Origin of the sequence: Paeniglutamicibacter gangotriensis Lz1y, from assembly GCF_000348945.1 — a bacterium.
Taxonomy (GTDB): Bacteria; Actinomycetota; Actinomycetes; order Actinomycetales; family Micrococcaceae; genus Paeniglutamicibacter; species Paeniglutamicibacter gangotriensis.
Window position 1 is genome coordinate 113,004 of the sequence record NZ_AOCK01000006.1, and the last position, 109,868, is coordinate 222,871.

The following is a 109,868-nucleotide window of genomic DNA, read 5'->3' on the forward strand; positions in this document are numbered from 1 at the left end:
CGTGTTGGAGGCGTTGCGCTTGATGGGATTACAAAAAGGGTGTTTGGTTGGTACCAGACGCTATACAGCAGCAGGAGGAGTGACGTGAGCGACGCCGCACCGGCAAAGCACGAAGCCGCACAGAAAATGGGCTTCAAAGACGGGGACCTGATACAGGAACTCGGGTACGACGACGATGTGGACTTTGATCTGCGCGATTCCCTTGAGGACGCAGTGGGTTCAGAACTACTGACAGAGGAAGACCACGAGGTAGTCGACGGAATCATCTACTGGTGGCGTGACGACGACGGGGATCTGATCGATGCCCTCGTTGACTCGCTGGTAAGCCTCGATGATGATGCGGTCGTATGGCTCCTGACCCCGAAATCGGGTCGAGATGGTTACGTGTCTCCGGCAGCCATCCAGGCAGACGCACCCACAGCGGGCCTTCATGTAACAAACACCGAGGGTGTTTCCGAAGATTGGTCAGCCACACGGCTTGTTGCGCGCCGCAAGAACTAGCGCAATGGATTTCCCAACACCGGCGACGGGGGACACGTTCCCTGCGCCGAGGGCCGGTCAAATAGCTCCGGGCTTCGCCCTTTCCAACCAGTACGGTGAACTCATCGAGTCCCGATTGCTGGGCGAGCAGGCCTACTTCCTGGTTTTCTACCCGTTCGCGTTTTCCGCGGTCTGCGGGTCGGAGCTGGAGGAATTGGAAAAAGTACGTCAGGAATTTGCCGGACGCCGCATCCGAATCATGGCTGTCTCGGTGGATCATAAATTTACCTTGCGAACCTATGCGGATCAGGCCCATTTCGGGTTTGATCTGCTGGCCGACTTCTGGCCACATGGCGCCGTGGCAAACAGCTACGGAGCCTTCAACAACGAGTCCGGCGCGGCAACGCGGCACACTTTCCTCATAGCGGAGGGACGTGTAGTGGATTCCTTTAGTTCACCTATCCATCTGGCGCGCAACATCGCGCGCTACCGAGAGGCGATGGACCTACTCACCTAATTGTTGTCGAAGAATCTTTGCGTCTATTTCGACAGCGCGGGCGGGTACATTGCCAAAGTCATAGTCTTGTCACGAACTCTTCGGGCGGTATATCAACCAAACGAATTCAGTAGTGCCAAGGGCCTTTAGCTCAGCTGGTAGAGCGTCACGTTTACACCGTGAATGTCATCGGTTCGATCCCGGTAGGGCCCACAAACATCAGGTATCAGTAGCGATACCAACTATTAGTCAAGTACCTGGGTCAGAGATTTTTCAGTTGGATTCCGCATGGCGGTTTCTTGCTTCTTGATGCCGCATCCGGCCGAGGGCATTGCATAGCTAACGTCGAGTGGAGTCCTCTCCAGCGGGCTCTATCGAGATTCCGCTGGGTGGCGTGTTCCTGGGTGAAGGAGTCGGTCGTTTCGGCCCGGAATCGCCTGATCTTGCAATGATAGATTCAAGTCATGACGATATTTGCTGAGCAAATCGGTGCCGTCTTGGATCCGGTGACTGGCATCGGAGACACCATTGAGGGGCCTGCGGGTCCTCCCCAGGCTGCCGGAATGGCCGGCGCGCAGGCTGCATGGCTCATCGCCAATGCTGCGCATAAATTGCCGTCCGGCTTCCCCACCTTCGCCCGCACGCATCCGCAGGTGCTGCTGGAAACCGATGCCGCCGAGCGCACCGGATTCGTCGATGATTCCACTCATCTGGGTGTGACCAGCGCACTATTACCGCATGGGCCTGTCGTAGACCCGAGCTCCGCGGTTTTGCCGGGGTTGCCGAGTTGATGGGTTCACATTCGGCAGCGCGTCAGCACCGCAATCAGTTGGGTGAGGTAGTCGCGATTCACCATGACCGACCAAACCGCGGAACAACACTCGGATTTGTTGCCGCGTGGGTCGGCATGAGCGCAATAACGCTCATCAACCCGGCAGAGACATTCTTGCTCGCGATAGTTCCGACGTTCGCCTTCCTCATCATCTGGGTACTCATATACCTGATGCTTGCGGGGGAGCGGCTCGTCGTGTGTGAACGAGGAATTCTGTTCGGCAGTGTTGCACCGTTCCTCCGTCCCCGCGCGATCGGCTACGAGCAGATCGTGCCGGGCAGCATCGTTCCTATCAGCGGAAAGATTACTCGCGTTTATCAACAGACCGGCCTTTGGGCCATCACCAACTTGCGTGTTATGTGGTGGTCACGGCAAGGGATATCCCTTGCTGGCCCACTAGTGGCGGAAACTTCTAGACGCCGAGACGCCACCCACCAGGTACCCCTGGCAGGGAGAAGGCCAAGGCTTCCCGAAACGCCCTGGATCATCGGCACTCGGGCACCCGCGGAGCAGGTCACAGCCGATATTGGCCGTGCTGCCAGGGCGGCCGGGTTCGCAGAGCTTGCTTCTGCGACGAATGCTGCGCGGCCCCGGAGCCTCAGCGGAAACCCAACTGATATCGCTGCCCAGCTGCCCGGGATCAGGGTGCCAGGGTCCCTCCGAGCGCATTGAAGAACACCGGACCTTCGGCGACACAGTGGCATACGCCGAGGCATAAATGTGTTGGTTCCAGACTCAACAATAAGTGCGCGTGGGGTCGCGCTTGAGGCACGTAGTGGCAGTGCGGCGAGAGATGTATGTAGTGCGAAGGCCACTTATTTCGCTCGGACGTTGAGGGACAATCGGCACAAGAACCAGGCGTCTTCAGGGTGTCCGAGGGATGTCTGATTTCCGAGCAATCTCGTGGTCCGGGTCGCACCGATCGGTAGGATGGGTTCCATTCTAAGGAGTCGAAGGTGGCGTGGAGTACTCGTGAGCTCGCCAATCTGGCGGGGACGACGGTGAACACTATCCGGCACAACCACCGGTTGGGATTGCTCGACGTGCCTGAGCGCAAATACAACGGCTACAAGGAATACGAGGTGCGGCATCTGGTGCGTGTTCTGCGCATCCGACGTCTGGTGGACCTAGGTGTGCCGCTATCACAAATTGGTGAGGTTGGCGCGGGTGGGGACAGCACGCCGGATGCGTTGCGGGAACTTGACGCGGAGTTGGCTGCGAATATCGAACGCCTGCAGCAGGCGCGATCGGACATCGCCTCCATCCTGCGTGACAGCGCGCCGGCCGACGCGCCCGCGGGCTTCGAATCAGTGGCCTCACGGCTATCAGAAGCTGATAATTCGATCATCCACATCACCAAGCAATTCTACGACGAGGATGCACTTGCGGACCTGCTCAAGATGGTGGAGACGGACACGCAGGCCGTCAGCGCCGAAATCGATGCGCTCCCCGCGGATGCAGACGATGCGACCAGACAACGGCTTGCCGAACAGCTTGCGCCAGATCTTGCGCGGAACATGATTGCCTATCCCTGGATAAACGATCCGGGGGAGCACCTGTCGCAGAGTGAACACCTCACCCAGCAGACTTTCTTCGAAGCGCTGGTGGAGCTGTACAACCCCGCTCAGCTCGATGTGTTCGGTCGTGCGACTGTCCTGGCCCAGGAACAGCTGGACGGCGCTGATGATGAGAGCGGGGAAAGCGGCTGAGGTCTAGCTCTGTCTGGACTTGACCATGTGCTGAGAACACGGTTTCTAATGGAATCAGTCGAGAAATATCTTGGCTTACATCCACCATTTCAAGGAGCTGGTCCTCATGAATCCCCTCGAGGAACTCGTCAACAACTTCCAGGATCTCGTGGGCCAGGTCCCCGAGCTCATCCAACCGTTCATCGTTATGCTCGCCGGTGCCATACCCTTCATCGACGGTGAAGGAGCAGCCATTATCGGCATCGTCGGCGGCATCAACCCGATCATCGCTGCGATCTTTGCAGCGGCGGGAAATCTCCTCAGCGTGGCACTTGTTGTCTTACTCAGTTCCCGGGCACGCACCGCCGTCATGAACCGCCAGGCAGGCCATGCAGATGCCACCGCTGGCAGTGCAGGAACCGTGACCACGATGGAAGCCCCGCCCGCGAAGCTCGAGTCGAAGGGCCGCCTGCGCCTCAAGAAGTGGCTCGACCAATACGGAGTCCCAGGCGCAAGCATCCTCGGCCCCCTGGCGATCCCCGGCCAGTTCACCGCCGCCATGCTCGTCGCAGGCGGTACTTCCCGAGCTAGGGTGCTGCTCTGGCAAGCTATCTCCATCGTCCTCTGGACCACGGTAGGAGCCATTTCCATCTGGCTCGCGCTCCAAGTCGTCGTTCAGGTTTGAGCCAGCCCCAATGGCCAGCTCGGAGGAATCGGCTGTGGCTCGTAGAAAATCTGAAGAGCCGCTCACCGGGCTTGAGGCCACCACCCTCGAGGAAGGACTTCTTGCTCCTAGCGTTCCGACCCTGCTCTGGCGCGTACGCCGCTTTCCAGGTGCTCGCCGGAGCCGTGCTTGCGACCTAGTTAGCGGCGAACATGCCGGCCGCACCGAAGCGAGCCGCGCACGCATTCCCCCGGAGGGGACGGCGAGGTAACCTAGGCGGAGGTGGTTGGATGCGGTTTGAGGTACTTGGCCCCATGAGGGTTTCCCTGGACGCGGCGGATATCACACCACAGGGAGGACTGCAGCGGCTCCTGCTGGCGCTGCTGCTGGCACGGGGACACCGGGGGGTTTCGGTGGATGTGCTCACCCAGGCCCTGTGGGGTGATCCGCCAGATGCGCATGCCCCCGCCCGGCTCCAGCTGTTGGTGCACCGACTACGGACCCGACTGGGTGCTGCCGATCGGATCAGCCTGGGGCCGCAGGGTTACGAGCTGCATCTCGAGGAAAACGAGTCTGACGCCGAACGGTTCAGGACCTCCGCCGACGTGCTTTTGCACGCTTCGGACCCGGCCGCAGCGGTGGCTCATGCGCGCGACGCCCTGGCCTGCTGGCGCGGACGGCCCTTTGCCGAGTTGGACCATCCGATCCTTGACGAAGAACGTCATCAGTTGACGGAGCAACGCCTGGGTGTCCAGGAACAACTCTTCGACGCCGAGCTCGCGCTGGGGCAACACTTGGCGATCCTTCCCGAACTTGAGGAATTGGCTCGGGCGCACCTGCTCAACGAACACGTCCAGGGCATGTTGTTGACAGCGCTGTACCGCTGCGGAAGGCAGGCCGAGGCGCTACAGGTGTATCGGCGCACACGCGAGGTGCTCGTGCAGGAACTTGGCTTGGAACCGGGGCCGGAACTGAGGCGCCTGCACCAAGGCGTCCTCGGTGGTGATCCCGCGGCGGCGCCGCGAATCCGGGTGGTGCCCGCGCAGCTCCCACGCGGATCCGGCGAGTTGTTCGGCCGCGAAACGGACCTCGGGACATTGGACGCGCTGTTCGAGGCTCGCAGCCCCCGGGCTGGCAAGCCGACCGGATGCACCGTCACGGGTACAGCGGGAGTGGGCAAAACGGCACTGGCCATCGCGTGGGCCCGGGGCCGGCGCCTGGACTTTCCCGACGGACAGCTCTACGCCGACCTGTGCGGTTACAGCGCCGATGCACCGCTTGAGCCTGGCAGTGTGCTTGCCTCGTTCATCAGGGCCATTGGCGGCGGCACTACCGATCTTGCTGCCATGGACGTCGGTGAACGCGCGGCTCTGTTTCGAAGCCTCGTTGACGGGCAGTGGATGCTGATCGTGCTCGACAACGCCCGTTCCGCGGCGCAGGTCCGCGAACTGCTGCCCGGAACCGGCGGCTGCTTCGTCCTGGTGACCAGCAGGGATTCGCTGCCCGAACTTGCAGTGCATTACGGAACCGATTCGCTGCACCTCGAACGGCTCGGACACAGCGCCAGCCTGGAATTGCTCGTCGGCGTGGCCGGCGAGCAGGTGCATGGGGATGCAGGGGCAGCCAGCGCCCTCGTGGAGGCCTGCGCCCGGCTGCCGATTGCGCTTCGACTGGCGGGCGAACAGGTGCGCTCACGTCCCGGGAGCAACCTTGGAGTGCTGGTGCGGGAAATCAGGCAGGAACGATCCAGACTCGACCACCTGGAGCTGGGCACCGGCCCCCAGACAGATATGCGCGCGGTCTTCTCCTGGTCCTACGGCACGCTGCCGCCGGACGCAGCGCGCTTCTTTGCCCATTTGGGGCTCCTGCCCGGTCCCGACGCGGATGCTGAGACCATCTCGGCCCTCGCCGGGATCGACCTTCGGGTGGCCCGCCGCCTGCTCAAGACGCTGGTGGGGGCAAACCTTGTCGAAAGGACAGCGCAAGGGCGTTTTCGGCTGCACGGGCTCCTGCGTGAATACACCCTCGAACTTGCGCTGCGCAGCTTCGCGGTGGCCGAACGCGAAACCGCGATCTCGCGGCTCATCGACTATTACGGCTCGGTTACCTCGCTGGCCATCGACATGGCCGGCCCGGCGGGAGGGAACCTGCCGGGGACTCCCGCTGCCGCGCGACAGACGGAACTGGATTCCTCGGTCGCCTGGTTGGAGGCCGAAAGGCCCTCCTTCGAGGCGCTGGCGGGTTCGGCCGACACCGGAAACGGACACCGGCTGGTCGAACTATCACAGAGCCTCGAACTTTTCCTGTGGACGCAGTCCCACGGGGTGGAGGCGCAACGCCTGCAGGAAGAGAACCGCGATCGCGCCCGCAGGGCGCGGGACCCTGCCGCGGAAGTGCACGCCGAACAACTCCTGGGATCGCTGTGCAGGGACCGCGGCGATCTGGAGGGCGCAGAAGCCCACCATCGTCGTGCCCTGGAATTGAGCGGCCAAACCCACGATCGCCTCGGTGCATCCCTGGCCCTGCACGACCTGGGCATTGCCGCCGATGCCTCGGGCCGAACCGGAGAGGGGCTTGCGCTGCTCTCCCGCGCCCTCGAACTGGTGCGCGCCGAACACGACGAGGCCCGGACCGCCATTGCGCTGGGAAACATCGGCGAGCTGCAGGGCAGGCTCGGCCGCGATACCCAGGCTGGTACCAGCTACGGCGAGGCACTAGAAATATCGCTCGTCCACGGGTTCCGCAGAACCCTTCAACTGGCACTGCGGGGGCTGACCCGCCTGGCCATCGGCCGCGGAGCGTACGACGAGGCATTGTCCCTGGCCCAGCAATCCCTGGACCAGGGGCGGCTGGAGGCCAGCCAGGTCGCCGAGGCCCGGGCCCACGGCACCCTCGGACGGATTTACGCCCTCACCGGCAATGCCCGGCAGGCCCGCCGGCACCATGACGCGGCGCTGGCCCAGGCCCGTTGCACCGGAAACCTGGACCTGCTCCTGGAACAGCTGCGGGGACGGGCCGAACTTGTTGCATCAACCGATCCGCACACGAGCCGGACCCACTACCTCGAGGCCATCGATCTCGCCCGGAGCCATCATTGTCCCGCCCGGGAAGCGGAGCTGCGGCGCGCCCTCGCCGGGCTGCGCACGGCTCCCGCAGTCCACGTCCTTCCCGGTGCCCCCGCGCGATCCCCGGCGAAGCCAGCCCGGTAGGCTCCCGGCCGAGCGCTACCAGCGACGATTGCCCCGAACCGACGGGGCCGCGGATCGGTGATTCCGCACGCCCGTGGCCGGGATGCCCGCGACGCACGCGGCAACGCCGATCCCCAGCACCAGGACCGCCGCGGACACCAGCATCCCGGGCTCGATGCCGATGCGGTTGGCCCCCCGGGGCACGATCGCCAACACCGTGACGAGGGCCAGTCCCGCGGCACCGCCGACGTTTTGAAACGTGGTGAGCAGGCTCGCGACGGTTCCACGGAACTCCTCGGGTGCGGCATCTACCGCCCCGATCGAGGCCGCGGGGAAGCATAGAGCCAGCGCCGCGCCCACGCCCGCCATCGACGGCAACACCACCATCCAGGGATCGGCGCTCAGGCCGACGATGCCCAGGAACACGAGGCTGGCGGCCAGAAGCAGCGCCCCGGCAGTGAACACCCACGGGGCACCGAAACGGGTGACCATCCGCGCGCCCGCACCGGAGAGGAGGCTGAAGAACAGCGGCTGCGGCAGGATCAGCAGGCCCACCACAAAGGCGTCGGCGCCGCCACGGGCCACCAGGCCAAGACTGAGCACATACATGGAGGCCACCACCGCACCAAACACCCCGGACGGGCCCAGGCACGAGGCCAGGATGCGCGGGGAATGGATCACCGCGGACGGAAAGAGGGCAGGACCGCTGCGGAACAGCAGCAGACCGACCAGGGCCAGCAGGGCAACGGCTTCGATTGCAAGCCACGGCATCGCAAGGGTGGTGAACGCCCCGAGCAGATGCACCGACAGGATCAACGCGCCGGTGAGCAAGAGCGTTGAGCGCACTTCGATGCGCTGGCGCACGCGAACCGCCGCCACCTTCACGGAGGAACCTGCCAGCAGCACCAGCAGCACCACCGGAAGGAAGAGCAGGAAACTCGCCCGCCAGCCAAACAACGTGACCACCGCGCCAGGCAGCACCAGTCCCAGCGAAAACCCGACGGCACCCATCGCCCCGTACAGGGCGATCGCCCGGTTGCGCCGGGCCGATTCCGCCAACCCCGCGGTGATGAGTGCTAGTGCGGCCGGGGCGCTGAGTGCCGCACCGGCACCTTGGATGAAGCGACCGGCGCCCAGCAACAGCACTGAACCGGCAAGCGCGCAGGCCAGGCAGCCGAGCCCGAAGAGTCCGACGCCGATCAGGAAGACCGCGCGGCGGTTCCACGCATCGACCAGGCGCCCGGCCAGGGGGAGCAACCCGGCATAGCTGAGCAGGAAGGCACTGGCAACGATCTGCATTTCACCGGCGTCCAGTGCCAGATCCGTGTGGATCGCGGCGATCTGCACGTTGATGCTCGAGGAACTCATGCCCTCAAGCAGCAGGGCGAGGCAGACGCAGACCATGCGTGCCCGGCCCAGAGGCGCGGGGGATGATGCGCCGGGTTGTGCTTGGCCGGGCGCCGTCGAGGCCTTCGTGGCCGTTGCTGGTTCTGGATATTCATCTGGCATGGCTTGCTTCTCCCGGGTTCGCAGTGACAAACGCACATTCTTCAACGCGGCACTTTCCTTGCGCTTTCATTACTGTTCGGCATCCCGCGCACCCCCTGTCATCCCCGGGCCATCCCGGGTAGCTTTGGACGATGGTGCATGTGGCGCTGGTTGCGGGCTCCGCCGTGCTGACACCGCGGGCCGTCGGGCGCCGTGCCGTTCACCCACGGCGCCGGGAGCCGACCATCGGATGTCCGGCTCCCGGCTCGAGGTCGTGCGCGGGCGCGAAGGTTTATGACGCGCCGCCGCGACGCGCGGCGGTCCGAGTGGGAGACTTTTCATGAACCCCTTCAGATTTGGCCATCGGCAGCCCGATGGCCAGCACGTCCCCGAGGAGCAGCAATGCCAGCACAACCGCAGACAACAACCATGGCCGAACTCACCAAACTCATCGGCTTCGACACCACCAGCCGGGACAGCAACCTCCCACTGATCGACTACGTCGTCGGGCGCCTCGACGCCCTGGGCATCACCTCGACCCTCATCCACAATGCCGAAGGCGACAAGGCCAACCTGCTGGCCACCATCCCGGCAGCAGACGGCACCCGAACCGGCGGCATCGTGCTTTCCGGGCACACCGACGTGGTCCCGGTCGACGGACAGTCGTGGAGCAGCGAGCCCTTCACCCCCGACATCCGCGACGGCAAGCTCTACGCCCGCGGCGCCTGCGACATGAAGGCCTACCTCGCGGTCATCATGGCCAAGCTCGACGATCTGGTGGCCGCCAAACTCTCCGAACCGCTGCACCTGGCCTTCTCCTATGATGAAGAAGTCGGCTGCATCGGGGCCGTCGATCTGGTCTCGGCGATCACCGAGACCGGCCTGAAGCCGCGCGCCGCCATCGTGGGGGAGCCCACCAGCATGCGCGTGGTCCGCGGACACAAGTCCGTCAACGTCATCCGCGTGGACTTCCGCGGCATCGCGGCCCACTCGTCGTTGACCCCACAGGGCGTCAACGCCATCACCGCCGCGGCCGAATTCACCCGCTTCGTCGAATCCATGGCCCAGGATTTCAAGGCAGATGGCCCGTTCGACGACGCATTCATCGTTCCGTACACCACCACCACGGTCAACAAGATTTCCGGTGGCATCGCGGTCAATACCATTCCTGCCGAATGCACCCTGCATTTCGAATTCCGTTCCATCGGGGCCGATGACCCCACGGAACTGATCGAGCGCTTCCGTGCCGAGGCCAGGCGGATCGAAGCCACGATGCGCAAGCAGCAACAGGACGTCGGCATCGAATTCACGGTCCTGGCGCAGACCCCGGGACTCGACACCCCCCAAGACGCGGACATCGTGGCACTGGCCGCCGAACTCGGTGGCCTGCCCAGTCCCGACAAGGCCACCTACGGCACCGAGGCAGGACTGTTCTTCAACGCCGGCATCCCCACGGTGGTGTGTGGCCCCGGCGACATCGCCCAGGCCCACGCACCGGATGAGTTCATCGAACTCGAACAGATCACCGCGTGCGAGGCGTTCTTCGAGAACCTGCTCACCAAGCTCGCCGTCTAACCCGTCCTGCCACCTACCTAACGCAAGGAGAAGCTCCCATGGCCGAGGCAACAACCGCCACCCCGCAGCAGCTGGCCGCCGCAAAGAAGGCGGTGATCAGCAGCTCGATCGGTGCCGCACTGGAATGGTTTGACATCATCGTCTACGCGACGTTTGCTGTGGTGATCGCCGAGAACTTCTTCCCTGAATCCGACGGCACGGTGGCGCTGCTGCTCACTTTCGCCACTTTCGCGATCTCCTACCTCATCCGTCCGCTGGGCGGCATGATCCTGGGTAGCTATGCGGACCGCAAGGGCCGGAAGAACGCCCTGACGCTGACCCTGATGCTGATGATGGTTGGCACCCTGATCATGGCGGTGGCCCCCACCTATGCGATGGTCGGCGTCTGGGGAGCTGTCATCATCCTTCTCTCACGCCTGATCCAGGGGTTCTCGGCCGGTGGCGAGTTCGGTACGGCTACGGCCTTCCTGATCGAGACCGCCCCGCACAAGAAGGCCTTCTACGCCTCGTGGCAGGTTGCCGCGCAGGGCGCCTCGATGCTGCTGGCCTCGGCCTTCGGCTACGGACTGACCCAATGGCTCTCCGAGGAGGCGCTGTACAGCTGGGGCTGGCGGGTACCGTTCTTCGTGGGCCTGCTGATCGGTCCGGTGGGCCTGTACATCCGGGCCCGGCTCGATGAGACCGAGGAATTCACCAAGGGCGAGAAGACCAAGACCCCGCTCAAGGACTTGTTCGTGCACCACTACGGCCGCCTGCTGGCAGGTTCGGCGGTCATCGGGGTGGCAACCATCTCGGTGTACATGATCCTGTACATGCCGACCTTCGCCGTGAAGAACCTGGGCATCCCCGCCACCGCCGCGTTCCTGGGCGGTGTGGTGGCCGGGCTCGTGGTGCTGGTCGGCGTCCCGTTCGTGGGGCACCTGGCCGACCGGGTGGGCCCGGCGAAGGTCATGACGTACTCGGCAATTGCCGCTCTGTTGCTGGCCTGGCCGCTGTTCCAGCTGATGGTCACCAACCCGACGGTGCCGGTCATGGTCCTGGTCATCGCCCTGCTGGGCGTGCTCATGGCCTTCTACTTCGGGCCGCTGCCGGCGCTGCTGTCCGCGATGTTTCCCTCCGCCATCCGTGGCACGGGCTTGGCGGTGACTTACAACGTGGGGGTGACGTTGCTCGGCGGCATCGCTCCGCTCGTGCTGACCTGGCTGTTGGCTGTCACTGGCTCGTTGAATGCACCCAGCTTGTACTACATGGCCATCGCGGTGATTTCGTTGGTGGGGCTCTACTTCGTGCGCACCCGCTACAACCAGCGCTGAGCAGGGCGTTGTCGGAGGGACCGGGACCAAGCCCGGTTTCTCCGGCAACTTTGCTCGCGGGAGGAATCGGCGCCGCCGTCTTCGAAGCGCATGCATTGTTGAGAAAGCGGTTCGGAGCGGCGGCCGATTTGCCAAGTGAGTCATGTGTGTATTAGATTATTCTCTTGTTGCAGCGCACCTGTTCGGAACGAAGGTATCCGGTCGGTAGTTGTTTCGGGGCCTTTAGCTCAGCTGGTAGAGCGTCACGTTTACACCGTGAATGTCATCGGTTCGATCCCGGTAGGGCCCACAGTCAAGATCCCTGGTGAAGTACGGCTTAAGTCCCACTTCACCAGGGATTTTTTGTTGCTGTGACGGTGCCGCTTCCGCCACATGCAAAGAGCCTCGCGGTCCCGGATGTATCCGGGACCGCGAGGCTCTTACTTAATATTGAAAGTCTGTGTTAGCCGCCAGTGATGTCCTTGGTCGCGTCCTTGACGTGCTCCCCGGCCTGCTTGGCCTTGGCCGCGGCCTGGTCCTTGAGTCCTTCGGCCTGAAGGTTCTCGTTGTTCGTGGCGTCACCAAACTTTTCCTTGGCCTCGCCAGCGACTTCCTGCGCCTTGTTGCTGATCTTGTCTCCGAGTCCCATGATGGGTTTTCCCTTCGTTTGATCCTGCTTGAACTCTCCCCACGCTAGGAACCTAACCTTAGCGTTTGCTGTTAACGGGGAAAAAATCTGCTGAAAAACCATGCCCACCCGAAGGAATGGTGCCGTTACACCGGCACGGTGACGCGGGAATCGTTGGCCCCCGCTTGATCAAAAGATTTTATGAATACACCCTGTTGACACTCCATGCCTCGGAGCCCTAGTCTGATTAAATCATATTTATGTCGGACGTCACGTTGTAATGTCCGCTATTTGCTTTGGTTCCACGATGGAGTGACGATGAACAGCCCTGCTTACCCGCCCATGATCGTTATGGGCGTTTCCGGCTCCGGAAAATCAACGGTGGGGCGTTTGCTGGCCGAAAAGCTCGGTTCGGTGTTCATCGATGGCGACGACCTGCACCCAACATCGAACAAGGAAAAAATGGCTGCGGGGCACCCGCTCAATGATGTTGATCGCACGCCCTGGCTCGCAATCATCGGAGATGAACTCTCCCGAAGCGCCCAGGCCGGAGCGCCAGCCATCATCGCCTGCTCGGCACTCAAACGCAGCTACCGCGACCTTTTGCGCGGCCACGAGCCCTCCACGATCTTCATCCATCTGCGCGGCACAGCCGATCTGATCCAGCATCGCCTGGATGAGCGGAGCCATGAATACATGCCCCCGACGTTGCTCACCTCGCAGTTGACCACCCTCGAAGCCCTCGGATCGGACGAGGCCGCCATCGAAGTCAATGTCAGCCTCAGCCCCGAGGACATCGTGACCCAGGTGGCCACCGAGCTCTCCACCATGTAACCAACCGGTTCCATTCCACCACCCGCTACACCTCCACCTCCGAAGGACAATGATGACCGACGAGTTAGTTATGAACTGGACGCTGGGTACACCAGCGCTCCTCTCCATTGCCGTGGGCGCGATCCTGCTGCTACTGCTGTTCATTATCAAATGGCGCATCCATGCGTTTGTGGCGCTGGTGGTCATCTCGCTGCTGACCGCCGTTGCCACGGGCATCCCCGTGGGCGCGGTGATACCGACCCTGACCGGCGGCTTCGGCGGCACGCTTGCCTCCGTGGCCCTGCTGGTGGGCTTGGGTGCCATGCTCGGGCGGATGCTCGAGACCAGTGGTGGCGCCGAGGTGCTGACCAATGCGTTGATCAGTAGATTCGGGGAAAAGCGCGCACCGCTGGCGCTGTCCATCGCCTCACTGCTCTTCGGCTTCCCGATCTTCTTCGACGCCGGCCTGGTCGTCATGCTGCCGATCATCTTCACCGTGGCACGCCGCCTGGGCGGATCGTTCCTGGGCTACGCCTTCCCGGCAGCCACCGCCTTCTCGGTCATGCACATCTTCGTGCCGCCGCACCCGGGCCCGGTGGCCGCCTCCGGCCTGCTCGAAGCCAACGTCGGCCTGGTGCTGCTGCTGGGCCTCGTTGTTGCGCTTCCGACCTGGTACTTCGCCGGGCACCTCTACGGCAAGTACGTGGGACGCAAGTTCAACATCGCCATCCCCGACATTCTGGCCGGCACTGAGTCCGAAAAGCACGGCTTTGCCTCCACGCCGAAGCTGGGCACCGTAGTGACCCTGCTGCTGCTGCCGCTGATCCTGATCTTCATGAACACCGGCCTGAACACCCTGGCTTCCGCCGGTGCGGTCGACAAGGACGCCCAGTGGGTCCAGATCCTGCGCCTGATCGGCGAAACTCCCGTCGCTCTGCTCATCACCGTGTTGCTGGGCATGTACCTGCTGGGTTACAAGCAGAACAAGGACAAGACCCTGGTGGAGACCGTGGTCGATTCCGCGCTCGGCCCGGTCTGCTCGATCATCCTGATCACCGGCGCCGGCGGCATGTTCGGTGCGGTGCTGCGCGCCAGCGGCATCGGCGATGCCGTGGCCGGCTCGCTTGACGCCCTCGGCCTGCCGGTCATTGTTGCCGGCTTCATCATCGCCGCCGTGGTGCGTGTCGCCCAGGGTTCGGCCACGGTCGCGTTGACCACCGCCGCAGCCATCATCCAGCCCGTGGTGGTGGGCAACGCCGATTTCAACCAGATCGAGGTCGTGGCCATCGTGCTCGCCCTGGCCGCGGGCTCCGTATTCGCCGGCCACGTCAACGACTCGGGCTTCTGGCTGGTCTCGCGCTTCTTCGGGATGGACGTGAAAACCACGCTGAAGGTCTGGACCGTGGGTCAAGCGCTGGTCGGTGTCATCGGCTTCGCCATCGCGTACCTGATCTACGCCATCGCCACAGCGTTCTAGGCGCATTTCCCTCACGGACACGTTTGGCACCCCTTTAGTTAAGGAAGATTCATGGGCAGCAACCTTTTTGACCTCACCGGCCGCATCGCGCTGGTCACCGGTTCCTCGCGCGGCATCGGCAAGGAACTCGCCGCCGGACTGGCGGACGCCGGCGCAACCATCGTCCTGCACGGGCGCAACACGCAGACCCTGGCGGCAACCACCGCCGAGTTTGCCAAGCGCTTCGGGCCCGAACGCATCTTTTCCTACGCGTTCGACGTCACCGACGCGCGGGCCGTGGCCAGCAACATCGCGGCCATCGAGGCCGAAGTGGGCCCGATCCGCATCCTGGTGAACAATGCCGGCATCCAGTACCGAGTCCCGCTGCTGGAGCTTGAGGTTGCGGACTGGCAGCGAGTGCTGGACACCAACCTGACCAGCGCGTTCCTGGTCGGCCGCGAGGCCGCCCGGGGCATGTTGGAGCGCGGGGAAGGAAAGATCATCAACATCTGCTCGGTGCAGACCGACCTGGCCCGCCCCACCATCGCCGCCTACACCGCGGCCAAGGGCGGGCTACGGAACCTGACCCGGGCCATGACCGCCGAATGGGCGTCCGCCGGCCTGCAGATCAACGGCATCGCCCCGGGCTACATCCACACCGAAATGACGCAGAACCTGGTCGACGATGAAACCTTCAACTCCTGGATCCTGGGCCGCACCCCGGCCGGGCGCTGGGGCACGGTGGCCGATCTGGCCGGACCGGCCGTGTGGCTGGCCTCCGACGGCTCCAACTACGTCAACGGCCAGACCATCTTCATCGACGGAGGCATGACCGTTGTCGTCTAACCCCAGCAACGCCGCCACCACGGCCACCGCGGTCATCGCCCACGCGGCCGGGGACCTGCGCGTGGAAACGATCAACGTTCCGGCACCGCAGGCGAATGAGGCACAAATCGCCATCGCCTACGGCGGGATCTGCGGATCGGACCTTCATTACTGGAGCCATGGCGCCGCGGGGGAATCCATCCTCAAGGCACCCATGATCCTGGGCCACGAGATCGTCGGCACCATCACGGTGGCCGCGGCCGATGGCAGCGGACCAGCGGTGGGCACCGCGGTGGCAGTGCACCCGGCCACCCCCGGTGACACCGGGGCGCGCTACCCGCGGCAGCGACCCAACCTGTCCCCGGGCTGCACCTACCTGGGCTCCGCAGCGCGCTACCCGCACACCGAGGGTGCGTTTGCCACGAGCGTGAACCTGCCCTCCCGGATGCTCCGGGCCCTGCCCGACGGGCTCTCGCTGCGCGATGCGGCACTGGCCGAACCCGCGGCGGTGGCCTGGCATGCGGTCTCCCGCGCCGGAGAGGTGGCAGGCAAGCGCGTCATGGTCATCGGCGCCGGGCCCATCGGGACGCTGGCCGTCGCGGTGCTCAAGCGCGCCGGAGCAAGCGAAATCATCGCGGTGGACATGTTCGATCGGCCGTTGGAGATCGCGGTGGCCGCCGGGGCCACCGCCACGCTGAAGGCCGACGATGTGGAGGCTATTTCCGCGATCGAGGCAGACGTGGTCATCGAGGCCAGCGGCAACCACCATGGCCTGGCCTCGGCGGTGCGCGGTGCTGTGCGTGGGGGACGGATCGTGATGGTCGGACTGCTGCCCTCCGGTGAGCAGCCCGCGCTGATCTCCCTGGCGATCACCCGTGAGCTCGAACTTCTCGGATCCTTCCGCTTCAACGACGAGATCGATGAGGTGCTTACCGCGCTGGCCGAGGGGTCACTGGATCTCTCCTCCGTCGTCACTCACGAGTTCGACGTCACAGACGCGCTGGAGGCCTTCTCCGTCGCGAGGAACTCCGCCGAATCCGGCAAGGTGCTGCTGCGGTTCCAGCGGTAGGCGCTACTCTGCGCCGGGCCACTTGCCGAGCACCCAACACCATGATTTGCCCTTCCTGACTCAAGATGAGTCCGGGAGGGCAAATCACGTTTCGGCACCAAATCGGTGGGTATGCCCCCGTCGCTGGAGCACTGGCAGCCGCGGTGCTTAGCAAGTAACTTCGAGAGCCGGGAGGGCTATTCCAGCGGACCAAGTGGCTCGGTGCCGGGGTCGGCGAGCACCGAAATGGCAGCTTCACTGAATTCGCCCATCCCATGACGCCAATATTCGATTCTCGAAAACCCGCAGGCCCGCAGGGCGGAACCATGATCGATTGCCAACACCGTCGATGCCCCCGCAGCGATGGCTCCCCAGACCAAGCCCACGGCCAGCCGCCCCACACGAGGGGTCCGAAGGAAACCTTGGCGAAGCCGATCGATCTGGAAGCGGATGTGGTCCCGCTCATCGAGGGCAATCCTCAAGCCGATGCCGCGAAGCACCGGATCCGGCGCACGCTCGGCAAGGGCAGTGAAATATCCCATGGCCACGGATTCGACGATCAGGAACAACCCCAGTTCGGTGCGCAGCCCGAGCATCCGGCGCAGTCGGACGAAGACCGAATCCGACCAGTGGGCCTTGAGGCTGAGCGCGTCAAGGTGGTCCAATCCGCGGCGGAAAAGTGCGGAATGCTTTTGTTCCTCTGCCACCAGCATTTCGAGCGCCGCGAGGTAGACCGGGTCACCCTCAAGCGCGGCCTTGGCCAGCAGATGTCTCCCGTCGCCACTTTCACCGAGTTCAAATCGTTGAAACGAGCGAATGAACGCCTGACGGGTGACGCTGTCCAAGAGCATCGGTGCATCCCAAGAGACTGTCGACTCGGAGCGCTGCTGCCGGGCAGGATTCTCTCGAAAGTGCGTGAGCCACCGCTCGAATGCCCCGGTCATCGGAACCGAGGTCGAACCGATGGTGCCGGCTGTGGGTTTGATCATCGTCATTGTTTCTCCATTCCGAGGGCCGCCAACCGGCATGCCCTGTCCGTGGTTCTCCTGGTGCTGTGCCCGTTGACCGAACCCTAGGCATGGATTGAGGTGCCGTGCGGGCAAGCCTGCCGTCATCCGGGTGGTTGCTTCAGATGCCCGGGCCTCAGCCGTCGGCGGGGTTTTCGGCTTCATCCGGGACCCAACGCAGGATGTTGCCCGGTTGGCAATCTAAGACGTTGCAGATGGCATCGAGGGTGCTGAAACGGATGGCTTTCGCCCGACCGTTCTTGAGCACCGCGATGTTGGCGGGGGAGATTCCGACGGCTTCGGCAAACTCTCCCACCGTCATCTTTCGGCGTGCGAGTTCAACGTCGATATCCACGATGATTGCCACTAGACAACCTCGGCCAATTCATTTTCAAGCATCGTCGCGCTGCGGAGCAGCCCTCGCATGACGACCATGAGCAGGATGATCGAGGCCCCGGCAAAGCCCGCGGCGGCCACGGCGAGCAACACCCCGGGCCCACCGACCTGGACCACAAATAAGAGGTGAACACCCGTGAAAAGAGTCAGGATCGTCAGAGCGATGGCAGCGCCGATGATGACGTTGACCCAGCGGAAGGCGTGTTCAGAGAAGATCGCGCCGCGTTCGACCATGGAGAGCAGCACCCAGGTGGCAAACAGGCCGATTTGGACGCAGGCGATCCCCACAATGGCGATCACTGTGTACGGGCCGGCGAGGAAGGCGATCTCGGGGAAGTCGTTGGCTGACACGCTGGCGAATGCGGGAATCACGTAAAGTTGGCCACCAAGCAGAACCAAGAAGACTAGGACGAGCAATACGCGCAGTGCGAGGATTACGGATTGTTTCATATATCGAGTATCGATAGGCATCTATCGATTGTCAATAGGTTGCGTGATCCGCGGTTGACGGTGTTTGGGGGATTAGGCGCGCGGCTGCGGGAAAAGGCGCGGCTTGTGCGCCCACACCCCGCAGATCTCCTCATTGGTGCGGCGCATGATCAATTCCATGGACTCGCGTGCCCGATGCGGTTCGTGCGCCGAGATCGCATCGGCCACACCCTGGTGCCAGGCCAGGGCCTCCTCGTGCGGGTGCTCGGGCATCAGGCCCAGTTCGGTGCGTCCACGCAGCGTCTCGGCGATCGGGTTGGCGAGGTTCGCGAACATCTCATTGCCCGATGCCGCCAGCACCATCGCGTGGAAGCGGATATCAAGTTCCAGGAAGGACGCCAGATCCCCGGAGCGTCCGGCATGGCGCATCTGCGCGGCTAGGTTCAGCAGTTCGCCGCAAAATTCCGCCGGTGCATGCTCCGCGGCAAGTTCCGCGGCCATGGGCTCGACGGCAACTCGCAGTTCGGTCAGCGAACGCAATTGCGCGCCCTGGCCATCCCCGGCCAGCCGCCAACGGATCACCAACGGGTCAAAGGGGTTCCAGTCCGCGGGCGGCAGCACCCGGATCCCGACGCGCTTGGTGGAGACCACCAGCCCGGCCGAGGCCAGTACGCGCACGGCCTCGCGGATCACCGAGCGCGAGACACTCAATTCGCTTTCCAGCTCCGCGGCCACGATCACCTCGCCGGCAGGAATAGAACCGTCAACGATCCGGCTTCCGAGGTGTTCAACCGCGCGTTGATGCAATGACTTGGGCATGATCCAACCTTATCGGTATTCCGAGGCGCAAAATCCCGCGTGACTAAGGACAAAAGCGCGCATTTGCGGGGCAACTTATGGCAACGGTGCGTGTTTGTCTGGCCATGGGCGCACCGGACAAACTAAAGTAGGTACAAGACACGGAGCCGTGCCCGGCCCTCTTTCGTGCCGGTACTCGCCCGGCTCAGCACAATCGCAACGATGGAGACTACATGCCTGCACAGATCGGCGTCACCGGCCTAGCCGTCATGGGCGCAAACCTCGCCCGGAACTTCGCCCGCAACGGATACACCGTCGCCCTGCACAACCGCTCGATCGCCAAGACCGACGCATTGCTGGAGGCCCACGGCGACGAGGGCGAATTCATCCGCACCGAGACCGTGGAAGAGCTGGTCGCAAGCCTCGAGACTCCCCGCCGCGTGCTGATCATGGTCAAGGCCGGCGGCCCCGTTGACTCGGTCATCGACTCTCTGGTCCCGCTGCTCGAAGAGGGCGACATCATCATCGATGGCGGTAACTCCAACTTCGTCGACACCCGCCGACGCGAGGCCGCGCTGGCCGAAAAGGGCCTGCACTTTGTGGGTATCGGCGTCTCCGGCGGCGAAGAGGGCGCCCTATTGGGCCCCTCGATCATGCCCGGCGGTTCGAAGCAGTCCTACGACGCGCTGGGCCCGATGCTCGAAAAGATTTCCGCCAAGGCCATCGACGGCGCCCCATGCTGTGCCTGGATCTCCACCGACGGTGCCGGCCACTTCGTGAAGATGGTCCACAACGGTATCGAATACGCGGACATGCAGGTCATCGGCGAGGCCTACGACCTGCTGCGCAGCGGCGCTGGCATCGAGCCTGCGGCCCAGGCCGAGATCTTCAACGAATGGAACAAGGGCGAACTCGCCTCCTTCCTGATCGAAATCACCGCCGAGGTACTGGCCCACACCGACGCTAAGACCGGTAAGCCGCTGGTCGATGTCATCGTGGACTCCGCAGGACAGAAGGGCACCGGTCGCTGGACCGTGCAGTCAGCACTGGATCTGGGCTCCCCGACCTCGGCCATCGCCGAATCGGTCTTCGCCCGCGGCCTGTCCTCACAGCGCGAGATGCGCGCCATTGGCCAGGAAGTACTCACCGGCAACGAGATCGCCGTGGAACTGGGCGAGAACTTCGTCGAGGATGTCCGCCAGGCACTCTTCGCCTCCAAGCTGGTTTCCTACGCCCAGGGCCTGGACATGCTCACCAGCGCCGGCGAGGAATACAACTGGGATTTGAAGCTCGACGAGATCGCCTCGCTGTGGCGCGAGGGCTGTATCATCCGCGCCGCACTGCTGGCCGACATCACCAAGGCCTACGCGGCCGAAGAGAAGCCGGCGAACCTGCTCTTCGCCCCGGCCTTCTCCGAGGCCATCGCCGCAGCCGTTCCGGCCTGGCGCCGCGTGGTGTCCACCGCCGTCCAGCTGGGCGTTCCGGTTCCGGTGTTCTCCTCCTCGCTGGCCTACTACGACGGCCTGCGCCGCAAGCGCCTGCCAGCCGCGCTAACTCAAGGCCTGCGCGACCTCTTTGGTGCGCACACCTACAACCGCGTCGACGCCGAGGGTTCGTTCCACACCCAGTGGAGCGGCGACAAGACCGAGATCGAAGCCGAAGACACGCACTAGTCTTTACGCTGATTCGTCCCTCCAAGGGGCGGCGCTTCCGGTTTTCCGGCAAGCGCCGCCCCTTGGTGCTTTCACGGTTTGGTGCTTTCACGGTCCGGTGACGAGCATTGCCCCGCCAACCCCCGTGGGCCCGAGCCATTGACCCCGCCCCTCGTCGGGCATAGATTCGGGGCATGAACCGGTGCCGGCAGCACGCAACACCCGCGACGACTGTGTCCGGAAACAATCCCGCGGCAGGTTCCCGATGATCGGCATCGATGAGCTGCGCACGGTCAAAACCTTCGCCCCGCTCCCGGCGGAGGTGCTGGTGTACCTGGCCGGGGCCGTGGAAGACATCCACCTGCTGGACGGGGAATACTTCCTGCACGAAGGCGACGAACGCGCACTGATCGTGGTCATCGAGGGCCTGGTGGAAATCACCAAGGTCGTCGCCTGCATCGAACGAGTCATCGGCACCCGCACACCCGGCCGATTCTTCGGCGAAGTCCCGCTGACGTTGAGCACCAACTTCCCGGCCAGCGGGCGGGCAGCCGGCGCGGCACGAATCATCAAACTTGAGGTGGCCGGCTACTACACACTGGCCGCCATGGCACCCTCGGTGCCGGAGAAGTTCGGCTCGCTGGCCCGGCGCTACCTGGACTCGCTGCAGGAGCTCGCTGCCGAAAAGCCCGATGCCGTGGCCCGCGTGATCGGTCCGCGACGCCATGCCAAGGTCCGTGAACTCTCCACCTTCCTGACCCGCAACCACGTCGCCTTCGAAAACACCACCCTTGAGACTCCCGCGGACGGGCAGGCATACCCGGTGCTCGAGCTGCGCGACGGCACCCGCTACGCCGACCCGGTCATGCGCCTGGCGGCCCAGGCGGTGGGGCTCGAGGTGGTTCCGGCGGCGGTGGACTACGACGTGGTGATCCTCGGAGGGGGACCGGCGGGGCTAACCGCCGCAGTCAACGCCGCGGCCGAGGGCCTGCGCACCGTGGTGATTGAACAGCTGGCCCCCGGCGGGCAGGCCGGCACCTCCACCCGCATCGAGAACTACACCGGCTTCCCCTACGGGATCTCCGGAGACGACCTGGCCTCCCGGGCACTGACCCAGGCCACCCGGCTGGGCGCCGAAATCGTGGTCACCCGCACCGCCTGCGGAATCGACCCCGGCACCCTGAGGGTCGAGCTCGACGGGGGAGATACGCTGCGGGCGCGTTCGCTGATCGTGGCCACCGGAGTGGCCTGGCGCAAACTCACCCTCGAAGGGGCAGAGCGTTTCCTGGGCAACGGCCTGTACTACGGCGCCGCGCACAGCGACGCACCACTGGCCCAGAGCCAAGACATTGTCATCGGTCGGGGCGGGGAACTCTGCCGGGCAAGCGGCGCTCTTCTTCTCCCGACACGCCCGCACCGTGACCATGCTGCTGCGCGGGCCCTCGTTGGCAGCCCGGATGTCCAGCTACCTGATCGAGCAAATCGAGGCCACCGCCGCCATCGAGGTGCAGCCCAATTCCCAGATCACCGCGTTGGCCGGCGACACCTCCTCGCATTCCCTCGAGATCCTGGACTCCTCCAGCGGCACCAGTCAGTTGCGCCCGTGCCCGGCGGTATTCGTGATGATCGGCGCCGATGCCGTCACCGGGTGGCTGCCGGGGCACATTGCGCGCGATGGCCACGGATTCATCCTCACCGGGCCCGACGCGGCCGAGACCCCCGCGTGGGAGCAGCCGCGGCGCCCGTTCGCCCTGGAAAGCAGTGTGCCGGGGATCTTCGCGATCGGAGATGTGCGCTCCGGGTCGGTCAAGCGAGTGGCCGCGGGGGTCGGCGAAGGGGGCATGTCCATCGCCTTCACCCACCAATACCTCGCCCTATCCCACTGACGCGCCCCAAATTCGGAGCCCTTGTGATGTGCCCGCGACCAAGCATAGGCTCGGCCCCATGGACTATCGCTTCCTCGGAGCCTCGGGGCTCAAGATCACCGAAATCACCTACGGCAACTGGCTGACCCACGGCTCCCAGATCGAGAACGAGGTCGCCACCGCGTGCGTGCAGGCGGCACTGGATGCGGGCATCACCACCTTTGACACCGCCGATGTCTACGCCAACGGGGCCGCCGAAGAGGTACTCGGCACGGCACTAAAATCCCAGCGCCGCGAATCCCTGGAGGTCTTCACCAAGGTCTACTGGCCCGTGGGACCCAAGGGCCCCAACGACACCGGGCTCTCACGCAAGCACATTATGGAGGGCATCAACGGCTCGCTGCGGCGCCTGCAGATGGACTACGTCGACCTCTACCAGGCGCACCGCTACGACCACCAAACGCCGCTGGAAGAAACCATCGGTGCCTTTGCCGATGTGGTGCGCTCAGGCAAGGCCCTGTATATCGGGGTCTCCGAATGGAATGCCGAGCAGCTGCGTGCCGGCCAGGTACTGGCCAAGGCCGCAGGATTCTCGCTGGTGTCCAACCAGCCGCAGTACTCCGCCCTGTGGCGTGTGATCGAGGCCGAAGTCATTCCGGCCGCCGCCGACCTGGGGATGTCCCAGGTGGTCTGGTCGCCGATGGCCCAGGGGGTGCTCTCCGGAAAGTACCTCCCGGGCCAGGACGCCCCGGCAGGAAGCCGCGCCACCGATAAGAAGGGCGGCGCGAACACCATCTCCCGGTTCTTGGATGACACGGTTCTCGAACGGGTGCAGAAGCTGGCGCCCATCGCCGCGGAAATGGGTTTGAAGATGTCGCAACTGGCCATCGCCTGGGTCCTGCAGAACCCCAACGTGGCCTCGGCACTGGTCGGGGCCTCACGCCCGGAACAGGTCGCAGAGAACGTGTTGGCCTCCGGCGTGGTGCTCCCGCCGGAGGTGATGTCCCAGATCGATGCGGTGCTGGGGGACTGCATCGAACGCGATCCGGCCAAGACTCTCAGCCCCGAAACTCGGCCCGCCTAGGCTTACACCGTGCCAGGGCTGTTGTTCAACGCGCGCGATTCTCCGGGTACGGCTGGCTGCATCCTGCCCTCGAAGATCAGCAGCAGGAAGAGTGTGGCGCTCAGGCCGACCAAGGTCAGCGCGGCGCCCCCCACCGCGGCGTTCAGGCCGTTGCCGGTCGCCAGCGCGCCCACCCCGATGGCTGTGCCCGCCTGGAAGGCGTAGGCGATTACCTAGAGCAGCGACAAGGTAGCACCGCGGTGCCGTGCTGCGGACGCCTGGTTGATCAAACCCAAACCCCCGGTGAAGGCAAAGGAATAAGCGATCCCACCGACGATGCACCAGCCCAAAAACAGTGCGGTGATGCCGATGGCCGCCGCCGAGCAGCCCAGCAGCACACCGGTGAGCGCGGTGTTCGCACTCTGGGTGAACTCGGTGATCATCTGCGCACCGAGGGACATGAAGATCGCACCAACGCAATAGGCCAGGGCCACCGACATCGCGGCGATGGAAAAACGCAGCCGGATGCCCCGGGGCACGGTCGGTGCCTGCGGCCGCCACCTGCCGCCCCGCTCCGGCCTGTGCCCGTCGGTGCATAACAGCGCCACGATTGAGCCGAGGGATAACACCAGCAGCACGATCTAGCTCCAGAACAACGGCATCGGGAAGTACTGCGCGAACGCGCCGCTGAGCACCAGAGCCAGGGTCAGTCCGCTCGCGGTGGACACTGTCGCCGTGGCGCTGGGGAAGCGGAGGTTGGAGGTCGGGTTGTTCTCCATCAGGGCGGCAGTCCCTGCGCCCATTGCCAATCCGGCGCCCACCCCCTGCAGTACGCGGCCGATCAGCAAGAAGCCCACATGGGGGGGCGAGGGCTAAGGTGGCGGCGGAGGCGGCAATGAGCACCACGCCGGCAATCATCACCACGCGCCGACCAAACTGGTCCGAGAGGTTACCCAAGATTGGCAGCACCACCAGCAGTGCCAGCGGGTAGGCGGCGACGACAATGGTGACGATCAGCGGAGTCAAGTCCCACTGTGCGGCATAGATCGGGTACAGCGTGCTGGTGCTCCGGAGGACCAGAGCACCAGTGCGAGCACGGAGGCCGCCGCCCAGAACACCCCACGCCTGCCCGTACGGTCGCGGGAAGACGATGCCGTCCCGGCCGCGACCGAACCAGATGGGGTCATCCGGCGGGATCCGGGTGGATCACCAGGCAGGTGCTCGAGGCGGTGGCCAGCACCCTTCCGCTACTGTCCCGGATGTCCGCCTCGGCGAAGGCGACGCTCCTGCCGCGGCGGGTCACCCAACCATGGGCAGTGACCGGACCGGTCTCTGCAGTGATGGGCCGCAGGAACGAGACCTTGATTTCCAGGCTCGTGTACCCGACTCCTGCGGGCAGGGTGCTGTGCACGGCACACCCGCACACCGAGTCAAGAACCGTGGCGAAAAATCAGCCGTGCACCGAACCGGTCGGGTTGTCATGCGAGCGATCCGGCTGGGCGGACATCACCACCTCACCCTCGGCGACGCAGACGAATTCCAGCCCGACGTGGCTGCTGATCGGTGGCGGCGGAGTCCGGCCGTCGGCCAGTGCGCGCAACTGCTCGAGTCCGGTATTTTCAAACAACTTCTTCTTGTCTGCTTCGGGGCTGTGGTAGCGGATGGTCCGCGTTCGGTTGGTCTGCGGCTCGGGCCGTGAGGTCATGGATATCGCTGCGTGTAATCGATAGTAGAAGAGGGTTCTGTGGCGAGGGGGACCACCGCTGGGCACCGGGCCGTCATGAATCAGGTGGATGGATCCAGCGACCGGCTTCCCTCGCCGGCCGAAGAAGAAAGGTGCCCTCGTGCTGCCGATGTTACCGGTGTCAGGACGTTACCTCGTGAACCCGGCAGTTTGTTCTGCGCAGCTTACTCGCCTGGTGCCAGCGACCCGGGTCCCGGCGCATGAGCCGGGCAGCACCGCCTGATTAACGCGCGCGGCGGGCGGAACAGGCCCCGGGTGAAAGGGAATGTTCCGCCCGCCGCGCGGGTGCTGAGGGAAAAGCTCGAGTGGAAACTAAATCCACATGGCCGGGTCGATGTACTCGGCCGGGTCCACCGCTGGGGCGTGCTCCTCGGCGGTGCGTGGCCGGTTCTTCGCCGGGATCCCGGTGATGATTGAATCCGCAGGTGCGTCCTTGACCACCACGGCGTTGGCGCCGATGGCCGAGTCAGCGCCGATCACAATCGGTCCCAGCACTTTGGCGCCGGCACCGATGACCACGCGGTCCCCGATGGTCGGGTGGCGCTTGACCTTGGCCAGCGAACGCCCGCCCAGGGTCACCCCGTGGTAGATCATCACATCGTCGCCGATTTCCGCTGTCTCCCCGATGACCACACCCATGCCGTGGTCGATGAAGAAGCGCCGCCCGATGGTGGCCCCGGGGTGGATCTCGATCCCGGTCAGGAACCGTCCGGCCTGGGAGATCAGGCGCGCAGGGAATCGGGTCCGCGGGTTCTGCCACAGCCGGTGGGTCAACCGGTGGATCCAGATCGCGTGCAGGCCTGAATAGGCCAAGAAGTTTTCGCTCTTGCCCCGCGCTGCGGGGTCATGCGCGCTGGCTCCGCGCAAATCTTCGGCTAGTCGGGAAAAGAATCTCACTGCTGGGCCTTTGTTTGTGCGGACCCGCGGCGGTCCGAAGTAGTGCCGCGGGAGTGAAGCGGTCCGCCACCGGGTCCGGACGCGAACCTCGCGCCCGGACCGGAACCGGCCGAATCGGTGGAAGGATCAGCCACGGATGTCATCGAAAAGCAACGTGGAGATGTAACGCTCGCCGAAGTCCGGGATCACCGCGACGATCAGCTTGCCGGCATTCTCCTCACGCTTGGCCACCTCGAGGGCGCCCCAGACGGCGGCACCGGCGGAGATGCCGCCGAGGATGCCTTCCTGGGTACCCAGCGCGCGGGCGATGGCCACCGAGTCCTCGATCGATGCGTCAAGCACCTCGTCATAGAGTTCGGTGTCCAGCACCTCGGGAATGAAGTTGGCGCCCAGACCCTGGATCTTGTGCGGGCCCGGCTTGCCACCGTTGAGGATCGCCGAATCCTTGGGCTCGACCGCGATGACCTGCACGGAGGACTTCTGCTCCTTGAGGTAGCGCCCGGCACCGGTGATGGTGCCGCCGGTACCGATGCCGGCGACGAAGATGTCCACCGTGCCCTCGGTGTCCGCCCAGATCTCCGGGCCGGTGGTGCTCGCGTGGATCGCAGGGTTGGCCTCGTTGGCAAACTGCTGGGCCCAGATGGCGTTCTCGGTGGTAGCCACGATCTCCTTGGCCTTCTCCACCGCACCGCGCATGCCCTCGGAACCCGGGGTCAGCACGATCTCGGCGCCGAAGGCGCGCAGCATGACGCGGCGCTCGGTGCTCATGGTCTCCGGCATGGTCAGCACGACCTTGTAGCCGCGGGCAGCACCGACCATGGCCAGGGCGATGCCGGTGTTACCGGAGGTGCCTTCGACGATGGTGCCGCCGGGACGCAGGTCCCCTGAAGCCTCGGCCGCATCAACGATGGCCACGCCGATGCGGTCCTTGACCGAGTTGGCTGGGTTGCAGAATTCCAGCTTGACCGCGATGTTGCCCGGCAGTCCGGCACCGATTCGGTTCAGGCGCACCAACGGGGTGCGGCCAACAATTTGCGTGACATCGTTGTAGATCTTCGACATGGTGTCCTTAGTCCTTGGTGGTGAGTATGCGGCGTGCTGTGACGAATTGATCCCGGCGGATGCCAAATCCCTCGGGACACTTTGGTACAAGCCTAGTCAGGAGCGCGGTGTGGCGGGTTCTTCGAGCCATGTTGCGTAATATTTCCTCGCCTTGGCCAACTTCGGGTCGATGATGACCCGGCAGTACCCCTCATCGGGGAAGCGGTTGTAGTAGTCCTGGTGGATTCCTTCGGCGACGAAGAAATCTGCCGGGGACTCGAAGACGGTGACAATCGGGTCGGGGTAGAGTTCTGCGAACTTCCGCACTGCGGCGGCGAATTCGACCTCCTGGGCGGCATCGAGCGGGAAGAGCGCGGAGCGGTACTGAGTGCCCACGTCGTAGCCCTGCCGATTCAGCGTGGTGGGATCGTGGGTGGTGAAGAACATGTCCAGGATCACTTCCCCCGGCACGACGGCGGGATCGAATGTTACGGCAACGGCTTCGGCGTGTCCCGTTCCGCCGCCGCAAACCGAGCGATAGGTGGGTGCAGGATCGGCCCCGCCGGTGTAACCGGAGATCACCGAGGCGACCCCGCGGGTGCGCTGGTAGACAGCATCCAGGCACCAAAAGCAGCCCCCGGCCACCACAAAAGTGGTCAGGTCCTGCCCCTGCGGGCCGGTGGTGTGGGCTTGGAAACGGATGGGCGTGCTGGAAATTGAAAACTCATTCACACCAGCTTCAAGTGCCGCGGCGCGCATTTCATTCCCGGCCCCACCTACCCGCATCCCATTGAGCGGTTTCTACCCACGATCTCGAGCTGCCAGCCGTAGCCCCCGCGGTGTGGCCGCGGGCCTGCGAACGTGAGCAGTTCATCGGTGCGCGCATGCGTCCAAAGCGCCCCACGGAGGCTACGGTGGAATCATGCAGAGCAACAAGCAGCAGCCCCACGGCATGCGTATCGTCTCCGGGCCGGGAGCGGCCGCCCACACCGGCGCCGAGAATGCCGGCAGCCACGACGAACCGCTGGACGCAGCCCCCAAAGCAACCGAAAACGACCGGACCGCAGCGGCCGGCCCGCCGCAGTCGGTGGCCCCGGAGTCGGGCAACGACGCCCAGAGCCACCCCGACACCGACAGCGTTCTGGACACGGAGCAGGAGCCAGTGGCCACCACCGATTCCGACGACGTCGAGGCCCAGGAGCCAGATTCGACGCTGAGCACCCCGACCCTCGGTCAGGTGTTGGTGGCCGTCGAAGAACTCTGGCCCGCCTCACTGGCCGAGTCCTGGGATACCGTCGGCCCGGTGGTCGGCCGACCCGAACGCCCCATCAAACGCATCATGTTCGCCGTGGACCCCACCCTCGAGGTGGTGGCCGATGCCGTGGCGCGCGGCACCGACCTGCTGATCACCCACCACCCGCTGCTGCTGCGCCCGGTCAACTCCGTGGCTGCCACCAGCTTCAAGGGCGAAGCGATCCACCTGCTGATCGAATCCGGCTGCGCGCTGGTCACGGCGCACACCAATGCCGACTCGGCCATCGGCGGGGTCTCGGATGTACTTGCGGACATCTTCGGGCTCACCGACACGCAACCGCTGGCCCCGTCCAAGGACGGACTGCCCGAGGAGGGTATCGGCCGGGTGGGCATGCTGCCCGAACCACTGCAGCTGCACGAATTCGCTTCCCGCGTGTTCTCCGCCATGCCGGCGGTCGCCGGGGGAGTGCGCGTGGCAGGGGAGCGTACGGGCATCGTGCGCAAGGTCGCGGTGTGCGGCGGGGCCGGCGATTCGCTGTTCGACGCGGTCCGCGCCTCCGAGGCCGACGTCTACGTCACCGCCGACCTGCGCCACCACCCGGCCTCCGAGGCCCGCGAGGCAGCGCTGAACGGCACGCCGTATCTCATCGACGTCTCCCACTTCGCCTCCGAATGGCTCTGGCTACCCACCGGGGCCGAGGCACTGAAGAACGTCCTGCACGATCTGGGCCACGACGTGGAAATCGGCGTCTCGGCAATAAACACCGACCCGTGGGACTTCATCCTGACCCCGTAGCCGATGGCCCCGGGCGGTTATCCACAGGTCCTCGTGGGGTACTGGTGGCCAGCCACCACGGGGGAGCACCATGGATCCCATGGACACACCCGCAAGCATCATCGACAAGGCCCTGGCCGCCATTGGCCAGGTCCTGGGAACGGGCGCCGGGATCACACCCGGTCCCCAGAGCCCCACCGATGCCTTGCGTCTGCTCGCCGTCCTAGACCTGGCCACCCGCCGGGTGCTCGAGGAGGCAGCAGCATCCAGCGTCGGGTTCCCGGTACGCGCCGCGGCCCTGGCCCATCTGGCCGAAAGTATTTACCGCACAGGTTCCTACGGGCAGATCCTGGCCGCCGGCGCCTGCGACGCGGCAGAGGTCAACACACTCACCGACCAGCCCCTGGCCGAACTGAACCAGATCCTGCAAGACCCTGAATCTTTCGCCGCGGGCACCACCAACCTGCCGCTCGAGGTGGTGAGCGGCGCGGATCGCAAACCCTTGCACCAGGACACCGCCGAATTCCTCAAGAACCAACTGCACCTGGGATATTTCCAGGCCAAACACCGCACCAGTACTCACGACCGACTCATGGTTCATCAAGGCCCCGACGGTGAAACCCTGCCGCCCAGCTGCCCAACCCTCGGCCGGGCCCTCACCAAGGGCACCGCGGATCCAAAGATGTTGGCCAACGCCGCTGCCAAACTCGCCACCCTAGAACCAACTCTCGACGCGCAGCCGGATCCCGAGCAGGCCCGAAATGTGCTCGAGGAACAAATCATCCGAACCGCGCACACCGCGGACGAGAATGCCGTGGGCAAGCTCATCAAGCAGGCCTCCCTGGCGCTGGAACACGCCAGCGTGGAACGTGATGAAGAGGCCACCGCCCGCCATCTGGGGTTGCGCTTCCGCGGACACAAATCCACGGGGTATCACTGGGAATTCATCACCGATCTGGAAGGCCACGAGTTTCTCTGCACCGTGGCAGATGACCTGAATAACCCGCGCTCAGCCTCCGGCACCATCCCGAACCCCGACACCGCTTCCGACCCCGATGCCGAGGCTGATGCCGCTTCCGACGCTGCTTCAGGTTCCCCGAGCACCCAGCCGGCGCTCTTTGCCGACCCGAGAGACGGGGCGCCGATCCCCGCGTGGGCCATCAACCCCGACACCCCGGAAGAGCTGCGCCCGCGCGCCGGATTTACCGACCTGGCCATCACGCTTCCAGCCTCCAACCCCTACGGGCTTCCCGACGGGGATCAGTACCCCGACGAAACCCGGCAGGAAGCCAACGCTCGACGCCGTGCCCAACGCCTCTCTCAGGCTCTGTTTGATGCCATGCGCCTGTGGATGGACCCGGCCGCTGCGCCCGCCGCGGACCTGCCGATGAAATCGCGCATCGAACTGTTGGTGATGATCGACTACGCCGCCCTCACCGGAGCCCTCGACACGGCGGGCTTCACCAGCCACGGTGAATTGATCTCCGCGGCCACCGCCCGACGCATGGCCTGCAACGGTGGCATCATCCCGGTGGTCATGGGCGGTGATAGTCAGCCGTTGGATCTGGGACGACGCAAACGATTCTTCTCCCGGGCACAAAAACTGGCCATCGCCGCCCGCGATCGCGGATGCGCGAACCCCGGCTGTTCAATGCCCGTGCACCGCACTGAAGTCCACCACATCACACCCTTCTCTGAGGGCGGGATGACCGATGTCAGCGACGGGCTGTTGCTGTGCATTCGCTGCCACACAGCCCTGCACGCCGGGCACTTCAGCATCGTCATTCACCAGGGAATCCCGCACGTTGTGCTCCCCAAATCCCGCGATCCACTGCAAAGACCCTTGCGGAACTGGGTCTTCCATCCCGAAGCCGCAGCCGCCTAACACCACCCACACCGCCCCATCCGTATCCTGTGATGCTGCGACCCCCGCTGCCTTGACCGGGCCTGCGCCGAAAAGACGGCATCAGGCGGGTCATATTCCACTCCGGGTTCCCTGTATGACTAGGGTTGTGGCTAGGCGATCACTGATCGCCGGAGGCACAGCAGGAATGGCAGCGCCACGGCGCACAGCGGAGGACAGTATGGCAAAGGCAGCACCGGCGGAACAGATACGGCTCTTGGACGTGGCGGCATTGGATTCTCAGGCCACCAAGATCAACCGTGAGATCACCGAAGCCACCGCCGACGCGCAACTTGCCGCGGCCAATTCGGCCCTCGAAGAAGCCACCAGCGCCCTGACCGAGGTGCAGGTAGAGGTTGCAGCGGCTGCAGGGGTCCTGAAGGAATCTGAGCGGGCAGTGGAGAAGGTCGTGGCGCATATTGCCAAGGACCAGTCCCGCATCGACGCAGGCGCCGGCACTCACCAGGACATGATGGCGCTGTCCCATGAAATCGATTCGCTCACCATCCGGCGCAATGAACTTGAAGACACCGAACTTGAGCACATGACGGAGCTCGAAGAGGTACAGGAGCGGGCCGCCGAGGCACAGGCCCTTGTCGATACCCGTATGAGGGAGCAGGCAGCACACTTGGCCCGCCGCGATGCAGCCCTCGCCGCTCTGCGTCAGCAGCTCGCTGAGAACCAAAGCGCACGTGCCACCCTGGCCGCAACGTTCGACGAAGGGCTGATCACCACCTATGAGCGGTTGCGCACACGCAACGGCATCGGTGCAGCCAGACTGTTCCACGGGGTCTCCGAAGCCAGTGGCATGGCGCTTGCCGCTGGCGACCTGGGAGAAATCAAGGCGGCTCCGGCCGACGAATTGGTCTTCTGCCCGGACACCGGTGCCATCTTGGTCCGCAGCGAGGAATGGGGGGCATAATCCCCGGTGCTGCTGCCGGCCCCGGTATTTCGCATACTTCAGGGCAAGCCGCACCCACGGGTCGCCTGCACCACACCGAGATCTGGGTCAGTGACATCGCGATGGCCAGGAGCACGCTCGGCTGGCTGTTCGAAGAACTAGGTTATGCGCCGGGGGAATCATGGAAACACGGAACCAGCTATGTCGGTGCCCACGACTATCTCGTGCTTGAAGCAGGGCCCGACGTGCTTGAGCGGCCCCACCGACGACGTGCCCCGGGCATCAACCATCTGGCGTTCCGCGCCGGAGACCGGCGACGGGTTGAGGAGCTCACTCAGGAGGCGTTGCAGCGCGGTTTCACCCTGCTCTTCGCCGAAGCCCACCCCCATGCGGGCGGCCTTGGGCACTATGCAGCGTACTTGGAGGATCCGGCCGGCATGGAAATAGAATTGGTGGCCGACGATCGCGCCGAACCCACTACCGAGGTCGATGACGCTGGGTCGCCGCCTGCCGCTTAGTTTCCCACGGCCTTAAAGGCGTGGTCCTCGGGCAGGATGATGTTCAACTGATGCGGCTTGCGTCCCGTGCCCGGAACCAGTTCGGCCTCCCACCGCTCGCTCGCGGCTTCGAGCAATTCCTCCGGCGTTTCCACTTCCACGCCACGGGTGAGCAAGTGCCCGGCGAGCTCGCCTCTAGTGTGTTTGGCAAAGTGCGAGACAACCTTGCGCACCCCGCCACGGAGTTGGAACACCGAGACGGCCACGGTGTTTTCCGCAGGGGGAGTCCATGCGGCAGCGTAGGTGCTGGAGCGGCAATCAACCACCAGACCGTCACCGGCGCGTTCATTGAGTACCGGGGTGAGCTTCGGCTTCCACCAGCTGGCCAACTTACCGATCTCGGGTAACTTCACCGACATTGAGAGCCGGTAGGCGGGAATTCGATCGCCGAAACCCACCGCCCCCCACAACGCCGAAATGACCAGAATGTCGGCATCGGCGCGCTTTCGCGCGGCAGCATCCAAGCGGTCGTAGCCCAGCGCCTCGAAGAGTACTCCGGTATAAATCGTGTGTGCGGGTGCCGAAGGCTCGGTGTGTAATTCGATGTTGCGAACCACGTCGGCTACCAGTGACTTGCCCACCGCGAGGACCTTGAGCGCGTCATCGGCCCGTGAGACTTCGGCCAAAGCCGACAGCAGCTGCTGTCGATGCGGGTTCAGTGCGGGGAACTGCAGATCTTCGGCATCAAAAGGGGCGCCGCTGTCGGCAGGTTTTTTGCCCTCGGAGGGCGGAAGCAAAATAAGCACCGGTCCAGCCTAGTCTTCCGGCACCGCGATCCCTGATTCGGCGACAGCAACTTTCCCAAGGGCTCCCTGCAACCACTGGTTACACCCGGTTCATAAATGGGACTAGACTTGAACGCTGGACGGGAAGGCCAGACGATCGCGTGCCACGCAAGTGGCCCGAGGAACGTCCGGGCTCCACAGAACAGGGTGGTGGGTAACGCCCACTCGGGGAAACCCGCAGGCCAGTGCCACAGAGAATAGACCGCCCGCACTTGTGCGGGTAAGGGTGAAACGGTGGTGTAAGAGACCACCAGCGCTCCGGGTGACCGGAGCGGCTTGGTAAACCCCACCCGGAGCAAGGTCAGACAGACTACTGGGTTGTTCGCTCAATGTAGTCGGGTGGACCGCTTGAGGGTGTCGGCAACGACACTCCTAGATAGATGATCGTCACCGCGATTCGGGTAACCGACCGCGACACAAAACCCGGCGTATCGGCCCTCCCGTCCACTCAAAGCCGCTGCTTCCCTTGCAAACAAAGGGGAGTAGCGGCTTTTGTGTTGGCCCTGCTTGTGGTCGAATGGGGCCGAAAAAGGGGGTCTGTGGGTTCTAAAGTGCCCCCAGAGTGCCCCCGGCTTCAGACCGGGTGCGGACTTTCAGATACGCACGGGGCAAACAGGCGTTCTATCCTGTCGGGGTCGAGTCGTATTCTTGTTCCCATGGAATCAATCGAGGTGCAATTCAGCGCGGCCGGCCAACCTATGCGGGTGCGCCGGCGGGGCCGCGTGTGGAAGATCGTCGCCGAACCGGTGCGTTGGTTTGAGCGGTTCAACTGGTGGGAGTCAGAGCTGCGGGCGCCGAAAGGTGAGCCGTTCCGGATCGACTCACAGGTCTGGCAAGTTCAAGTCACCCTCGGCGCCAGGACCTCCGACATCCTCACCTGGGAGCTCGTGCAGCATCCATCCACCGGTGGCTGGCGGGTCAGAGAAGCGGAACGAGCCGTGGCGTAACCATGGGCCGATCCCTACGAGCGATCGACTAAGCTCAGCGTCATGAAGAAGTCACTCGCAGTGATTGCTGCTGCCATCCTGATGACCCTTACGGCATGCAGCGGTAGTGCCAGCGCTGGGCCCAGCTACAAGGCGCCGACCCAGGTGAAGGTGCGATTTGAGGCCTACAAGACCCTCCCGCAATACATCAACGCAAACGAAGCCATGAAGCGCCGCGAGGGAAAGATATCGATCACGCTAAGCACCCCAACAGGCATCGTTCAGAACGACTACTCTCAGAAGATGGTGAACGGTGCTGGTGATCCCGTGGTGTTCTACAGCTATAGCGCTGGGTCGCCGGTGTCACTCAGCGTGCAGAATGGGTCGAGCTACGGCAAGGTCACATGCATAATTACTGTCGACGGAGTAATTGTCAGCAGGAACGAGTCTTCGTCGGACTATGGGGTGGCCTCGTGCTCAGGAATTGCTCGCTGACTTAAACGCAAAAAGCCCCCTCGATCCTTTCGGATGAGGGGGCTTCGTTGTGTTTACTGCTCGTAACGCTCATCATCGGCAGTGGTGGGCTCGTGCGCGTCTGGGATAGGGTAGCCCGCGGCGTAGAACTGTGCCGCCACGGAATCCTCAAGCAGGTCCGGATCCGGTTCCTTCTCAACACCAGTGCCGAAGCCGACCTTCTTGAGCAGGTCGTTGATGCCCGGGATCGCCATGATGCGGGTGACGATGGCACCGAGGGCCACGAGTACCGCAGACACGGCCAGCAGTGCCCCGCGTAGGGCCTCCGGGACGATGGGTTCCTGGATGATGGCGTCGATGATCAGCGGGCCGAAGCCAACGACGGCGATCAGTGCCGCGACGATGACCGCGGCCGCCGTGCGAAGTGTTGCCTTGCCGGGGTGGGCCAGCTGGGTTGGTGTGCCAGTTGCGATGTGCTTTGCCATGGGGGTCACTTTCCGTTCTGGGTATTTTGGTAGCGCTGAAACGCCTTGATGGTTTCCTTGCCGAACTTCCCATCAATCAGCCAACGCTTGGTATCGAGGTGGCCCTTCTTCGCAAGGAAGGACTGCAGGGCCTTGTAGGTGGCCTTGCCTGCCTTGCCGTCGATGACGTACTTGGACGACGGGTAGTAGCCGAGGCCGCGCAACCACTTCTGCAAGGCGACGATGGTGTAGTAACCGAAGTCCCCATCTACGGCGCGGTTGTAGTGTCCGACTGCGCGCATGAGGATCTGGAAGGCCTTCACGGACCCCTTGCCCCAGATGCCGTCCACGGCGACGTCCTTGTAGTCGGTCGGGAACTTGGAGACCGTAGGCTTCGGTGTTCCGGCAGTCGGCTTCACGTTGCCGGTGACCTTGCCTCGCAGTTCCTTGTCCCACAGTGCGACGGTGTCCGCGACGCCGCGACGTGCTGCACCCCAGGAGAACTCGACGTGCAGGTGATCGGTGTGCGGGTTGACTCCCGAGTACCGGTGCCAGCCCTTATTCTCGTAGCCGCCGGAGAAGATCTTACGGTTGAAGATGATGCACTGGATGCCCAGCTCTGCACTGTTGAGGCGCAGCTGCTCGGCGAACTCGTCATAAGCGGGGATGTCCGATGCCCACTTGAGGCCGAAGTCCACGGCACGCCACTCGCCATGTAGCGAGTTGGTGCGGCTGGAGCCGCGAACATTGCGGCAGTTGTAGATCCCGGAGTTCTGCGCGCCATGTTCCTTGTATGCGGCGAGGAACCATGCCATGGCACCCTGCGCGCCGGATCGCGGGCCGGTAGTGCAAGTTTTTGCGCCGGTATATCCGTTGAAGATCGCCATGGTTACTTGCCTCCAATTGGTGCGATGCCCTTTGCGGGCTCCACATAGTCGGGGTGCTTCGGGTCGGTGATCGGTTCCGGGTTCGGGTCGTCGTACTTTTCGAGGTCGATTGCTTCTTGCGGGTCAAGATCAGCCATGATGATGTTCCCCTTTCGAGGGCATAAGAAAAGCCACGCGGCGTGCGTGGCTTAGTTAGTGTTTTCGTTCGTGGGAGGGTCGGGCGGCCTCTTGTCTCGGTGGCTCCGCTGCTCAGTGAAGATCGTGTACCCGAGCCGCCCAACAGCAATAATCAACACCACATACAAGGCGATATACACGTAGGGCCGGCCAGCGAACCCCGGAAAGAATGACGACGCCGCCGCCAAAGTAAGGATCGCTGACTGCACACCAAGTAAGCCCATCAGGACACGGCCAGCAGGGAACCCCTGCCACCCACCACGGGTGATCCAGTGCCAGCCCAGCATCACCACAAGCGTCTCCAATAAGGCGGTGCCGATCAGGATCCCCGTCAGTGGTTGAATCGTCATACTGCGCCCCTTCCCTGGAACGTTCGTGTCAGTGACTCACTAAAATGGTTTCGTGCGTTGATTTTGCGTAGCACGGCGGACTGCTCGCGTGCCGCTTCCAAACTTTCCAGTGCTGCCGTGTGCTCTGAGACGGCTTCACGCTTCATCGCTTGGGCTTCTTCCACGTCCACTTGGTGCGGTAAGAATCGAAGTAGGAACTTCATCGGGGCTCACCGTCCCGAGCCTCCTGCACCGCACCCATAACCTTGATGACGGACTCCCCAACCATCTGCTGCTTGTTGATCGTCTGGGCCTGCACCGCGTTGGTTTCCCGCAACGTTTCCGCTGCGTCCTTCCATTCCTTCTTTGCGGTCACCATCACGTCATACATGGAGCGTGGGATGAGTTTGCCGGTGAGGATCAACCAGATTGCCAGCATGAGCAGCCCGTACGGGGTGAGGCCACCAATCGCGGCCCAAGGGATCTCATCAATGGCGCATCACCTCCGGCCACGCCGGCGGGTTACGTTGGGGCTGATACACGTGTGTAGGCACGAGGCCTCCTAGTGAAATGGAAGCGCCCGCCACAGATTGTGACGGGCGCGGGGGATTGAGCAATTCCGGCAGATTGTGTCACTGTCGGGGTTTCGTCAAATAGGGGTCTTTGTCTGGGTGCGGTAATCTATCAAAGAGTATTTGTAAACGACTTTCACTAAGGAGTTCGCTGACGTGGACGCACAGGGCGTAATGCTTTATCTGGGTACGATCGTCGTCACTGTTGGTCTGCTGTGGATACTTCTGCCAATTTTTGCACTCTAGATTCATGAGTAAGTATTTGCCCCCGAAGCGCTTCGATGTCGGCAGGTTGGAGATACCTGGCGCGGTCCTCTGGATTGGGCTCGGCTTGGCCTACGGGTTTCTTGAGCCGGACCCAGAGAACCGTTTGGCCGCGCTCTCGTATCTAACCATGGGGTTTGGCGCATGGGTTTTTTTGGTTCATGGGCGCCGGATGGTGACTACGGCGGGGATCTTTTCTCTGTGTGCCGCGGTCTTCGTTGGGTACCCGGGCATTTACTGGCTCACAAATGGTAACGATGTTGGGTACATTGCCGATGCCGTTACAGCTGGGTATTTCTGTCTCGTTGCCATGTACTACATTTTCTGGCGGAGAATGAAACCACCAACCCTAGGGCCGGTGAAGCGGTCCACTGTGCGGGGGGCTGGAATGATCGGTGTTCTGTTGATGATTGTCGGAGCAGTAGCAGCTCGGGCCGGCGTTGGCAGTTCACTGGCAGCCCCCGCAGCGTTCGCCGGAGTGGTCCTCGTTTCGGCCGCATTCGTTATTGGAGGACGTCGCGGCTTCAAGCTCTGGGCGATGATGGTGTCCGGCGCGGCTGCACTGTTCTACGTGCAGTTTGTGTTCGTGGGTTTCGGGCGGCTCGTCCTTTCCGCCATGGCATTCTCCGTACTGTTCATCCTGACGATCCGGTTCCGCACCTATTGGATCAAAGCGCTGACCCTCGTTGCCATTCCGCCCGCAATGATGTATCTCGTAGACCAGCGCGAAGAATTCGGCGTGGAAACCTTCGGCCAGGCACTTGATGGAATCGGCTCAATCGTCGCGCCTCTTGAGCAGTTCGCCGTCATATTCCGTGACTTGGAGATGGTCACGCTCGCATGGGGCCACACCTTCTACGCTGGTGCTGTAACGCTGATCCCTTCGGCCATATGGCCTGATAAACCCGAGGGATTCGGGCTGGTCCTCGCTCGATTCTATGAACCAGCATTCGCGGACGTCGGCGGGACCTATGCTGCGCTGACACACGGTGAGTTCATCTACAACTTCGGCGCGTTCGGATTGCCCATCATGGTGATCGTCTTGGGCTGGCTCATCCGGCGGCTTGACCTTGGTTTCTTCCAAGCCGTGGCACGTGGCGCAAGTTCCAGACGTGCACTCCTGGCGATCGTTGCCTTCGCCATCATTGCAGGAGGCATGAGCGACATCCTCTGGGGCGGCTTCCACCTGTTCATGGGTCGCGCCGGCATCCGGTTGCTCATCGTTTTCCTGATCGTCTTGACCTGGGGTGGGCTGGCCCACCGGGTCCTCATGCCGAGGCGCAGGTCGCCGGCGGTTAGGCCGGCGACCCTCCCCGCTAGGGGCGCTTCGGTTTCTGCTAGACGGTAACGCCCATAGCGTCCGCCCACGCTGCGCCATTCCACCAAACGGGTCTACCTAGCGTGGTGAGGTAGTGCTGTTGCCCGACGATTGGCGCGGCGGGCAGGATTGACCCGGCGCTGTGACCGAACGGCACCCATCCCGTGTTGCCGGTACCTGATTCTTTGACCCATGCGGTGGTTCCCTTCCCCCCGTTCCAGTTCGTGAAGATTGACCCGGCTGGCGCGGTGAGGACACCGTTGGGCGTGGTCCCGCCTCCTGCACTAATATTCAGCCCAGTGGCCGCGAGCGTGACCTTGGGGAAGATCAGTTGCCCGGCGTCCATATAGGCAACCTGCACGCCGCCGTGACGGAATCGAGTGAGGCCGGTGGGTGTCATTACGATTTCGGAGCGCGCCCCTACCGCCACGTCATCGCGGGTGATTACGAGGTCCCCGTTTTCTTCCACCCGCAGCGTGTCCACTGCCGTACCGTCTGCCCTAGCAAAGGACAGTGGGTAACGGTTCGGGAGGATCTGCTTGGACATGCCCCACGTTCCGACTTGATTCATAGGCATCTGCCAGTCCTGTGACACCGGGACGGTGACGATGGCACGCGGAAGACCCGACACAAGATTTACGAACGTCAGCCCGTTGTGGTCGAGCGCGTCAAACTTGTGCGACGGGAACGCGGGTTTGGTGTTGGAGTACACGCCTAGAGTGATGGTCCGTGGCATATGGGTAAAGCCACCGGACACTCGGCCACCGTCCTCGTCCACAATGTAGACCTCGTGCCCCCAGTTGCCCGGCGCGTTGGGATCGTTGACCTTCATGATGGTTTCCGATGCTACGGTAATCATCCACACACCCTGTCGAATCGGGAACGTGTAGTACAGGGATTTGCCGTTGACGGTGGCGACAACCTCAATGTCGGTCATACGGCCCGCGTAAAAATCCTCACGCTTGATACGGCCGATGCGTCCGTTGCGCTCGTTGTCCGTGCCCCAGCCAATGTAGTTCTCAAAGAACATGGGTCGCACACAATTGGGAGTATCCGAGCCAATCGCGATACCGAACGTTGCCCAGGTCGCCCCGTTGTCGTTGGAGCGCAACCACAATGGTCCGGTTTGGGCGAAGTTGGCAAGATCGGAGAATGCGACATGGCAACCCTCGTAGGGGTCGTAAGTGACGGAGTGAATGTGCCCAACGTCGCCGCCGCTGGATACCGATGGGGACGCCCAGACCTGCGTGAAGTTCACCCCGTCGTTGGTGGAACGGTATATCTTATATTGCATGTTGTTGACGTTTCCGTATTCGGAAATAATCACCGAACCGTCGGTGCCTTCGGTGACGCCGGTTCCGTTGGTGAACGGCGGGAACTGGGTTGTGAACGTGTGCGTCCACGTTGCTCCGTCGTCGGTGGAACGCCACACCTTCGGGTTTTGGTTGGCCTGCGTCAGGATCGTTGCCTCAAATGCGAGCAATGTTCCGCTTGCCAGCTTCACCAGCGAGGAGATGAACCCCGGCAGAGTGCCGAGCGTCGTCCAGGTCTTGCCCCAGTCCAACGTCTTGTCCAGCTTCGGGAACCCCGTACCGTTGATGGTCTGCGATGCGTAAACGGTGGAGCCGTCCTGCGCCAGTGCCGTGCGGTAGAGGTCGGCCTTGGACTCATAGACCACCGCTGACGGGGACAGGTAGCGATTGTTCGCCACCTGCTTGGCGATTGGCTCGGCTGTCCCAACAATCGCGGCGGATAGTGCGGTCCCGGTGAGGCTTGCGGGGTCGTTGATTTTGCCCGCGACCATGGCGTCGGTGGGTGCTGTGGCTGTCGCCGCGGCCTGTACCGCGGTGTTCTTTGCTGCCTCGGTGGTGTCCACCCAGTTCTGCAGGTCGGCCTTGGTGGTCTCGGGCGGGATCGCCGTGGTGAAGCGGGGCAGGGTCGGGTACTTCACCGCGGTGGTCCCGGTGGGAACGCCCACCATTTCCGACCAGCCCCTGCCGGACATGTGGTCTCGGAAGGTCATCCGGTATGCCCAGGCGGGCTCCGGTCCGGCGGGGGACACGTCAACGTTCTCCAGCACGGCCACACCGTTGCTGATCCCGATGGTCGTTGGCGCGGGGAATACGGTCTTCGTGCCGTCCTGGCGCATCGCGGTCGCCTCGATGGTGACCTCGCCGAAAAGGATCTCATGCGGCGCACCTCCGCCGCGGCGGGCGTCGATCTCAATATTGCGTCCCAAAGGGGTTCCTCCTACGGTGTGACGACAGCGTCGTAAATGGCTTGGATCTGGGTCTTCATGGTGGGAAGGCTTGCCAGGGAAGTGGTGTGTGCCGCCTGCGTGGTGGTGATCCCATCCAGCTTCGTGGTGTGCACTGACTGGGTCGAGACGATGCCGGCCAGTGTGGTTTGCATGGCGATCAGCGCGGACTGGATTTCCCCGACATCGACCTGCTGATCTGCAAGCTGGGCTTGGATGGCGTCCAGACGGGCGATGACGTCCGCAAGGGCTTCGATGGTGCCGGTGGCGTCGGCAGTGTATTCGCGGGCCGCTGCCATGGTGCGGAGCAGGGCGCTTGATGATGTGCCCATTACGCCGCGTCCACGGAGGCCATGCGCCACATGCCTTGGAAGGTGAAGGCTGTTCCTCCGGCGATGGTGGTGCCCGGGGCGACGGCGGCCAGTGCCATTTCCCCGCCGCTGTGGACGGCTGCGGCTGCCAGGGGGCCGGTGTGCCCGGTGGTGAGGCTCCCCATGTAGCGGGGGCGGAAGCCCTCATCGACCTGCCCAATGATGACGTTGGTGATGTTGCCGTTACCCGGCACGCTCACGGGCGCGCCGACATAGGTGAGGTTGATTTGCATGTCCACGTCCCGCCCCTCCCGGGAACAGGCGAAGGCCGTGCATTGCCAGTCGGCGGTTAGGGCCAGGACCCGGTCCACCTTGCTGGGCCCGGCAATCCAGTCCGTGGAATAGGGCTTGCCCGTGGGGCTCATGGCGTTGAGCAGGTCGGTGATGGTGGTGAACCATCCCCGGAACTGCCCAGCCTTGCGCATGGGTGAGGCTTGGGTGGGGCTGTCGGGGAATTGGTTTTGGATGGTCACCAGGTGCCTCCTAGGTCTATGGCCCACTGATCGAAGTCTTCGAAGGTGGTGATGTTGTTGGCTGCCAGCCAGGTGTCGAAGGCCGCGAACGTGGTGATGGATTCGCGTTCCAGCCATGCGTCGAAGTCCTGGTATGCGACATCGAGCAGGGCCAGGTCAAGGTGCTGGGTGTATCCAGTGGAATCCCCAGCCAGACTGATCCCGCTGATGATGGCCTCGGTGCGTAGTCCGGTGTGGCCGTCGGTCAGCCGGATGACGTCGCCGATTTCCCGGGACAGATCCGGCTTCACCCGCACGGAGTTGATCACTGCCTTGGCCGTGCTGGTTTGCCCGACGAGCCAGTCGAGGATCCGCTGGGCGGCGTCCGCATCCTGCACCCATGCCCCGGCATCCAAGCTGATCGGGTTCAGTGCGTCCTCCACGGCGGGTCCGTGGCTGATGGTCTCCGGCTCCCCGGGGGCGATGTGCAGGCCGGTGCGCAGGATCAGGCAGGGGGAGCCGGTGCCGTCCACCAGCCAGAGGGTGCCGCCGGTGGCGTTGGTGATGCTGATCTTCACCCGCGAGACCCCAGCCATCACCGCAGAGACCCGGATGGCATTGTCTGCCGGCCGCGCACCGGAACCGTCGGGGGATGTGGCTGCGGCCCAGCGGGACATGCGCCCGTCGGCGTACTTGGTGACCGACGGATCGGTGGGTGGCCACAATGGGACGAACGGGGAGAGCACGTTGGTGGTGCCGTTGATGTCCGCGTAGACGGTGACCGTCTTGCGGGCCGGGATCCGGATAGTCTCCGTCGATTCCCACAGCGTGCTCATCCCGTAGGAGGTCTCCACGTCCGTGGGGGTGTAAGTGAGCTCCACGCGGTCGGCGATCTCGCCCGGGTCGATCACCCACGCCAGATCCTCCAGTTTGTCCAGGGCCTCGATGGTCTCCACCGGGGCATCAGTGCCGCGCATCCGTTCCCCGTTGCGGTACACCAGCACACCGCCCGGAGTCATCCAAGCGGCGCCCATCGTCTTGGCCGCGATGTCCTGCACGACTTCCCACGCGGTGACCTTCTCGATGCCGAAGGCCGCGTGGATCGGGGAGTATGACATGTCGATCTGGGCCTTTGGGGGGATCCAGATCCGGGGATCGTCCGCGGCGTGCAGCTGTATCCCGCGAATCCAGCGGCCCGTGGGAGACAAGGTTGTGTCGATGGTGGCGGTGTCGGTGCGGGAGCCCCACGGAGCCGAGCCGAAGGCCGCGGTGGCCGCGGCCGACCATGCCCCCGAGCCGCAGCGCACTCGCACCGCGAGGTTGTTGCCGGTGCGGGTGACCTCGGCCTGCACCCGGCGAATCGTTCCCGACGCCACCGGGTACGCGGCCGAGGCCAGCGTGGTGATCCCGGAGCGGACATCGAGCTTCGTGGAGGAGAAGTCGAAGACCGCTCCGCCGATGATGATCCGCCCACCTGCGCCGGCCACGTCGCACGAGATATGGAACTTGTTCGGGACCACTGTGGACAGGCTGGCGTCGATGGACGAGCCCGGGCCGAGGCCCGCTTGGTGCTCTGCCGCCACCCACCCGGCGACGGTCGCCGTGATCGTGGATCCGCGGTCCGCCATCGTGCCCCCGCACAGCGGGACCGAGAGGAACGCGCTGGTGACCAGCGCGGGGGTCTGGTAGTAGCCGGTGGAGCGGGCGACCTGGTCGATGACCCACGAGGCGTCCAGCTCAAAGGGCGGTTCCGCGAAGCTGCTGGCCTTGGTGTTGTAGCGCCAGCGCAGGGTGAAAGGCTTCTGCATCCGGATCGGATCGCCGTCCAGCTCCAGATCCACAGTGGTGCTCAGGCTAGATCCGGCAATGGGTGCCAGGTGGAAGCCGCCGAGGCGCAGCCCGTGGGCCTGCCCCACGCCGTCGTGCGAGGCGTAGAGCGTGCAGGCGCCACCCGGGCCCAGGTTCAGCGGGCCTCGCGCCCACGGTGTCAGCGGGGCTCCTTCGGGCTGGGCGAAAGACACGGACCCGGAGGGGATCGAGTGCCCGGACGCTGCCCGCACCTGCCCCGGCAATGCGGAGCCGGTCAGCTGCTGGGAGACCGACCACGAGCCGACCTCCGCAGTTCCCTGTGGCACGTCCCCGCGGGCCGGTGGCCACTGGCTTCCGTGCAGCTCCAGGAAGATCTCCGGAAGCGTTTCCACATCGCCCTCAAGGGGCCAGCCAGCTGGCTTTTCCTGCATGGTTCCTCCAAGGAATCAAACGGTGCCGGGTTTCCCGACCTCCATCAAAGTGACCTGATATGCAGATCTTGTCTCTCGGTCAACTACCAGTTCCAAGGTGCGCTGCGGGTCCTGCACCGCCACCTTGCATGGGGTTCCATGCCCGGAGAAGAACCGCCCGTCCGGGCCGCCTTCGTGGACCCGCAAGCCGGATGCCCCGCCCGCCGATACGGTGACGGTTACGACCCCGTCGGCCAGCGGGGTGAAGCTTGCAGCGCAGGACCGTGAACCAGTGCCCGGCGGGGCCTTGACCAGGGCGAGCAGGTTGGGGCTGCGCAGGAAGGACGCCACCGTGGACCCGGCCGCCGCTGCGGACCAGAGCGACACCGTATAGGTGCGGCCAGCCAAGACCTGCACCGTCACGGCGTGCCCCACGGGAAGTGCCCCCATCGGACGACCATCCACCAAGACAGGAAGCCCGACCCCGGCCGACTTCTCGGCAGGGACCATATTCTCCCGCGCCGCGGCCACATCGTAGAGCCAGCACTGGCCCAGAAGCCCGTGGGCGGCGTCCGCAAGGAGCGCCGCCCATCCCGGGCCTTCATAGGCCCGGCCAACCTGCCATGTACGGGGTGCGCGCCGTCCGCGCTGGACGTAGCGCACACCCCCCGACGTGACCAGCTCCGACATCGTGCGCGCCGGGCTATCAGTCACCCCGCGGGACACCTTCAACGGAACCATGCCCCCGAGAGGGCCAAACAAAAATGCGGCCATCCGGCCCTCCTAATGATTTCCGTTGAACTTCTGGCCAGCCTGCACCAACGTGCCCGCCTGCTTGCGATCGATCTGCAAGTTGGCATTCAGCTGAACACTGGTCATGGCTTGAGCCAACCGGTCGTAGTCAATGACCACGCCCGCCGACGCGGGGGGTTGTGCAGCGTACCGGGCAACCTCAGCCGATGGTGGCACCGCGAATGCAGGCGCCTCGGCAAGCAAGCCCATTGCGCCCTGCACGTCTGACACCTTGGACAAGATGCCCAACTCGGCACCCTCACCCACGTTCACACCAGCACCAAACATCACCGTGGAAGGCGATTTGATCCCGAGTGACCGCTTGAACGACTTCTCCGCGTCCTTGCCCAGCTTGTAGAAGGCGTTATCGACCTTCTTTTGCTGAGAGGTGAGCCCCTTCACGAGACCTTCGGCGGCGTTGATGCCGCCCTTGGCCATTGCGTTGGTCAGCGATGTGCCCGTGGACAGTCCGTACCGCTCCACGCTCTTGAACGAGCTGTTGAAAGACGAGCGTTCGGACTTGTTCATGGACAGCATTGCGTCGGCCAACTCGAAGGTTCCCGAGCTGGTCCATTCGCTGATGACTTGCTCGATCATCGACGGATGGAAACCGGCCTTCTGCAAAGCGGCCACTTTGGATGACAGCTTCTTCGCACCGGACGCCATGGACTTCCCGTAATTCAGCAAGCCCTTCTTGCCCACGCTGGTGTCGTAGCCGTAGGCATCCTTCTGCCCTGCCAGCCCGCCCAGGTCGAACGCGCCGACCATGGAATCCCTGACACCATTGCGGGCCGAGAGCAGGTCGTCGCGCTTATCGGCCGCCTTGCCCAAGGAAACGGACAACTTATCCGACTGCTTCTCCAGTTTCAGCAGCTGCGATTCCATGCTGTATGCCGTGGACCGCAGTGTGGCGCGTTGCTTCTTCGATAGGTCCTTGTTGTTGGACTGGTCAAAGAGCTGATCCACCACAGACATTCCCGACCCGGATGTGAAAGCATCGACGATGTTCCCGCGCTTCAAGTCCCGGCGTAGGTCGAATTCCTTCTCCCGGAGCCGGACGACTCGTTCCTTGGAATCGTCGTAGGACTTCTTCGCCTTGTCGAGGTTCTTCTCGGCCGCGGCGATTTTCTTGTCGTTCTTCGTCCGCTTGGCTGCGGTCAGTTCCGCGGTGGCGGCCTTGACCTCGCGGGCGTCCTGGTCGCGTTCCTTCTCCGCCCACCCGGTCCGGGAGGTCGAGTAGGAGCGGGCGGGGGCCGGCTTGGCCTTCGCCTTGCTTGCGCCGCCAGGCAGATCGATGGTCTGCCCCGCGTAGATCAGGTCCTCGTTTTGGATCTTGTTGATCCGCTGGAGTTCCCGCCACGTGGTCCCGAACTGCCTGGCGATCCCGGACAGCGTGTCACCGCGCTTGACCGTGTAAGAACCGGCGCGGCCCCCACCGGCGAGCCCGGCCAGACCCTTGAGTTGGTCAACTCGTGGATCGTCCCGGTTGATCGCGTTCAGCAGGTCATCATGCTTGTCTGAGGACCGGCGGTTGATCACCCACTCCCGATCATCCACCCACACATGCGGGATGCCATCCGAGTTGATGCCCATGACCTTATCCGTGCCAAGCCCCGTACGAGGGACACGGCCGCCGTCAGCAAGCCCCGGAGCGCGGCCACCACGCGCCTTGGCCGCATCACGGCCAGGCGTTGCCTTGGCGCCGGGACCGCTCTGTCCACCCACTGCACCAGATTTGGTGTAGTGGGTGTTGATGGTGACGCTCTTGCCAGAGATGCTGTTGATCAGGCCCTGGACCCACGAGACGGTCCCATTGTCGGTCACGTTGACGTTGGCGGCCCCATCCTTGACGTTGTTGATGCCGCCCTGCACGACGGTGATTGTGCCGTCATCGCTCACTAGGATCTTCGCATCGCCATCGGTGACGCCATTGATCGCGCCCTGCGTGGTGAGGACGGTGCCCTCGTCGGTAACTTCAATACCAACGGTCTGGCCCTTGATGGCCGCGATCTGCTCTTTAGTGAGGTTCGTGGTGCCATCGTCGGTAACCATGACCTTGATTTGCAGGTCCTTCGGTATCTCCAAGAGTTGCCCGGTGATCCGCTCAGCGGCCGCGGTGGCTTCGTCTTCGATCCATGTTTTGATCGACACATCATCGGGGATGCCCATCGTTGAACGCACCAACGCATCAGCTTTCTCGCCCATGATCCCGAAGCCCTCAGCGGTCTTGATGCCCGCATCGTAGGTGGCTTGGTACTGAGCAACAACGTCCTTCTGCGACTTGGAGGTATCAGCGGCATAAGTTTGGGCAACCGCGATGCCTTCTTGCAGTTTCCCTTGGAAGAGCTGCAGCCCCGCATAGCCAGCATCAGTGCTGGCATTGAAGTCGTCCTTGCCCTTGTTGAGGACAGCGCCCATCTTGCCTTGGGAGTCGGTGATCTTCTTAATTTCGCCGTCCATGTCCCGCAAGCCCTTGGCCCACTGGAATGCTGCATCCTTCGATGACATCATTGCCAGCCCGGAGTTGAACAGGTAGTCAGTGAACGCGCCCAGGCTCGCCACGGAACCGTCAGCGGCGACACCGATCTCTTCGAGCGCTTCGGCCATTTCCTTGGACGGTGCGAACGCTGCACCAACACCACTAGCAACACCCTCAGCAGCACCACCGAGGGCTTCGAGCCCACCCCCAGCGTTGGCCGCCTCAGCAGCAACACCGGCCAGCGCGTCAGCGTAACCGGGGAACATGGCCTTGGCCTCTTCGACCGTGCGGCCCTGCTCCACAAACTTCTCAGCGATCCCATCAAACGCAGTCTTCGCACCCTCAACGTTCCCGGACCCAACAAGGTCAGCGAGGGACTGATCGATACGCCCGAAAGCTTCTTCGGTGATCGCCAAAGATCCCTTGACACCAATGGTGGAGGTGACGAGGTTTTCGCCCCAGTCGTTGAACTTCTGCCCAGCGGTCTTGTTGAACGTGCGATCAATAGCACTACCGAGACTGTCAATGTCACTGGTGAGGCCTTCGCCTGCCTTGTTCTTGAACAGCCCATCGAGCGCGTCCGAGGCATCCGGCGCATTATGAATGATTTTTGCCATCGCACGATCAACACGGCCCATGCCCTCGTCGATCTTGGACATGTAGGATGCTTCGGCGAGCTTCGCAACAGCAACCGTGACAGCACCAATGGCGACAGCTGCACCAGCGAACTTCGCGAACTTCTTCGCGACACCGGGGGCAGCGTTGCCGAACTTCTCCATCTTGCCGGTGAGCCCAGGGAACTCGAGGCCCAATGCTTTCAGGCCGCCCACTGTGGAAGTGAACGAGCCGACCATCTTCATGCCAACACCAGCAACGAGCGCACCAACACCAAGGAAGCCAGTGATGACAGTCAGGGCCCCAGCAATGGGGGCAGGGATCTTCGAGAACGCGGTAGCAATCCCAGCGACACCCTCAGAGACACCAGCAACCACAGGCAGCATGACGCCACCGAACGTGATGGCAGAGTCTTGAATGCTAGAGAGTGCGGCCTTGATCTTCGATTCGGTGGTGCTGTAGCGCTTGTCTGCTTCCTCGAGCAGTGCGTTGTTCGTTTCAAACTCTTTGTTGCCCTGCGCCATGGCGTCGCCCATGATGCCAGCCGATGCCGACAAGCGAAGGAGTGCATCCGATTCGCGGATGCCAGTGATGCCCAGTTCGGTGAGGATCCCGTTGACGGATTCGCCCTGCTCGCCAGCTGCACCAAGGCCACCAACGAACGCTTCTAGTGCCCCTGCGGCATCGTCCTTCCACATGGTGGAGAACTGGTCGGCAGACATGCCCGCGGTCTCCGCAAACGAAGACAGTGCCTCATCGCCGCCATCGACAGCCTTGCCAATGCGCTTCATCGTCAGGGACATGGCAGAGCCGCCAGCCTCAGCCTCAATACCCACCGAAGACATGGCAGCAGACAGGCCCATGACTTCACCCTCAGAGAGGTTCACCTGTCGGCCAGCACCGGAGAGACGCATCGACAAGGCTAGGATTTCGGACTCAGTGGTGGCGTAGTTATTGCCCAGGCCGACGAGTGTTGAGCCGAGCCTGTCAACATCCGATGCACTGGTGCCCATGATGTTGGAGAACCGGGCGAGGCCGGTTGCGGCTTCCTCAGCTGAAAGGTTCGTGGTTTCGCCGAGGTCGATCATCGTCTTAGTGAAACTAACGACGTCCCCAGTCTTGATACCCAGCTGGCCTGCGGCCTCAGCTACGGCGGCAATCTCGGTGTGAGTGGAGGGGAGAGTGCGTGCTAGTTCACGCAGCCCACCTTCAACCTCGGCCAGTTGCTTCGGTGTGCCATCCACGGTCTTCTTGACACCGGTCCAGGCCGACTCCCAATCGATCGCGGCCTTCGTCACCAGTGCGACGCCACCAGCTGCAGCAACACCGCCAGCGACAAGGCCAGTGGAGACTTGCCCCCAGGCCTGCTCGTGCATGCCAGCGACGCGGCCAAGTTTGCCGATGCCGGAGCTGGCCTTCGTGCTGGCTGCCTCAGTTTCCGCAGCGGCCTTGCGGGCGGCGCCGGCGGCGACCAGCATGTCACGCTTGAATGAACCGATCTCGGCCTTGATGCGAACTGTCACGTCACGAGTTGCCAACGCAGGGCCTCCAATATTTAGTTTTCGTCACCCCGACATGGGATGCTTGCGGCATGACAAACACGAGTGGGAATGTGCAGCACAAGCGCGGCCACAACACGATGATGACCGGACTCGCAATGCTCGTTATGGGCAATCGCGTTCGCACTGGTCGGCGGTTATGGGGATGCGCCTGGGCTGCAGGGCTTCGCGATCCTTGTGGCCCTCGCCGGGCTGGTCGCACTGCTGGTTGGTGTTGGCCGGCGCCGGGAGACTCCAGCCGCCTAAGCCTGCGTGTCCACCGGGTAGATCAGCTGGCCGGGGTACTTCGTTCGGTTCTTGTCCTCGGCCAGTGATTCCCGGGCGGCGCATCCGTGGCAGATGGCGTCGTCGTGCCATTCGATGCGGCCGACGTTCTCGTCCCCGCGGACCATGGAGTGCGGCAACCCGCAGCCGTTGCACAGGCTGTTCAGGTACTTGGTGTACGCGATCTGCATGATCCGGTCGCGGTCGTTGTACTTCCCGTCTTGCTCCCGCACGCCCAAAAGCACGGTCACGGGAATGGTGCACGCCCGCGCTGTCTCCACCAAATCGATCAGGTGTTGCCAGCGCGGGCGCGTGAGGGCCTCTACGATTTTGGGACAGTCACCAACGGCACATCATCCGAGGATGCGATGACGGCGTCAGCAATGAGGCCCATCTGAGCATCACCAAGGACGGTGAGCATGCGCTCCACCTGGTCCCGGCTGATCGGCGCCCAATCACCCTTGATGCGGGTCTTTGCGGCCATCGCGATCTTGCGAACGCGAAGCTCTCGGGAGACGACTTCATTCGTTTTCTCGTTGGCGCCGGTGCGTGCGAGTGCGTTGATGTCCGCGGGAGCTGTGATGTCCATGAGCTTTGCCGTGGTCTTCGCTTCCCGGCGGCCTTCCGCGGCGGCCGCTTCAATCTCCTTGGCGAGGTCCTTGCGGATCTGGTCCAAGAGGTCCAGCTCTTCGTTGCCGGTGATGGCGGAAACTCGGAACTCGCGCTTGGACGCATAGACCTGTGCCTCGAGCACCGCGATCTTGGCATCAAGTTCGGTGTTCGGGTCGGTTTCGCCGCCCAAAGCTTCGTCGCCTTCGGGCGGGGCCTGGTAGGGGATCCGCTGCTTTTCGAGTTCTTCGATGTCAGCCAAGAGGTCGAGGCGGCCAAAGAGGGTGACGTGGTGGGTGGTGCGTTCTCCACCGGCCAACCATTCGTCGAAGTCAAGTTCAGCGGTGGGGGTGTTCTGGTTTTCAGTCATGGTCAGACTCCTGAAGGGGTTTCGACGTTGATGGGGATGAAGATTTCGTGCTTTGCGTAGCCGTTGCTGTCCGTGACGATTCGGCGGCCCTCGGGGCCTGCCTCGAACACGGTGGCGTAGATGCCTTCCGGTTCGAACCGCAAGGACTTCGTCAGCTCGGGAGTAATGCCAGCCGCGGTGAAGAACGAGAGCCATTGCTCTCTGGTCACGGATTCGGGCACGCCGGGGATTGTCTTGCTCATGGGTCAGACTCCATTGCTTTGGGGGTCGTCAGACTCGGGGGGTGGTGCCGTGGCGGGGCGGAGTCTGACGTACACCCCGCCACGGGGTCTTGTGGGAGCGGTTAGACTCCGGCGGCCACGATGGCGCGCTCGTCCACGTTGTCCTGCACCGAGAAATTCATCTTGAACTTCTCATAGCCGGCGTCGGCCGGGGACAGGATCTGCGGGGTGTTCGTGAGAACCTCGTAGACCTGCACCTCGTCGGCGGCAGTGAACGGGTGCTCATGCGCCTTCGTGCCTTCGGGCTGCTGCCCAATGCGGGAAACGATGTACCCGTGGATGCCCTTCGAGGTGAAGGTCTCCCACGGGATGTCGTCGATGGCGTCCTTCCAGCGGAAGAAATCCATGACGGCTTCGTAGTTGGTGCGGCCGGGGGTGGACGAGTTGCTCGACGCGCACAGGGCAGGGTCGCTGATAGCGTCGTCACCGGTGGCGCCAAGGACGAAGTTGGCGGCGGTCACGTTGCAGGACAGCACGACGGCGCCAACGCCGGTCAGTTCGCTGGCCTTCGGGGCGCGGTAGTCGGCGAGGTCGGTAACGAACACGGCATGGCGGTTCGCGTCGGTGAGCATTTTCTGGCCCATGGTTATTTGCCTTCCTTCTTGGAAGCGACTTCACGCAGGTGCGGGAAGATCACGAGGTGTGTTTCGGGGACTGGGTTGTCGATCTTGCGGCCGGTTCGGGAGTCGCGGACGAAGACCTTGCGGCGCGGGTCAAGGGTTTTGAGCTTGTCGATGTCGATGACCTGAGCTGCTGGCTGTGCGGGTTCGGTCGCGGCGTCCACCGCTGGGGCGGCGGGCTCGGTGATCTGTTTGGGGGTTGCCACGGTGGGCCTCCTAATTGGTGATGAGCCGCCATTGCAGCGGCAGGTAAGCCCGGGCCGGGGTGGCCTGGGTGTCGGGGAGGGGTCTGGTGACCCGGAATGCGTCGGGGTCGGGCATGAGCCAGCCGCCGCCGATGGGCAGGTTGGTGAGTGCTGCGGTGACTTGCTGGGCAGCGATACGGCAGATGCGGGCGTCAGGGCCGACCACAGTCGTCTGTGGGGACCAATCGGCGACGGTGACGTCCACGAGTCCGGTTAGGTCGCGTTCGCCTGGTAGATCAGCGGCCAGCCCGGCATGGAAGGCAATGTAAGGGCGGATGTACCCGCCAGCCTCGGGCACACGCTCCGGGACCAGCCCGTCATAAACGCGAGCACCGATGTCCGGCAGGGACCGAAGCTTGGCCAACAGGAGGTCGGCTAGGACGTTTGGGTCAACCACTAGAGCGCACCACCAATGATTTGAGCCATCGCATCGGAGAACGCCGGCGTGTGCTTATCGGTGGCCGGGCCCATGTAGGGCTGAGCGGCCATGCGGCTGGTCCCCACCTCGAGGTAGACCGCGTAGCTTGCGGTAGCGCGGACCTCAGCCTCGAGCGGGCCCACGTCCTGACTGCCGATGCTGTTCTTCAGGTTGCCCGTATCGACCGGCGCGATACTCTTGGCAGTGCCCTCGATGTCCTTGGCGGTCTTGCGGACCACCTTCGACGCCAGTGGAATCGCCTTGGATGGAACCTTTTGCAGGTCCGCGGCCAGCTGGAACATCTGGGATGCATCAAAGTCCAAGGGGCACCTCCATAAGAAAAGCCCCGCCGGATCGGCTAGGGCTGTTGCTGGGTTTGGTTTTCGTAGGCGATGAAGTCGTTTTCCCAGAGCAGGGATCCGGCCATGGACTGCTTGAGGTTGAACACTCGGCCCACGGTCGCCACGATGTCGCCACGTTCGCCGGTGAACAACCGGGGGAGCGGGACACCAGCCCCGTTCTCGAACGGGAGGGCGATCAAGTACTGGCGTAGCTCGGACGGCTGATCTGCAACCAACGGCGACGTTTCACGTTTGAGTTCCTGCAGGCGGCACATGCCCGTCCACACGATGGCTTCGTTCGACCAGCCATCGGGCAGTGGGTACGGGGCCGGGCCCTCTTGGATCCGCTTGATGATGCACATGGCCGTCATCGTTTGCACGGCTACCGGGCGGTGATGCTCGGCCCAGTTGGTCGGGATGACCATGGCGTTGGGGAGGGGGCTCACCAGCGCGCCTCCGCACCTTCGGGCCCGCCCGGGCTGCAGAACGGGATGATTTCGAAGAAGCTGTCCGCTTCGGCGTCCGCCTGGTCGGCCTTGGCCCGGAGTACGGCGGCTTGCTTGCGGAGTTCGGCGGCGACCGCCGGCCCGTCCGTGGAAAGATCCTGCGTGCGGATCTTCTTCGACGTGAGCGCTTCACTGGTCGCGATGGCGTCCAGTGCGTCGGCGGCGGCCCGCCAAACCCCGGTGCGCTTGATGCTGTCCGGGTCGCCGACCACGTAGTCGTGCATGGCGAGGTAGCCCTCGAGGATCATGTCATCGAAGATCGGCGGCTCGGCGAGGTCGGCAATGAGCAGACGGACTTGCCCGGTGGGCGTGGTGTAGTCGGCCATGCCGCCTCCTAAAGGTTGTGGGGTGGTACGCCCGGCCAACTGTTAACTGAGAGTTAAGAGTTGGCCGGGCGTACCGGGGATCATTTTCCGGAGTAGTGGAAAATGATCGGGGTGAAGCTAGGCCGCGCCCTTGGAGCCGTAAGCGGCCTCAGTGAAGCCCTTCGCCGCGCCAGTAACGTGACGGCCACGGAAGTGAATCGTGTCGTCCTGAATCGAACCCTCGTTGACAGCGACAGCGCCACCACCAACACGTTCGCCCTGGTCGCGCTTCACGCGGATATCCACGGCCTCGTGACCGATCAGGCCGGTCTTCACGACTGCCGGGTTGCTGGTGTTCTTGCCCGGGAGCAGTGCCCACGAGGTGTTCTTCGTCGCGGCACCGTTTTGGTTCACGAACTCGCGGGACACCTGCAGCTGAATCTGGCCGCGGAACGGGTTCGACTCCGTGGTTTCCGTGGTCGCGCCGCCGTCAGTGACCTTGCGGACGATCTTCTCAGCGTTCAGGATGCTGTTTGCCTGAATGGCAAGACCCGGGCCGACAACGAGCACGAGGGTGCTGATGTCGACCAGTTCCTTGCGGTGGTTTTCCTTCACCGAAAGCGCCTGGATCGCCGCGATCAGGTTCTCGGAAGTCAGCGGCTTGTTGTCCACCGATCCGAAGAAACTGGTGTTCAGACCAGCCTTGCCCACGAGCACTTCGTAGACCTTCTTGTTCTCCGTGTTGACCGCGGCATTGCCGAGGACCTTTGGGAAGTCGGCGAGGTCGGAGAAGTCGCGGGACAGTTGCAGTTCCCAGGTGAGGTTGAAGAACTTGCCGGTCTTGCCGGTGCGGATCTCCACATCAGTTTCGGCCAGCTTGCCGCCCTTATATTCCTCCCCTTCCTTCACGTCTTCGAAGTACTCGTTGCCGAACAGGTCGACGAGCTTCTTGGGGCGGAAGTCGGAGAGGTTCTTCGGGAGTGCGAAGAGCTCGTATTCCTTGACTGCGTCCTTCTGGGCAGTCATGGCCTCCTTTTCGAAAGCGGCGCCGAGCAGCTTCGGGAAGTCGTCGGTGGTGAGCGCTTCCATGAGGGTGTTCTGTCGGGAGAAGTTCGAAGGGTTGCGACCTTCCCCGAACAGGAGTGCGGCTTCGTAGACGCGCTCGTCCAGGGTCGGGGCGGCGCGGAAGCCTTCAGTTGCGAGAGTTGTTGCCATGGTGGTGGTCTCCTTACGCTGCCGGGGCGGCGGGGGTTGCGTAGCCCAGGGGGACTACTTCGGCTGGTGCCGCGGCTGCGGTCTTCGTGGACAGGGCCACGCCCCACGGCTTGTTACCGGTGGCGGAGGCGTCGAGCTTGCCCGCGCTGGTGATGTACACCGGCAGGCCCTCGGTGGCCAGTGCGCCGGTAACTTCGATGTCCCACGAGGCGTCGAGCCAGATGGTGACCTTCTCGCCGGACTTCGCGGAGGTCTGGGCGACACCGTTGATCTGGCCGACCTGTACCGGTTCGCCGGACAGGACGTCACGCGGTGCGGTGACGCTGATGTGCAGGGCGTTGGAGTAGCGCTGGTTCTTAGCCATGGTTAGGCCGCCTTCCCGTGGAGTGCGGAGACGATGCTCTCGCTGGTGATGGTCTTGCCGGATTCGGTGACCTTGGCGGTTTCGCCTACACCGCGGGGGGTGCCGGCGCCGTGGGTGACCGCGATTTCTGCGGCGGCTTCGGTGGCGTCGGCGCGGAGCTTGTCCGGGTCGAACGCTTCGGCGGCCAGTGCGGCGGTGATGAGTGCGGCGCGGGTGACCTTGGCGTCGGTGTCACCGAATGCTTCGGCGACGATGGCTTCGGCGGTGGCCTTGGTGGCCTTCGCTTCGGATTCTGCGACCTTGGCCTCAGCGGCGTCTGCGCGCTTGTTGGCTTCGGCCAGTTCGCTTGCGGCCGTGGTGGCCCGGCTAGCGGATTCGCGGAGGTCCGCGAGTTCCTTGTCATCAATGGTTGCCATGTTGGCTTCCTCCTGATTTGGGGTTGCCCCTGCCGGGTCCGGCGGGGTGGTCTTGGTGACCGTGCGTAGCGCCTCGGTCGTGCTGGTTACGGGGACGTAACTGGTGGTGGAGCGAACTTCGATGCGACCTTCGCCGAGGGACACGGCGCCGTTTGCCAGCGTCCATGACTGCTCGTAGATTTTGAAGGATTCGTCGGACTCGACTTCGAACCAGACCTTGGCGTCGTCGTAGTCGCGGATCCACACCCATGTGCCTTCGTCGCCGTGCGCGGCCTTGAGGGCAGCCAGGATGAGTTGGCGTGTCTCGTTTGCCGTGGCCTCGATCGCGTGGCGGGTCAGTGCTGACTCGAGGACGGCGCTGATGTGCCCTCCGCGGCCTTCTGCCGTGACGTAGTCGACGCGATTCAGGGTGCTCGGGAGTAGCTTCTCCACGATCATTCCCTTGCGGCCTTCGACTTCACCTTCGGACATGATGGCGCTGGCGACGATGGAGTTGCCGATGGCGTCCTTCATGGCTGCGAGGTCTGCCCGCCAGCGGGGGAAGATGTTTGATTCCGCGAGCAGTGCCCCCTTTTCGCCGGTCTTGGGGTGGACGTAGTTCGGATCCCATCGGGCATCTTCGGCCAGGGCCGCGGCCAGCGTGGTGATGGAGCCGACGGGCTGTTCGAAGCGGGCCATTTCGCCGTCATGGTCGATGTGCTGGCGCGTGCCCTTGGGGAACACTCGGTCGTAGGCCGCCTGCTCGAGGACTTCGGCGGAGTAGTAGCCCGAGGATCCCCATCCGGGAGTGATGAGGGCGATGAGTTGGCGGCTGCCGGACAGCTCAACGGCGGTCGCGGTGGCTGCTTCTTTGATCAGAGTCGACATCGCGACCTCCTATGCTTGTGGGATGGCTATTGATGATGCGAACGATGCCGCTGGTGTGCCTGGGGAATGCCCCGAACATGCTTGGAAGCTGCACGGCGTCTACCTGCGCATGAGTGGCGGGTCCATGTCCGTGGAGTGCAAATGGTGCGGCGCGATCCAGTACGAGCCATCCCTAAGCGACGGGACGTAGCTCCTTCACGCGGGTGTTCGTCATGGAGTCCCGCCATCCTGGCGTTTCAACACGCTTCGTGAGGTCCGCCCATTCGATGTCGCCGTCCTGCAGCATCTTGAGCTTCGTCGGCCCCATGATGTGGCGTTGGGAATCCTCGGTGAGGTTGTCGAACCATGCCTCAGAGTCCGGGATCGCGTCCTCGGGCTCGTCGATATCGAAGCCGAGGTCCCGCCATGACTTCGTTTTGTCGATGCGTGCGCAGCGGCCTTGGTGGTGGTCGATGGGTCCGAACTCGTCGACGGGGTGGAAGGTGCCGTGGTTTGCGAGGCAGGACGGGCACGTGCGCCCGTCTAGGGATGCGGACCAGAACCAGCCGGTAAGTAAGTCCTTGTTCTGCTGCGCGGCTGTTAGGGCACCGTTCCTGTGCGCGTCCAAGAGTTCTGTTCGGGCGATGGTCGCCGCCCGGGTGAGACCCCCATTGAACTGGCCCTCGGCGCCCCGGAGGATGCGGCGGGCCGTGGTGCGCGGATTATCTCCCACGGCGATGGCTCTCACGAGTTCCCGCTTCATCATCCGCTCAACATCAGCAGGCAGTGGCCGGGACAGTGCGTGGATCTGCTCGGTGGAGCGCAGCACGATCGCGTCCAGTGCGGTCTTGGACATCGCATCGAAGTTGATGGCCACACCCGCGGCGTTCGGTGGCAGTTGCGACCGGGACACAGCGAGGTGAGTGTCGGCGGCATCCAGTACAGCGGACGCCAGGTCGTTGGTGACGGTGACCCGAGTTTGTGCGGCCAGCTCGTCCAGTGTGGTGCGAGCCTGCCGTAGAGCATCCTTGAGACGGCGTGACTTTGCCACCTTGGAGTAGGGGACGCGGGTCTTGCCGTCCCCGATGACCTCGAGCAACGCTTCGTGAAACTCAGGACCGAGGGAGTCCCAGGCGTCTACCCATGCTCGGGTGATCGCGACGATCTGCTCGTTGGACATGGTTCGGAGCCGGCGTTTGGTGTCGGCAGCGATCAGCAGTGTTTCATCCGTGATCGCCACCGCGCACCTACTTCCTACTGCAGCACCTTGGCCGGGTCTTCGCCGCGGCGGAACGCGTCCGCAGCAGCCTGCCCAGCCGTAACCGTTGGGTCGATGAAGTTTCCGTCATCGTCCTTCATTTCCTCAAGCCACTCATCCACGTCACGGATCTTGAGTGCCCGCATCATCTGCTCAGCTATCAGCAGCGGTGGGACATGGCCATTGGCTGCCACGAGAGCGTCCATGACCACGTCCAGCGGGATCTCTTCGAGGTCCGGGTACGTGATCGTCAGTGTCATGTCCTGCGGGCGCGGCAACCGGACCCGGAGGCGGTCATCGTCCCGCTCCACAGTGCCCTTGAGCGGGCCGCGGGGTGCGATGACTGCTTGTTCGATGACGTAGCCGAGGATCTGCCGGCGCGCTTCCCGCCACACTTCTTGACGGGACTGCATTTCCAGCCGGGTTGGTCGGTCCAGCGTCTCGGCCACGGCACGGGCCCCGGTCTGCCCGGGATCGGACAGGATCATCGTTACCGGGAGGCCCATCGCACTGGCGACCATGGCCGCCAATGGCTTCGCCGACTCGGAGTCCAGGGTGGCGCCGGACTTCGGCACCGCCTCGAACTTGTTGTCCTCCGAAGCGTTCACCGTGGACCCGGCGGGCTGCTGTTGCAGTGCCGCGAGCTGTTGGCGGCGCTTCTGCGCATCCGACTTCTTCCCACCCACGTTCTGCCACGCAATCCGCGACAACGACTTCATGAGCAAAGCCCAGTCCTCAAGGAACTCCTTGAACCCGCGAGCCCACGGCAACGCAGCATAAGCGTCACCGATACCGAACTTCCACCCATTCAAGGCGTTGACCTTGATGTGGTAGATCGGGGCATCCCACATGACCTCGACGGACTCCGTGGAACCGCCCTGCTGAATCCGCTTCTGCCGAGCCAAAGGCCGGTAAGAGATGTCCGGGTAGTAGGCCTTGCGTTGGACCTCACGGCCGTTCTGGTCAGCCTCCACCCATGTGCGCAGGTAGAACCAGGTCGTGGTCTTGTCGCCGGGCTTCGTGATCTTGTCCTCGACCTCGTCGAAGTCGATCAGACGGGGCTTCACACGGCCGGTGAGTGGGTTCGTGAAGAGGCTGAAGAACACGTTGCCGTCAGTGGTCAACGAGTCTTCGTTACGTTCGTTCGCTTGCGCACCAGAGAACACTTCGCGGACCTCGGGATCATCCAACCATTCTTGGATCAGCCCGTTGACGTCCTGGGCGCCGTTAGTGCCGTCGCCGGTGGCATTGGTGCCGCAGCCTTGCCCGTGCACGTAGGCGCCGCGCAGCTTCCCAGCGCGCTTGATCAGGGGGTTGGCCACGAGGAACACCCGCGCAAGCTCGGCTGAGGTCTTCAAGCCCTGCCGGGAGAACTCCTGCGCCGCATCCTGCGTGATCTTCTGCCAGCCCACATCCTCCCGCGCCATGATCAGCGCAGAATAGGACTCAGTCAGTTCCTCGAGGCGGTGCCCCATCGTCGCCAGCGTTCCCGTGGCAACCAGCTCCTTGCCCTCGGGCACGCCAGCCTCACGGAGGCCAAGCACTTCTAGAATGCCCACGGGCACCTCCAATTTAGACAGGGGAGAAAAGGAATCCACGGTCGTCATAGTCGTCGTAGACGTCATGGTTGACGAACTGCTGATCCGGGGACAACAGCGGCATAAGCAACAGGCGATTGATGGCCTGCGACAGCGCGTCCACCGTGTCATCGTGCTTGCTGGGGAAGTTCACGAGCTCTTCGCGAAGATCCTCAACGTTCGGCAGCAGCTTCGCGGTCGGGAGAACAATGTTCTTCGAGAACGCTAACGGCGACACGGCAGAGGCGCGGGCCGACTTCGACCCCTCGGGTTCAATTGGGATCAGGCCCATGATCTGCTGCTGTAGCGCGTTGATGACGGCAGGCCCATTGGCCTTGTTTTCCACGAATACCTGAATGCATTGCGGCCACTTGGCTTTCATGGCCAGCATTGCTTCGCAGGTGTCGTTGAAGTTCATCCGGCGCCGGACTTGATCCAGCAGATACGCGGTGTTGCCAACGCGGAGCCACACCTGCCCGACAACAAAGTCGGCGTTCTTCCCATCGGAAAAGGTCAAATCCCACGAGGCGGCTAGCTCGGTATCCTGTCGACCGATGCCGGGGATGATGTGTGCGCCATCCTCGCGGACAGTCCACATCGGCTCGTCGTAGGTCGCCCAGTCGCGGGGGAAGATGCCGCCCTCGTCCGGAGTAGGGGAGCCCTGATAAAGAGCTGCCCACGAGCGGGGCCCGGTGTCACGCTTGCGGCGCTCCCACTGGGCTTCGGTCATCCCGCGGGTGGTTTCCATCCACTCGCCGGGCTCACGGCCCAGCGGGTCGGTCTCGCCAAGTTCTGGGCGGTGGTTCGCTTGGGCGGGAATGTTGACTACCCGCCATTCCTCACCGCCGTTCTCGGCTTTGAGGACTTTCCCGCCAAGATCCTCCGTTGCCCAACGGGTCATCACGAGGATGGCCGGGGCGCCGGGGGCGAGGCGGGTCATGGCGACTTCACGCCACCAGTCCCAGTTGCGCTCCTGGTACCGCTCGGAGTCCGCATCTTCGCGGCCCTTGACGGGGTCATCCACGATCATGAGCTCGGAAGGCCGGCCAGTCAGGGATGAGCCAACGCCCGCGGTGAACACGCCACCGAGGTGGCCGTCTAGCTGCCATTCGGACTGTGATGCGACGTCGTTGCGGACCTTGAGGCCGCCCATGTCGTCGCCGTGCTCGGTGACGTCGTCGCGGATGACCCGGCCCCAGCGGCGGGCGGTGTCGGTGTTGTACGAACAGACCGTGATTCGGGTGTCCGGGTTCTGGGAGAGTGCCCACGCGGCGAACCGGCGGACAGCTCGTTGAGATTTTCCAGCCTGAGGCGGGCAGGAAATGATGAGGCGGGCATCGGGCGTGTTCCATGCCCAGACCAGCGCCTCGTCGAAGATCTTCATGGTGGGCGTCTGGACCGTTTTGGGATCCAGTGCCACGGCCATTTCGCCGGGCGTATCCCACTTCGGAATGAGGGGTTCGAAGGCCTTGATGGCGTGCTCTATCCAGTCCAGGTTCACGGCTACCTCACCGCTTCCGGTCATTCAAGCGTGTTGACGTCGGTACGTCCGCGGTTGTTGTCGCTAGGCGGTGTCGCGGCTTGCTCCCCACTCCGGGGGCCGGCAACCTGCGTGCGATCGTGTTGTGTTGTCGGCTCGTTGGCCGCCGTCAAGGGTGGTCCCGGTGGTGAGTCAGCTCTGGTCTGTGGAAGGTTTTAGCCTGATTTCCACCGGGAAGTTGTTGGGCCCGCACGTTGGGCTTGGTTGATGTCAGTCATTGTCGGCTTGCTGTGCGGGCCTCGTGGGTTCGGCAGGAGTTGAACCTGCGCGCTGGGTTGCGATCCCATGCTCTACCAACTGAGCTACGATCCCTTGTGCTTGGCCGCCTCATGTGCGGCCAAGCTCTATTCAGTTATGTCCACCAGTGGGCCTGCGAGTGCATCGAACCCTCGCCCGGCTTCTGTTCGGGCGTCTGGTGGTGTTTCCCCCGCACGCGTTCGCGAAAACATGATGTGCGGGAAGTGTTGGCGTGTGGCCGGTTGCTGGTCATTGCCGTCCGGAGGCCCCTTGGGGGTGGGCGGGTCCGCAGCTCGTCAGCGCTATTGTCGATAGGTTCCGGCCACACACGCGTGTTGAATATCGAGCCAGTGATCCGATATTGATTTCATCTTAGGGACAGTTGGGCGGTTTTGTCTACTTCAAGTCGACATGTTGCCTTATTGGAGTAGATGGTTTTGGCATGACTGCGAGTACGGCGGCGGGTGAATATCCCTCCGTGCGGGTTCGGAGGTCGCAGACTGGTGCGAGCTTGCCGCGGGTGACCCACTTTTTGGCGGTGTCGTAGCGGATGTGGATTCCGTAGGCTTTGAGGGCTCGGATGATTTGTGGGAGTGGTGCGAGTACGTGCCAGGCGCGGCTGATCTTCGCTTCGATGCGTTCCCGGGCACTGTGTGTGCTGCGGCAGGTGTCGCATTTGGCTTGGTCGTCGCCTTCCCTGCCGATGATCTGGCCGGCGCACCTCACGATGGTGTGCTCTTCCCAGACTGGTGCCCCGCATTCGCCGAGCAGCAGTTTGGGGGCTTGGCGGTCGGCTGCGTTGATGACACTACGCTCTGCGGCCCGTAGCTCTTGCAGGATGGTGTTGGCGTGTTCGTTTCCACGGATGAGGCCGATGTGAGCGCGCAGGAACATTCCCGCGGCGATGGTGTCGACCGGGGCCGGCTTGCCCTGCGCTTCCCCGATCATGCCCGCCCAGTACCGGATGGCCTCTTGGTAGTCGCGAACGCGGTCGCTCATGTCCACGCTGTACGGCAGTCCGGGGGCCTCTTGCCCACCGCCACCGCCACCGATAGGCGCAGGGGCTACCGCGGTGTTCGTCAATGTACCCCCGGCCGTGTTCAGGGTGCTGCGGACGCGGGACAGGATCCGACGCAGATCATCGGCTCCCGTGTTGCAGAGCGTGAGGCCTGCCGGGAGGTCAGCTTCGCAGTGTGTGCACTCGGTCATGCGTAGAACCTCCGGAGGTGTTCGGCCTGCTCGGCCTTGATGGATTCGGCACATGGCCATTCGGTTTCGTATGGGTGTTGGTGGCAGTGGGGTGGGCCAAGGTCGGGCACGCAGTTGCACGGCATGTGCTTGGCGTCTCGGGCGGTCACTTCCACCAGCCTTTGAAGGGCCGGCGTCCGTATCCGGTGTAGAGCGTGGGGTAGTTTGGCGCTTGGAATCTCGGCGGGCCGGGTTCCTCCCAGCCGTGCCGAGTCCATAGGGTCCGGCCGCAGCGGTCACAGCAGACGCCGGTTGAGCCCGACTCGGAGTAGCACCCGGTGTCCTTGTGGCCCTTGCGTTGGCATTGCTGCCTCACTACCCATTCGCGCAGGCGGCTCACTCCGCCACCTCTACGATGCTGTCTGGGTTCAGCATCAGGTCAAGGTCGGGGATCAGCGTGACCACAGTCCTTGCCTGCCCCGGTACCCACTGGATGTCGCCCGGGCTGGGGAACATGCGGCTGTCGTCGATCATGTCCCGCTTGTGGGAGACCATGAGCAGGACGCCCGTGACGGTGGCACCGCCGCCGGTCACGGTGACGGTCTTCCCGGTGTGTTCGTGGGTCAGGCTGCCTGCTGTTGTCTGGCTCATCGGGGGAGTCCTTTCCAGTTGACGGGTGGGCCGGGGTCTTCCCCGCGTAGCCGTTGGTTGAGTCGTCGGTTGAGTTCCTGGTCGGGGGTTTCCCCGAACCTGTTCCACGGGCGGATGCCGTAGCCGCCGTAGTGCGGGCGGGCAGCCGTGGCGATCCCCTCGAGGATGGTCTTGATTTCGTCGAGGTTGGCGCCCGTGGTCGCGGCGGCTTCCTTGGCGATCTGGTCGATCTTGATCATGGCCGCAGATGCGTGGTCGACGGTGGCTTGCACCTTGGTCATCGCAGTCTCGAATGGTGTGGCGCGATCCCAGTTGATGCCGCGGAGGGCGCGCATGAATTTGCTGGTATCTACCGCAATCTCAAGCTCTACGATGGTCGGTTTGCGGGGGACCATTCGCACTCTTCCTTCTTGGATCATCCGAGGGTAGTTGCTCATTGGGCGTCTCCGGTGAGTTGTCGTAGGGCTTGTGGGACGAGCACGGGGATGAGTGCGGCTTGTTCGGTTGTGAGGTTGAGGCCGTCGAGGATCTGGCGAATAGCACCAGCCACCGCGCCGCCCTGGCTCTCGGCAAGTCTTACCCTGCGATCTTCCACCCCGGCCTTGAGTGCCATGGTGATCCAGTTCGCCAGTTGGTTCTCGGCTTCCCGGAGTAGCTTCCACCAGACGGACTGATCGGCCCGGTGTTCCTTGACATCAATCGGTCCTTCTGGGCCTAAGCCTTCGCGATGAGACGCAAGGCCCCAGACTAGTTCTTCGTCTTCGAGTGCCTGGACTTTGCTTCTCAGCCATTGCACCTCAGCATTTTTGGCGCGGATCAGGTTGAGCAGTGTCTCGACTGGGTGTTCTCTTGGGGCTTCTGGGTCGATGCGGCCGAGGATGCCGCGTGCGTTGGTCTCAATGACGCGTTCCTTGGCTTTCTGGGCTACGGCGGGGGCTTTGGCTCCGTGTCTTCCGCAGCGGGTGGCCCCGTTGATGGGTGGGGCTCCGCAGGGTTCCTGGTCTTTGCGTTTCTTGGCTCCGCAGATCGTCTTGCCGTTCACTACCTGCCCGGGCGCGTAGGTCGGGTCACCCTTCCACTTCGCGACGACCGCGGCCACCGTCCCGTCATCGGTGACGCGTGCTGGCTTCATAACTTCTCCCCGCATTCGCAGACTCGTGTGGTGATGACTTGGAAGTAACCGGGCGATGACCACATTTGTTTAGAGTCGTGGCGTAGGATCACGCGGTGCCACCACCACTTCATGATTCCTTCCCGGTGATGGTGACGAGGGTTTCGGGTGGGAGGTGGTTGGCGATGCTTGGGCCGCGGGAATCGCCGCGGTTGACGAGGATGTCGACGGTTCCGTCTCCCCAGTGCTGGGTGCCGACGAGTTTTCCGGCGAGTTCCCAGTCACCGAAGCGGCCGCCGGGCACCGTGAGGCTCACGTGTTTGCCCCGGTCCGCGCCGGACAGGTAGCGGGCTTCACGGGTTACTGGCATCGGGTTCTCCTTGGCGTTCGTGGTGGCGTGCCCATGCGGCTTCCATGGCTGTGTAGGACGGGTGCGGGTGGTAGGTCGCGGCCGCCTTGTCATTCGCGCTCACGACGCCTCCAGGCTGTCGGCGTGATAGGGGTTGGTAAATCGTGGGCCGTCGTCACCCTCGGCGTCTTGGCGCTTGCCGTCGTTGAATCCTTCGTGCCAAGCCTTCGCGTTCGATGACGTGATAACCGGGGCCAGCATGGTTGCGTACTCTCTGGCAAGGACGCTCCATGCGCTCTTCACTAACGGGCTCGAATCTTCCCATTTCCGCTCCCACTGGAGCCGACCTTCTCCGCACAACAGTGGGGCCAGAACTTCAGCGATCCGCGCTTCAAGGTCGCTCATGATTCCTCCGGTTCGGGGCACTCGACGTGCCATGTCGTTTCTTCCCATTCCTGGTCCATGCTGAGCATGTCGAAATGGGGGTTCGTGGGCATGGTGATCGTGTGGATCAGTTGCCCGTCTGCAATTTCCTGATCGCACAGTGAGCATTCAACAGGCGTCCATGATTCACAGTTGCAGTGGCTCGCGGATCGGTTGTCGCATCCGGTGAAGTCGTAGCCCTCGGCGGTCTTTTCGATGACGTTGGCGGTGAGCGTGCGGACGATAGGCGGCAGGATCTCACTCATGGGGTTGTCTCCGTTTCGGGGGTGTGGTTGAGCGCTAGAACGATCTGGTCTGCGTGGTACTTGTCTTCTTCGCCGCCGTCGAGCCAGTGATCGACTTCCCGGGTCACGCGCTGGAGGGCAGCTTCGGCGGCTTCTGCGCGGGTTTGCCATCCGTCACGGGAGACTGTGACCGCCGCCAAATCACGCTCGGCGGCTTCCAGGCGGTCGAGTAGGCGAAGCACGGCGGTGTTCTTAATCCTCATCGTGTCGCCGCGGCTGGTCCCTTCGGCAATAATGCGGATAGCAGCGAGGTCGTGCGCGGTCAGGTCAAGCGGTGGGGTGGTCATGGCTTGCGTCCTTTGTGAAGTAGGGGCTTGAGCCCGTGGGATAGGCCGTGCTGGGTTTCGCGGACGAGGGGCTTCCAGAACTCTTGGCGGTAGCGTCCGACTTCCAGTACCCAGCCTTTGCCGTTTCGTGCGCGGCGATAGAAAAAGCGAGGGTTGGTGAAGTGGCTCATTCGGTGCCCCAGTGGATGACGCGGGCGGGGATGATCACGCTTGGGTGTGTGTCGCTTGCCCGGCCGCCACGGTGCCAGGAGTCGTCGTAGAGCTTCTGGAAAGACACGGTGTAGTTGGGGTACGTCAGCGAGTACCTGTATACATCCGAAAGAACCACGCTCCCCACTGGCAGCGCGTCGAGTTCTTCCACGGTCGTGATGGTTGCGGCGTTGTCAGCAGCAGCAAGAGCAGCGGTTGCGCATTCCTCAGCAAGCGCGCCGGTAACATCGCTATACGTGACGGCCTCAATCGCTTCCGCTGCGGCTTCGATCCTGGGGTCGGCTTCCATGGGCTCTCCTACAAGTTCGAGGTGTTGGGGGTGGTGCGGGGTGGTGGTGTGGTTGTCGTCCCACATGACGTGGGCGGCGGCCAGTGTCTCGGTGATGACGGTGCCGGTGGTGGCTGGGGTGTGAGCGTGGCCTTTGAGGTGGACTCGGTCGCCCGGCTTGAACACGGTCACTTGGTGGCCTTTTCTCGTGCGGCTTCCTCTGCGGCGATCAGTAGCGCCTCGGGGTCGAGCACCTTGTAACCGCTCGGCACGTAGAAAGCTTCTTCCTTGACTCCGAGCGGGGCAAGCATCCAGCCGCTCACGCTGCCATCTCGCTCACGGTGGCCAGCTCAGCCTCAGCTTGTTCCAGTGCGGTGCCGGCGCGGACGACGTCCTCAATCGCGGCGTGCACATCCCCGCCGGTGAACGTGACCGTATCGACGTGTAACGCTGCGCGGCGTACCGTCCGACGGGCAGCATGAACGGCACGCTGTGCCCGGTCTGTGGTGACGGCTGGTGGTACGTGAATGGTGCTCATAGTTTCCTCCCAAGGTGGCCCCAGCTTGTGGGGCGGTTTCTATCGACACTCATCACTCTACCTACTGCAAGTAGGCAGTGCAACTACTTCAAATAGTCGGTCGGCGCAGCGCGCAACTCCGCCACAATCCGACCCGACAACAAATCCGCCGGCCGCCACACCCCAACATCCTGGCCACACGCCGCCAACACCTCAAGCACCACCTTCTGCTCCGGACGCAACCGCCCAGAATCACTCTTGAGCTCACGAAACAAAAGCTTCCCACGCTTCTTGCTGGCCAACACCAGATCAGGGAAACCCGCCTGAGAGCCACGGGAATCCTTGGTGTGGTACCTAACCTCGTACCCGTGAAAGCCAGCGAGCTTCAGCACCGCCGACTGCAGCTTCCGCTCACTCATCGGCGGCATGGTCTGCCTAGTTGAAGTAGACGCTCCGGTCACGGGGTGGCTCCATTCTGATTCTTTGCGGGGCTGGGCGGCTCGGTGGGGTCTGGGTGGGGGATTGCTCGTCTTGCATCTTTTGCGGCCCGCAGATCGGATCTGATGCGTTCGGCGGGTGAAGTGTTGGCCTGCTTGGTTGACCCTACGGGTGGGGTCGGTAGTGCAAGCCGTTTGCCGATCATGGTTTCCGGTCGATCCCCAGTCTTCACGTCGGCGAGGCAGGATCGGCAGGTGGGTGCGTCTTCGGTGTCGTGGTCCCTGCAGCGGGGGAGTGCTGGCAGCTTGTCGCGCACTGCCTCGGGCCAATGAGCGCCCGGAGTGAAGATTGGTGCCGGGGTCTTGCACGTCCGATCCTGCGCCTTCGTCACCGCAGCAACCACGAGTGCTGGGAAGTCTGGCTGTGCACGGTGTTCCCAGATCAGGGTGAGCAGTGATGGCACTGGCCAATCAGGGCGGATGATGTTCAGGATCCCGGCCAGGTGTCTGGCTTGGGGTTCGTTCAGTTCTCGCATTTCGTTTTCCTTCGATCAAATTTCATCCAACCAAAACGTTTCGGTCTCGCACGTTACTTAGGTGACGATTTGGTTGGAGGTTCCCATTTTCTTTTTCTTTAAAAGTCTTGTCTCACGGTGGTGAGACGAAGACGCTAGTAGTTGTTCTTAAGTTCTTCCACTGCTGTTGCCACTGTTTTGGGGTGGCTACGCACCCTGTTTTGCCACTTTTGCCACTCTGTTTATTTGGGTGGTGTGGCGGTAAGTTCGGGATGTTTCAGCCATTCTTCGTTATTTTCGAACGCTGTTTGGCAGTGCTCGCAGGTGTCCACGAATTTGTGCCTGTTTTTGTGGTTCTTTGTGTGCCCTCCAATGGCCCCAGAAGCTGACCTTTTTTGGATGATTCCGAGGGCTGTTTGGTGCTTGACGTAGTCGTGCAATTCGTAGGTGGTGGGACTCAATTTCCTGAGCAATCCTTGGTCGATTAGTTCCTTGAGGACGGGCTTCCCTCGGGTCTCACAGGAGCGTGCTGAGAGCTTCCCGTCGATGAGTGGGGACTTGGTTCCCTTGTGCGCTGCGAGGTTGTTCTTGGCCGCTCGGAGCATGAGGGAAAGGTGCAGAACAATCCCTGCATCGGATAGGGCGTCGATCTTGGGGTTGTCCAGGTAGTCGAGCGTGATCTTGATGAAGGGGCGCTCGTCTTTCTCGGTCATTTGTCGGTCCTCTCTGGCATGATTGAGTTCATCATTGTCTACTCACGTGGGGGCTTATCGTGGCTGTTGGTATTCGTCTTGAACTTGAATTTATGGAGCCGGAAGGCGATGGTCGCGCCACTGTCGGTGATATCCGTCGATGGCTTGCCTCCGCAGATAAGTTCGGGGCTTCTGACGATGACGAGCTGTTCATGCTCATGACTGAGCGTGATGATGTGAACGGGTTCTTTGTTTACGGAACTCCAGCGGACTAAGTTGCAGGGAATGGTGGGCGCAGCAGTTCTTGTGCCCACCATTTTTATGCGTCCCGCCGGTTGATGCGCCTGGTCCAGTGCCAGCCGCCGCCGTGTTCGTAATATCTCACCGGCTGGTTGTCCCCGGTCTCGCTGGCAATCTCTCGACGCAGGAGCTTCGCATCTTCGCGGGTCGGTGACCAGAACTTTCCGCAGTATGCCTCTGGGCAGATAGCGCGGGTTGATCTGTGCGGGGCCCGGCGGGACGGTTGGGCGCTCATGCTGCTTTCCTTCGGCTTGCGCTGTACTGCCGGTTGTATTCGTTGAAAGCGATCCTGCATGGGTCGCACGGCATTTCCCCGCGGCGCACGTGCTGGGCTCGGCCCGCGATGGTCCCATGAGTGATTGGCTTCCGGCCGGCATGAGGTCGCGGACCTCCTTCACGTGCGATCTTCCGGGCACGTTTGGCTACGCTGTCGAGACGTTGCGCTTCCTTGCACGGTGGGCAGGCCTCTTCGTTGTCGCGGAGGTGGCGTAGATACGCTGCAGCGGTCCCGCACGGCAACAGCTTGCGCACTCGTGGCTTCTTCGGTGCGTCCGCCCGCGCTTTCCGGCTCTTCTCACGGAGCGCTGCCAAGCATGGCTCACAAGGCTGCTCGTCCCGGCGCTTGTGCGCTTGATATCCAGCCGTGGTCCCATGCTTGATAGTGCGAGGTTCCTTCGGCTCTTGGGGTGCTGGCTTTGGTCCGCCTGCTACGCGCACCGTACGCTTCTTGGCCTTGTTTTCGCGGCTGACTCGGTTAGCTTCTTCGCGGCATGGCGCGCATGCGGCTTCGCTGTTGCGACGGTGTTTGCGATACCCCGACACCGTGCCACACTCGGCGACCTGGGCCTTGGACCTGACCGGTGCAGCCTTGGCCGCCTCTCCGGCGTCGTTCTTCTTCTTCCAGGCCTTGCAGGTCATGCACGGGGCGTCATTTCGCCGGACATGATTCAGGTACCCCTGCTCAGTTGCGCATGCGTAGTTCGAGTTCATTTCGTTTCCTTTGTTCGTTCTCCGTAGGAGGGTTGGTAGTACCAGCCGAAGACGGCTGCATCAGGTCGGCAGTCGAGGCAAAACTGTTTGCCGGGGGTTCGTTCGGGATATGCCGGATGCCGCACCGGCCACACACGCGGGTCTTGTCCCGTCGCCGAGTCTCCGTGGTCATACGGCCACCGACCTCGACGCCAGGGACAGCGCAGCCACGATGAACAAATCTCGGGCGGCGGGCGGGGTGACGGCGTTGCCTGCCTGCTTGACCTGCTCTCGCTTGTTCCCGGTCATGATGTAGGACTTGGGGAAGGCCATGCCCGCGGTGATTTCGTAGGGTTCGAGCATCCGGAATTCGCAGTCCTCGACTTCGGGGACGGTCCATTCGGTGAGGCCCGCGTGGTTGCCGCCCGCGCTGATCGTGCGCAGCGGGTCCGATACCGGTGCGGCGGAGCCTTGGATCTGTTCCGGTGCAGTGCCGCGCATGGTGGTGATCATCGCGAACCGGTCGGTGGTGCTGATCGTCGGGATTGCTTTCGACGTTGGGTGCATGACGCCGTTGCCGTAGTACTCCATCAGCAGCGAGGAAGTGGCCGCGGGGGAGGGCGGCATCAAGAAGCCGGTCTCGTTCCGGGTTGTCTGCGTTCGCATGACATCCTCAACAGGCTGCGCCACCTTCCCCTCCCGACCTTCCACCGGAACTAACAACGACCGGGTGTAGCTGGTCGTCTGCGTCGGGAACGGCTCAGCATTCACCGGGGCAATGATCTGCGAGCCTCGCACCGCGTCGATGCTCACCGGATGCTTCCCGTACTTCTCGAGCCCTGCCCGTATCCGGGCCATGGTCTTCTCCACCAGTGGCTTCTTGCGGTCGCCGATGCGCTGGCCACGAAGGTCCCAATCGATGGCCGCGGCTGCCGGGAGCCATCCCGGTTCGATGATGGCGTTCTTGCACCGCGTATTCGGGCATCGATAGGCGTATTGCGCCTTGTATCGTCCCCACCGGTAGGCGGGGTTCTTCCACGACTGGATGCAGCGCACCGTCTCGTCGCACGTGGGGCAGTGAGCCAGCGGCATGAGCATGTCAAAGTCAGGTTTCGGGTTGCCCTTGAGCCAGAACATCACGTACATGCGATCACGGGACTGCGGGGCAGGGAGCCCGCCGAGCTGCGCGTGCATCGAGTTCATGTAGACGATGTGGTGGTCGTAGCCGAGTGCTTCCATGGCGAACAGCCAGGCGTCGAACATGACCCACTTGGCGGCGTCGACAACGTTCTCCGTGATGATCAGCTTGTACGCGTGCTGCTCGGCGAACCGGGGTACGTCCCACATGGTTGCCCGGGACTTCTCCGCGGCCTCATCAGCGAGGCTTTCCCCGAATAGGTCGGGCTGGTTACTGATGCGCTTACGCCCCTTGGCTACCGAGTGATTCGTGCACTCCGGGCTGGCCCACAGGATGTCCGAAGAGGCGATGTACCGGGGATCAGTGACCTGAATGTCAGCCAGCACATGGTCAGTGTCGGGGTGGTTAGTGTTGTGGGTTTCGATGGCGCGGGCCCAGTGGTTCATGGCCGTCTTCACAGTCACGCCGGGCACTTCCAGCGCACCGGTGGATGATCCGCCAGCACCGCAGAACATATCGGTGACGGTCAGTTCCGCCATTGACTCAAGGATGCTTCGATCGAGGGTGTTCATGCTGCTATCCGTCCGTAGTTTCGTTTTCGGGTAATGGCCGGGGCAGTAGCGACCACGCATTGCTCCGCGCCTTGGGAACCTGGCTGTGTGCGACCATCAACGACGTTGAACACGGCGGGCCCGGTGATCGTGGCCCCGTGCCGGGTGGCCACCGCGGGGAGGTCCTGCTCAGCTTCGAACACGAGGTCAGCGAACGGGATCGTCGTGTCGGTGATCGGCCAGACTGCTTGGAACATGGTCATGATGTCTTCACCCGGGCCAGCGTGGTGCCGCGGAGGATGTCCACGATCTCGGCACGCTGCTGGCGTTCCTCATCATCCGGCCGCCATGAGTGACAACCACAGTTCCGCTGCTTGCCGCAGCTGTACGGTGTCCAGCAACAAGACCGCTTGCATTCGTTCATGGTGTTCTCCTGTTTGTGGGTACGGAATGGGGCCCGCCCGTGGACGGGCCCCGATTACTGGGTGGCGCTACTTGCTAAAAGGGTGCGCCATCTGCGGGTGCGCCGGTTCCCCAGCCGCCCGCGGTGCTGCCAGCTGGTGCGCCCCATGCTCCGGCGTTGCCGCCCGCGTCCGGTGTCCAAGAACCGTTCGTGGGGGTTCCGCCGAACCCGCCGCCGCTACTGCCGCCCCGGTTGGCCGATCCTTCACCGTTGCCGCGGGCCGTCCGCGTGACCTTGGCTGATGCGTACTTCAACGACGGGCCGATTTCGTCAACCTCGAGCTCGGTGACGTTCCGCTTCTCGCCTTCCTTGGTCTCGTAAGACCGTGACGACAGGCGGCCTTGGGCCACGACGCGCATTCCCTTGGTCAGGGTCTCGGCCACGTTTTCTGCTGCTTCACGCCAGACCGAGCAGCGGAGGAACAGCGTGTCGCCGTCCTTCCATTCATTGGACTGCTTGTCGAACGTGCGCGGGGTCGATGCGATGGTGAACGAAGCAACCGCCGCGCCCGCCGGGGTGAAGCGCAACTCCGGGTCCGCCGTGAGGTTCCCAATTACCGTTATTACAGTCTCGCCAGCCATGGTTAGGCCACCTTTCCGTCTTCGATGGTCCAACCGAATTCGCCGGACTCGTCTACAAATTCTGCAAATATTTGGAAGTCGTGAGCATCTCCCAGTGCTTCGAGTTCGGCGAGACCATCGGAGTCCAGGTCGTTGCCGTTGCGCACGATCATGACGCGCAGCTCCGGATTGGAGGCGATGATCATGTGTGCGGATGCGATGGTCTGTTCGCGGGTGGATGCCTTGCGGAATGGGCGGCCGTTGAGCAGGACACCTTCCTCGTCGAAGCTCATGCCCTCGACGGGGAACGCGGCGGCGGCCAGTCCGTCGGCCTTCTGCTTGTCCAGCGCTTCGAGCTGCTTGGTGAGCCCTTCGGCTTGATCTTGTGTGGCCTCGAGCTGGAACACGAGGTTCGCCTTTTCCTTCGCCGTGCGGACCGTCCGGTTAGTTTCCTCCGCGGTGGCCATGCGTTCACGCAGCGCATCGATATCGGGCAGCGGTTCGTGGCCTTCGATGATTTGTCGGACGCTGTCGAGGTCGGATTCGACGATGGCGCGCTGTGCAGTCAGACGCTGGATCTCGGAGTTGAGCCGGTCAAGCTCGGAGTTGGATCGCACCAACATCGCATGGTCGTCCTCCTGCTTCCGCTCGACTTGTTCGGCTGCCCTGATTTCTTCGGCCAGCTCCACGACGCTCACCTCGGCAGTCGGCGCCGGGGGCAGGTCGCCGTAGCGGGCTACCTGCGCTTCGAGTTCCTTGGCCTTGCGGTTGATGAACGTCCGCTGCTCGAAGATCGCTTTCTGATCCGTGGCCAGCTTCGCAGGGTCGAACGGCAGGTCGGCGAGGTCGAGAACAACGGCCAGCTGCTTCTTATCGTCCAGCAGGGAGAACGCGCCAGCGTCCATGCCCAGGGAGCCGAGCATGCCGTTAAGCGTGGCTTGTGCGACCTTGGACCCGTCGGACGCCTTCCCGGTCAAGGAGGATGAGCCATCGGCCTTGTACTTGCGGGTCAGCGTCATGCCGTTGTCGAGGATGTTTACGACCTCGGCGGTCTTCTGGCCCTCACGGACCGGGCGGGGCACGTCCCGCTTGTTGTGCCCGATGATGGTTGCCTCGAGCCCGTCAAGGATGGACGACTTGCCCTGGGCGTTGCGGCCGCTGATGGCGACCAGTGCGCCGCGGGGGGCGATCTGCACGTACTCGAGACGCTGGAAATCTTTCAGTGTTACTTCGGTTGACTTTGCCATGATGGGTCAGACTCCTATTGGTGGTGGGTTGGTTATGCTGCGGTGCCGGCGGACGCGATTGCGTCGAGCACGTCTTGTGGTTGGCCTTCGCTGGATGCTTGGCCGTAGAGGGCGCGAAGTGCGGTCTTGTCTCCGGCGAGGCGTTGAACCTCGTCAAGGTAGTTCAGCTCGAGGACCGCGGGGGTTCCTTCGTCCGGCAGTTCACCGGTGTCCGGGTCCGCGGCTTCCTCGGGCTCCGGATCCGCTTCGACGGGTGCGTCGTGGATGACATCGGGGGCCACCGGTTCCGGGGCCGCGTTCTTGCGGGGGCGGCTGATCTTCCGTGTGGCAGTCTTCGCGGCGGTCGGTTCGACCTGCACGAACGGTGCCGGGTCGTAGTCGCCCAACTCGATTTCTTCGATGCTGTTCATACCGGCCAGCGCATCCGGGGCCACGAGCTTCGCGGCCTCCGCCTTGCACTTCTCGGTGAGCATCCCGATGGGGTTCTCTTGGTACTTGCCGTTGGTCGTGTACTTGGCCTGGCGTGCACGTTCGATGGTCCATTCGATCTTCTGCCAGCCGGACTGGCCACGGCGGCGGGCCCGGAATTCAACCCGCTCGTTGTCGGCGTAAACACGCTCAATCTCGTGACCCTTGGACAGTGCGATGGCGTACATCTGCTGTGCGTACAGAGCAGGGGTGCCGTGCACGACGTAGATCGTCTTGAGAGACACCATGGGGGCCATGCCAAGGGTGAAGCCGTAGAGGATGGCTGCTGCGGCTTCCTCTGGCTTCCCGCGGAAGTGCTGCGGGGTGAACATGGTGTTGCAGATGGTGTTGGCGATTGTGTAGGCGTGGGCCAGTTCGGATGCCCAAGCTTCGAGGGACATCGTCGCGTCGGTGGTGACCTGCTCGATGTTCGCGGGCTGGACTGCCGGGGTGAATGCGTTGGGGGTGGTGGCTAGTTCGCTCATGATCATGCTGCTTTCAGTTCGTGGGTGGGTACGGTGAGTGGTTCGCGGGCGAGCTTGTCGCGGAGCTTGGCGGTCTTCGCGGTGAATGCTGCGGCCAAGAACCAGGAGTAGTGCTCGTCGATTTCTTCGGGGGATCCGGCCAGCGGGTAGAGCGTGGTTCCCAGTGGCTTGTCTCCGTAGCGGGCGTTCACGCCTTCGCGGTCCATCGGGGTGACATGTGCGACGTAGGTCTTGGCGACCTTCGGCATGGGCTGTTCGTTCCCGTCGGTGTCGACGTAGAACTCGGCCTTGGAGTAGGCCGCGGTCTGTAGCGCGGTTTCCCCGTAGACGCCCTTGGATGTCTTGAGGTCGACCTGCACTACCCAGCCGTCGGCCAGCTGCTCCGGGGTGAGCAGTAGGGGAGAGGTGGCCAGCATGTCGAACGTGCCGCCGAAGTGATCCGTCCGGTTGCCGCACGGGCGTTCGGTGAGTACCGGGGTGATCTGCCACGCCTCGAGGAAGTCCGCGAATCCCTCGATGTATCCGGCCAACTCGTCCGGCGCTTCGACTTCGCCGGTGGTGGCCAGCTGCTCGGCCAGCCCGTGCACTGCTGTGCCGGTGATCCCGGCGTCGTCGCGGACCTTCCGCCATGCCATGCGCATCGTCTGGATCGCGTTGGCCCGGTCCATGGTGCGCAGTTCGTCGAGGTGATCCATCGCCCAAGTGCCAGCGACTTCCGCGGCCCAGGGGATTAGGTTGTCTTTCGGGATCCCGGCGCCGATCAGTCCGGTGACGCCGCGGACCGGCTTGGAGTCGAGGCGGTAGGTGTGGTTTCCTGCGTTGAATACGAGCCCGGCGGGCTTCGGCTTGGGGGTCATGATGTTGTCCTCTCCGTGGATGGGGCAGTCAATATTCACCGGGTCGAGTCCGGCTTTGCGTTCCCAACCGGGGCAGTCACCGGACGGGCACAAGCACTTCACAGCGCACCGCACAGAGCGGTGAAGGCCAGGATGCTGATATAGAAGCCAGCGACCCCACCCAGGACCTGCAGGACGAACAGGACATCCTCGCCCCGCGGGGTCAGCACGAGGCCCTTCATGCTGCGAACTCCACAGCCGGGAGCGGTGCCGGATAAAACTTCCGACCCATAAGATCAAGGCACTTCGCACTGATCAGGTCATCCTGCGCTTCAAGCCAGCGGCTCTTCGCGTCCGCATAGTCAGGGCCCTTCACATCAAAGTCGAGGGGAATGTCGTCCCACTCGCACAGGAACCGGTCAGCCAACAAATCCAGCAGCTCTTCCAACACGGCGCCGCGGACCTTATGCTTCAACTGCGTGCGGAGCCGGCCGATCATCACAACCCACTCACCACGATCCGTGTCCAACCCGAACTCATTCAGGTGCTGGCCGACTGTCGCGATCAGGGTGGCCTTCGCGGCCAAGAACTTGGGGTTCTTCAAAACACTCATTGGTATACTCACTTTCAAACATTGTTTTCGGTTGGGCTCGCACGCTTCTCAAGGGAGTGCGGGCCCAATTTTTTATGCTGTGTACGCGTGCCGATTCAGAAACCGGTCAATCGCTTCGGGACGGATCTTCCAAGCCCCGCGAAGCCCTGGCATCTTCGACCCGGCCAGATCGCCACGCCGCAACAGTTCCCGAACCGTGTCCGGGTGCATGTCCAGCTCCACTGCGGTTTCCTTCACGCTCAATACCTTCTTGCTCATGCGACCAACCTCAGTGCTTCTCGGATGCCGACCCATGTGTATTGGTGGCCGCCGTTCCGGGACTTTGTCCTCGACGTGTTGTCGGAGACCTTCTCGATCAGCCGGCGCCGGGCCGCGGTACGGAAAACTGATCCGACCATGTTCGGGTTAGGTGCTGGCCGCATGGCCCGGCGGAGGTCATCCGCATTAAACCGGCGTCCCTCCGTGGCCCAACGTTCAATCAGGTCCGTGGCGTCCTGCGACCAAGAATGGTCTTCAAGAGCAATTGGTGTTGCCATGTCGGCGTGTCCTTTCGAAGATAGGAAACTACTTGAATCAGGCGGATTGACGATTTGAAATAGGTTCTTGGGGGTCGAAAAGGACGGTGACGTCCAGGCCGAACACCTCCGCGATGTTCTCAGCAACTTCGGTGGTGCAGTCGGTTCGATATCCGGAGACTAGGTGGTTGATGAAGCTGGGGTGCACGCCGACCCGCTTGGCCAGTTTGCGCTGGCTGATCTTGCGGAAGTCGACGGGGCGGCCCATTCTGATGGCCTCCATGTCCTCTTTGGTGTAGACGAGCGTCTTGAATCGCTCTTTAGATGCGAGGCGCATGTATGTTCCTTTCTGCCAGCGGCATTTGGTTCGGAAGGGTGACATTTTGTCCCTGTCTGTTGTAGGCGGGTTTGCTTCTTGCTGATAGGTAAAGCATCCCACCCCAGTAGGCATGTTGTCAACTCGAATAAGGTGAATCATTTCTTTCAAGTAGGCGGGGCGGCCGGTTGCTGGCATTTTCTTAGTAGGCACATCTACTTCAATAAGGCAGAATTGCCAGTAGGCGCATCGAAACCGTATGCGATTGCACTAATCAGATCGACAAATGACAGTGGTTGGCATGACAAGCAAACTTCCCAAGAACGGCCTTCACGAGCTCATCCTGAACCATAAGGGTGACCGCTCCTACGCCAGACTGTCCGCCGCGTGCGGCGGAGTGCCATCCACCGTCAACGCCCAACGCCTCGCCACCAAACCCATAAAGCATTTCCCTACGGTCGAAGTACTTGTGGGCCTCTCGAAAGGCCTCGGCGTCCGCATGGTAGACGTCCTCCATGCTGCCGCGATATCTGTCGGGATGCCGATCCATGCATCCACGGATGACGACCTGCTCATTCCGGAGGCTGGCCGGCTCCCCGAAGAGTCCCGGCGGCTACTGCTCGAGACTGCACAAAACATGCTCTGGTGGATGGAGCAGGTCGATGCGTCCTCGGTGGCCGACGGTGATCATGAGGGTGGCCGCGGCGAAACGCCGGATAATGTTCACCGTTTGCACGCCCCGAAGTGGGGCAAGGTGGCTGACGCTGGCGAGCCAGGGGTTGACCCGGAGCAGCTGCCGGACGAGTAAGCTCACGTCGGCCCGGCTGTTAATTGGATGTTCAACTAACTGTCGGCGCACACCCCTAAGCTCGAACACATGTTCGAGAATCTATTGGGGAAACTCCACGTTCACGTCATCGAAACCGACCTGCCAAACGGCTGGTGGGGTGCCTATGACATCACCACCAACACCATCGGCCTCCGCCGCCTCCTCGCGCCCATCCAGCGGCGGTCCACGCTCTCCCACGAGCTAGCGCACGCCGTCCTCAAGCACGACGGCCACCACGAATATCAATCCCGCCACGAACGCGCAGCCGAAGAGCTCTCCGCGACCTGGCTCATCCGGCACTGCGACTTCCAGCATGCAGCCCGGATCTACAGCACACCCACCGCGCTCGCGCACGAACTCAACGTGCTCCCGCGAGACGTCCACGCATACGCACGCTTCATTCAGCGCACCCAAAAATAAGGGGGAACCACCATGGCGCAAAGCAGAATCAGAGACCTCTGGCTCAATAGAGACAAAACACACTCCGCCCGCTACGGGATTGGCATGCGCTGGCAAGCCATCTGGACAGCACCAGGAGGCAAAACCCGAAAGCAGAACTTCCGGACCAAGGACCAAGCCAAAGCGCACCTCGACAACGTCGCAACCCAACGAGTCACCGGAGAAAATGAGCTACGCCCAGACATGCTCTTCAGTGACTACGTGACCATCTGGCGGTCGAAGCAACTCCACCAACGCGACGGGTCCCTGAAGACGGTAGATCGCAACATCAAGAATCACATCATGCCCGCTTTTAAGGACATCACTATGCGCGGCATTAGTCGGATCGAGATTCAGCAAGCGATCACCACATGGGCAGAAAATGGTTTGGCGCCAACCACCATCAAACTTGCCTACACCTACCTGTCAGGAATTATGTCCGAAGCCGTCCTCGACCAGATGATCCGGGCAACCCCGTGCATAAAGATCAAGCTGCCGGCCGAGAGCGAGGAAAAGATTGATCCGCTGGATGCCGCCCAAGTGCAGACGATCGCGGACACCATTCACGTGACCTACCGGCATGCTGTCATTTTCGCTGCAGCAACCGGGTTGAGGCCGGGGGAGTGGCGTGGGCTAACCGCGGACCGGGTCGACCTCAAGCGAGGGCTGATCAGCGTGGATCGGCAGTACGCGGGCGCTTCGGCACGGAGTCCGAAGTTTGGGCCTCTGAAAACGAAGTTCTCTACGCGAAAGATTATGGTCGGCCCGCAGACGGTGGAGCTAATTCGGGAGCTCGTGGCGCGCCCTGGCCCCGAGGGTTTGATCTTCCATACGTTTGGGTCTGGCATCACTCAAACGAAGATGTCTGCAGTTTGGCGGACAGTAAGGGACAAGCTTCCTTGGGCCGGATCTGGGTGGCATCAGCTCCGTCACCACCACGCATCGCTACTTATTGCTGGGGGAGCGTCACCGGTTGCGGTGGCGCATAGGATGGGGCACAAGGACGCCACGGAGACTCTAAAGACGTACAGCCATTTGTTCCCGGATGATGACTCGAAGTTGGCGGCGATGGTTGACGGTTTGGTGGTGTTCAATAGTTTGCCGAGTGACCCCAGAGTGACCCCGCGGCAGTAGATCGGCATGCTGGCGAGGAGTTAACGGAAACCCGGCGTATCGGCCCTCCCGTCCACTCAAAGCCTTCACAGCCACCGTAAATACGGCGGGACGTGAAGGCTTTTTCGTGTCCCCGCGCACGCCGTTGATTCGCGGTAGGGGAGGGCCGAACGAACCCGGGTGCACTTCCCCGCACAGCTGCCCGATGCCGCAATCCTTCATATAGAACGAAGCAGGACACTCAAGGTGCCCACAGTCATGCCCCTGGTCCATGGCATCGCGACCAATCGGTTCAAGGGGTGCGACGCGGCGGACCCCTATGACTACAAAGCGTTGCAGCAAGCCTCTGCGCGGGTCAGAGCTGGCCTCCTGGGCAGAGCGGGACTACTCGAAGCAGCAGCCCCGGCACAGAAAGCATTTGCGGCGGCATTAGACTCGGTACATGGAGTGGCTCATCTGGCTGATCGCGATACCCGTGCTTTGCCTTGGTCTGTTGTGGGCTGCCTCGAAGTTCACTTTCGCCACTTCCGGCGGGGGTGGCGGCGCATCGGGGGTCTTCGATGCACTGAACTCCTTCTACAAACCTTCCGGCTCTGCTGCGGCGCAGGCCATCGAGGAACAAAAGCGCCACATCCACGAGTCGGCCCAAGGCCAGGACAAGGATCCGCTCGAAGGCTTCGCAGAGCCATCGACGCAGCATCCCCACCAGCCGGCCGACGGTGCCGAGGACACCCCTGAGGAACCATGGGCACCCCGTTAAGCGTCCCCGGTGGGAAACCGGCCAGCATCACCTCGAAAGAAATCGAAATCCCCTGTGTCGACGAGCAACTGCTTCACGGACACCTCTTTGAACCGAACCAAGCCACCGAGCCGAAACGCGAAAACACGTCGCCACGGCAACTGGTGGTCATTGCCTGCGCCACCGGGGTCCGTGCCAGCTACTACCACCGGTACGCCACCTTCCTGGCCGAACACGGTTTTACGGCACTGACCTTCGACTACCGCGGAATTGGCGCCTCCGCCCCGGCAGACCTGCGCGACTTCACGGCGCGGTGGCATCAATGGGGCACCGAGGACATCGACGCGGCCGTGCGCTGGGCACGGAACCACCAGCCGGATGGAACGGTGTCTTTTGTCGGCCACAGCTTCGGCGGATTCGGCGTCGGGCTGGCTCCGGAAGCACACCATCTGGCCCGCATCCTCACCGTGGGGGCGCAACACGCCTACTGGCGCGACTACGCCAAAGGCTATCGGGCACAATTCCTGACCCGATGGCACCTGTACATGCCACTGATGACCCGCGCTTCGGGCTACTTTCGGGGAAAACGCCGAGGCTGGCTCGAAGACCTGCCCCGCGGCGTCGCCCTGGATTGGGCGCGCAGCAGAAAGGACTTCATCAAGAACGCCCCGGCCGGGCAGCAAACGGGCATGCGCGCTGCCGGGCAGGCACTCCGCACGCCCATCCTCGCCCTGGCCACCACCGATGATCCCTACGCCAGCGTCCGAGCGATGAAACGCGCCCTGGCCTACACACCCCAGGCGCCAACGTTCATCCATCGCCTCGAACCGCGTGCCTACGGGAAAGCATCCATCGGTCACTTTGGGCTCTTCCACAGCGATTATGCCGAGAGTTTCTGGAGCCAGACACTGATCTGGCTGCGGGACGGGATCGACCCGTGGGCCGAGGCCTCGGGGCCACTCGAGGACCCCCAGGAGCGGCCGCTGCGCCAGGGTTCACCGGCCGGGAAAAACCCCGGGAATCGCCCAGCGACGAGCAGGATGTGAGAGACCTCACCGATAGGTGCCGGAGAACGCCGCGCACACATACTAGAATGGTTTACGGGCCTTAGCGCTCCATGGGGGAATGATCCCGACACCCCCTGCACAACCGCTTCTGCAATGGTGCTTTAGCGGTAACAACCGGCTAGAGGATCGCCAGCCGGCTGAATCGGAAGGATTTTCAGTGACCCAGCAGTCTGTCGAAGCCCTACAGGAATGGAGCGGGCGCGAAGAGCTCGCCGAGGCCATGATCCCGTTGATCGGGCGCCTGTACCGCAACAACAACGTGGTGACCTCCATTTACGGCCGTAAGCTGATCAACCAGTCGGCCATCAACATCCTCAAGGCCCACCGCGTGGTGCGCCGCATCGACGGCGTGGAGCTCTCCCTCGAGCAGACCATGCCGATGTTGCAGGCCATCGAGGCACTGAATACCGGTGCCGTCGCCATCGACCTGGGACGCCTGAACAAGAAGTTCACCGAATCCGGCTCCAGCGACCTGGACGCCTTCCTCGTCGAAGAGCTGGGCGAAAAGGTCAACCAGGCCGGCGCCACCGACGCCGAACCCACTGACGTCGTGCTCTACGGCTTCGGACGCATCGGCCGTCTGCTGGCCCGCATTCTCATCGAACGTGGCGGCTATGGCCTGCGCCTGCGCGCCATTGTGGTGCGCAAGGGTTCGGACGACGACATCGTCAAGCGCGCTTCGCTGCTGCGCCGCGATTCGGTCCACGGCCCGTTCGATGGCTCGATCACCGTCGATGAGGAAAACAACACGATCCTCGCCAACGGCACGCTGATCCAGGTCATCTACTCGAACGATCCCAGCACCGTGGACTACACCGCCTTCGGCATCAACAACGCCATCGTGGTGGACAACACCGGTCGCTGGCGCGACGAAGAAGGACTGTCCCAGCACCTGACCGCCAAGGGCGTTTCCCGCGTGCTGCTCACCGCACCGGGCAAGGGCAACCTGAAGAACATCGTCCACGGCATCAACCACGGTGACATCACCGCCGATGACAAGATTGTCACCGCCGCGTCCTGCACCACCAATGCGATCACCCCGGTGCTCAAGGCCCTGAACGACCGCTTCGGCGTTGTGCACGGCCACGTCGAGACGGTTCACTCGTTCACCAACGACCAGAACCTCATCGACAACTTCCACAAGGGTGAGCGTCGCGGCCGTTCGGCGGCGCTGAACATGGTCATCACCGAGACCGGTGCGGCCAAGGCCGTGGCCAAGGCCCTGCCCGAGCTTGAAGGCAAGCTCACCGGCAACGCGATCCGCGTCCCCACCCCGGATGTATCGATGGCAATCCTGAACCTGAACCTGGAAACGGCGACGGACAAGGAAGAGCTGAACAACTACCTGCGCGAAACCTCGCTGGGTGCCGAGCTGCACAAGCAAATCGACTACATTGATTCGCCCGAGGTCGTCTCCACCGACTTCGTCGGCTCGCGCCGTGCAGGAATCGTTGACGGCCTGGCGACCATCGCCACTGGCAAGAACGCCGTCGTCTACGTCTGGTACGACAACGAGTTCGGTTACTCCTGCCAGGTGGTCCGCGTCATCGAGACCATGGCCGGCACCCACCCGCTGGCTGTCCCGGCCATCGCTACCGTTGCCACGGCTGCCGTCTAACCGGCCTCCGCAACCAAGCACCACCGGCGTGCCCCACACCATGAGGTGTGGGGCACGCCGTGGCGTTTAACGCCGGCAACTGCCCGACGCCGGTCCGAGGGTGCCAGTGAGCAGGGGGCCCGACGTGCCAGCAGGCTCCAGGGGAGGTGCGTCCATAACGTTTTAGGTCCAGTGGGTCCAAGACCGCGAAACTGCAGCCAAGCTGTGGCCATGAAGCAGCCAGCCGATGTTTCAGCAGTACACGAGGCGAAGGCCACGGCTAGTGCCAGGTGCGAGCCAGTGCCCCGCCGCGCACTGAATCATGCAGCTGTCCGATGGTTCGTCGTGGCCGCGATGCTGGGGCTCGGTGCAAGCGCTTGTGCCCTGGATGCGGAAAAGCTGAGCCTCTCGGACACCAACCCGCGCTTCATCCAGGGCAACTACGCGATCCCCGATGCGGCAAACCAGGCGTTGCTGGAGGGTACGTTGCTGGTGGGTCCGGATGGCTGCCTGGCGGTCACCGATTCCGAGGGCCGCACCGTGGTCCCGGCGTTTCCCCTGGAAACCGTCGTGGTCGATGGCGGCACACCGGGGATCGCCATCGCCGACAGAGAATTTCCGTTCGGTCAGAAGGCGGCCTTCGCGGGCGGCTATACGGACCTGGAGCCGGCGGAGCGCTCACTCGTGGCCCCGTGCGCCGATGCCAACGAACTCTTTTTCATCCAGGGGCTGATCGAAGCGTTCAGCAATTGAGCCCCTGGCCGGGGACCGGGGAAGCGTGGCATCCGGGCTTCCGCAACCAAGACGTGGGGCAGCTCAGCCCACAGCCATGGGCCAGAGCACTGTCCCCTTGCCGCACTGCCAGACCCCGCCGGTCTCGATGCGCTCGAGCACCAAGCTCTGTAACGAGGTGTCGCGCGGCAGTGTAGAGATGTCCACGTTCGGCTGTGCCCGGAAGGTGAAATAGAGTGCGTCGCCCGGTTCATCGCGCAACTGAACCTCGCCAAAGCGTGCGGCAAATGAGGCGATATTCGACGAGGGCCTGTGTGCAGACAGGTAGGGATCCAGCAGCCAGGAATCGCAGTAGGCGTGGTCGATGACTCGATCACCGAAGTGTCTTGCGAAGAAGGCTGCGGCCTCGGCACAGGATTGATCGACCGAGACGGCATCCAGCGGCCCATCTTGCGGAATGTGGAGGCCCAGCACCCAGGGACCTGCATCGTGGTTGCGGTGCAGGTGGAACTGCAGACGCCCGATCCTGAAAAGTGAACCGGAAAGGTGGAGGGTCGACCACCAGTCGGTGGCCATCCCGAAGGTCCCGTGCATCCTCCGGTGCAGGGCGAATTGGTTGCCGACATCGCCCAGTGTCGCCTCGATGATTGCGGGGCTGATGCCTGAGGATTCGAGCCGTTCGGCGGTGGTCGCGGCGAAGCGCAACAATCCGGTCTGCCACGAGAGCTCATCGATCCCGGCGGGACGGTGCATACCCTCGGCCGGGAACCAGCCCCAGCGTGCGTCAAGAGCTGCCAGCACGTTGCGCACCGACTCGGTCACCGGAGCCTGCAGCAGCTTCGAGCCCTCGGGCCTGTCTGCTGCCTCCACGGCGCACAGATCCAGGATCGAGGTGACCATGGATGAGGAATACTGCTCGATCATCAAATCCTCCGCACTGCACTGTGGGTGGTCGTCGCTGGCGCCAGCAAAAGAGGATGACGCCTGTAGGCTGCCAGGCGGTTAGTGCCCGAAGGGATCCTCGTCGGTGCCCGGCATCCAGGTGAGGCCCGGAACGCCCCATTCTAGGGACTTCTTGGCCTTTTTCCAGCGCTTGGCCCACTTCTCGGTGAGCTTGTCGACGTAAAGGTAGCCGTCCAGGTGATCGTATTCGTGTTGCATGACCCGGGCGAACCATCCGGTGGCTTCGAAGGAGATCGGGTTCCCGTCGCCGTCGAAGCCCTCCACGCGGGCGAATTCGGCGCGCTTGAGTGGGAAGTTCAGGGCCGGGGCGGAGAGGCAGCCCTCGAGCTCCTCGTCCGGGTCCGGAGTGGCCTGAGAGACCTTGGATAGGGTCAGGTGCGGGTTGACGATGACCCCGCGGGCCGGGACCTCATCCTCGTTCTCATACTGGTACGTGAAGATGCGCAGTCCGACCCCGACCTGCGGTGCCGCCAGGCCCACGGCGTTTGCCGCGTCCATGGTGTCGTACATGTCGGTGATGAGCTCACGGAGTTCGTCGGTGAACTCCGTGACTTCCTTCGCGCGCGTGTGCAGGACCGGTTCGCCGTAGATGGTAACTGGACGAATGCTCAAGACTTCTCCTGGTGCTCTCGGATGGAGGGGGGGATGCGGTGGTGGCTGCCAGCGGCAACCTGTGCTTCGGTGTTCGTTTTTCGCACCTGAAACCGAACTGCGGTGTGGAATAACAAAAGCCGCTCCGGAAAAGTTCCGGAGCGGCTTCATTGGGGTGAGTAACGGGGATTGAACCCGCGACCTTCTGGACCACAACCAGACGCTCTGCCAACTGAGCTATACCCACCAAGTTCGCCCTAAGGCTAGTTGTCCGTGGCTCGGAATCTCTTCCGTACCGCTGGGCAACGAGAACTATATTACACATACTTCGAGGTGGAACGCCAACTCGAAACAAGCCTTAGGGGCTGTGTTCTGCGACACAGGGCCTAATCAGCCGGTCTTTGAGCCACAATCTGGGCGGCGGAGGCCTTGGCCGAGGCGATGTCGGGACCCGGTGCCGGGACCATCAAGGTAGCGCGGTAGTACTTCAGCTCATCGATGGAATCGCGGATGTCGCCCAACGCCCGGTGGTTTCCGGTTTTGGCAGGGGCCTGGAAGAACACCCGGGGGTACCAGCGGCGGGCCAGTTCCTTGAGCGTGGAGACATCCAGGATCCGGTAATGCAGGTGGTCGACGACCTCGGGCATGTCACGGGCCAGGAAGTTCTTATCGGTGCCCACGGAGTTTCCGGCAAGCAACGCCTTGTTGGGTTCCGGGGCGAAGGAGCGGATGTAGTCCATGACGATCTTCTGCGCCGCGTCCATCTCCAGGCCGGCATCCAGCTCGGTGATCAGCCCGCTGGTGATGTGCATGTTGCGCACGAAGTCGCCCATTTGCTCCAGGGCGGCCGCGGGTGGCTTGATCACCACCTCGACTCCCTCACCCAGGATGTTCAGTTCTGCGTCCGTGACCAGGACCGCAACTTCGATCAATGCGTCGGATTCCAGGGACAGCCCCGTCATCTCGCAGTCGATCCAGACAATTTTTTCAGCTGATTTAGACACGAAGCCCAATTTACCCGATACGCGGGCCGCGCGGGCCCGATCCCCAGCCAGCGGTGCGCTACGGAGTGGGAGTATCCCCGGGGGTCGAGAGCAGCCACAGCGTCGCAAAGACGACCAGGCTGGTTCCGGCCAACGCCAGCGAGGCGATCAGGCTCATGCCTACCTGCGGGGACACGATGCCCAACAGCAGGGAAACGAAGATGCCCCAACCGAGCAACGAATGGTTGCGCGCCGGACGCCGGGTATTTTTTGAACGCCTACCCACAGGTGGTGCCTCGTTTCAGCATGAATTATTGGTCAAGTGCACCCAGCCTATGCAGGGTGCGGGCCCCTCGAGGGGCAGCCACGCCCGGGCACGGCCGACGTGTTCGCCAGCGGTGACGGTCGGGGGAGTGTGAGCTAGCGCGCATCCGGTGATGCCCTCCGGGGCATTGGCAGTGCGCGATGCTAGGATCGGACTTGATTTTTCGGCACAATTCACGTGCCCGCGTGTGCCCGCTCGGGGCACCTGCACCCGGCCTGTGGCAGTGACGCGCACGGCCGGATCCACCACGAGGGCACGACGAACCAGGAGCGGGGCGCAGATGAAGCACTTGCGGGCCACGCCCGACCCGCGGACGGTCACCGGTCGCGGACTGCATCTCTCGCCGCTGATCCAGGGCACCATCGGTTCGCTGATGATCATGCTCGGTTCCTACGCCATCGGCTGGCTGGCTTCGGTGTCCCCGTTGAACCGCTACCCCCTGCTGATCGCCATCCGCACCGACTACGCCGGGGTCATCGCCGGCACCGTGATACTGACGCTGGGCTGCTGGATCCTGTTCCGCGCCTGGCTGCGACTGGGCCAACAACTGGCCGGCTGGCCCGAAGGCTCGCTGCAGGTGGTGCGCAAGGCCGTCTGGGCCTGGAGCGCACCGATGCTGCTGGCGCTGCCGATCTTCTCCCGTGACGTCTTCGCCTACATCGGCCAGGGCAGGCTGGTAGCCGCCGGGCAGGACCCCTATGTCGATGGGATCTCCACGCTGAACAACTGGTTCCAGCTGGGCGCCGACATCACCTGGGCGGAAGACGAAACCCCGTACGGTCCGCTGTACCTCAACGTCGAATACTGGGTGAACCAGCTGGTGGGCTCCAGCCCCGATGCCTCGGTGCTGCTCTACCGCCTGGTCGCGTTCCTCGGGGTCATCCTGTGCCTGATCTACGTGCCGAAGATCGCCGCACTGCACAAGGTTTCCGGGGCGAAGGCCGCCTGGATCTCGGTGGCGAACCCGCTGTTCCTGATTTCCTTTGTGGCCTCCGCGCACAACGACTCCCTGATGGTGGGACTGGCCCTGGCCGGGACCTACTATGCGGCAACCCGCCGCGGGGTCCTGGGGGTAGTGCTGATTGCCGCCTCCATCGGCGTCAAGCCCATCACCATCGTGCTGTTGCCGTTCATCGGCCTGCTCTGGGCAGGTCCCAAGGCCAGCTGGGGCCGCAAGATCCGCTACTGGGTGTACACCGTGGTGTTGGTCGCGGTAATCATGGCAATCATCGGTTGGGCCAACGGCTATGGCTTCGGTTGGCTCAAGGTCATGCTGGGTACCGGGACCGGGGCGGTGACCTTCGCACCGCTGGGGGCCATCAACATGGTGCTCTCCGGGGCGCTGGCGACCATCGGATTGCCTGCCGACTGGCTGCTGCCGATCCTCAAACTCATCGGTCGGCTGGCCTCGGTGGGGCTGGTGCTGCTGCTGATCTTCAAGGGCAAGTCCACGCATTTGGTTCAGCGCATGGCCCTGGCCTTCTCCGCACTGGTGGTGCTCTCGCCGATCATCCAGCCCTGGTACATCCTGTGGCTGTTGCCCTTCTTCGCCGTCACCGGCATCCGCGATGACTGGCAGCTGCTCTGGGTGTACTTCACCACCGCCTTCTTCATCGCCTTCGGCGCGGCAGACCAGATCTTCATCTGGCAGTTCCTCTCCGACCTCGACCCCTGGGTCAAACACCTGTCCACCGGCATTTCCTGGGTGATGATGGCCTACCTGGCCTTCTTAGACCCGCGCACCAAACCGCTCTTTGCCGCGACGCTACCTGCGGCGCTGCGCCGCAGCCGGACCGCCGCGCCCCGCGATCCCGGAGTGACGAAGCAGTGAACCAGCCCGGCCCCGAGTCGCACCAGCCCAGCACCCGGCCGCGGCGCTTCGTCTCCACCACGCGTGCGCTGGAAGCCCTGCGGGTCCGCGGTGCCAGACTGCCGCTGCTGCGACGGCTCACCGGCGGCGGGGACGATGACCCGCAGATCGCCATCTTCCAGGGCCTGCTGGCCTCGCTGATGGTCATGGTCGCATCCTGGGGCGTGGGCTGGATCCCCTCCTCGCAAGAGTCCTTGCTGGCCCGGGCCAAGTTCCTGCTGCCGCTGCGTGTCGAATCGCTCGGGGTGGTGCTTTGCACCCTGCTCTTGGCCCTGGGCTCGATGCTGCTCTTCCGCGCCTGGCTGCGGCTGCGTCAACGCGCCCAGCACTCCGAGGCCAACCCCGTGGCGATCATCACCAAGGCCATCTGGGCCTGGTCCATCCCACTGCTCTTCTCCTTCCCGATCCTCTCCAAGGATGTCTACTCCTACCTGGGCCAGGGCCGGCTGATGCATGCCGGGCTCTCGCCCTACACCGACTGGGTCTCCCAACTGCCGGGCTGGTTCGCACAGGGCTCGGACTCCCTCTGGGCCGAATCCACCTCGCCCTACGGGCCACTGTTTTTGATGTATGCACGGTTCGTCTACTTCGTCTCCGGGGCGGTCCCCGAATACGGGGTCATGCTGATGCGCCTGGTGGCCGTTGCCGGGGTCGGACTGTGCGCCTGGGCCGTGGTGGCCCTGGCCCGGCTCAGCGGCAGGGATGCCGCCTGGCCGCTGTGGATCTCGGTGGCCAACCCGCTGTTCTTGCTGAACATGGTCGGCGGAGTGCACAACGACGGGCTGATGATCGGCGGGGTGCTGCTCGGTTTTGTGCTGGTGGCCCGCAAGCGCCACCTGGCCGGCGTCCTTGCGGTGGCTGCTGCCATCGCCATCAAGCCCATCGTGGTGCTGGTGCTGCCCTTCTTGGGCCTGGCCATGGTGTCCCGCGACGCCTCACTGCAGGCCAAGATCCGCGCCTGGGTCTTCACCGGCGCCGTGGCGGGGAGCGTACTGGCGTTGCTGGGCGCGGCCTCGGGCCTCTGGTTTGGTTGGGTCTCTGCGATGGCAGGCGCGGGCTCCGCGGCCTTCCCCTACGCCCCGGTGGGGTTGCTGGGGATGCTACTGGGGTGGCTCGGCTCGCTTCTCGGAGGGGATCTGGAGCTGATTTCCTCCATCGTGTTCTCCGTCTTCCGCGTCGCCTCCTTGGTGCTCGTCTTCCTGTTGGCCATCCGCCGGCCCGCCGGCCCGCCACTGCTGTACGCCGGCTACGCGCTGGGCGCCGCCGTCGTGCTGGCCCCGATCATCCAGCCCTGGTACCTGTTGTGGCTGATCCCGTTCTTCGCCCTGTCCAAGCGCTACCCGATCAACTGGGAACGCGCACTGTATGTGCTGTGCCTGCTGGTGCTGCTCTCCGGGGTGGTGGACCAGCTGTCCATCGGCCAGTGGTTCTCGCTGTTGTGGGTGCGGATCTTCGCCGCGGTGATCGGGCTGGCGTATATGGCCTACCTGGTGTTCATCGACCCGAAAACGGCCTCAATCTTCGGTGCCGACAGACGGCGACCCCGCACCGGACCCAAGGCATGAGCGCCACCGACGCCGAGGCGCACCGAGCCTGGTGTCCGGCACGTCTTCCCAGAATTTTTCCGCACCAACGACGTAGAAACGAGGCATCCGGATCGTGATGCAACCGGTCAAGAACCTGTTCAACGCCCGCGAGGCAACCCGCCCGGTGATTATCGGGCTGCTGGTGCTCACCGCGATTGGTGCGTGCCTTGCCGTGCTGACCAAGCAATGGTGCCGGATCAACGGCTGGCCCGACGCCGAACAGCACCTGCACCTGTGCTATTCGGACTTCTCCCAGCTCTTCGGCACCCGCGGGATGGCGGACAAGCTCTTCCCGTACTTCACCGGGCTCCCGGCCGAACAGGCACTGGAATACCCGGTGCTGCTGGCCATCATGGCCGGGGTCACTGCCCTGCTGATCCCGGGTACCGGCTTTTCCTTCGAGCGGCAGCTGGCCTACTTCGATGTGAACTCGGCCGTGTCCTTCATCTGCTGGGCCGTGGTGGTCGTGGCAGTGGCCTACGCCGCGAAGCACCGCAGCCGTGATGCGATCATGGTGGCGCTGGCCCCGGGCATCATCTTGACCAGTCAGTTGAACTGGGATCTCTTGGCGGTGATGCTGGCGATGACCGGCCTGCTGGCCTTCTCGCGCAAACACATCGTGCTTGCCGGGGTGCTGCTGGGATTGGGCGCCGCGGCCAAGCTCTACCCGTTCTTCCTCTTCGGGGCGATCCTGGTGCTCTGCCTTCGCACCGGTCGGATGCGCCATTTCTGGGTTTCGCTGGCCTCCGGGGTGGTCGCCTGGCTGGCGGTCAATGTGCCGTTCATGATCACCGCGTTCGATGAATGGAGCAGGTTCTACACCTTCTCCGGGGACCGCCCGGCAGGCAACTCCTCGATGTGGTTGGCGTTCGTGTGGACCGGGATGGATGGTTCGACGATGTCGTTGATCTCCAACGGGCTCTTTGGTGTGGCCTGCCTGGGCATCGCCTGGCTGGGGCTCACCGCGGTCCGACGCCCGCGCATGGCCCAGCTCGCGTTCCTGATCGTTGCCGCATTCCTGCTCTTCGGCAAGGTGTATTCGCCGCAGTTCGTGATGTGGCTGATCCCGCTCTACGTCCTGGCACGGCCCAAGTGGCGCGAATTCCTGGTGTGGCAGGGGATCGAGATGTTCCACTGGGTGTTTGTGTGGCTCTGGAGCGCCAAGTGGGTCAGTGAGCTCAAATACTTTGGGGACAGCTGGACCATCGAAATCTTCTACGGGCTGGGCATCGTGGCGCACATGGCGATGCTGGTGTACATCTGCATGAAGATCATCGGAGATATCCGCAACCCTGAGCACGATCTGGTGCGTGCCGAGGGCGTGGATGACCCCTTGGCCGGGCCCCTGGAAGGTCTGGGGGACTCCTTCGTGCTGGGATCCAAGACTCGGGCCTAACTACGCACGCTAAGGTCCACAGCACAACGCAGGCCGTCCGGCAGCCGCAAGGGAATTTCCTTGTAGCTGCCGGACGGCTTTTGCGTTTCTGCTGGCGCCCGAGGCCCAGGCCAACGTGCTGGCAGTCGGCAAAGGGTAGCGAGCAACTCATGATGCAGGACTTTGAAGCGGCTGGCACCCGGCACCAATGGATCAATGTCGCTGCATCGATGCGTCCAAGGAGTTCGGATGCGCCGTCAGCCTGCGAGCAGGGAAGTGCCCGGGGAGGGCCACAAGTGCCTCGAGAGTCAGGAACGTTGCTTCATCGACGCCGGGGCTGGCATCCAGCTGTCCAAGGCTCGAGGCATCGAGGTGTGGGCGGTTAGCGCTTGAGGTAGCTAGAGCAGATCGGATCCACGGGGATGTCACGATGCAGCACCAAGATCCCGGTGTCGATGGGTGCGACCTCGGTGAAGCCCAGGGCGTGGGCACGCTCCAGGGCCTGGGGCGGGTTCAATGGATCCCAGCCACCGAGTTCTTGTTCGTTGAAGTCGATGATCATCCAGCTGGAAAGCTCGGTTCCGATGTCGCCCATCATGCCCACGTAGGTGCGCGTGCTCAGGTGCGGCACCAAAGTATCGGCAGCCTCCACACAGACATTGTCGGGGATCATCGCCACGGCCCGTTCCTTGGCGGCGACCAGCGTACCCGGCGTCCAATTGGCTCCGGTGAGGGTGCGTCCCAGAGGGAACACCGAGTGGAAGAACAGGGTGCCGACCAAGGCGAAGGCCAGGAGCCAGGCCGGGCCGATGATGCGGATTTTTTTCCAGCCGTAGCGTGCCATGAGCTTGCCCAACACGTGCACGGCGGAGAGGATCAGGATTGGGGCCATGATCGCGTCATACTGGTAGACCGGCGCCCAGGTGTTCAGGCGGTCATTGAACAGCCGGGACAGCAGCATCGGTGCGCCCAGAATGACGTACGGGGATAGCAAGGGGAGCAGTGCCAGCGGCAGGAAGCTGAGCAGCCACAGGGCCACCTTGAGCTGGTGGTCGAACAGAATCGCGAGCGATTTGAACGGGTGGGTCAGCAGGAACACGATCGCGGACCCGGCGCTGGCCCCCAAGGCGGTGTACTGCCAGTAGGTGAATTCCCCGGCCGGGGAGAACATCGGGATCAGATAGCTGGTGACCACCGCGTAGCCGACCAGGCCCAGCACCGCCAGTGCCGCGGCCTTGAACCACTGTTTGTGGAAGAGCATGACGATGCCCACCGCCACAATGGTGATGCCCATATCCTCGCGGATTAGCAGCAGCGAAGCCGAGAGCCCCGACGCCAGCCAGTAACGCTTGCGGTCAAAGGCCCAAATGATCCACGCCATGATCGGTACGCCGAAGGCGACCTCGTGGAATTCCCAGTTCACGATGGCCTGGAACGGCCACCACAGCAGCATGGCGCACGCGGTCAGCAGTGCCCCGAGGTGCCCGAAGCGTCTCCGGGTGAACAAATAAACGGGGATCGCGGAAGAAATCAGCAGCAGACTCAGGACAATGCCCAGCATCCGCGGGTCGTCCCAGATCCAGTAGAACGGTGCCAACAGCACCAGGATCGGGTGGAAGTGATCACCAAGCAGGTTGAAGTCCACGCCCTTGATCGGCACGATCGGTGCCTTGAACAGCGCGTACTGGCGGGCGGCCTGGTCGAAGATACCCAAGTCGTAGCCGCGCGACTCGAAGTTGGCGAAGCGCAGGAAGGAGTGGGCAACGTACAACACCCCCGCCACGGCCATCGCCGCTCCCAAATGCAGTTTCTGGGCGCGGCTGACGGTGGCAGGGGTGTGTTGTGGCATGGGAACGAGTTTATCCGTAGCGTCGGGACGCACGCTGGAGCAGTTCCCGCGCGGTGTGTTTAGGCGGTTCTACTTGACCAGGGCCAGGCCGGTGCGGGCCATGGCGTCGGAGTAGGCCGCGTAAATTTCTTCCAGGTGATTCTGCTGCCGCTCAGGGGACCCGGCAAACGCGCGGCCATCAAGGGACTTGACCTTGTAGGTCTTGAAACCGCGGCGCCACAGCAGTGGGTTCTGCGTTTTGACCAGCTGTTCGGAGAGACGGTGAGCCTCGGTGCCATGGGCAATCAGCACCGAAGCGCGCGGCACGACCTTGAGCATGCGCAGCAGCGGCTTGAGTCCGGAAGTGATCTGCGGCGGGGTGAACTTGCCGTTGGCCTCGCCCGGGGTGTGCCACGGGTGAACGTTCCAGGGCAGAAGGAACTCGGGGCGCAGGCCCAGCTGCCACTGCATGCCCAGCATCCGTGTGGCTGCTTCCTCGGATCCGGCGTCGATCAAACCGTTCTCGTTGGCCACGCCAATGTTTGAAAACAGCGAGATGATGCGTACTTCCTCGACATTGTGCATCGGATCAACATAGGAGACCGAGGTCTCGGGTCGAAGCGCCCGGGTCTCGTCCAGAAGACGGTTAACGGGTTCGATCTGCTCCTCGTATCGGCGTTCCATGAGGGAGGTTTCGACGTGGTCCGGGGCAATTGCTGTCATGAAGGTGAGCTTCTCCTGCTGGTGGTACGGGTGGCACGGGACATGGGACCGGATGCGAGCCGAGGGTGGCCGCGCACGGTCTATTACGTGTCGATGCTGCTTGAGTGGGGGTGGCATGGGATCAAAATGGTTTCGGTGGCTGGCGTGCCTCTCGATGAACACAGGGTTGACCCACCGTTAACAATAGCCGCTCGGGGTCCTTTTGGGCAGGTCGGGGGGATCCTCGGCGCGGGTGATCATTGGCACAGGCCACCCCCGATGAGTACTAATCGATGGGCTTAACCATCAAATGCCGATCCTGGCAGACCGCGTATGGGCCAACGCCTCACGCGGGGCCGATTGGGCCCTGCCAACCGGCCACCGAGGAACTGACCGGCCGGCCGCCGGGGTGTGTTCGGGACAGAAAAACGTCATGCGATGGTCCGCGGCCGCGGGTGCAGCGCATAGGATTGACAACGGCCCGCCATGGGGGACCCGTTGCCTTGGCGCGGATCGGCCGGCCACTCGCGACGTGAACACCCGACCCACGAATGATTGAGGCATCGAAGCCAGATGAATGAAAAGATCCCGAACGAACCGCACAAGGCAGTTCTGCGCACCGCTGTAGCGGCGACCATACTGATCGCTGTCGGCGCGTTTATGCTGTCCTTCGCCGCCCTGACCGACCTGGCGCAGCGCTCGGGCATCGATGCGAATCTCGCATGGATCTGGCCGATCATCATTGACGGCATGATCGTGGCAGCCACCGTGGCGATCGTGGCGCTCAACGGCTTCCCGCGTAAAGCCATGGTCTACCCGTGGTCGCTGTTGTTCTTCGGTGCCATTGTCTCCACCGCTGCGAACTCCACCCACGCGATCCTCACCGTGGATTCAATCTCCAACGGTGTCCCTCCGGTGGTCTCGGCCCTCGTCGCGGCCATGCCGCCGGTGGTCCTGTTGGCCATCACCCACCTGACGGTTCACATGTACCAGAAGAAGGCCGAAGCGGCCGAGCTGCGTGCGGCCATCGAGTACGACGAGGAAGCCATCGAGTCCGAGAAGTACGGGGTCGCCTATGACGACGGTTTCCAGGCCGCGATGAGTGATGCCCAGGCGGCCGAAGCCGAACGTCTTGAAGCGGCCAAGGAACAGCTGATCGAAGCGACCTCGCGTGCTCGCGCAGAGGGTCATGCAGCAGCCAACAAGGGCGCCTCAAGCAACACCAAGGCTCAGAATGTCCGGCCGGCGGCCTCCAACGGCGCCAAGCCCGCCTCTGCGCCCAAGGTCCAGGCCATGTCGGGTGCCGCCTCGCCGTTGTATGACGAGGTAGCTCAGTCGATCGATACGCAGAACTAAGACTTTTCTGCCGAGAGCCGCGGTGCTGAGCCTCTCAGAGGCGGGAACCGACCGCTGAGAAGATCCGCATCCGGAGGCCACCACGGCAGGACATCGTCCACCTGGTCTGGCTTTTGGTGCGGATCTTTTTTGCTGCAGCAACCAACTCAGATTCCCGGCCGAAGGCCGAGATCGGGTTCCGTTTATTCGGAGTCGTGGCAACGGGCGCCACACCCGGTATTGATAGGCTAAACACTGAGCACCCCGACCAGCCGTTTTTTGTAGGAGGCACGTGTGGGCAAACCCTGGGAAGTTTTAGACGAATCATTGCGCGATGAAGTCGGCGCGAGCGTCGAGCGTTATGCCGCTGCACGGCCGATGCTTGAGCGCGTCGCCGATTCCATGCGCAGCCGCATCGAGTCGCTGTTCGACGAAACAGAGAACAATCCGCTTTTCATCGTCGGTCGGGTCAAGACCGTCGAGTCTTTCCGCGACAAAGCCTCGCGAATGCTGGTGGGCGACGTGGGGGAGACCCCTGCGCTGGAATTCCCCAATCCCTTGCGTGAAATCCATGACCTGGTGGGTGTGCGGGTGATCGTGAAGCTTCCACACGAAATCCGTGAAGCCGCGAACCTGATCAAGCGGCGCCGTTCGGACTTCGATTGCCGTTCGGACCGAGAGAAGGACATCGGTTCGGTGGAATCGGGAACCTACGGGTACTCCTCGCGCCACCTGATTCTCAAGACCCGCGGCGAAGAGGTCGTGCGCGACTTCCAGGCAAAGCTGGACGGGGACGTGAAGATCACCGGGAACTTCGTTTTCGAGGTGCAGATCCGCACCATTCTCTCCCACGCCTGGAGCGAGATCGAACACGACATCCGCTTCAAGAACGCCGAGCCACGGGCCTGGAGCCCGCATATCGACAGGCAGTTCACCGCCACCGCCGCGATGCTCGAAGCAGTGGAGGACCAGTTCTCCGAATTGCACGAACGTTTCCAGACCGTCACCGGATTCTGGGATGCCGAGGGCGAGGGCGCGGAGGAGTTGAGCGCCGAACGCATCCAGTTCATTTGGCAGACACTGCTGCCGCACGTCGATCGGAAATCCGACGATGATTGGGGCTGGGCCGCGGAACTGCTCGCCGCCCATGGTCTCTCCCGGACGAGGGAATTTGCGAAACTGCTTGAGCCCAGCGTGATCACCTCGGTCCGTGCGGCTCTTGACCACCGCTATTCCCCGGGCCCGGACCGTCTGTTGGATGACGTGCTGCTGTGGCATTTCGGCAAGGCGCACATCAAGGCCACCAGTGGCGGAGATGCGCATCGTGCCGATTCGCTGCGTCGACGCTTGGTGCAAATGGACGCCTACCGTGTCAAGCAAGCCGAACCCGTGCCGGTCGCCCCATCCATAGCTGCCCCGGCAACTGCACCCATGGACACAGAGGGCGAGGCAGTCTCGAAGCAGCAAGCAGCATCGAACGCCAAGTCCGATGCCAAGGGCGCGGCCAAGGTTTCTCCGAAGTCCAATGGAACCAAGGCCGAGACCCCGCAAGCCAAGGCATCCGGCACCAAGGCCTGAGAAGTACTTCGGCACGGCAGCGTCAGGTGCCATCCCGGCCCACGTCCGAACCTGTTTTGCAGGATCACGGAGGATAAAAGTGGGTCGGGTAGTGAGATTGAACGCATCATCATGCGTTTGTCACCTCGACCCGCGTAGACTGGGTAGGTTGCCCAGCTGGGCCATACAACTTTACCGAAAGGGTCACCGTGATTTCCGTTGCCGATTTGGAGCTGCGCGCCGGCGCACGCCTTCTTATGGAGGGCGTCTCGTTCCGCATCGACAAAGGCGACAAGATCGGCCTAGTCGGGCGAAACGGTGCAGGTAAGACCACCATGACGCGCGTTCTGGCCGGCGAATCGCTACCGGCCGGTGGCACCGTGAACACGACTGGAACCATCGGCTACCTGCCGCAGGATCCGCGTACCCCCAACATGGAACAGCTGGCCCGAGACCGCATCCTTTCGGCCCGTGGCCTGGATGTCATCGTCGGCAAGCTCAAGAAGTGCCAGGACGACATGGCGTCGGAGGACGAAGCTGTCGCGGCCAAGGCCATGCGCCAGTACGATCGCATCGAGGCCGAGTTCATCGCCGGTGGCGGTTACGCCGCCGAGTCCGAGGCCGCAGCGATCTCCAATAACTTGGCGTTGCCCGAGCGCCTGCTCAATCAGGCGCTTTCCACCCTTTCCGGTGGCCAGCGCCGCCGTGTCGAACTCGCTCGTATTCTGTACGCCGACGCCGAGACGCTGCTGCTTGATGAGCCGACTAACCACCTTGACGCCGACTCGGTGACCTGGCTGCGCGGATTCCTGGCTAACCACCAGGGCGGGCTGATGGTTATCTCGCACGATACCGCTCTGCTTGAGGCCACCGTGAACAAGGTCATCCACCTGGATGCCAACCGCGCCACCATGGATGTGTACAACCTCGGCTGGAAGCGTTACCTGCAGCAGCGCGAAACCGACGAGCGGGCCCGCAAGCGCGAGCGCGCCAATACCGAGAAGAAGGCCGGCACCTTGCTGGCACAGGCCAACAAGATGAAGGCCCGCGCCTCGGGCGCCTCCGCGGCCCAGTCGATGCTCAAGCGCGTGGACCGGCTGATGGGCGGGCTGGAAGAAGCACGCGCCGTCGATCGCGTCGCCAACCTGCGCTTCCCGGATCCTGCACCCTGTGGCAAGACCCCGCTGATGGCCAAGGGGCTTTCGAAGTCCTACGGTTCGCTGGAAATCTTCACCGATGTGTCCTTGGCCATCGACCGCGGCTCCAAGGTCGTGATTCTGGGCCTGAACGGTGCGGGCAAGACCACGCTGCTGCGCATGCTCGCGGGGGTCTCGGATCCGGACACCGGCGATTTGGTCCCGGGTTTCGGCCTGAAGATCGGCTACTTCGCCCAGGAACACGACACCCTGGATGTGGATCGTTCGGTGCTCGAAAACATGCGTTCCGCTGCCCCGAGCCACATGGGGGACGCGGAGGTCCGCGGCATCCTCGGATCCTTCATGTTCTCCGGTGACGACGTGTCCAAGCCTGCCGGTGTGCTCTCCGGTGGCGAGAAGACCCGCCTGGCCCTGGCCACCATCGTGGCCTCCAGCGCGAATGTGCTGCTGCTCGATGAGCCCACTAACAACCTGGACCCGGCTTCACGCGCCGAGATCCTGGCCGCGCTGTCCAATTTCCCGGGCGCCGTAGTCATGGTCTCGCACGATGAGGGTGCGGTGGCCGCGTTGAATCCCGACCGGGTGGTGCTGCTTCCCGACGGTGACGAAGACCTCTGGAACGATTCCTACCTGGAATTGGTCACGCTGGCCTAAGTTCGGATCTGGCCCGCCTTCCCGCTCACTGCCCCACGGCAGAGCGGGAAGGCGGGCCTTTTTGTGCCCGGGCAGGCTTAGCGGAGGCATGTGGGGATCGATGCCACGAAAGATCTTGCACGTGGCTCCTGACCGGTATAGTTTTAGCGTACCGATCCCGTAGGCACCGGCTGGAACCTTGGCCACCCGCCAACCGGAGGGACCGCCCATGGTTGCCATCGAATGGTCCATCGGCCCCGCAGCAGACCCCGCCGAATGGGTCGCGGCCTCCGGGCTCTTCGACTACCCGGTGACCGCGCGGCGTCCGGGAGTTCTTGGACATGCCGGGTCACCTGCTGCTGCTGGCCACCATAGGGAGTGGACGGGCCGTCGGTTTCGTCTCCGGTGTGCTGATGCGCCACCCCGACAAGGACCCTGAAATGTTCCTCTTTGAGTTGGGCGTCGACGATGCCTACAGGCGCCGTGTAATTGCCGTCGCGTCGATCCGTGCGCTGGCACGCCAAGCCGTGGACTTGGGCCGTGCGGGCATGTGGACCGGGACCGGGAGCGGGAATGCTGCGGCACTGGCTGTCTACACGTCCCTGGGTGCCACGGTGGACACCGAATCGGTGTTCATCGAGTGGAACGACCTGGCCGAGGCCTTCGCCCCGGATGTGGCACCCCGAACGTCCTCTTAGGGTTCCTCGGCGCGACTCTTAGTGCGAGCCGGGCACTTCTGCGTCACGTTCGGCGGCCGCCTGGCGCTCGAGCTCGTCGAGGTAAGCGTCCTCGGTGGCTTCATCGGTGGGACTGCCATCGCGCCGCACCAGCTTCTTGGGCCGCTTGCGCATCCGGTGGGCCTGATGCAACACCGGTTCCTCGCCGCGCAATGCCGCCTCGGCCCGTTCCTCACGGTCCTCGCGGTTGATCCGCGACTGTTGTTTCGCCGCATAGCCGAAGCCGATGAAGGCCAGCACGCCGAAGGCAAACCACTGCAGGGAGTAGGACAGGTGCGGTCCTTCGTCTTCCTCGGGGCGCAGCATCTGCGCAGGTGCCTCGGCCGGTGCGGGCGTTTCCAGATACATCAGCCCGTAACTGCCAGTGGAGATGTCGTAGCCCAACTGCTGCTCATAGGTGGGCAGGTCGATGGAGGCCAACTGCCCTTCGGGAGCGCCGCGGTCCAGTGTTGGCTCGGAGGCCTTGAGTCGCACCTGTACCTCGACGGTTCCTTCCGGCGGTGCAGGGACGGAGTCGGGGCGTCCGGCCTCGTCGTTGCCGATGGGCAGGAAGCCCCTGTCGACGATGACCACGGAGCCGTCGGTCGTGCGGAAGGGAACCAACACCTCGTAGCCCGGACGGGAACCGGAAATGCGGTTGCGGACCACCACGTCATCCTCGGGCAGGTAGCTGCCGCGCAGCGTCACCGGGGTCCATTTGCCGTCAGCGGGCAATTGTTCAAAGAACGCATCTGCCGCTTGGAATTCGATCGGCTCTGCATCGTAGTTACGCTGCACATGGGAGATCTCGGTGAGGGCCGTATCGCGCCGGTCCATCTGCCATTGGCCCAGAAAGACGAAGGTGGTAGCAAACAGGCAGACCAGCAACAGCCAGCCGATCCAGCGGGAGCTGGCCAGGAATCGATACACGCTGTGTTGTTCTCCTTAGGAGGCTGTGCCGGGGGTCTGCTCTTCGAGGGGCTGTCGCTCCTTGAAGAGCAGACGCTCGGTGAGGTAGTTTTCAAGCCAATCCGCGTGTTCGGCGCAGGCCAGCCAAATCTTTCGGCGTTCCGGGGCGTGGATCTTGGGGTTGTTCCACAGTAATTGCACCGCCGCGTCGCTGCGGCAGCCCTTTCGTGAACAGCGTGGGGGACCGGCCGGACCCTGGGGGCCACTGCCGCCGAGCGAATCGAAGATACTCATGTTGTCCCACCGGAGTGGCGGTGCCCGGGGGTCGGTTGCGCCGGCGTTGGGGGTTCTTCCATGAAGGCGCCATCAATGGTGGTGGGGGCCTCGGAAGGGAAATCTTCGGGTGCGTTAGCAAAGGACGTGGGTGCTTCATGATCCTGCGGATCTAGCTCGGCTGCGTTGCCTTCGGAGATCGTTTCCCCATCCTCGTTCACGGTGAACACCTCATCGTCCGGGCGAGTGGTTCCCGCAGCGCCGGTTTGGGCACCACGGTCCGTGGTCGTGCCGGAGGCTAGCAGGCGTGGCTCGTCGCCATCATAAAACTCCGCTCGGGGCTCACGTTTGGTGAGGTCAGCACCGCCGTTGGCAATGACCACGGCAATGTAGGGAAGCACAATGGCAGCGGCCAAGAATGCCCACTGCAGCCATCCGTGGACGAAGAAGGCAGCAATAAAGCAGGCCAGTCGCACCGACATCGAGATGGTGTATTTCATCACGCGGGAGTGCTGCTCCACGGCATGAGACTCTTGGGCCTCGGTGATTCTATGCACCGTTGGGTCTTGGTCAGGATGATGCTGATTTGTATGTGGCTCGCTCATGGTTCTTCCGTCGATCCGTCACCCATCATTGTCTCACCGACCTGTGCCGGGGCACGAATCCGGTGCTAGCTCGTGCAGCAAACACTCAGACTGCCGTCCTGCCGTCCGAGAAGACGGCCAGCGCTGCCCGCCGCCCGCACGTCGCGGGCAGTGCCAGCCCTGCCCGCGGGCTAGAATCGATGTCGACCCCAACCACCCCCGAACGTCCCCCACGGAGGATCCATGTCCGAAATCACCACCGGCCGCAGTGTGCTGGTCACCGGCGGCAACCGCGGCATCGGCCTGGCTATTGCCAGGGCCTTTGAAGCCAACGGCGACCTGGTCGCCATCACTTACCGCAGCGGGGAAGTCCCAGAGGGTTTGCTGGGAGTAAAGGCCGATGTCACCGACACCGCCTCCATCGATAAGGCTTTCACCGAGGTGGAGGCCGCACATGGACCCGTAGAGGTACTCGTCGCCAATGCCGGGGTCACTCGCGACATGCTGTTGCTGCGCATGAACGAGGACGACTTCAGCTCGGTCATCGACACCAACCTCACCGGTGCCTTCCGGGTGATCAAGCGCGCCTCCAAGGGCATGATCAAGAAGCGCAAGGGGCGTGTGGTGCTGATCTCCTCGGTTGTAGGCCTCTACGGCTCCCCGGGACAAATCAACTATGCCGCGTCCAAGGCCGGTCTGGTGGGCATGGCCCGCTCGTTGACCCGTGAATTGGGTTCGCGCGGGATCACCGCCAACGTCGTGGCTCCGGGGTTCATCAACACCGATATGACTGCGGCACTGCCCGAAGCCACCCAGAAGGACTACCTCTCCACTATCCCGGCAAAACGTTTTGCCGAGCCTGAAGAAGTAGCCAACGTCGTGCGCTGGATCGCCAGCGACGAAGCTGCCTACATCTCCGGCGCAGTCATTCCTGTTGACGGCGGTCTGGGTATGGGGCACTAAGCAGTCCTCACGTACTGGTTCACTCCCCGACGGGGGAGTGCCAGCACCAGGCGGTGGCCACCGTGATGAAAGCGGAAGCCACCGCCGTGTTCATTGGGCCCAGCACCGTAGGCATACAGTGCGGTCAGCTGCCCCGGGACTGCAGGCAGCACAAGCAGACGGAGATTCCACGGTGCCGGACCGTGTTCGACCGTCTGTTGAAATCCGTAGACAAAATACATATCTAGATCAATTTTCGACTTAGTCGCTTCCGTCCCGGGTTGCGCCAGGAGATCACCCCTCCGCACAAAAAGAGCCCCGACAAACGGGGCGAAGCCGCACAGCACCGAGTGCCACAAATCGGGGGACCGGGGGCTCTGGCGGGCAGCATTCCGGGTACGCGCTCTCTTCCAAATGTCGAGGTCGTCGCTGCAACCCAATAAACTGTTCTTGATACCGGCAAGTCGACGGGTGCAGCCGCACCTCGTAGCGGCCGGGCTACAACGGGAAGAAGACGCCATCATGGAAACCCTCAAGGATCGCCTCCGCGCAGACATGACTGCCCACCTCAAGGCCGGCAACAAAGTGGAGCTCACCACCGTGCGCAACCTGCTCGGCGAGATTAACACCCGCGAGAAGGGTGGCAAGACCCCGGTCGAGATGGATGACTCAGCAGTGATTTCGCTGTTGCAGAAGGAAGCCGCACGTCGTCGCGAAACCGCCGTTACCTACAAGGAAGCCGGCCAGGAGGATCGGGCTGCCGCCGAGGAGCAAGAAGCGGCTATCATCGAGGCCTACCTGCCCGCGGCGCTGAGCGAGGACGAGGCCAAAGCCATCGTCAGCGAGGCAGTAGCCACCCTTCGCGCCGACGGCTCCGAACTGGGCATGCGCCAGATGGGAGCGGTCATGAAGCTGGTCACCGAAAAAGTGGCCGGCCGCTACGATGGCAAGTCAGTGAGCAACATGGTGAAGGCCGAACTAGCCTGATTCTAAGGCTCTGGAGATAGTCCCATGCCCGGTGGCGGCATCTCCGAAAGGAGTGGCCGCCACCGGGTGTGGCACTGACGCTGGCCGTGGAGCGCGTGCGGCAGTGCCACGAGTAGTGAAACGCCCATGCGGAAATGCACCGGGCACAAGACGCGAGACGATGTGGGAGCTGGATGACTGGCTGGGCCGGAACAAACTGGCAATTCTTTGACGACGAGGACACCCAAACCCGGATCGGGGTTACCTTCGGCCTGGGACTACTCGACGAAGAGGTCGCCGCCACCGGCACCTTGTCACTGGTGTTATCCGCCCTACGCACCGAGTTGTCTCGCCCCGTCGAGTTGGGGCCCGGCCGCACCGGGTTCCCCGAGGTCATCGTCGAGCTGGGGACCGACACCGCTACGCTCCTGGTCCGCGGTGCCTCCCAGACTGCCGCAGCCGCCTGGCGCCGACTACCCAATCTCTTTGCCGGGTGGATCGTCACCGAACAGACTTCTCCGATTCGCCCGGAACACCCGGTCTGGCCCGCCGATCTGGTCCGTCGCACCGGCAGGAATGCTGCAGCCCTTGCCAGCGTGCAGGTCAGTGCAGCCGACGCACGAAATCGTGCCAGAGCCTTGTTGCCGCGGCTCGACCCGGGCGCAGGCAAGATCCGGTCTACATTTTTTACCACCGATGAGTCTCTCATTGGTGTCGGTTTTCGGGTCATCGAGAGCGCCCCGGGCCCGGTCCCCTCGAGCTGCTGGGCCGACGGCACCGAGAAGCTCTTGAATGGCCCGGGCCTCGGTGGCACAGGACCCGATTCCCCAGAGAAACCTGCAATCGGCAACGGGCGCGGAACCCTGCCTGCAGGCGAGGACTCGGTGTTGATCTCCACACTGGTTCCCCGCTCGGCCGCCGGCCTGGCCGCCGCTGAACTGCTGCGCACACAGCTGGCCGCGTGCGCAGCCAACGCGGGCCACGACCCGGAAGCCATCGGCATCGGGATGGTGGGCATCGGTGCCCAATTCTGCGTGTTCCTACTCTCCGAGACGGCACCGGGGACGGCCCGGCGGCGGGTGCTCCTGGAATTCGGGCGCAGCATGTCCATGGTCCCGGATTCCTGGGTGGACGATGCGGTGCAGGAAACCGCGGAGGGGATCTCCCCGAGGCTGGCCCGCGAACGCAGGAGTCTGGGACTCGACGACGACCAGGGGGCCGACGCGGCCCAGGTGCGCCAGGCGCTGATCGAAGCGACACACTGCCTGCATTTGTCCCTGGACCCCATCGAGAACCCAAGCGCTGTGACGAAGTCGTCCACGAAGGGCGCTGAGCGCATCTTCAGGCCGCTGGCTGGCGGCACCCCTCCCATGGACCGATCCACGACGTTGGCCCTCGCAGAGGATTCTGTGGCCCTGCGAACACGCTCGGGTGGCCACGGCGGAGGGACAATAAACGAGACGCTCATCAAGAGGGACAAGGCACTGGCTGTCTTGGTGGACCCGGCGGGGACGCTGGCGATCATCGATGACGACCAACAGGTGCTCTCGTTCCATCCGCTGCTGTTCAGGCGCAGCCGGCTGCTGCGGCAGCGCCTCGATACGCAATTGCATGGACTGCCGCACCTGGAAAACAACAACGATGCAGACCCCGCGGGCGTTTCTCGCCGCCGACGACGCGCCACGCGCCGGCCCCTGTGGCTGCTGGCCGGGGCGACGGTCGTGATCGGGTACCTGGTCGTCAGCAGTGTGCTATCGAACAGCGACGAACCGCAGGTGACCGAGCGGATCACCATCGGGCAGACGGCGCAACTGGGCAACGGAACCACGATCACCGCCACGGGGTTCGAGAAACAGCCGAAGGCTCCGGAGGATCTTGAATCACAGGTCGCAGTGCATGTACGATTCTGCGCCGGCGGGGATACCAGCTCCGGTGATTTTCGACCGGAAACCCAACGCAGCGTCTCGCCCACCGATTTCGGCATGTTCAACGAGCAGTCTGCCGCAGCACGGCTCATCGACAGCGACGAGCAACTACGCCGCGACACCCTGGCACAGGGCCAATGCGCCGTCGGGGATCTGGTTTTCAAGGGCGTCGGGCTCGCCGTGCCACGGCTCAGCTACACGAACTCCTTGGGCGACGACGTTATCTGGTACAGCACCGGACAGGTGCCCTCGGCACCGTGATCAGTCGCCCGCGCCACGCCGCGCTCGACTAGACTCATTTGGAGGATTCCTACAAGGACCTTGACCGGGGCAAGCTGGCAGGATTGAAGGCAGCGTCCGGCTTCTTGTACGGACTCCCCAACGCCGGTGCGCCGGCAAGGGACCAAAATTTTCACGCAGTGATGCACAAGGAGAGTAAATGACCGACCTCACGGGCAAGTCAGCAATTGTCACCGGATCTTCCCGGGGCATTGGTGCCGAAGTAGCCAAGAATCTAGCCGCACAGGGTGCCGGCGTAGTCATCAACTACCGCCAGAAGGCCCCGCGGGCCAACAAGATTGTTGCCGGCATCACCGAGGCCGGCGGCCGCGCAGTAGCCGTAGGCTCCGACCTGACCACCCCGGAGGGCCCGACCGCATTGGTTGATGCGGCCATCGAGAACTTCGGCTCGCTCGACGTGCTGGTGCTCAACGCCTCGGGCGGCATGGAATCGGGCCTCGGCGAGGACTACGCGCTGCGCCTGAACCGTGACGCGCAGGTCTCCATGCTCGAGGCCGCCACCGCAAAGATGTCCCCTGGCTCCCGCGTCGTCTTCGTCACCAGCCACCAGGCGCATTTCATCGACCAGGTTGAAACCATGGATGCCTACGAGCCGGTGGCCCGTTCCAAGCGCGCCGGTGAGCTGGCGCTGCGTGAGTTCATCCCGGCACTCGAGGCCAAGGGCATCGGCTTCGTGGTCGTATCCGGTGACATGATCGAGGGGACCATCACCGCGACGCTGCTGGACCGTGCCGAGCCCGGTGCCATCGAGGCACGCCGCGCCGCCGCAGGCAAGCTCTACTCCGTGGTGGAGTTCGGGGCCGAAGTGGCCGCGATGGTCACCGCCGATGTTCCCACCGGGCACACCGAATACGTGGGCGGGGCAGGGGACTTCCTGAAGAAGTAGGTTCCTGCTTTCCGGGTCGACATCCGGCAGGCTGACGACCGTGCATATGTTCCTCCCGATTGCGGAGGTGCGGATGCGCGGTCGTTGTTTTTGGCCGGAACCTTGCTGTGCGGCCGAAGACATCCTCCAGAGCACCCTGGTGACAGACGAAGAATGCGTTCCCACCCCGTCGAGGGGTGAGAACGCATTCTTGGTGGTGCTGTGTTAGGGAGCGGTTCAGGGCTTCTTGCCGCAGATGACCTTGTTCCATGGCTGGTAGGTCCAGGACTTGGTCTCCGCCGGCAGCGTCTTGTCCGCAGCTGTACGCGTGCGGGTGACATCGATGGAGAAGCCCTTCTTGCCTCCGCGTTCAGCCACGCAGCCGTCGGCCGGGTTGTAAGTGGTCTTCGGGTCGGTCAAGTTGTACTTGCCCGAGGACTTGGAACCGACCTTCCAGTACTCGGTGCTCCACAGGCGGGTATGGACCTCGCCGCCGCCGACCCAAGCCTCGATCATGACGGCATAGGGGGTGTTGTTCTTCCACGCCATGTCGATCTGGCCCTCCCAGAGGGTTGCCTCGCGGCCGGCCGGGTAGCGTTCGAACCAGCGGCTGTGCGGCTTGTGGGTGATGTCGTCGTAGCCGGCCAGGAAGCCTGCGTTGTACATCTGTGTGGAGATCTGCGACAAGCCGCCGCCGACGGCCGAGGAGGAGAAACCGTTGACGACCACGCCGGAGTCGTAATACCCGTTTGCGACGGTGATCGGGCCCAAGGCCTTCTCCAGCGAGAAGGTCTCGCCGGGCATCACGATCACGCCGTTGAGCCGCTTGGATCCGGCGAGGAGGTTCTTAGTGCGCACAGTGTCGGACGCGGGATAGGGGGAGGAGAAGTGCACAATTGATTCCTTCACGCCCAGCTTCTTGGCCTCCTCCGTGGTCAACTCGGGGGCCGTGGTGGCCAACTTCACCGTAGCGGTGCGGTCTTTGTCTTGGGAGGCGGCCAGCACCAGGGCGTCAAGCCCCTTCTCATCGATGGATTCACCGTTTTGCGAGGGAATGATCTTCGGCTTCCCGCCGGAGAGCACGATCTTCGCTTCCTTGGCAGTCGACTTGAAACCGTCGGCCCCGGCGCTTGCAGCCTCCGCCAGCTTCTTTGAATCCAGGCTCATGGACACCGCGTCGTCGGCGATCTTGAATGTTGCGGCGGACGCCAGTTGCTTGGGGCTCAAGCTAGCGCTGGATTTTCCGTCTGTCAGTTTGATCGGGTCAGCTACCAGCGGCTTGGCCGTCTCTTCCAAGGCCTTTTCCAGCGTGGCGGAAGACGTCTTGGGCTCCGTGAGGGTTGCCGGCAGCTCCAGTGGTTCCGCGGAGTCGAACCAGGAGTCGGTCACTGTGTCCACCGCCCCATCGATGTCCAAGGCGACGCCGGTGACGGGCTTGGTCAGCACGGGCTTCGCTCCGTCGAAGGCTAGCGTGCCCTCGGTAGTCTTTGTTGCGACCTTCGGGGCGAGCCCTTCCAGAGTGGCACGCAGTTTGGTCTCGTCCACGCTGAGCGAAGGTTCGATGTGAAGCTGCCCGGTGAGCTTTTGATAAAGGTTCACCGGGTTCAGGTCAAAACCGGTCAGTCCCTCCAAGGTCTGCTCGAGGTCCAGGCCCAGTCCGGCGTCCGCCGGCTTCAGCACCTCGTCCTTGCCGCCGACCGAGACCGCGATGTCCTTGGCTGCCTCGGGGGAGAGGTCTCGCTCGAGTTGGGTCCGTGCCTCATCGCTGGAGAGAGCTCCCACATTGATCCCGTGCACCGTGGTGTTCGCGGGGATCTGGGAGCCGAGATAGGCTGCGGCGCCGGCATAGAGACCGGCTGCCACCACCACGGTGGCACCGGTGATGATCCAACCGCGACGGGATTTGCGTTCCGGACCACGCTTGCGGCGGCCCACTTCTTCATTGTGCAAAACGACTAGTTCTCTTCCAACGGGTCACGGCGGCGAACCGTGGCATGGGTGGCGGCTTACCTGCCCGATGGGACCGGCCGCCTTCTGCATCATACCGGCGGTCTCCAAACGAAGGAGTAAATAACCGCCGGTCGTATCAAATCGTTATGAGATCCCCACCAGATCCGCAATGATGTCCAAGCGTGGCAGGTCAATGCGTGCATCTGCAGCATCGCGCAGCAGCGGTTTGGCGTTGAACGCAACCCCTAGGCCCGCAGCTTCCACCATGTCCAGGTCGTTGGCCCCGTCACCGGCGGCAACGGTGTGGCCGATTTCCACGCCTAGTTCCTTAGCCCAAGAGCGCAGCATCTCTTCCTTGTAAGCCCGATCGACCACCGTGCCGCTGACGGTTCCGCTCAGCTGCCCGTCGACGATGACCAGGTCGTTGGCGCGGGCAAAATCCAGCCCCAGGTCGGCGGCCAAGGGATCCAGGACTTGGGCGAAGCCACCGGAAACCACCGCGACATGGTGCCCGGCATTCTTGAAGGAGGCGATGAGTTCGGCCGCGCCGTCGGAAAGTTCCAGGCGTGCGCGCACCTCATTGATCACGGTGGCGTCGAGTCCCGCCAGCGTTGCCACCCGGGCGTGCAGCGACTGGGCAAAATCTAGCTCCCCGCGCATGGCCAACTCCGTCACGGCGGCAACTTCGGCTTCCTTCCCCGCATGGGCTGCCAGCAGTTCAATGACTTCTTGCTTAATAAGTGTGGAATCCACATCCATCACCAGCAACAGCTTCTTGGCATGCACCAGCTCCGCAGGAACTACGGCGATCGCGGTCCCGCGCAACTCGGGGTCCTCGGAACGGGCCAGCTGTCCATCGAGCGGGTTGACCAGGGCACGGAGCTGGCGGACGGAACCAACCACTTCCCAGCGTGCGCCTGTGCGTCCGATGCCGGTGAACGGCTCCTCGGAGAGCACCTCGTGGCCTGCCGCGGCCAGAGTGCGGCGCAGGCCCACAGGTTCGCTGAAGGAGGGGGAAGCGGAGTAGAAGACGATGAACGCGGTGGAATGCATTCCCATATTCTCCCGTGGCATGGGGCAACGGCCCAAAACGGGGTGGGGATTGTTGCGCCGTTGTGGCGTGGCCGGAGCGTCCCCTGAGCTTCGGTGCGCGGCATCCACCGGTGAAAGGCGCACTTTTCCCGCACCTGCACACCGTGCCGGGTTGGGCCAAAGGCGGGTCACTGGCCTAGTGTTTTACCCATGAATGAAGTGTTGGGCTTGGCCGACGTCTCCGTGGTGCGCGGACGCAAAGATTTACTGACCGATATCAACTGGCAGGTCAAGGAGGGCGAACGGTGGGTCGTGTTGGGACCTAACGGCGCAGGAAAGACCACATTGCTGCAGATCGCCGGTGCGCGCATGCACCCCACGCGCGGGCTTGCCGGGGTCTTGGGTGAGGTGCTTGGTGCGGTGGATGTCTTTGAGTTGCGCCCGCGCATCGGCTTGTCCTCGGCGTCACTGGCCAACCACATTCCCGAGCAGGAGAACGTCCTGAACGTCGTGCTGACTGCCTCTTATGGGATGACGGGTCGTTGGCGTGAGGCGTACGAGAAGCTGGACGAGCGCCGCGCCTTCACGCTGCTGCACGACTGGGGGATGTCGACCATGATCAATCGTCCCTTCTCCACCCTGTCGGAAGGCGAACGCAAGCGGGTACAGATCGCCCGTGCCTTGATGACCGACCCTGAACTATTGCTGCTTGATGAGCCCGGCGCCGGACTCGACCTGGCAGGGCGCGAGGACCTGGTAGCTCGGCTCAGCGAATTGGCTGCCGACGAGGAATCCCCGGCCATGGTGTTGGTCACCCACCACCTCGAAGAGATTCCCCCGGGATTCACCCACGTGCTGCTGATGCGCGAAGGCGGCATTGTTGCCGCCGGCCCCATCGAAGACACGCTCACCGAGGAAAATCTCTCTGAGACATTCAACATGCCGTTGAGCCTGCGGGCAGAGGGCGGCCGCTTCAGCGCGGTGGCCAAGCGCTAAGCACCTCATCTTGGGGTCGACGGTACGTGTCGCCGGCCCATGCTCCCGCGCCACCACCGTGCGGCGCGGGACACCTTGAACCAACAACCCAGGAGCGGTAGCCGGCGTGGACTTGTGGCGCGATATCATCATCTTTTTCGCGGGACTCTGGGCCGGAACCATCAACACCATCGTCGGATCCGGCTCACTGGTCACCTTCCCGGTGCTGGTGGCTCTGGGCTTCGCACCGGTCAACGCGGTGGTCTCCAACGCCATGGGCTTGATCGCCGGAGGCTTCTCCGGCGCCTGGGGTTACCGTCGGGAGGCCGCCACCGTCTGGCGGACGATGCTCAAGTTGGTTCCGGTGTCGCTGGTCGGCGGTCTGATCGGCGCCTACCTGCTGCTGCACCTGCCCGACACCGTCTTCGGCTACGTCGCCCCGGTGCTCATCGTGCTCGCGCTGCTGCTGGTGATCTTCCAACCTCGGCTC

Annotated in this window: 120 protein-coding genes, 4 tRNA genes, 1 other RNA gene and 3 pseudogenes (1 of these 128 only partly in view); 47 read left to right on the forward strand and 81 right to left on the reverse strand. The window is 63.3% G+C overall.

Translation table 11 applies throughout. The features are described 5' to 3' along the window. Nucleotides 1-84 precede the first annotated feature (84 nt). The 7 genes from ADIAG_RS11245 to ADIAG_RS11280 all read left to right on the forward strand — a co-directional run bounded on the left by ADIAG_RS11245 (nt 85) and on the right by ADIAG_RS11280 (nt 7,369). Nucleotides 85-501 carry a DUF3052 domain-containing protein gene (locus ADIAG_RS11245; RefSeq protein WP_007271489.1) on the forward strand — a complete coding sequence of 139 codons (417 nt, stop codon included), beginning with the start codon at nt 85-87 and terminating at the stop codon, nt 499-501. Between the two features lie 4 nt (nt 502-505). Further along, nucleotides 506-997: a redoxin domain-containing protein gene (locus ADIAG_RS11250; protein WP_007271490.1), complete on the forward strand. Its 492-nt coding sequence runs from the start codon at nt 506-508 to the stop codon at nt 995-997. A 119-nt stretch (nt 998-1,116) separates the two neighbouring features. Next, nucleotides 1,117-1,189 (forward strand) — tRNA-Val (locus ADIAG_RS11255). A 251-nt stretch (nt 1,190-1,440) separates the two neighbouring features. Further along, nucleotides 1,441-1,767 carry a hypothetical protein gene (locus ADIAG_RS11260; protein WP_007271491.1) on the forward strand — a complete coding sequence of 109 codons (327 nt, stop codon included), beginning with the start codon at nt 1,441-1,443 and terminating at the stop codon, nt 1,765-1,767. Between the two features lie 997 nt (nt 1,768-2,764). Beyond that, a complete protein-coding gene (locus tag ADIAG_RS11270) occupies nt 2,765-3,517 on the forward strand; it encodes a helix-turn-helix domain-containing protein (protein ID WP_007271493.1) in 753 nt (250 codons plus the stop codon). 106 nt (nt 3,518-3,623) lie between these two features. After that, nucleotides 3,624-4,181, forward strand: coding sequence for a hypothetical protein (locus ADIAG_RS11275; protein WP_007271494.1), 558 nt, complete (start codon nt 3,624-3,626; stop codon nt 4,179-4,181). 293 nt (nt 4,182-4,474) lie between these two features. Then, the gene (locus ADIAG_RS11280; RefSeq protein WP_051059909.1) at nt 4,475-7,369 is read left to right on the forward strand and encodes an AfsR/SARP family transcriptional regulator; all 2,895 of its coding nucleotides are present in this window, start codon (nt 4,475-4,477) and stop codon (nt 7,367-7,369) included. Nucleotides 7,370-7,384: 15 nt separating this feature from the next. Here the strand turns inward: ADIAG_RS11280 and ADIAG_RS11285 are convergent, their stop codons facing one another. Continuing rightward, complete coding sequence (locus ADIAG_RS11285) at nt 7,385-8,857, reverse strand: MFS transporter (RefSeq protein WP_007271496.1); 1,473 nt, start codon at nt 8,855-8,857, stop codon at nt 7,385-7,387. 381 nt (nt 8,858-9,238) lie between these two features. On the opposite strand from ADIAG_RS11285, the gene argE reads away from it, so the two are divergent. The 3 genes from argE to ADIAG_RS11300 all read left to right on the forward strand — a co-directional run bounded on the left by argE (nt 9,239) and on the right by ADIAG_RS11300 (nt 12,013). Then, on the forward strand, nt 9,239-10,411 hold the full coding sequence (gene argE / locus ADIAG_RS11290) for an acetylornithine deacetylase (RefSeq protein WP_007271497.1): 1,173 nt from the start codon (nt 9,239-9,241) through the stop codon (nt 10,409-10,411). 38 nt (nt 10,412-10,449) lie between these two features. After that, nucleotides 10,450-11,724, forward strand: a complete 1,275-nt coding sequence (locus ADIAG_RS11295) for an MFS transporter (protein ID WP_007271498.1) — start codon at nt 10,450-10,452, stop codon at nt 11,722-11,724. A 216-nt stretch (nt 11,725-11,940) separates the two neighbouring features. Further along, nucleotides 11,941-12,013, forward strand: a tRNA-Val gene (locus ADIAG_RS11300). 153 nt (nt 12,014-12,166) lie between these two features. Here ADIAG_RS11300 and ADIAG_RS11305 read toward each other — a convergent pair. After that, nucleotides 12,167-12,352, reverse strand: coding sequence for a CsbD family protein (locus ADIAG_RS11305; RefSeq protein WP_007271499.1), 186 nt, complete (start codon nt 12,350-12,352; stop codon nt 12,167-12,169). Nucleotides 12,353-12,649: 297 nt separating this feature from the next. On the opposite strand from ADIAG_RS11305, the gene ADIAG_RS11310 reads away from it, so the two are divergent. The 4 genes from ADIAG_RS11310 to ADIAG_RS11325 are packed head-to-tail and all read left to right on the forward strand — an operon-like array spanning nt 12,650 to nt 16,494. Then, nucleotides 12,650-13,165 carry a gluconokinase gene (locus ADIAG_RS11310; RefSeq protein ID WP_007271500.1) on the forward strand — a complete coding sequence of 172 codons (516 nt, stop codon included), beginning with the start codon at nt 12,650-12,652 and terminating at the stop codon, nt 13,163-13,165. 52 nt (nt 13,166-13,217) lie between these two features. Continuing rightward, nucleotides 13,218-14,621 (forward strand): GntP family permease, encoded by a 1,404-nt coding sequence (locus ADIAG_RS11315; protein ID WP_007271501.1) that lies wholly within the window; start codon nt 13,218-13,220, stop codon nt 14,619-14,621. A 51-nt stretch (nt 14,622-14,672) separates the two neighbouring features. After that, nucleotides 14,673-15,446: an SDR family oxidoreductase gene (locus ADIAG_RS11320; protein WP_007271502.1), complete on the forward strand. Its 774-nt coding sequence runs from the start codon at nt 14,673-14,675 to the stop codon at nt 15,444-15,446. Then, nucleotides 15,436-16,494, forward strand: a complete 1,059-nt coding sequence (locus ADIAG_RS11325; RefSeq protein WP_007271503.1) for an L-idonate 5-dehydrogenase — start codon at nt 15,436-15,438, stop codon at nt 16,492-16,494. Before ADIAG_RS11320 ends, ADIAG_RS11325 begins: the two co-directional genes overlap by 11 nt. A 176-nt stretch (nt 16,495-16,670) precedes the next feature. Here the strand turns inward: ADIAG_RS11325 and ADIAG_RS11330 are convergent, their stop codons facing one another. The 4 genes from ADIAG_RS11330 to ADIAG_RS11345 all read right to left on the reverse strand — a co-directional run bounded on the left by ADIAG_RS11330 (nt 16,671) and on the right by ADIAG_RS11345 (nt 19,124). Continuing rightward, entirely contained in the window at nt 16,671-17,462 is a 792-nt protein-coding gene (locus tag ADIAG_RS11330) for a ferritin family protein (protein WP_235045895.1), read from the reverse strand. A 154-nt stretch (nt 17,463-17,616) separates the two neighbouring features. After that, nucleotides 17,617-17,847: a helix-turn-helix domain-containing protein gene (locus ADIAG_RS11335; RefSeq protein WP_007271505.1), complete on the reverse strand. Its 231-nt coding sequence runs from the start codon at nt 17,845-17,847 to the stop codon at nt 17,617-17,619. Further along, nucleotides 17,847-18,326 (reverse strand): DUF2975 domain-containing protein, encoded by a 480-nt coding sequence (locus ADIAG_RS11340; protein ID WP_007271506.1) that lies wholly within the window; start codon nt 18,324-18,326, stop codon nt 17,847-17,849. Before ADIAG_RS11340 ends, ADIAG_RS11335 begins: the two co-directional genes overlap by 1 nt. Nucleotides 18,327-18,398: 72 nt before the next feature. Beyond that, entirely contained in the window at nt 18,399-19,124 is a 726-nt protein-coding gene (locus tag ADIAG_RS11345; protein WP_007271507.1) for a FadR/GntR family transcriptional regulator, read from the reverse strand. A gap of 212 nt (nt 19,125-19,336) precedes the next feature. Between ADIAG_RS11345 and gndA the strand changes: the two genes are divergently transcribed. From gndA to ADIAG_RS11360, 4 genes and pseudogenes are all read left to right on the forward strand, one after another. Beyond that, nucleotides 19,337-20,776, forward strand: a complete 1,440-nt coding sequence (gndA, locus tag ADIAG_RS11350) for an NADP-dependent phosphogluconate dehydrogenase (RefSeq protein ID WP_007271508.1) — start codon at nt 19,337-19,339, stop codon at nt 20,774-20,776. A gap of 244 nt (nt 20,777-21,020) precedes the next feature. Beyond that, nucleotides 21,021-21,986 (forward strand): annotated as a pseudogene (locus ADIAG_RS22405) (FAD-dependent oxidoreductase); the annotation flags it as partial. Nucleotides 21,987-22,104: 118 nt separating this feature from the next. Beyond that, complete coding sequence (locus ADIAG_RS22410; RefSeq protein WP_007271509.1) at nt 22,105-22,641, forward strand: NAD(P)/FAD-dependent oxidoreductase; 537 nt, start codon at nt 22,105-22,107, stop codon at nt 22,639-22,641. 58 nt (nt 22,642-22,699) lie between these two features. Continuing rightward, on the forward strand, nt 22,700-23,704 hold the full coding sequence (locus ADIAG_RS11360) for an aldo/keto reductase family protein (RefSeq protein WP_007271510.1): 1,005 nt from the start codon (nt 22,700-22,702) through the stop codon (nt 23,702-23,704). Nucleotides 23,705-23,706: 2 nt separating this feature from the next. Here ADIAG_RS11360 and ADIAG_RS21615 read toward each other — a convergent pair whose 3' ends face one another. The 9 genes and pseudogenes from ADIAG_RS21615 to msrA form a co-directional block, all read right to left on the reverse strand. Beyond that, nucleotides 23,707-23,877, reverse strand: a complete 171-nt coding sequence (locus tag ADIAG_RS21615) for a hypothetical protein (RefSeq protein WP_007271511.1) — start codon at nt 23,875-23,877, stop codon at nt 23,707-23,709. Nucleotides 23,878-23,916: 39 nt separating this feature from the next. Further along, nucleotides 23,917-24,222 (reverse strand): hypothetical protein, encoded by a 306-nt coding sequence (locus tag ADIAG_RS20250; RefSeq protein ID WP_152426138.1) that lies wholly within the window; start codon nt 24,220-24,222, stop codon nt 23,917-23,919. Nucleotides 24,223-24,324: 102 nt separating this feature from the next. Next, nucleotides 24,325-24,486: a hypothetical protein gene (locus ADIAG_RS21620; protein ID WP_161623958.1), complete on the reverse strand. Its 162-nt coding sequence runs from the start codon at nt 24,484-24,486 to the stop codon at nt 24,325-24,327. Between the two features lie 121 nt (nt 24,487-24,607). Continuing rightward, nucleotides 24,608-24,709: pseudogene (locus tag ADIAG_RS22670) on the reverse strand (hypothetical protein); the annotation flags it as partial. A gap of 157 nt (nt 24,710-24,866) precedes the next feature. Next, nucleotides 24,867-25,118, reverse strand: a pseudogene (locus tag ADIAG_RS21870) (PaaI family thioesterase); the annotation flags it as partial. A 15-nt stretch (nt 25,119-25,133) separates the two neighbouring features. Next, nucleotides 25,134-25,388 (reverse strand): PaaI family thioesterase, encoded by a 255-nt coding sequence (locus ADIAG_RS21875; RefSeq protein WP_007271515.1) that lies wholly within the window; start codon nt 25,386-25,388, stop codon nt 25,134-25,136. A 351-nt stretch (nt 25,389-25,739) separates the two neighbouring features. Beyond that, nucleotides 25,740-26,324: a serine O-acetyltransferase EpsC gene (gene epsC / locus ADIAG_RS11375; protein WP_007271516.1), complete on the reverse strand. Its 585-nt coding sequence runs from the start codon at nt 26,322-26,324 to the stop codon at nt 25,740-25,742. A 126-nt stretch (nt 26,325-26,450) separates the two neighbouring features. After that, the gene (gene cysK / locus ADIAG_RS11380; protein WP_007271517.1) at nt 26,451-27,386 is read right to left on the reverse strand and encodes a cysteine synthase A; all 936 of its coding nucleotides are present in this window, start codon (nt 27,384-27,386) and stop codon (nt 26,451-26,453) included. 96 nt (nt 27,387-27,482) lie between these two features. Then, on the reverse strand, nt 27,483-28,025 hold the full coding sequence (msrA, locus tag ADIAG_RS11385) for a peptide-methionine (S)-S-oxide reductase MsrA (RefSeq protein ID WP_043474751.1): 543 nt from the start codon (nt 28,023-28,025) through the stop codon (nt 27,483-27,485). A gap of 262 nt (nt 28,026-28,287) precedes the next feature. Here msrA and ADIAG_RS11390 point away from each other — a divergent pair, with 262 nt between their 5' ends. The 4 genes from ADIAG_RS11390 (at nt 28,288) to ADIAG_RS11405 (ending at nt 32,716) form a co-directional block, all read left to right on the forward strand. After that, the gene (locus ADIAG_RS11390; protein ID WP_007271519.1) at nt 28,288-29,415 is read left to right on the forward strand and encodes a Nif3-like dinuclear metal center hexameric protein; all 1,128 of its coding nucleotides are present in this window, start codon (nt 28,288-28,290) and stop codon (nt 29,413-29,415) included. 79 nt (nt 29,416-29,494) lie between these two features. After that, complete coding sequence (locus ADIAG_RS11395) at nt 29,495-31,279, forward strand: HNH endonuclease signature motif containing protein (RefSeq protein WP_043474665.1); 1,785 nt, start codon at nt 29,495-29,497, stop codon at nt 31,277-31,279. A gap of 199 nt (nt 31,280-31,478) precedes the next feature. After that, entirely contained in the window at nt 31,479-32,219 is a 741-nt protein-coding gene (locus ADIAG_RS11400) for a zinc ribbon domain-containing protein (RefSeq protein WP_007271521.1), read from the forward strand. After that, nucleotides 32,207-32,716: a VOC family protein gene (locus ADIAG_RS11405; protein ID WP_007271522.1), complete on the forward strand. Its 510-nt coding sequence runs from the start codon at nt 32,207-32,209 to the stop codon at nt 32,714-32,716. The genes ADIAG_RS11400 and ADIAG_RS11405 overlap by 13 nt, the downstream gene beginning before the upstream one ends. Here ADIAG_RS11405 and ADIAG_RS11410 read toward each other — a convergent pair. Continuing rightward, the gene (locus ADIAG_RS11410; protein WP_007271523.1) at nt 32,713-33,501 is read right to left on the reverse strand and encodes a YaaA family protein; all 789 of its coding nucleotides are present in this window, start codon (nt 33,499-33,501) and stop codon (nt 32,713-32,715) included. The genes ADIAG_RS11405 and ADIAG_RS11410 overlap by 4 nt on opposite strands. Nucleotides 33,502-33,621: 120 nt before the next feature. Between ADIAG_RS11410 and rnpB the strand changes: the two genes are divergently transcribed. The 3 genes from rnpB (at nt 33,622) to ADIAG_RS11420 (ending at nt 34,961) form a co-directional block, all read left to right on the forward strand. Further along, nucleotides 33,622-33,987, forward strand: an RNA gene (gene rnpB / locus ADIAG_RS20295) — RNase P RNA component class A. Between the two features lie 209 nt (nt 33,988-34,196). Further along, nucleotides 34,197-34,487, forward strand: a complete 291-nt coding sequence (locus ADIAG_RS11415; protein ID WP_007271524.1) for a hypothetical protein — start codon at nt 34,197-34,199, stop codon at nt 34,485-34,487. Nucleotides 34,488-34,529: 42 nt separating this feature from the next. Beyond that, entirely contained in the window at nt 34,530-34,961 is a 432-nt protein-coding gene (locus tag ADIAG_RS11420) for a hypothetical protein (RefSeq protein WP_007271525.1), read from the forward strand. A gap of 53 nt (nt 34,962-35,014) precedes the next feature. On the opposite strand, the gene ADIAG_RS11425 is transcribed toward ADIAG_RS11420, so the two are convergent. Genes ADIAG_RS11425 through ADIAG_RS11445 form a run of 6 tightly spaced genes read right to left on the reverse strand, consistent with a single transcriptional unit; the run spans nt 35,015 to nt 37,236 of the window. Beyond that, nucleotides 35,015-35,425 (reverse strand): hypothetical protein, encoded by a 411-nt coding sequence (locus tag ADIAG_RS11425; RefSeq protein WP_007271526.1) that lies wholly within the window; start codon nt 35,423-35,425, stop codon nt 35,015-35,017. Nucleotides 35,426-35,430: 5 nt separating this feature from the next. Next, nucleotides 35,431-36,291, reverse strand: a complete 861-nt coding sequence (locus ADIAG_RS20260) for a peptidoglycan-binding domain-containing protein (protein ID WP_007271527.1) — start codon at nt 36,289-36,291, stop codon at nt 35,431-35,433. 2 nt (nt 36,292-36,293) lie between these two features. Beyond that, nucleotides 36,294-36,428, reverse strand: coding sequence for a hypothetical protein (locus tag ADIAG_RS22415; protein WP_007271528.1), 135 nt, complete (start codon nt 36,426-36,428; stop codon nt 36,294-36,296). Nucleotides 36,429-36,479: 51 nt separating this feature from the next. Beyond that, nucleotides 36,480-36,818 carry a putative phage holin gene (locus tag ADIAG_RS11435; protein ID WP_007271529.1) on the reverse strand — a complete coding sequence of 113 codons (339 nt, stop codon included), beginning with the start codon at nt 36,816-36,818 and terminating at the stop codon, nt 36,480-36,482. Then, on the reverse strand, nt 36,815-37,021 hold the full coding sequence (locus tag ADIAG_RS22725) for a DUF7620 family protein (protein ID WP_007271530.1): 207 nt from the start codon (nt 37,019-37,021) through the stop codon (nt 36,815-36,817). The genes ADIAG_RS11435 and ADIAG_RS22725 overlap by 4 nt, the downstream gene beginning before the upstream one ends. Beyond that, nucleotides 37,018-37,236: a hypothetical protein gene (locus ADIAG_RS11445; RefSeq protein WP_007271531.1), complete on the reverse strand. Its 219-nt coding sequence runs from the start codon at nt 37,234-37,236 to the stop codon at nt 37,018-37,020. The genes ADIAG_RS22725 and ADIAG_RS11445 overlap by 4 nt, the downstream gene beginning before the upstream one ends. Nucleotides 37,237-37,619: 383 nt before the next feature. On the opposite strand from ADIAG_RS11445, the gene ADIAG_RS11450 reads away from it, so the two are divergent. Continuing rightward, a complete protein-coding gene (locus tag ADIAG_RS11450) occupies nt 37,620-38,981 on the forward strand; it encodes a hypothetical protein (RefSeq protein ID WP_007271532.1) in 1,362 nt (453 codons plus the stop codon). On the opposite strand, the gene ADIAG_RS11455 is transcribed toward ADIAG_RS11450, so the two are convergent. From ADIAG_RS11455 to ADIAG_RS11625, 35 genes are all read right to left on the reverse strand, one after another. After that, nucleotides 38,971-41,190 (reverse strand): sialidase family protein, encoded by a 2,220-nt coding sequence (locus ADIAG_RS11455; RefSeq protein ID WP_007271533.1) that lies wholly within the window; start codon nt 41,188-41,190, stop codon nt 38,971-38,973. The two genes, ADIAG_RS11450 and ADIAG_RS11455, sit on opposite strands and share 11 nt — an antisense overlap. A gap of 11 nt (nt 41,191-41,201) precedes the next feature. After that, the gene (locus ADIAG_RS11460) at nt 41,202-41,540 is read right to left on the reverse strand and encodes a hypothetical protein (RefSeq protein WP_007271534.1); all 339 of its coding nucleotides are present in this window, start codon (nt 41,538-41,540) and stop codon (nt 41,202-41,204) included. Further along, entirely contained in the window at nt 41,540-42,052 is a 513-nt protein-coding gene (locus tag ADIAG_RS11465) for a hypothetical protein (RefSeq protein WP_007271535.1), read from the reverse strand. Before ADIAG_RS11465 ends, ADIAG_RS11460 begins: the two co-directional genes overlap by 1 nt. Beyond that, a complete protein-coding gene (locus ADIAG_RS11470; protein ID WP_007271536.1) occupies nt 42,049-44,271 on the reverse strand; it encodes a hypothetical protein in 2,223 nt (740 codons plus the stop codon). The genes ADIAG_RS11465 and ADIAG_RS11470 overlap by 4 nt, the downstream gene beginning before the upstream one ends. 15 nt (nt 44,272-44,286) lie before the next feature. Then, on the reverse strand, nt 44,287-45,024 hold the full coding sequence (locus tag ADIAG_RS11475; RefSeq protein WP_007271537.1) for a hypothetical protein: 738 nt from the start codon (nt 45,022-45,024) through the stop codon (nt 44,287-44,289). Nucleotides 45,025-45,033: 9 nt separating this feature from the next. Continuing rightward, nucleotides 45,034-49,674, reverse strand: coding sequence for a phage tail tape measure protein (locus ADIAG_RS20265; RefSeq protein WP_007271538.1), 4,641 nt, complete (start codon nt 49,672-49,674; stop codon nt 45,034-45,036). A 263-nt stretch (nt 49,675-49,937) separates the two neighbouring features. Next, nucleotides 49,938-50,210 carry a hypothetical protein gene (locus ADIAG_RS11485; protein WP_007271539.1) on the reverse strand — a complete coding sequence of 91 codons (273 nt, stop codon included), beginning with the start codon at nt 50,208-50,210 and terminating at the stop codon, nt 49,938-49,940. 71 nt (nt 50,211-50,281) lie between these two features. Then, entirely contained in the window at nt 50,282-50,938 is a 657-nt protein-coding gene (locus ADIAG_RS11490; protein ID WP_007271540.1) for a hypothetical protein, read from the reverse strand. Between the two features lie 2 nt (nt 50,939-50,940). Then, nucleotides 50,941-51,180 (reverse strand): hypothetical protein, encoded by a 240-nt coding sequence (locus ADIAG_RS11495; RefSeq protein ID WP_007271541.1) that lies wholly within the window; start codon nt 51,178-51,180, stop codon nt 50,941-50,943. Nucleotides 51,181-51,281: 101 nt separating this feature from the next. Then, a complete protein-coding gene (locus ADIAG_RS11500; protein WP_007271542.1) occupies nt 51,282-51,803 on the reverse strand; it encodes a phage tail tube protein in 522 nt (173 codons plus the stop codon). A gap of 2 nt (nt 51,804-51,805) precedes the next feature. Next, a complete protein-coding gene (locus ADIAG_RS11505) occupies nt 51,806-52,045 on the reverse strand; it encodes a hypothetical protein (RefSeq protein WP_007271543.1) in 240 nt (79 codons plus the stop codon). A gap of 10 nt (nt 52,046-52,055) precedes the next feature. Beyond that, complete coding sequence (locus ADIAG_RS11510) at nt 52,056-52,481, reverse strand: hypothetical protein (protein WP_007271544.1); 426 nt, start codon at nt 52,479-52,481, stop codon at nt 52,056-52,058. Further along, nucleotides 52,481-52,825: an HK97-gp10 family putative phage morphogenesis protein gene (locus ADIAG_RS11515; RefSeq protein ID WP_007271545.1), complete on the reverse strand. Its 345-nt coding sequence runs from the start codon at nt 52,823-52,825 to the stop codon at nt 52,481-52,483. Before ADIAG_RS11515 ends, ADIAG_RS11510 begins: the two co-directional genes overlap by 1 nt. A 35-nt stretch (nt 52,826-52,860) precedes the next feature. Further along, nucleotides 52,861-53,289 (reverse strand): DUF6093 family protein, encoded by a 429-nt coding sequence (locus tag ADIAG_RS11520; protein WP_007271546.1) that lies wholly within the window; start codon nt 53,287-53,289, stop codon nt 52,861-52,863. After that, entirely contained in the window at nt 53,286-53,675 is a 390-nt protein-coding gene (locus ADIAG_RS11525) for a hypothetical protein (RefSeq protein WP_007271547.1), read from the reverse strand. The genes ADIAG_RS11520 and ADIAG_RS11525 overlap by 4 nt, the downstream gene beginning before the upstream one ends. Nucleotides 53,676-53,792: 117 nt before the next feature. Continuing rightward, entirely contained in the window at nt 53,793-54,869 is a 1,077-nt protein-coding gene (locus ADIAG_RS11530) for a phage major capsid protein (protein WP_007271548.1), read from the reverse strand. Nucleotides 54,870-54,882: 13 nt separating this feature from the next. Continuing rightward, entirely contained in the window at nt 54,883-55,233 is a 351-nt protein-coding gene (locus ADIAG_RS11535) for a DUF2190 family protein (protein ID WP_007271549.1), read from the reverse strand. 2 nt (nt 55,234-55,235) lie between these two features. Then, nucleotides 55,236-56,516: a hypothetical protein gene (locus tag ADIAG_RS11540; protein ID WP_007271550.1), complete on the reverse strand. Its 1,281-nt coding sequence runs from the start codon at nt 56,514-56,516 to the stop codon at nt 55,236-55,238. Between the two features lie 172 nt (nt 56,517-56,688). Then, nucleotides 56,689-57,735 carry a phage minor head protein gene (locus ADIAG_RS11545; protein WP_007271551.1) on the reverse strand — a complete coding sequence of 349 codons (1,047 nt, stop codon included), beginning with the start codon at nt 57,733-57,735 and terminating at the stop codon, nt 56,689-56,691. A gap of 14 nt (nt 57,736-57,749) precedes the next feature. Then, on the reverse strand, nt 57,750-59,312 hold the full coding sequence (locus ADIAG_RS11550; RefSeq protein ID WP_152426140.1) for a hypothetical protein: 1,563 nt from the start codon (nt 59,310-59,312) through the stop codon (nt 57,750-57,752). Nucleotides 59,313-59,325: 13 nt separating this feature from the next. Then, on the reverse strand, nt 59,326-60,855 hold the full coding sequence (gene terL, locus ADIAG_RS11555) for a phage terminase large subunit (protein WP_152426141.1): 1,530 nt from the start codon (nt 60,853-60,855) through the stop codon (nt 59,326-59,328). Nucleotides 60,856-61,112: 257 nt separating this feature from the next. Beyond that, nucleotides 61,113-61,182, reverse strand: a tRNA-Ala gene (locus ADIAG_RS11560). 321 nt (nt 61,183-61,503) lie between these two features. After that, entirely contained in the window at nt 61,504-62,316 is an 813-nt protein-coding gene (locus tag ADIAG_RS11565; protein ID WP_007271554.1) for a hypothetical protein, read from the reverse strand. Nucleotides 62,317-62,691: 375 nt separating this feature from the next. After that, entirely contained in the window at nt 62,692-62,946 is a 255-nt protein-coding gene (locus tag ADIAG_RS11570) for a hypothetical protein (protein WP_007271556.1), read from the reverse strand. Further along, nucleotides 62,943-63,341, reverse strand: coding sequence for a hypothetical protein (locus ADIAG_RS11575; RefSeq protein ID WP_007271557.1), 399 nt, complete (start codon nt 63,339-63,341; stop codon nt 62,943-62,945). The genes ADIAG_RS11570 and ADIAG_RS11575 overlap by 4 nt, the downstream gene beginning before the upstream one ends. 38 nt (nt 63,342-63,379) lie before the next feature. Further along, nucleotides 63,380-64,078: a hypothetical protein gene (locus ADIAG_RS20270; RefSeq protein ID WP_007271558.1), complete on the reverse strand. Its 699-nt coding sequence runs from the start codon at nt 64,076-64,078 to the stop codon at nt 63,380-63,382. Between the two features lie 109 nt (nt 64,079-64,187). Next, complete coding sequence (locus ADIAG_RS11585; RefSeq protein ID WP_007271559.1) at nt 64,188-64,427, reverse strand: hypothetical protein; 240 nt, start codon at nt 64,425-64,427, stop codon at nt 64,188-64,190. Nucleotides 64,428-64,526: 99 nt separating this feature from the next. Next, nucleotides 64,527-64,811 (reverse strand): hypothetical protein, encoded by a 285-nt coding sequence (locus ADIAG_RS11590; protein WP_007271560.1) that lies wholly within the window; start codon nt 64,809-64,811, stop codon nt 64,527-64,529. Further along, the gene (locus tag ADIAG_RS11595; RefSeq protein ID WP_007271561.1) at nt 64,808-65,095 is read right to left on the reverse strand and encodes a hypothetical protein; all 288 of its coding nucleotides are present in this window, start codon (nt 65,093-65,095) and stop codon (nt 64,808-64,810) included. The genes ADIAG_RS11590 and ADIAG_RS11595 overlap by 4 nt, the downstream gene beginning before the upstream one ends. Then, complete coding sequence (locus ADIAG_RS11600; protein WP_007271562.1) at nt 65,092-65,421, reverse strand: hypothetical protein; 330 nt, start codon at nt 65,419-65,421, stop codon at nt 65,092-65,094. Before ADIAG_RS11600 ends, ADIAG_RS11595 begins: the two co-directional genes overlap by 4 nt. A gap of 166 nt (nt 65,422-65,587) precedes the next feature. Beyond that, nucleotides 65,588-66,091, reverse strand: coding sequence for a hypothetical protein (locus ADIAG_RS11605; protein ID WP_007271564.1), 504 nt, complete (start codon nt 66,089-66,091; stop codon nt 65,588-65,590). Continuing rightward, on the reverse strand, nt 66,088-66,222 hold the full coding sequence (locus tag ADIAG_RS22420) for a hypothetical protein (protein ID WP_268744245.1): 135 nt from the start codon (nt 66,220-66,222) through the stop codon (nt 66,088-66,090). Before ADIAG_RS22420 ends, ADIAG_RS11605 begins: the two co-directional genes overlap by 4 nt. Next, nucleotides 66,219-66,437: a hypothetical protein gene (locus ADIAG_RS11610; protein ID WP_007271566.1), complete on the reverse strand. Its 219-nt coding sequence runs from the start codon at nt 66,435-66,437 to the stop codon at nt 66,219-66,221. Before ADIAG_RS11610 ends, ADIAG_RS22420 begins: the two co-directional genes overlap by 4 nt. 83 nt (nt 66,438-66,520) lie before the next feature. Further along, nucleotides 66,521-66,835, reverse strand: coding sequence for a VRR-NUC domain-containing protein (locus ADIAG_RS11615; protein WP_152426151.1), 315 nt, complete (start codon nt 66,833-66,835; stop codon nt 66,521-66,523). Between the two features lie 775 nt (nt 66,836-67,610). Then, the gene (locus tag ADIAG_RS11625; RefSeq protein ID WP_007271569.1) at nt 67,611-68,081 is read right to left on the reverse strand and encodes a hypothetical protein; all 471 of its coding nucleotides are present in this window, start codon (nt 68,079-68,081) and stop codon (nt 67,611-67,613) included. 59 nt (nt 68,082-68,140) lie between these two features. Between ADIAG_RS11625 and ADIAG_RS21425 the strand changes: the two genes are divergently transcribed. Next, nucleotides 68,141-68,335: a hypothetical protein gene (locus ADIAG_RS21425; protein WP_152426142.1), complete on the forward strand. Its 195-nt coding sequence runs from the start codon at nt 68,141-68,143 to the stop codon at nt 68,333-68,335. A 44-nt stretch (nt 68,336-68,379) separates the two neighbouring features. Here the strand turns inward: ADIAG_RS21425 and ADIAG_RS21430 are convergent, their stop codons facing one another. From ADIAG_RS21430 to ADIAG_RS21625, 12 genes are all read right to left on the reverse strand, one after another. Continuing rightward, entirely contained in the window at nt 68,380-68,595 is a 216-nt protein-coding gene (locus ADIAG_RS21430) for a hypothetical protein (protein ID WP_007271571.1), read from the reverse strand. A gap of 923 nt (nt 68,596-69,518) precedes the next feature. After that, nucleotides 69,519-71,039, reverse strand: a complete 1,521-nt coding sequence (locus tag ADIAG_RS11630) for a DNA cytosine methyltransferase (RefSeq protein WP_007271573.1) — start codon at nt 71,037-71,039, stop codon at nt 69,519-69,521. Further along, nucleotides 71,036-71,281, reverse strand: a complete 246-nt coding sequence (locus tag ADIAG_RS11635) for a hypothetical protein (protein ID WP_007271574.1) — start codon at nt 71,279-71,281, stop codon at nt 71,036-71,038. Before ADIAG_RS11635 ends, ADIAG_RS11630 begins: the two co-directional genes overlap by 4 nt. 235 nt (nt 71,282-71,516) lie before the next feature. Next, nucleotides 71,517-72,062 (reverse strand): single-stranded DNA-binding protein, encoded by a 546-nt coding sequence (locus ADIAG_RS11640; RefSeq protein ID WP_007271576.1) that lies wholly within the window; start codon nt 72,060-72,062, stop codon nt 71,517-71,519. Nucleotides 72,063-72,064: 2 nt separating this feature from the next. After that, nucleotides 72,065-73,288 (reverse strand): AAA family ATPase, encoded by a 1,224-nt coding sequence (locus tag ADIAG_RS11645; protein ID WP_007271577.1) that lies wholly within the window; start codon nt 73,286-73,288, stop codon nt 72,065-72,067. A gap of 32 nt (nt 73,289-73,320) precedes the next feature. Continuing rightward, complete coding sequence (locus ADIAG_RS20275; RefSeq protein ID WP_007271578.1) at nt 73,321-74,241, reverse strand: hypothetical protein; 921 nt, start codon at nt 74,239-74,241, stop codon at nt 73,321-73,323. A 2-nt stretch (nt 74,242-74,243) separates the two neighbouring features. After that, on the reverse strand, nt 74,244-75,098 hold the full coding sequence (locus ADIAG_RS11655) for a hypothetical protein (RefSeq protein ID WP_043474678.1): 855 nt from the start codon (nt 75,096-75,098) through the stop codon (nt 74,244-74,246). 98 nt (nt 75,099-75,196) lie between these two features. Further along, nucleotides 75,197-75,319, reverse strand: a complete 123-nt coding sequence (locus ADIAG_RS22425) for a hypothetical protein (protein WP_007271580.1) — start codon at nt 75,317-75,319, stop codon at nt 75,197-75,199. Further along, nucleotides 75,316-75,690, reverse strand: coding sequence for a hypothetical protein (locus ADIAG_RS11660; RefSeq protein ID WP_007271581.1), 375 nt, complete (start codon nt 75,688-75,690; stop codon nt 75,316-75,318). The genes ADIAG_RS22425 and ADIAG_RS11660 overlap by 4 nt, the downstream gene beginning before the upstream one ends. A gap of 72 nt (nt 75,691-75,762) precedes the next feature. Further along, nucleotides 75,763-75,948, reverse strand: coding sequence for a helix-turn-helix domain-containing protein (locus ADIAG_RS11665; RefSeq protein ID WP_007271582.1), 186 nt, complete (start codon nt 75,946-75,948; stop codon nt 75,763-75,765). Beyond that, nucleotides 75,945-76,226, reverse strand: a complete 282-nt coding sequence (locus tag ADIAG_RS21435; protein WP_007271583.1) for a hypothetical protein — start codon at nt 76,224-76,226, stop codon at nt 75,945-75,947. The genes ADIAG_RS11665 and ADIAG_RS21435 overlap by 4 nt, the downstream gene beginning before the upstream one ends. A gap of 37 nt (nt 76,227-76,263) precedes the next feature. Further along, a complete protein-coding gene (locus tag ADIAG_RS21625) occupies nt 76,264-76,542 on the reverse strand; it encodes a helix-turn-helix transcriptional regulator (protein ID WP_007271584.1) in 279 nt (92 codons plus the stop codon). A gap of 280 nt (nt 76,543-76,822) precedes the next feature. On the opposite strand from ADIAG_RS21625, the gene ADIAG_RS11680 reads away from it, so the two are divergent. The 7 genes from ADIAG_RS11680 (at nt 76,823) to ADIAG_RS11710 (ending at nt 83,057) form a co-directional block, all read left to right on the forward strand. Further along, complete coding sequence (locus ADIAG_RS11680) at nt 76,823-77,329, forward strand: hypothetical protein (protein WP_007271585.1); 507 nt, start codon at nt 76,823-76,825, stop codon at nt 77,327-77,329. Between the two features lie 69 nt (nt 77,330-77,398). Further along, nucleotides 77,399-77,770 carry an ImmA/IrrE family metallo-endopeptidase gene (locus ADIAG_RS11685; protein ID WP_007271586.1) on the forward strand — a complete coding sequence of 124 codons (372 nt, stop codon included), beginning with the start codon at nt 77,399-77,401 and terminating at the stop codon, nt 77,768-77,770. A 12-nt stretch (nt 77,771-77,782) separates the two neighbouring features. Then, nucleotides 77,783-78,922 (forward strand): tyrosine-type recombinase/integrase, encoded by a 1,140-nt coding sequence (locus tag ADIAG_RS11690; protein ID WP_007271587.1) that lies wholly within the window; start codon nt 77,783-77,785, stop codon nt 78,920-78,922. 421 nt (nt 78,923-79,343) lie between these two features. Beyond that, nucleotides 79,344-79,661, forward strand: a complete 318-nt coding sequence (locus tag ADIAG_RS11695) for a hypothetical protein (protein ID WP_007271588.1) — start codon at nt 79,344-79,346, stop codon at nt 79,659-79,661. Beyond that, on the forward strand, nt 79,646-80,686 hold the full coding sequence (locus ADIAG_RS11700; RefSeq protein ID WP_007271589.1) for an alpha/beta hydrolase family protein: 1,041 nt from the start codon (nt 79,646-79,648) through the stop codon (nt 80,684-80,686). The genes ADIAG_RS11695 and ADIAG_RS11700 overlap by 16 nt, the downstream gene beginning before the upstream one ends. Before the next feature lie 178 nt (nt 80,687-80,864). Beyond that, nucleotides 80,865-82,325, forward strand: coding sequence for a glyceraldehyde-3-phosphate dehydrogenase (locus ADIAG_RS11705; protein ID WP_007271590.1), 1,461 nt, complete (start codon nt 80,865-80,867; stop codon nt 82,323-82,325). Nucleotides 82,326-82,535: 210 nt separating this feature from the next. Continuing rightward, the gene (locus ADIAG_RS11710; protein ID WP_007271591.1) at nt 82,536-83,057 is read left to right on the forward strand and encodes a hypothetical protein; all 522 of its coding nucleotides are present in this window, start codon (nt 82,536-82,538) and stop codon (nt 83,055-83,057) included. Nucleotides 83,058-83,120: 63 nt separating this feature from the next. Here ADIAG_RS11710 and ADIAG_RS11715 read toward each other — a convergent pair whose 3' ends face one another. From ADIAG_RS11715 to ADIAG_RS11735, 5 genes are all read right to left on the reverse strand, one after another. Then, on the reverse strand, nt 83,121-83,960 hold the full coding sequence (locus ADIAG_RS11715) for an acyltransferase domain-containing protein (RefSeq protein ID WP_007271592.1): 840 nt from the start codon (nt 83,958-83,960) through the stop codon (nt 83,121-83,123). Between the two features lie 78 nt (nt 83,961-84,038). Beyond that, nucleotides 84,039-84,611, reverse strand: a complete 573-nt coding sequence (gene def / locus ADIAG_RS11720) for a peptide deformylase (RefSeq protein ID WP_007271593.1) — start codon at nt 84,609-84,611, stop codon at nt 84,039-84,041. Nucleotides 84,612-84,761: 150 nt separating this feature from the next. Next, nucleotides 84,762-84,837, reverse strand: a tRNA-His gene (locus ADIAG_RS11725). Nucleotides 84,838-84,976: 139 nt separating this feature from the next. After that, nucleotides 84,977-85,594 (reverse strand): oligoribonuclease, encoded by a 618-nt coding sequence (orn, locus tag ADIAG_RS11730; RefSeq protein WP_083874101.1) that lies wholly within the window; start codon nt 85,592-85,594, stop codon nt 84,977-84,979. A 58-nt stretch (nt 85,595-85,652) separates the two neighbouring features. Further along, on the reverse strand, nt 85,653-85,859 hold the full coding sequence (locus ADIAG_RS11735) for a hypothetical protein (RefSeq protein ID WP_007271595.1): 207 nt from the start codon (nt 85,857-85,859) through the stop codon (nt 85,653-85,655). Between the two features lie 319 nt (nt 85,860-86,178). On the opposite strand from ADIAG_RS11735, the gene mptB (ADIAG_RS11740) reads away from it, so the two are divergent. The 3 genes from mptB (ADIAG_RS11740) to ADIAG_RS11750 all read left to right on the forward strand — a co-directional run bounded on the left by mptB (ADIAG_RS11740) (nt 86,179) and on the right by ADIAG_RS11750 (nt 90,750). Continuing rightward, nucleotides 86,179-87,729: a polyprenol phosphomannose-dependent alpha 1,6 mannosyltransferase MptB gene (gene mptB / locus ADIAG_RS11740; RefSeq protein WP_007271596.1), complete on the forward strand. Its 1,551-nt coding sequence runs from the start codon at nt 86,179-86,181 to the stop codon at nt 87,727-87,729. Next, on the forward strand, nt 87,726-89,333 hold the full coding sequence (mptB, locus tag ADIAG_RS11745) for a polyprenol phosphomannose-dependent alpha 1,6 mannosyltransferase MptB (RefSeq protein WP_007271597.1): 1,608 nt from the start codon (nt 87,726-87,728) through the stop codon (nt 89,331-89,333). The genes mptB (ADIAG_RS11740) and mptB (ADIAG_RS11745) overlap by 4 nt, the downstream gene beginning before the upstream one ends. 97 nt (nt 89,334-89,430) lie before the next feature. Beyond that, complete coding sequence (locus ADIAG_RS11750) at nt 89,431-90,750, forward strand: glycosyltransferase family 87 protein (RefSeq protein WP_007271598.1); 1,320 nt, start codon at nt 89,431-89,433, stop codon at nt 90,748-90,750. A gap of 361 nt (nt 90,751-91,111) precedes the next feature. Here ADIAG_RS11750 and ADIAG_RS11755 read toward each other — a convergent pair whose 3' ends face one another. Continuing rightward, nucleotides 91,112-92,578, reverse strand: a complete 1,467-nt coding sequence (locus ADIAG_RS11755; protein ID WP_007271600.1) for a DUF2079 domain-containing protein — start codon at nt 92,576-92,578, stop codon at nt 91,112-91,114. Between the two features lie 69 nt (nt 92,579-92,647). Continuing rightward, complete coding sequence (locus tag ADIAG_RS11760) at nt 92,648-93,280, reverse strand: uracil-DNA glycosylase family protein (RefSeq protein ID WP_007271601.1); 633 nt, start codon at nt 93,278-93,280, stop codon at nt 92,648-92,650. A 552-nt stretch (nt 93,281-93,832) separates the two neighbouring features. On the opposite strand from ADIAG_RS11760, the gene ADIAG_RS20280 reads away from it, so the two are divergent. The 4 genes from ADIAG_RS20280 to ADIAG_RS11780 all read left to right on the forward strand — a co-directional run bounded on the left by ADIAG_RS20280 (nt 93,833) and on the right by ADIAG_RS11780 (nt 98,639). Next, nucleotides 93,833-94,615: a DUF2637 domain-containing protein gene (locus ADIAG_RS20280; protein ID WP_007271602.1), complete on the forward strand. Its 783-nt coding sequence runs from the start codon at nt 93,833-93,835 to the stop codon at nt 94,613-94,615. A 273-nt stretch (nt 94,616-94,888) separates the two neighbouring features. Next, the gene (locus ADIAG_RS11770) at nt 94,889-96,172 is read left to right on the forward strand and encodes a GTP pyrophosphokinase (RefSeq protein WP_007271603.1); all 1,284 of its coding nucleotides are present in this window, start codon (nt 94,889-94,891) and stop codon (nt 96,170-96,172) included. Nucleotides 96,173-96,360: 188 nt separating this feature from the next. Next, the gene (locus ADIAG_RS11775; RefSeq protein WP_007271604.1) at nt 96,361-97,962 is read left to right on the forward strand and encodes an ABC-F family ATP-binding cassette domain-containing protein; all 1,602 of its coding nucleotides are present in this window, start codon (nt 96,361-96,363) and stop codon (nt 97,960-97,962) included. Between the two features lie 320 nt (nt 97,963-98,282). Next, nucleotides 98,283-98,639 carry a GNAT family N-acetyltransferase gene (locus tag ADIAG_RS11780; RefSeq protein ID WP_007271606.1) on the forward strand — a complete coding sequence of 119 codons (357 nt, stop codon included), beginning with the start codon at nt 98,283-98,285 and terminating at the stop codon, nt 98,637-98,639. Between the two features lie 18 nt (nt 98,640-98,657). On the opposite strand, the gene ADIAG_RS11785 is transcribed toward ADIAG_RS11780, so the two are convergent. The 3 genes from ADIAG_RS11785 to ADIAG_RS20285 are packed head-to-tail and all read right to left on the reverse strand — an operon-like array spanning nt 98,658 to nt 100,444. Then, nucleotides 98,658-99,587 carry an SURF1 family cytochrome oxidase biogenesis protein gene (locus ADIAG_RS11785; protein WP_007271607.1) on the reverse strand — a complete coding sequence of 310 codons (930 nt, stop codon included), beginning with the start codon at nt 99,585-99,587 and terminating at the stop codon, nt 98,658-98,660. A 15-nt stretch (nt 99,588-99,602) separates the two neighbouring features. After that, complete coding sequence (locus ADIAG_RS11790; RefSeq protein ID WP_007271608.1) at nt 99,603-99,860, reverse strand: hypothetical protein; 258 nt, start codon at nt 99,858-99,860, stop codon at nt 99,603-99,605. Beyond that, the gene (locus ADIAG_RS20285) at nt 99,857-100,444 is read right to left on the reverse strand and encodes a DUF3099 domain-containing protein (protein ID WP_007271609.1); all 588 of its coding nucleotides are present in this window, start codon (nt 100,442-100,444) and stop codon (nt 99,857-99,859) included. Before ADIAG_RS20285 ends, ADIAG_RS11790 begins: the two co-directional genes overlap by 4 nt. A 222-nt stretch (nt 100,445-100,666) precedes the next feature. Between ADIAG_RS20285 and fabG the strand changes: the two genes are divergently transcribed. The 4 genes from fabG (at nt 100,667) to ADIAG_RS11820 (ending at nt 105,442) form a co-directional block, all read left to right on the forward strand. Then, complete coding sequence (fabG, locus tag ADIAG_RS11800) at nt 100,667-101,386, forward strand: beta-ketoacyl-ACP reductase (RefSeq protein ID WP_007271610.1); 720 nt, start codon at nt 100,667-100,669, stop codon at nt 101,384-101,386. A 501-nt stretch (nt 101,387-101,887) separates the two neighbouring features. Continuing rightward, entirely contained in the window at nt 101,888-102,352 is a 465-nt protein-coding gene (locus tag ADIAG_RS11810) for a GatB/YqeY domain-containing protein (RefSeq protein WP_007271611.1), read from the forward strand. Between the two features lie 173 nt (nt 102,353-102,525). Further along, entirely contained in the window at nt 102,526-104,517 is a 1,992-nt protein-coding gene (locus ADIAG_RS11815; protein WP_007271612.1) for a hypothetical protein, read from the forward strand. Between the two features lie 178 nt (nt 104,518-104,695). Then, nucleotides 104,696-105,442: an SDR family oxidoreductase gene (locus tag ADIAG_RS11820; RefSeq protein ID WP_007271613.1), complete on the forward strand. Its 747-nt coding sequence runs from the start codon at nt 104,696-104,698 to the stop codon at nt 105,440-105,442. A gap of 216 nt (nt 105,443-105,658) precedes the next feature. On the opposite strand, the gene ADIAG_RS11825 is transcribed toward ADIAG_RS11820, so the two are convergent. Both ADIAG_RS11825 and serB read right to left on the reverse strand, forming a co-directional pair. Then, a complete protein-coding gene (locus ADIAG_RS11825) occupies nt 105,659-107,371 on the reverse strand; it encodes a VanW family protein (RefSeq protein ID WP_152426144.1) in 1,713 nt (570 codons plus the stop codon). Between the two features lie 144 nt (nt 107,372-107,515). Next, nucleotides 107,516-108,424 (reverse strand): phosphoserine phosphatase SerB, encoded by a 909-nt coding sequence (gene serB / locus ADIAG_RS11830; protein ID WP_007271615.1) that lies wholly within the window; start codon nt 108,422-108,424, stop codon nt 107,516-107,518. Between the two features lie 189 nt (nt 108,425-108,613). Between serB and ADIAG_RS11835 the strand changes: the two genes are divergently transcribed. Next, nucleotides 108,614-109,399: an ABC transporter ATP-binding protein gene (locus ADIAG_RS11835; protein ID WP_007271616.1), complete on the forward strand. Its 786-nt coding sequence runs from the start codon at nt 108,614-108,616 to the stop codon at nt 109,397-109,399. 106 nt (nt 109,400-109,505) lie between these two features. Then, a protein-coding gene (locus tag ADIAG_RS11840) for a sulfite exporter TauE/SafE family protein (protein WP_007271617.1) crosses the window boundary here: on the forward strand, nt 109,506-109,868 show its 5' end (the start). 441 nt of this gene lie beyond the right edge of the window; the window shows 363 of its 804 coding nt (coding positions 1-363); it begins with the start codon at nt 109,506-109,508; its stop codon lies off the right edge, out of view.

What these genes read in the sequence shown, in the direction of transcription:
- ADIAG_RS11250 (WP_007271490.1), top strand. Translation starts at nt 506, where the DNA reads ATGGATTTCCCAACACCGGCGACGGGGGACACGTTCCCTGCGCCGAGG.
- ADIAG_RS11260 (WP_007271491.1), top strand. Translation starts at nt 1,441, where the DNA reads ATGACGATATTTGCTGAGCAAATCGGTGCCGTCTTGGATCCGGTGACT.
- ADIAG_RS11275 (WP_007271494.1), top strand. Translation starts at nt 3,624, where the DNA reads ATGAATCCCCTCGAGGAACTCGTCAACAACTTCCAGGATCTCGTGGGC.
- ADIAG_RS11280 (WP_051059909.1), top strand. Translation starts at nt 4,475, where the DNA reads ATGAGGGTTTCCCTGGACGCGGCGGATATCACACCACAGGGAGGACTG.
- ADIAG_RS11285 (WP_007271496.1), bottom strand. Translation starts at nt 8,857, where the DNA reads ATGCCAGATGAATATCCAGAACCAGCAACGGCCACGAAGGCCTCGACG.
- argE (WP_007271497.1), top strand. Translation starts at nt 9,239, where the DNA reads ATGCCAGCACAACCGCAGACAACAACCATGGCCGAACTCACCAAACTC.
- ADIAG_RS11295 (WP_007271498.1), top strand. Translation starts at nt 10,450, where the DNA reads ATGGCCGAGGCAACAACCGCCACCCCGCAGCAGCTGGCCGCCGCAAAG.
- ADIAG_RS11305 (WP_007271499.1), bottom strand. Translation starts at nt 12,352, where the DNA reads ATGGGACTCGGAGACAAGATCAGCAACAAGGCGCAGGAAGTCGCTGGC.
- ADIAG_RS11310 (WP_007271500.1), top strand. Translation starts at nt 12,650, where the DNA reads ATGAACAGCCCTGCTTACCCGCCCATGATCGTTATGGGCGTTTCCGGC.
- ADIAG_RS11315 (WP_007271501.1), top strand. Translation starts at nt 13,218, where the DNA reads ATGACCGACGAGTTAGTTATGAACTGGACGCTGGGTACACCAGCGCTC.
- ADIAG_RS11320 (WP_007271502.1), top strand. Translation starts at nt 14,673, where the DNA reads ATGGGCAGCAACCTTTTTGACCTCACCGGCCGCATCGCGCTGGTCACC.
- ADIAG_RS11330 (WP_235045895.1), bottom strand. Translation starts at nt 17,462, where the DNA reads ATGATCAAACCCACAGCCGGCACCATCGGTTCGACCTCGGTTCCGATG.
- ADIAG_RS11340 (WP_007271506.1), bottom strand. Translation starts at nt 18,326, where the DNA reads ATGAAACAATCCGTAATCCTCGCACTGCGCGTATTGCTCGTCCTAGTC.
- ADIAG_RS11345 (WP_007271507.1), bottom strand. Translation starts at nt 19,124, where the DNA reads ATGCCCAAGTCATTGCATCAACGCGCGGTTGAACACCTCGGAAGCCGG.
- gndA (WP_007271508.1), top strand. Translation starts at nt 19,337, where the DNA reads ATGCCTGCACAGATCGGCGTCACCGGCCTAGCCGTCATGGGCGCAAAC.
- ADIAG_RS11360 (WP_007271510.1), top strand. Translation starts at nt 22,700, where the DNA reads ATGGACTATCGCTTCCTCGGAGCCTCGGGGCTCAAGATCACCGAAATC.
- ADIAG_RS21620 (WP_161623958.1), bottom strand. Translation starts at nt 24,486, where the DNA reads ATGGGCGCAGGGACTGCCGCCCTGATGGAGAACAACCCGACCTCCAAC.
- ADIAG_RS21875 (WP_007271515.1), bottom strand. Translation starts at nt 25,388, where the DNA reads ATGACCTCACGGCCCGAGCCGCAGACCAACCGAACGCGGACCATCCGC.
- cysK (WP_007271517.1), bottom strand. Translation starts at nt 27,386, where the DNA reads ATGTCGAAGATCTACAACGATGTCACGCAAATTGTTGGCCGCACCCCG.
- ADIAG_RS11390 (WP_007271519.1), top strand. Translation starts at nt 28,288, where the DNA reads ATGCAGAGCAACAAGCAGCAGCCCCACGGCATGCGTATCGTCTCCGGG.
- ADIAG_RS11395 (WP_043474665.1), top strand. Translation starts at nt 29,495, where the DNA reads ATGGACACACCCGCAAGCATCATCGACAAGGCCCTGGCCGCCATTGGC.
- ADIAG_RS11400 (WP_007271521.1), top strand. Translation starts at nt 31,479, where the DNA reads ATGGCAAAGGCAGCACCGGCGGAACAGATACGGCTCTTGGACGTGGCG.
- ADIAG_RS11405 (WP_007271522.1), top strand. Translation starts at nt 32,207, where the DNA reads ATGGGGGGCATAATCCCCGGTGCTGCTGCCGGCCCCGGTATTTCGCAT.
- ADIAG_RS11415 (WP_007271524.1), top strand. Translation starts at nt 34,197, where the DNA reads ATGGAATCAATCGAGGTGCAATTCAGCGCGGCCGGCCAACCTATGCGG.
- ADIAG_RS11420 (WP_007271525.1), top strand. Translation starts at nt 34,530, where the DNA reads ATGAAGAAGTCACTCGCAGTGATTGCTGCTGCCATCCTGATGACCCTT.
- ADIAG_RS11425 (WP_007271526.1), bottom strand. Translation starts at nt 35,425, where the DNA reads ATGGCAAAGCACATCGCAACTGGCACACCAACCCAGCTGGCCCACCCC.
- ADIAG_RS20260 (WP_007271527.1), bottom strand. Translation starts at nt 36,291, where the DNA reads ATGGCGATCTTCAACGGATATACCGGCGCAAAAACTTGCACTACCGGC.
- ADIAG_RS22415 (WP_007271528.1), bottom strand. Translation starts at nt 36,428, where the DNA reads ATGGCTGATCTTGACCCGCAAGAAGCAATCGACCTCGAAAAGTACGAC.
- ADIAG_RS11435 (WP_007271529.1), bottom strand. Translation starts at nt 36,818, where the DNA reads ATGACGATTCAACCACTGACGGGGATCCTGATCGGCACCGCCTTATTG.
- ADIAG_RS22725 (WP_007271530.1), bottom strand. Translation starts at nt 37,021, where the DNA reads ATGAAGTTCCTACTTCGATTCTTACCGCACCAAGTGGACGTGGAAGAA.
- ADIAG_RS11445 (WP_007271531.1), bottom strand. Translation starts at nt 37,236, where the DNA reads ATGCTGGCAATCTGGTTGATCCTCACCGGCAAACTCATCCCACGCTCC.
- ADIAG_RS11450 (WP_007271532.1), top strand. Translation starts at nt 37,620, where the DNA reads ATGAGTAAGTATTTGCCCCCGAAGCGCTTCGATGTCGGCAGGTTGGAG.
- ADIAG_RS11460 (WP_007271534.1), bottom strand. Translation starts at nt 41,540, where the DNA reads ATGGGCACATCATCAAGCGCCCTGCTCCGCACCATGGCAGCGGCCCGC.
- ADIAG_RS11470 (WP_007271536.1), bottom strand. Translation starts at nt 44,271, where the DNA reads ATGCAGGAAAAGCCAGCTGGCTGGCCCCTTGAGGGCGATGTGGAAACG.
- ADIAG_RS11475 (WP_007271537.1), bottom strand. Translation starts at nt 45,024, where the DNA reads ATGGCCGCATTTTTGTTTGGCCCTCTCGGGGGCATGGTTCCGTTGAAG.
- ADIAG_RS11490 (WP_007271540.1), bottom strand. Translation starts at nt 50,938, where the DNA reads ATGACTGAAAACCAGAACACCCCCACCGCTGAACTTGACTTCGACGAA.
- ADIAG_RS11495 (WP_007271541.1), bottom strand. Translation starts at nt 51,180, where the DNA reads ATGAGCAAGACAATCCCCGGCGTGCCCGAATCCGTGACCAGAGAGCAA.
- ADIAG_RS11500 (WP_007271542.1), bottom strand. Translation starts at nt 51,803, where the DNA reads ATGGGCCAGAAAATGCTCACCGACGCGAACCGCCATGCCGTGTTCGTT.
- ADIAG_RS11525 (WP_007271547.1), bottom strand. Translation starts at nt 53,675, where the DNA reads ATGGCCGACTACACCACGCCCACCGGGCAAGTCCGTCTGCTCATTGCC.
- ADIAG_RS11530 (WP_007271548.1), bottom strand. Translation starts at nt 54,869, where the DNA reads ATGGCAACAACTCTCGCAACTGAAGGCTTCCGCGCCGCCCCGACCCTG.
- ADIAG_RS11535 (WP_007271549.1), bottom strand. Translation starts at nt 55,233, where the DNA reads ATGGCTAAGAACCAGCGCTACTCCAACGCCCTGCACATCAGCGTCACC.
- ADIAG_RS11540 (WP_007271550.1), bottom strand. Translation starts at nt 56,516, where the DNA reads ATGTCGACTCTGATCAAAGAAGCAGCCACCGCGACCGCCGTTGAGCTG.
- terL (WP_152426141.1), bottom strand. Translation starts at nt 60,855, where the DNA reads ATGACCGGAAGCGGTGAGGTAGCCGTGAACCTGGACTGGATAGAGCAC.
- ADIAG_RS11565 (WP_007271554.1), bottom strand. Translation starts at nt 62,316, where the DNA reads ATGACCGAGTGCACACACTGCGAAGCTGACCTCCCGGCAGGCCTCACG.
- ADIAG_RS11570 (WP_007271556.1), bottom strand. Translation starts at nt 62,946, where the DNA reads ATGAGCCAGACAACAGCAGGCAGCCTGACCCACGAACACACCGGGAAG.
- ADIAG_RS11575 (WP_007271557.1), bottom strand. Translation starts at nt 63,341, where the DNA reads ATGGTCCCCCGCAAACCGACCATCGTAGAGCTTGAGATTGCGGTAGAT.
- ADIAG_RS20270 (WP_007271558.1), bottom strand. Translation starts at nt 64,078, where the DNA reads ATGAAGCCAGCACGCGTCACCGATGACGGGACGGTGGCCGCGGTCGTC.
- ADIAG_RS11585 (WP_007271559.1), bottom strand. Translation starts at nt 64,427, where the DNA reads ATGCCAGTAACCCGTGAAGCCCGCTACCTGTCCGGCGCGGACCGGGGC.
- ADIAG_RS11590 (WP_007271560.1), bottom strand. Translation starts at nt 64,811, where the DNA reads ATGAGCGACCTTGAAGCGCGGATCGCTGAAGTTCTGGCCCCACTGTTG.
- ADIAG_RS11595 (WP_007271561.1), bottom strand. Translation starts at nt 65,095, where the DNA reads ATGAGTGAGATCCTGCCGCCTATCGTCCGCACGCTCACCGCCAACGTC.
- ADIAG_RS11600 (WP_007271562.1), bottom strand. Translation starts at nt 65,421, where the DNA reads ATGACCACCCCACCGCTTGACCTGACCGCGCACGACCTCGCTGCTATC.
- ADIAG_RS11610 (WP_007271566.1), bottom strand. Translation starts at nt 66,437, where the DNA reads ATGAGCACCATTCACGTACCACCAGCCGTCACCACAGACCGGGCACAG.
- ADIAG_RS11615 (WP_152426151.1), bottom strand. Translation starts at nt 66,835, where the DNA reads ATGAGTGAGCGGAAGCTGCAGTCGGCGGTGCTGAAGCTCGCTGGCTTT.
- ADIAG_RS11625 (WP_007271569.1), bottom strand. Translation starts at nt 68,081, where the DNA reads ATGACCGAGAAAGACGAGCGCCCCTTCATCAAGATCACGCTCGACTAC.
- ADIAG_RS21430 (WP_007271571.1), bottom strand. Translation starts at nt 68,595, where the DNA reads ATGAGCGCCCAACCGTCCCGCCGGGCCCCGCACAGATCAACCCGCGCT.
- ADIAG_RS11630 (WP_007271573.1), bottom strand. Translation starts at nt 71,039, where the DNA reads ATGAACACCCTCGATCGAAGCATCCTTGAGTCAATGGCGGAACTGACC.
- ADIAG_RS11635 (WP_007271574.1), bottom strand. Translation starts at nt 71,281, where the DNA reads ATGACCATGTTCCAAGCAGTCTGGCCGATCACCGACACGACGATCCCG.
- ADIAG_RS11640 (WP_007271576.1), bottom strand. Translation starts at nt 72,062, where the DNA reads ATGGCTGGCGAGACTGTAATAACGGTAATTGGGAACCTCACGGCGGAC.
- ADIAG_RS11645 (WP_007271577.1), bottom strand. Translation starts at nt 73,288, where the DNA reads ATGGCAAAGTCAACCGAAGTAACACTGAAAGATTTCCAGCGTCTCGAG.
- ADIAG_RS20275 (WP_007271578.1), bottom strand. Translation starts at nt 74,241, where the DNA reads ATGAGCGAACTAGCCACCACCCCCAACGCATTCACCCCGGCAGTCCAG.
- ADIAG_RS11655 (WP_043474678.1), bottom strand. Translation starts at nt 75,098, where the DNA reads ATGACCCCCAAGCCGAAGCCCGCCGGGCTCGTATTCAACGCAGGAAAC.
- ADIAG_RS22425 (WP_007271580.1), bottom strand. Translation starts at nt 75,319, where the DNA reads ATGAAGGGCCTCGTGCTGACCCCGCGGGGCGAGGATGTCCTGTTCGTC.
- ADIAG_RS11660 (WP_007271581.1), bottom strand. Translation starts at nt 75,690, where the DNA reads ATGAGTGTTTTGAAGAACCCCAAGTTCTTGGCCGCGAAGGCCACCCTG.
- ADIAG_RS11665 (WP_007271582.1), bottom strand. Translation starts at nt 75,948, where the DNA reads ATGAGCAAGAAGGTATTGAGCGTGAAGGAAACCGCAGTGGAGCTGGAC.
- ADIAG_RS21435 (WP_007271583.1), bottom strand. Translation starts at nt 76,226, where the DNA reads ATGGCAACACCAATTGCTCTTGAAGACCATTCTTGGTCGCAGGACGCC.
- ADIAG_RS21625 (WP_007271584.1), bottom strand. Translation starts at nt 76,542, where the DNA reads ATGCGCCTCGCATCTAAAGAGCGATTCAAGACGCTCGTCTACACCAAA.
- ADIAG_RS11680 (WP_007271585.1), top strand. Translation starts at nt 76,823, where the DNA reads ATGACAAGCAAACTTCCCAAGAACGGCCTTCACGAGCTCATCCTGAAC.
- ADIAG_RS11685 (WP_007271586.1), top strand. Translation starts at nt 77,399, where the DNA reads ATGTTCGAGAATCTATTGGGGAAACTCCACGTTCACGTCATCGAAACC.
- ADIAG_RS11690 (WP_007271587.1), top strand. Translation starts at nt 77,783, where the DNA reads ATGGCGCAAAGCAGAATCAGAGACCTCTGGCTCAATAGAGACAAAACA.
- ADIAG_RS11695 (WP_007271588.1), top strand. Translation starts at nt 79,344, where the DNA reads ATGGAGTGGCTCATCTGGCTGATCGCGATACCCGTGCTTTGCCTTGGT.
- ADIAG_RS11700 (WP_007271589.1), top strand. Translation starts at nt 79,646, where the DNA reads ATGGGCACCCCGTTAAGCGTCCCCGGTGGGAAACCGGCCAGCATCACC.
- ADIAG_RS11710 (WP_007271591.1), top strand. Translation starts at nt 82,536, where the DNA reads ATGAAGCAGCCAGCCGATGTTTCAGCAGTACACGAGGCGAAGGCCACG.
- ADIAG_RS11715 (WP_007271592.1), bottom strand. Translation starts at nt 83,960, where the DNA reads ATGATCGAGCAGTATTCCTCATCCATGGTCACCTCGATCCTGGATCTG.
- mptB (WP_007271596.1), top strand. Translation starts at nt 86,179, where the DNA reads ATGAAGCACTTGCGGGCCACGCCCGACCCGCGGACGGTCACCGGTCGC.
- ADIAG_RS11750 (WP_007271598.1), top strand. Translation starts at nt 89,431, where the DNA reads ATGCAACCGGTCAAGAACCTGTTCAACGCCCGCGAGGCAACCCGCCCG.
- ADIAG_RS11755 (WP_007271600.1), bottom strand. Translation starts at nt 92,578, where the DNA reads ATGCCACAACACACCCCTGCCACCGTCAGCCGCGCCCAGAAACTGCAT.
- ADIAG_RS11760 (WP_007271601.1), bottom strand. Translation starts at nt 93,280, where the DNA reads ATGACAGCAATTGCCCCGGACCACGTCGAAACCTCCCTCATGGAACGC.
- ADIAG_RS20280 (WP_007271602.1), top strand. Translation starts at nt 93,833, where the DNA reads ATGAATGAAAAGATCCCGAACGAACCGCACAAGGCAGTTCTGCGCACC.
- ADIAG_RS11780 (WP_007271606.1), top strand. Translation starts at nt 98,283, where the DNA reads ATGCCGGGTCACCTGCTGCTGCTGGCCACCATAGGGAGTGGACGGGCC.
- ADIAG_RS11790 (WP_007271608.1), bottom strand. Translation starts at nt 99,860, where the DNA reads ATGAGTATCTTCGATTCGCTCGGCGGCAGTGGCCCCCAGGGTCCGGCC.
- ADIAG_RS20285 (WP_007271609.1), bottom strand. Translation starts at nt 100,444, where the DNA reads ATGAGCGAGCCACATACAAATCAGCATCATCCTGACCAAGACCCAACG.
- fabG (WP_007271610.1), top strand. Translation starts at nt 100,667, where the DNA reads ATGTCCGAAATCACCACCGGCCGCAGTGTGCTGGTCACCGGCGGCAAC.
- ADIAG_RS11810 (WP_007271611.1), top strand. Translation starts at nt 101,888, where the DNA reads ATGGAAACCCTCAAGGATCGCCTCCGCGCAGACATGACTGCCCACCTC.
- ADIAG_RS11815 (WP_007271612.1), top strand. Translation starts at nt 102,526, where the DNA reads ATGACTGGCTGGGCCGGAACAAACTGGCAATTCTTTGACGACGAGGAC.
- ADIAG_RS11820 (WP_007271613.1), top strand. Translation starts at nt 104,696, where the DNA reads ATGACCGACCTCACGGGCAAGTCAGCAATTGTCACCGGATCTTCCCGG.
- serB (WP_007271615.1), bottom strand. Translation starts at nt 108,424, where the DNA reads ATGCATTCCACCGCGTTCATCGTCTTCTACTCCGCTTCCCCCTCCTTC.
- ADIAG_RS11835 (WP_007271616.1), top strand. Translation starts at nt 108,614, where the DNA reads ATGAATGAAGTGTTGGGCTTGGCCGACGTCTCCGTGGTGCGCGGACGC.